This is a genomic window from Massilia solisilvae (genome assembly GCF_024753215.1).
GTDB classification, from domain to species: domain Bacteria; phylum Pseudomonadota; class Gammaproteobacteria; order Burkholderiales; family Burkholderiaceae_D; genus Telluria; species Telluria solisilvae.
Genome location: NZ_JANUGV010000002.1, coordinates 173,015 through 285,394, shown reverse-complemented (window position 1 = coordinate 285,394; position 112,380 = coordinate 173,015). Strand labels below are relative to the sequence as shown.

At 68.0% G+C, this 112,380-nt stretch carries 106 protein-coding genes and 1 pseudogene (2 of these 107 only partly in view); 43 read left to right on the top strand and 64 right to left on the bottom strand.

What is annotated here, in order from left to right; translation table 11 throughout:
• The 21 genes from NX773_RS09415 to NX773_RS09315 all read right to left on the bottom strand — a co-directional run.
• Positions 1 to 258 carry the 5' portion of a type II toxin-antitoxin system RelE/ParE family toxin gene (locus NX773_RS09415; RefSeq protein WP_258856083.1) on the bottom strand. The gene continues 21 nt to the left of window position 1, outside the view, so 258 of the gene's 279 nt are visible here — the first part of the coding sequence; the start codon lies at positions 256 to 258; its stop codon lies beyond the left edge, outside the window.
• Positions 259 to 447: 189 nt separating this feature from the next.
• Entirely contained in the window at positions 448 to 1,647 is a 1,200-nt protein-coding gene (locus NX773_RS09410) for an alpha-hydroxy acid oxidase (RefSeq protein WP_258856082.1), read from the bottom strand.
• 9 nt (positions 1,648 to 1,656) lie between these two features.
• Positions 1,657 to 3,222, bottom strand: coding sequence for a GMC family oxidoreductase (locus NX773_RS09405; protein WP_258856719.1), 1,566 nt, complete (start codon positions 3,220 to 3,222; stop codon positions 1,657 to 1,659).
• 56 nt (positions 3,223 to 3,278) lie between these two features.
• On the bottom strand, positions 3,279 to 3,887 hold the full coding sequence (locus tag NX773_RS09400; protein ID WP_258856081.1) for a gluconate 2-dehydrogenase subunit 3 family protein: 609 nt from the start codon (positions 3,885 to 3,887) through the stop codon (positions 3,279 to 3,281).
• Positions 3,884 to 4,867 carry a hypothetical protein gene (locus NX773_RS09395; protein WP_370662251.1) on the bottom strand — a complete coding sequence of 328 codons (984 nt, stop codon included), beginning with the start codon at positions 4,865 to 4,867 and terminating at the stop codon, positions 3,884 to 3,886. Before NX773_RS09395 ends, NX773_RS09400 begins: the two co-directional genes overlap by 4 nt.
• A gap of 53 nt (positions 4,868 to 4,920) precedes the next feature.
• On the bottom strand, positions 4,921 to 6,714 hold the full coding sequence (locus NX773_RS09390) for a thiamine pyrophosphate-requiring protein (protein ID WP_258856079.1): 1,794 nt from the start codon (positions 6,712 to 6,714) through the stop codon (positions 4,921 to 4,923).
• 12 nt (positions 6,715 to 6,726) lie between these two features.
• The gene (locus NX773_RS09385; protein WP_258856078.1) at positions 6,727 to 7,941 is read right to left on the bottom strand and encodes a M24 family metallopeptidase; all 1,215 of its coding nucleotides are present in this window, start codon (positions 7,939 to 7,941) and stop codon (positions 6,727 to 6,729) included.
• Positions 7,942 to 8,048: 107 nt separating this feature from the next.
• Positions 8,049 to 9,056 (bottom strand): SDR family oxidoreductase, encoded by a 1,008-nt coding sequence (locus tag NX773_RS09380; protein WP_258856077.1) that lies wholly within the window; start codon positions 9,054 to 9,056, stop codon positions 8,049 to 8,051.
• Between the two features lie 13 nt (positions 9,057 to 9,069).
• On the bottom strand, positions 9,070 to 10,308 hold the full coding sequence (locus NX773_RS09375) for a family 1 glycosylhydrolase (RefSeq protein ID WP_258856076.1): 1,239 nt from the start codon (positions 10,306 to 10,308) through the stop codon (positions 9,070 to 9,072).
• Positions 10,309 to 10,320: 12 nt separating this feature from the next.
• The gene (locus NX773_RS09370) at positions 10,321 to 10,698 is read right to left on the bottom strand and encodes a cytochrome C oxidase subunit IV family protein (RefSeq protein WP_258856075.1); all 378 of its coding nucleotides are present in this window, start codon (positions 10,696 to 10,698) and stop codon (positions 10,321 to 10,323) included.
• A gap of 2 nt (positions 10,699 to 10,700) precedes the next feature.
• Positions 10,701 to 11,348: a cytochrome c oxidase subunit 3 gene (locus NX773_RS09365; protein ID WP_258856074.1), complete on the bottom strand. Its 648-nt coding sequence runs from the start codon at positions 11,346 to 11,348 to the stop codon at positions 10,701 to 10,703.
• Positions 11,345 to 12,967: a cytochrome c oxidase subunit I gene (gene ctaD / locus NX773_RS09360; protein ID WP_258856073.1), complete on the bottom strand. Its 1,623-nt coding sequence runs from the start codon at positions 12,965 to 12,967 to the stop codon at positions 11,345 to 11,347. Before ctaD ends, NX773_RS09365 begins: the two co-directional genes overlap by 4 nt.
• Positions 12,957 to 13,889 carry a cytochrome c oxidase subunit II gene (gene coxB, locus NX773_RS09355; protein WP_258856072.1) on the bottom strand — a complete coding sequence of 311 codons (933 nt, stop codon included), beginning with the start codon at positions 13,887 to 13,889 and terminating at the stop codon, positions 12,957 to 12,959. Before coxB ends, ctaD begins: the two co-directional genes overlap by 11 nt.
• Positions 13,886 to 14,629, bottom strand: coding sequence for an SCO family protein (locus tag NX773_RS09350; RefSeq protein ID WP_258856071.1), 744 nt, complete (start codon positions 14,627 to 14,629; stop codon positions 13,886 to 13,888). Before NX773_RS09350 ends, coxB begins: the two co-directional genes overlap by 4 nt.
• A complete protein-coding gene (locus NX773_RS09345; RefSeq protein WP_258856070.1) occupies positions 14,626 to 14,991 on the bottom strand; it encodes a hypothetical protein in 366 nt (121 codons plus the stop codon). Before NX773_RS09345 ends, NX773_RS09350 begins: the two co-directional genes overlap by 4 nt.
• The gene (locus NX773_RS09340; protein WP_258856069.1) at positions 14,988 to 16,049 is read right to left on the bottom strand and encodes a hypothetical protein; all 1,062 of its coding nucleotides are present in this window, start codon (positions 16,047 to 16,049) and stop codon (positions 14,988 to 14,990) included. The genes NX773_RS09345 and NX773_RS09340 overlap by 4 nt, the downstream gene beginning before the upstream one ends.
• A complete protein-coding gene (locus NX773_RS09335; RefSeq protein WP_258856068.1) occupies positions 16,046 to 16,648 on the bottom strand; it encodes a c-type cytochrome in 603 nt (200 codons plus the stop codon). Before NX773_RS09335 ends, NX773_RS09340 begins: the two co-directional genes overlap by 4 nt.
• Positions 16,645 to 17,175: a DUF3341 domain-containing protein gene (locus tag NX773_RS09330; protein WP_258856067.1), complete on the bottom strand. Its 531-nt coding sequence runs from the start codon at positions 17,173 to 17,175 to the stop codon at positions 16,645 to 16,647. Before NX773_RS09330 ends, NX773_RS09335 begins: the two co-directional genes overlap by 4 nt.
• Positions 17,172 to 18,560 (bottom strand): NrfD/PsrC family molybdoenzyme membrane anchor subunit, encoded by a 1,389-nt coding sequence (gene nrfD, locus NX773_RS09325; protein ID WP_258856066.1) that lies wholly within the window; start codon positions 18,558 to 18,560, stop codon positions 17,172 to 17,174. The genes NX773_RS09330 and nrfD overlap by 4 nt, the downstream gene beginning before the upstream one ends.
• Positions 18,561 to 21,407, bottom strand: a complete 2,847-nt coding sequence (locus tag NX773_RS09320) for a 4Fe-4S dicluster domain-containing protein (protein ID WP_258856065.1) — start codon at positions 21,405 to 21,407, stop codon at positions 18,561 to 18,563. It lies immediately after the preceding gene.
• Between the two features lie 2 nt (positions 21,408 to 21,409).
• Positions 21,410 to 22,060 carry a cytochrome c3 family protein gene (locus tag NX773_RS09315; RefSeq protein ID WP_258856064.1) on the bottom strand — a complete coding sequence of 217 codons (651 nt, stop codon included), beginning with the start codon at positions 22,058 to 22,060 and terminating at the stop codon, positions 21,410 to 21,412.
• A gap of 125 nt (positions 22,061 to 22,185) precedes the next feature.
• Between NX773_RS09315 and fdx the strand changes: the two genes are divergently transcribed.
• The 3 genes from fdx to NX773_RS09300 all read left to right on the top strand — a co-directional run bounded on the left by fdx (position 22,186) and on the right by NX773_RS09300 (position 23,757).
• Positions 22,186 to 22,524, top strand: coding sequence for an ISC system 2Fe-2S type ferredoxin (gene fdx, locus NX773_RS09310; RefSeq protein WP_258856063.1), 339 nt, complete (start codon positions 22,186 to 22,188; stop codon positions 22,522 to 22,524).
• 181 nt (positions 22,525 to 22,705) lie between these two features.
• Positions 22,706 to 23,158: a hypothetical protein gene (locus tag NX773_RS09305; protein WP_258856062.1), complete on the top strand. Its 453-nt coding sequence runs from the start codon at positions 22,706 to 22,708 to the stop codon at positions 23,156 to 23,158.
• Complete coding sequence (locus tag NX773_RS09300) at positions 23,149 to 23,757, top strand: cytochrome b (RefSeq protein ID WP_258856061.1); 609 nt, start codon at positions 23,149 to 23,151, stop codon at positions 23,755 to 23,757. The genes NX773_RS09305 and NX773_RS09300 overlap by 10 nt, the downstream gene beginning before the upstream one ends.
• Here NX773_RS09300 and NX773_RS09295 read toward each other — a convergent pair.
• The 3 genes from NX773_RS09295 to dusA all read right to left on the bottom strand — a co-directional run bounded on the left by NX773_RS09295 (position 23,754) and on the right by dusA (position 27,311).
• Complete coding sequence (locus NX773_RS09295; protein ID WP_258856060.1) at positions 23,754 to 24,104, bottom strand: energy transducer TonB; 351 nt, start codon at positions 24,102 to 24,104, stop codon at positions 23,754 to 23,756. The genes NX773_RS09300 and NX773_RS09295 overlap by 4 nt on opposite strands.
• Positions 24,105 to 24,180: 76 nt before the next feature.
• Positions 24,181 to 25,953, bottom strand: coding sequence for a methyl-accepting chemotaxis protein (locus NX773_RS09290; protein WP_258856718.1), 1,773 nt, complete (start codon positions 25,951 to 25,953; stop codon positions 24,181 to 24,183).
• Positions 25,954 to 26,321: 368 nt separating this feature from the next.
• Entirely contained in the window at positions 26,322 to 27,311 is a 990-nt protein-coding gene (dusA, locus tag NX773_RS09285) for a tRNA dihydrouridine(20/20a) synthase DusA (RefSeq protein WP_258856059.1), read from the bottom strand.
• 393 nt (positions 27,312 to 27,704) lie between these two features.
• Between dusA and NX773_RS09280 the strand changes: the two genes are divergently transcribed.
• Positions 27,705 to 27,983 carry a hypothetical protein gene (locus NX773_RS09280; RefSeq protein WP_258856058.1) on the top strand — a complete coding sequence of 93 codons (279 nt, stop codon included), beginning with the start codon at positions 27,705 to 27,707 and terminating at the stop codon, positions 27,981 to 27,983.
• Between the two features lie 6 nt (positions 27,984 to 27,989).
• Here NX773_RS09280 and NX773_RS09275 read toward each other — a convergent pair whose 3' ends face one another.
• Together NX773_RS09275 and NX773_RS09270 are read right to left on the bottom strand one after the other, a co-directional pair.
• A complete protein-coding gene (locus tag NX773_RS09275; protein ID WP_258856057.1) occupies positions 27,990 to 29,048 on the bottom strand; it encodes a GGDEF domain-containing protein in 1,059 nt (352 codons plus the stop codon).
• 117 nt (positions 29,049 to 29,165) lie between these two features.
• The gene (locus NX773_RS09270; protein WP_258856056.1) at positions 29,166 to 30,455 is read right to left on the bottom strand and encodes a cation:proton antiporter; all 1,290 of its coding nucleotides are present in this window, start codon (positions 30,453 to 30,455) and stop codon (positions 29,166 to 29,168) included.
• Positions 30,456 to 30,670: 215 nt separating this feature from the next.
• Between NX773_RS09270 and NX773_RS09265 the strand changes: the two genes are divergently transcribed.
• A complete protein-coding gene (locus tag NX773_RS09265) occupies positions 30,671 to 31,087 on the top strand; it encodes a ribbon-helix-helix domain-containing protein (RefSeq protein ID WP_258856055.1) in 417 nt (138 codons plus the stop codon).
• Between the two features lie 15 nt (positions 31,088 to 31,102).
• A complete protein-coding gene (locus tag NX773_RS09260) occupies positions 31,103 to 32,227 on the top strand; it encodes an extracellular catalytic domain type 1 short-chain-length polyhydroxyalkanoate depolymerase (RefSeq protein ID WP_258856054.1) in 1,125 nt (374 codons plus the stop codon).
• Between the two features lie 56 nt (positions 32,228 to 32,283).
• Here the strand turns inward: NX773_RS09260 and NX773_RS09255 are convergent, their stop codons facing one another.
• Complete coding sequence (locus NX773_RS09255) at positions 32,284 to 32,634, bottom strand: hypothetical protein (RefSeq protein WP_258856053.1); 351 nt, start codon at positions 32,632 to 32,634, stop codon at positions 32,284 to 32,286.
• Positions 32,635 to 32,849: 215 nt separating this feature from the next.
• Positions 32,850 to 33,014 (bottom strand): annotated as a pseudogene (locus NX773_RS09245) (aldo/keto reductase); the annotation flags it as partial.
• A gap of 24 nt (positions 33,015 to 33,038) precedes the next feature.
• Between NX773_RS09245 and NX773_RS09240 the strand changes: the two are divergent.
• The 3 genes from NX773_RS09240 (at position 33,039) to NX773_RS09230 (ending at position 35,481) form a co-directional block, all read left to right on the top strand.
• A complete protein-coding gene (locus tag NX773_RS09240; RefSeq protein WP_307728518.1) occupies positions 33,039 to 33,440 on the top strand; it encodes a LysR substrate-binding domain-containing protein in 402 nt (133 codons plus the stop codon).
• A gap of 206 nt (positions 33,441 to 33,646) precedes the next feature.
• Positions 33,647 to 34,555, top strand: coding sequence for a flagellin N-terminal helical domain-containing protein (locus NX773_RS09235; RefSeq protein WP_258856052.1), 909 nt, complete (start codon positions 33,647 to 33,649; stop codon positions 34,553 to 34,555).
• Between the two features lie 83 nt (positions 34,556 to 34,638).
• Positions 34,639 to 35,481, top strand: a complete 843-nt coding sequence (locus NX773_RS09230; RefSeq protein WP_258856051.1) for a patatin-like phospholipase domain-containing protein — start codon at positions 34,639 to 34,641, stop codon at positions 35,479 to 35,481.
• A 10-nt stretch (positions 35,482 to 35,491) separates the two neighbouring features.
• Here the strand turns inward: NX773_RS09230 and NX773_RS09225 are convergent, their stop codons facing one another.
• Genes NX773_RS09225 through NX773_RS09195 form a run of 7 tightly spaced genes read right to left on the bottom strand, consistent with a single transcriptional unit; the run spans position 35,492 to position 41,720 of the window.
• Positions 35,492 to 37,579 carry a flagellar biosynthesis protein FlhA gene (locus NX773_RS09225; protein WP_307728517.1) on the bottom strand — a complete coding sequence of 696 codons (2,088 nt, stop codon included), beginning with the start codon at positions 37,577 to 37,579 and terminating at the stop codon, positions 35,492 to 35,494.
• The gene (locus NX773_RS09220) at positions 37,576 to 38,718 is read right to left on the bottom strand and encodes an EscU/YscU/HrcU family type III secretion system export apparatus switch protein (protein WP_258856050.1); all 1,143 of its coding nucleotides are present in this window, start codon (positions 38,716 to 38,718) and stop codon (positions 37,576 to 37,578) included. The genes NX773_RS09225 and NX773_RS09220 overlap by 4 nt, the downstream gene beginning before the upstream one ends.
• Positions 38,711 to 39,487, bottom strand: a complete 777-nt coding sequence (gene fliR, locus NX773_RS09215; RefSeq protein ID WP_258856049.1) for a flagellar biosynthetic protein FliR — start codon at positions 39,485 to 39,487, stop codon at positions 38,711 to 38,713. Before fliR ends, NX773_RS09220 begins: the two co-directional genes overlap by 8 nt.
• Before the next feature lie 2 nt (positions 39,488 to 39,489).
• On the bottom strand, positions 39,490 to 39,759 hold the full coding sequence (fliQ, locus tag NX773_RS09210; protein WP_258822641.1) for a flagellar biosynthesis protein FliQ: 270 nt from the start codon (positions 39,757 to 39,759) through the stop codon (positions 39,490 to 39,492).
• 15 nt (positions 39,760 to 39,774) lie between these two features.
• Positions 39,775 to 40,536: a flagellar type III secretion system pore protein FliP gene (gene fliP / locus NX773_RS09205; protein ID WP_258856048.1), complete on the bottom strand. Its 762-nt coding sequence runs from the start codon at positions 40,534 to 40,536 to the stop codon at positions 39,775 to 39,777.
• On the bottom strand, positions 40,533 to 40,877 hold the full coding sequence (locus tag NX773_RS09200) for a FliM/FliN family flagellar motor switch protein (protein ID WP_258856047.1): 345 nt from the start codon (positions 40,875 to 40,877) through the stop codon (positions 40,533 to 40,535). Before NX773_RS09200 ends, fliP begins: the two co-directional genes overlap by 4 nt.
• Positions 40,878 to 41,720, bottom strand: a complete 843-nt coding sequence (locus tag NX773_RS09195; protein WP_258856046.1) for a flagellar motor switch protein FliM — start codon at positions 41,718 to 41,720, stop codon at positions 40,878 to 40,880.
• Between the two features lie 341 nt (positions 41,721 to 42,061).
• Here NX773_RS09195 and fliE point away from each other — a divergent pair, with 341 nt between their 5' ends.
• The 17 genes from fliE to NX773_RS09110 are packed head-to-tail and all read left to right on the top strand — an operon-like array spanning position 42,062 to position 55,365.
• Complete coding sequence (gene fliE / locus NX773_RS09190) at positions 42,062 to 42,394, top strand: flagellar hook-basal body complex protein FliE (RefSeq protein WP_258822645.1); 333 nt, start codon at positions 42,062 to 42,064, stop codon at positions 42,392 to 42,394.
• A gap of 19 nt (positions 42,395 to 42,413) precedes the next feature.
• Positions 42,414 to 44,093, top strand: a complete 1,680-nt coding sequence (fliF, locus tag NX773_RS09185) for a flagellar basal-body MS-ring/collar protein FliF (protein ID WP_258856045.1) — start codon at positions 42,414 to 42,416, stop codon at positions 44,091 to 44,093.
• Positions 44,065 to 45,105 (top strand): FliG C-terminal domain-containing protein, encoded by a 1,041-nt coding sequence (locus NX773_RS09180; RefSeq protein WP_258856044.1) that lies wholly within the window; start codon positions 44,065 to 44,067, stop codon positions 45,103 to 45,105. Before fliF ends, NX773_RS09180 begins: the two co-directional genes overlap by 29 nt.
• Positions 45,102 to 45,797, top strand: a complete 696-nt coding sequence (gene fliH, locus NX773_RS09175; RefSeq protein WP_258856043.1) for a flagellar assembly protein FliH — start codon at positions 45,102 to 45,104, stop codon at positions 45,795 to 45,797. The genes NX773_RS09180 and fliH overlap by 4 nt, the downstream gene beginning before the upstream one ends.
• Positions 45,794 to 47,110 (top strand): flagellar protein export ATPase FliI, encoded by a 1,317-nt coding sequence (gene fliI, locus NX773_RS09170; protein WP_258856042.1) that lies wholly within the window; start codon positions 45,794 to 45,796, stop codon positions 47,108 to 47,110. The genes fliH and fliI overlap by 4 nt, the downstream gene beginning before the upstream one ends.
• The gene (locus NX773_RS09165) at positions 47,107 to 47,541 is read left to right on the top strand and encodes a flagellar export protein FliJ (RefSeq protein WP_258856041.1); all 435 of its coding nucleotides are present in this window, start codon (positions 47,107 to 47,109) and stop codon (positions 47,539 to 47,541) included. Before fliI ends, NX773_RS09165 begins: the two co-directional genes overlap by 4 nt.
• Before the next feature lie 29 nt (positions 47,542 to 47,570).
• Positions 47,571 to 48,959 carry a flagellar filament capping protein FliD gene (gene fliD / locus NX773_RS09160; RefSeq protein ID WP_258856040.1) on the top strand — a complete coding sequence of 463 codons (1,389 nt, stop codon included), beginning with the start codon at positions 47,571 to 47,573 and terminating at the stop codon, positions 48,957 to 48,959.
• Between the two features lie 13 nt (positions 48,960 to 48,972).
• Positions 48,973 to 49,362, top strand: coding sequence for a flagellar export chaperone FliS (fliS, locus tag NX773_RS09155; protein WP_258856039.1), 390 nt, complete (start codon positions 48,973 to 48,975; stop codon positions 49,360 to 49,362).
• Entirely contained in the window at positions 49,355 to 49,672 is a 318-nt protein-coding gene (locus NX773_RS09150; RefSeq protein ID WP_258856038.1) for a hypothetical protein, read from the top strand. Before fliS ends, NX773_RS09150 begins: the two co-directional genes overlap by 8 nt.
• Positions 49,669 to 50,838, top strand: coding sequence for a flagellar hook-length control protein FliK (locus NX773_RS09145; RefSeq protein ID WP_258856037.1), 1,170 nt, complete (start codon positions 49,669 to 49,671; stop codon positions 50,836 to 50,838). Before NX773_RS09150 ends, NX773_RS09145 begins: the two co-directional genes overlap by 4 nt.
• A 12-nt stretch (positions 50,839 to 50,850) precedes the next feature.
• The gene (locus NX773_RS09140) at positions 50,851 to 51,306 is read left to right on the top strand and encodes a flagellar basal body-associated FliL family protein (protein ID WP_258856036.1); all 456 of its coding nucleotides are present in this window, start codon (positions 50,851 to 50,853) and stop codon (positions 51,304 to 51,306) included.
• Between the two features lie 15 nt (positions 51,307 to 51,321).
• Positions 51,322 to 52,053 (top strand): FliA/WhiG family RNA polymerase sigma factor, encoded by a 732-nt coding sequence (locus NX773_RS09135; RefSeq protein WP_370662236.1) that lies wholly within the window; start codon positions 51,322 to 51,324, stop codon positions 52,051 to 52,053.
• A gap of 60 nt (positions 52,054 to 52,113) precedes the next feature.
• Positions 52,114 to 53,037, top strand: coding sequence for a flagellar motor stator protein MotA (gene motA, locus NX773_RS09130; RefSeq protein WP_258856035.1), 924 nt, complete (start codon positions 52,114 to 52,116; stop codon positions 53,035 to 53,037).
• On the top strand, positions 53,030 to 53,947 hold the full coding sequence (locus tag NX773_RS09125) for a flagellar motor protein MotB (protein WP_258856034.1): 918 nt from the start codon (positions 53,030 to 53,032) through the stop codon (positions 53,945 to 53,947). Before motA ends, NX773_RS09125 begins: the two co-directional genes overlap by 8 nt.
• A 35-nt stretch (positions 53,948 to 53,982) precedes the next feature.
• Positions 53,983 to 54,258 carry a flagellar biosynthesis anti-sigma factor FlgM gene (gene flgM / locus NX773_RS09120; RefSeq protein ID WP_258856033.1) on the top strand — a complete coding sequence of 92 codons (276 nt, stop codon included), beginning with the start codon at positions 53,983 to 53,985 and terminating at the stop codon, positions 54,256 to 54,258.
• Entirely contained in the window at positions 54,255 to 54,683 is a 429-nt protein-coding gene (flgN, locus tag NX773_RS09115) for a flagellar export chaperone FlgN (RefSeq protein ID WP_258856032.1), read from the top strand. The genes flgM and flgN overlap by 4 nt, the downstream gene beginning before the upstream one ends.
• Positions 54,670 to 55,365 (top strand): glycoside hydrolase family 73 protein, encoded by a 696-nt coding sequence (locus tag NX773_RS09110; protein WP_258856031.1) that lies wholly within the window; start codon positions 54,670 to 54,672, stop codon positions 55,363 to 55,365. Before flgN ends, NX773_RS09110 begins: the two co-directional genes overlap by 14 nt.
• On the opposite strand, the gene flgA is transcribed toward NX773_RS09110, so the two are convergent.
• Positions 55,355 to 56,062 (bottom strand): flagellar basal body P-ring formation chaperone FlgA, encoded by a 708-nt coding sequence (flgA, locus tag NX773_RS09105; RefSeq protein WP_258856030.1) that lies wholly within the window; start codon positions 56,060 to 56,062, stop codon positions 55,355 to 55,357. The two genes, NX773_RS09110 and flgA, sit on opposite strands and share 11 nt — an antisense overlap.
• Positions 56,063 to 56,133: 71 nt before the next feature.
• On the opposite strand from flgA, the gene flgB reads away from it, so the two are divergent.
• Genes flgB through NX773_RS09045 form a run of 12 tightly spaced genes read left to right on the top strand, consistent with a single transcriptional unit; the run spans position 56,134 to position 65,826 of the window.
• The gene (gene flgB, locus NX773_RS09100) at positions 56,134 to 56,493 is read left to right on the top strand and encodes a flagellar basal body rod protein FlgB (protein WP_258856029.1); all 360 of its coding nucleotides are present in this window, start codon (positions 56,134 to 56,136) and stop codon (positions 56,491 to 56,493) included.
• 2 nt (positions 56,494 to 56,495) lie between these two features.
• The gene (gene flgC, locus NX773_RS09095) at positions 56,496 to 56,900 is read left to right on the top strand and encodes a flagellar basal body rod protein FlgC (protein WP_258822664.1); all 405 of its coding nucleotides are present in this window, start codon (positions 56,496 to 56,498) and stop codon (positions 56,898 to 56,900) included.
• Positions 56,901 to 56,902: 2 nt separating this feature from the next.
• On the top strand, positions 56,903 to 57,598 hold the full coding sequence (locus NX773_RS09090) for a flagellar hook capping FlgD N-terminal domain-containing protein (RefSeq protein ID WP_258856028.1): 696 nt from the start codon (positions 56,903 to 56,905) through the stop codon (positions 57,596 to 57,598).
• 11 nt (positions 57,599 to 57,609) lie between these two features.
• On the top strand, positions 57,610 to 58,806 hold the full coding sequence (locus NX773_RS09085; protein WP_258856027.1) for a flagellar hook protein FlgE: 1,197 nt from the start codon (positions 57,610 to 57,612) through the stop codon (positions 58,804 to 58,806).
• Positions 58,807 to 58,822: 16 nt separating this feature from the next.
• Entirely contained in the window at positions 58,823 to 59,557 is a 735-nt protein-coding gene (locus NX773_RS09080; protein ID WP_258856026.1) for a flagellar basal body rod protein FlgF, read from the top strand.
• 22 nt (positions 59,558 to 59,579) lie between these two features.
• Complete coding sequence (gene flgG, locus NX773_RS09075) at positions 59,580 to 60,365, top strand: flagellar basal-body rod protein FlgG (RefSeq protein WP_258856025.1); 786 nt, start codon at positions 59,580 to 59,582, stop codon at positions 60,363 to 60,365.
• Entirely contained in the window at positions 60,365 to 61,015 is a 651-nt protein-coding gene (flgH, locus tag NX773_RS09070; protein WP_258856024.1) for a flagellar basal body L-ring protein FlgH, read from the top strand. Before flgG ends, flgH begins: the two co-directional genes overlap by 1 nt.
• Before the next feature lie 7 nt (positions 61,016 to 61,022).
• Positions 61,023 to 62,129 carry a flagellar basal body P-ring protein FlgI gene (locus NX773_RS09065; protein WP_258856023.1) on the top strand — a complete coding sequence of 369 codons (1,107 nt, stop codon included), beginning with the start codon at positions 61,023 to 61,025 and terminating at the stop codon, positions 62,127 to 62,129.
• Entirely contained in the window at positions 62,126 to 62,455 is a 330-nt protein-coding gene (locus NX773_RS09060; protein WP_258856022.1) for a rod-binding protein, read from the top strand. Before NX773_RS09065 ends, NX773_RS09060 begins: the two co-directional genes overlap by 4 nt.
• A 58-nt stretch (positions 62,456 to 62,513) precedes the next feature.
• Positions 62,514 to 63,890, top strand: coding sequence for a flagellar hook-associated protein FlgK (gene flgK / locus NX773_RS09055; RefSeq protein ID WP_258856021.1), 1,377 nt, complete (start codon positions 62,514 to 62,516; stop codon positions 63,888 to 63,890).
• Positions 63,891 to 63,901: 11 nt separating this feature from the next.
• Positions 63,902 to 64,813 (top strand): flagellar hook-associated protein FlgL, encoded by a 912-nt coding sequence (gene flgL / locus NX773_RS09050; RefSeq protein ID WP_258856020.1) that lies wholly within the window; start codon positions 63,902 to 63,904, stop codon positions 64,811 to 64,813.
• 5 nt (positions 64,814 to 64,818) lie between these two features.
• Complete coding sequence (locus NX773_RS09045) at positions 64,819 to 65,826, top strand: hypothetical protein (protein WP_258856019.1); 1,008 nt, start codon at positions 64,819 to 64,821, stop codon at positions 65,824 to 65,826.
• Positions 65,827 to 65,835: 9 nt separating this feature from the next.
• Here the strand turns inward: NX773_RS09045 and NX773_RS09040 are convergent, their stop codons facing one another.
• From NX773_RS09040 to NX773_RS09020, 5 genes are read right to left on the bottom strand one after another with little or no spacing between them, the layout of a single operon-like run.
• Positions 65,836 to 66,573: a cyclic di-GMP-binding domain-containing protein, MshE-related gene (locus tag NX773_RS09040; RefSeq protein ID WP_258856018.1), complete on the bottom strand. Its 738-nt coding sequence runs from the start codon at positions 66,571 to 66,573 to the stop codon at positions 65,836 to 65,838.
• A gap of 33 nt (positions 66,574 to 66,606) precedes the next feature.
• The gene (locus NX773_RS09035) at positions 66,607 to 67,149 is read right to left on the bottom strand and encodes a DUF2059 domain-containing protein (RefSeq protein WP_258856017.1); all 543 of its coding nucleotides are present in this window, start codon (positions 67,147 to 67,149) and stop codon (positions 66,607 to 66,609) included.
• Positions 67,150 to 67,163: 14 nt separating this feature from the next.
• Positions 67,164 to 68,756, bottom strand: coding sequence for an OmpP1/FadL family transporter (locus NX773_RS09030; RefSeq protein WP_258856016.1), 1,593 nt, complete (start codon positions 68,754 to 68,756; stop codon positions 67,164 to 67,166).
• Between the two features lie 8 nt (positions 68,757 to 68,764).
• Complete coding sequence (locus NX773_RS09025; RefSeq protein ID WP_258856015.1) at positions 68,765 to 69,769, bottom strand: transporter; 1,005 nt, start codon at positions 69,767 to 69,769, stop codon at positions 68,765 to 68,767.
• A 16-nt stretch (positions 69,770 to 69,785) separates the two neighbouring features.
• Positions 69,786 to 70,547, bottom strand: a complete 762-nt coding sequence (locus tag NX773_RS09020) for a C39 family peptidase (protein WP_258856014.1) — start codon at positions 70,545 to 70,547, stop codon at positions 69,786 to 69,788.
• A gap of 157 nt (positions 70,548 to 70,704) precedes the next feature.
• On the opposite strand from NX773_RS09020, the gene NX773_RS09015 reads away from it, so the two are divergent.
• Both NX773_RS09015 and NX773_RS09010 read left to right on the top strand, forming a co-directional pair.
• Positions 70,705 to 71,559 (top strand): helix-turn-helix domain-containing protein, encoded by an 855-nt coding sequence (locus NX773_RS09015; RefSeq protein WP_258856013.1) that lies wholly within the window; start codon positions 70,705 to 70,707, stop codon positions 71,557 to 71,559.
• 174 nt (positions 71,560 to 71,733) lie between these two features.
• Entirely contained in the window at positions 71,734 to 72,804 is a 1,071-nt protein-coding gene (locus NX773_RS09010) for an AraC family transcriptional regulator (RefSeq protein ID WP_258856012.1), read from the top strand.
• Here the strand turns inward: NX773_RS09010 and NX773_RS09005 are convergent.
• The 5 genes from NX773_RS09005 to typA all read right to left on the bottom strand — a co-directional run bounded on the left by NX773_RS09005 (position 72,749) and on the right by typA (position 77,571).
• The gene (locus NX773_RS09005; protein WP_258856011.1) at positions 72,749 to 73,210 is read right to left on the bottom strand and encodes a hypothetical protein; all 462 of its coding nucleotides are present in this window, start codon (positions 73,208 to 73,210) and stop codon (positions 72,749 to 72,751) included. The two genes, NX773_RS09010 and NX773_RS09005, sit on opposite strands and share 56 nt — an antisense overlap.
• Positions 73,207 to 74,043, bottom strand: coding sequence for a hypothetical protein (locus NX773_RS09000; protein WP_258856010.1), 837 nt, complete (start codon positions 74,041 to 74,043; stop codon positions 73,207 to 73,209). The genes NX773_RS09005 and NX773_RS09000 overlap by 4 nt, the downstream gene beginning before the upstream one ends.
• On the bottom strand, positions 74,040 to 74,840 hold the full coding sequence (locus NX773_RS08995) for a hypothetical protein (RefSeq protein WP_258856009.1): 801 nt from the start codon (positions 74,838 to 74,840) through the stop codon (positions 74,040 to 74,042). The genes NX773_RS09000 and NX773_RS08995 overlap by 4 nt, the downstream gene beginning before the upstream one ends.
• A gap of 64 nt (positions 74,841 to 74,904) precedes the next feature.
• On the bottom strand, positions 74,905 to 75,441 hold the full coding sequence (locus NX773_RS08990; RefSeq protein ID WP_258856008.1) for a DUF6160 family protein: 537 nt from the start codon (positions 75,439 to 75,441) through the stop codon (positions 74,905 to 74,907).
• 294 nt (positions 75,442 to 75,735) lie between these two features.
• Positions 75,736 to 77,571, bottom strand: coding sequence for a translational GTPase TypA (gene typA / locus NX773_RS08985; protein WP_258856007.1), 1,836 nt, complete (start codon positions 77,569 to 77,571; stop codon positions 75,736 to 75,738).
• A 298-nt stretch (positions 77,572 to 77,869) separates the two neighbouring features.
• On the opposite strand from typA, the gene NX773_RS08980 reads away from it, so the two are divergent.
• Positions 77,870 to 79,534 carry a vWA domain-containing protein gene (locus tag NX773_RS08980; RefSeq protein WP_258856006.1) on the top strand — a complete coding sequence of 555 codons (1,665 nt, stop codon included), beginning with the start codon at positions 77,870 to 77,872 and terminating at the stop codon, positions 79,532 to 79,534.
• A 20-nt stretch (positions 79,535 to 79,554) separates the two neighbouring features.
• On the opposite strand, the gene NX773_RS08975 is transcribed toward NX773_RS08980, so the two are convergent.
• The 14 genes from NX773_RS08975 to NX773_RS08910 all read right to left on the bottom strand — a co-directional run bounded on the left by NX773_RS08975 (position 79,555) and on the right by NX773_RS08910 (position 96,815).
• Positions 79,555 to 80,571, bottom strand: coding sequence for a S41 family peptidase (locus tag NX773_RS08975; protein WP_258856005.1), 1,017 nt, complete (start codon positions 80,569 to 80,571; stop codon positions 79,555 to 79,557).
• Positions 80,572 to 80,704: 133 nt separating this feature from the next.
• Positions 80,705 to 81,601 carry a tRNA pseudouridine(55) synthase TruB gene (truB, locus tag NX773_RS08970; RefSeq protein WP_258856715.1) on the bottom strand — a complete coding sequence of 299 codons (897 nt, stop codon included), beginning with the start codon at positions 81,599 to 81,601 and terminating at the stop codon, positions 80,705 to 80,707.
• Between the two features lie 29 nt (positions 81,602 to 81,630).
• Positions 81,631 to 82,038 (bottom strand): 30S ribosome-binding factor RbfA, encoded by a 408-nt coding sequence (rbfA, locus tag NX773_RS08965; RefSeq protein ID WP_258856004.1) that lies wholly within the window; start codon positions 82,036 to 82,038, stop codon positions 81,631 to 81,633.
• Positions 82,039 to 82,250: 212 nt separating this feature from the next.
• Positions 82,251 to 85,064: a translation initiation factor IF-2 gene (infB, locus tag NX773_RS08960; protein ID WP_258856003.1), complete on the bottom strand. Its 2,814-nt coding sequence runs from the start codon at positions 85,062 to 85,064 to the stop codon at positions 82,251 to 82,253.
• 47 nt (positions 85,065 to 85,111) lie between these two features.
• Positions 85,112 to 86,680 carry a transcription termination factor NusA gene (nusA, locus tag NX773_RS08955; RefSeq protein WP_258822691.1) on the bottom strand — a complete coding sequence of 523 codons (1,569 nt, stop codon included), beginning with the start codon at positions 86,678 to 86,680 and terminating at the stop codon, positions 85,112 to 85,114.
• Positions 86,677 to 87,162 (bottom strand): ribosome maturation factor RimP, encoded by a 486-nt coding sequence (rimP, locus tag NX773_RS08950; RefSeq protein WP_258822692.1) that lies wholly within the window; start codon positions 87,160 to 87,162, stop codon positions 86,677 to 86,679. The genes nusA and rimP overlap by 4 nt, the downstream gene beginning before the upstream one ends.
• A 351-nt stretch (positions 87,163 to 87,513) precedes the next feature.
• A complete protein-coding gene (rluB, locus tag NX773_RS08945; RefSeq protein WP_370662250.1) occupies positions 87,514 to 89,199 on the bottom strand; it encodes a 23S rRNA pseudouridine(2605) synthase RluB in 1,686 nt (561 codons plus the stop codon).
• Complete coding sequence (gene scpB, locus NX773_RS08940; protein ID WP_258856001.1) at positions 89,199 to 89,924, bottom strand: SMC-Scp complex subunit ScpB; 726 nt, start codon at positions 89,922 to 89,924, stop codon at positions 89,199 to 89,201. The genes rluB and scpB overlap by 1 nt, the downstream gene beginning before the upstream one ends.
• 379 nt (positions 89,925 to 90,303) lie before the next feature.
• The gene (locus NX773_RS08935; RefSeq protein WP_258856000.1) at positions 90,304 to 91,323 is read right to left on the bottom strand and encodes a glucokinase; all 1,020 of its coding nucleotides are present in this window, start codon (positions 91,321 to 91,323) and stop codon (positions 90,304 to 90,306) included.
• 174 nt (positions 91,324 to 91,497) lie between these two features.
• The gene (locus NX773_RS08930) at positions 91,498 to 92,454 is read right to left on the bottom strand and encodes a DedA family protein/thiosulfate sulfurtransferase GlpE (protein ID WP_258855999.1); all 957 of its coding nucleotides are present in this window, start codon (positions 92,452 to 92,454) and stop codon (positions 91,498 to 91,500) included.
• Between the two features lie 62 nt (positions 92,455 to 92,516).
• Positions 92,517 to 92,939: a hemerythrin domain-containing protein gene (locus tag NX773_RS08925; RefSeq protein WP_258855998.1), complete on the bottom strand. Its 423-nt coding sequence runs from the start codon at positions 92,937 to 92,939 to the stop codon at positions 92,517 to 92,519.
• Positions 92,940 to 93,154: 215 nt separating this feature from the next.
• Positions 93,155 to 94,840, bottom strand: a complete 1,686-nt coding sequence (locus tag NX773_RS08920) for an ABC transporter ATP-binding protein (protein WP_258855997.1) — start codon at positions 94,838 to 94,840, stop codon at positions 93,155 to 93,157.
• A gap of 8 nt (positions 94,841 to 94,848) precedes the next feature.
• Positions 94,849 to 95,880, bottom strand: coding sequence for an ABC transporter permease (locus tag NX773_RS08915; protein WP_258855996.1), 1,032 nt, complete (start codon positions 95,878 to 95,880; stop codon positions 94,849 to 94,851).
• A complete protein-coding gene (locus NX773_RS08910; protein ID WP_258855995.1) occupies positions 95,877 to 96,815 on the bottom strand; it encodes an ABC transporter permease in 939 nt (312 codons plus the stop codon). The genes NX773_RS08915 and NX773_RS08910 overlap by 4 nt, the downstream gene beginning before the upstream one ends.
• A 313-nt stretch (positions 96,816 to 97,128) precedes the next feature.
• On the opposite strand from NX773_RS08910, the gene NX773_RS08905 reads away from it, so the two are divergent.
• Both NX773_RS08905 and NX773_RS08900 read left to right on the top strand, forming a co-directional pair.
• The gene (locus tag NX773_RS08905) at positions 97,129 to 99,930 is read left to right on the top strand and encodes a TonB-dependent receptor domain-containing protein (RefSeq protein WP_258855994.1); all 2,802 of its coding nucleotides are present in this window, start codon (positions 97,129 to 97,131) and stop codon (positions 99,928 to 99,930) included.
• A gap of 391 nt (positions 99,931 to 100,321) precedes the next feature.
• A complete protein-coding gene (locus NX773_RS08900) occupies positions 100,322 to 103,153 on the top strand; it encodes a TonB-dependent receptor domain-containing protein (RefSeq protein ID WP_258855993.1) in 2,832 nt (943 codons plus the stop codon).
• 166 nt (positions 103,154 to 103,319) lie between these two features.
• On the opposite strand, the gene NX773_RS23605 is transcribed toward NX773_RS08900, so the two are convergent.
• The 4 genes from NX773_RS23605 to NX773_RS08880 form a co-directional block, all read right to left on the bottom strand.
• Positions 103,320 to 104,606, bottom strand: a complete 1,287-nt coding sequence (locus tag NX773_RS23605) for an aspartyl/asparaginyl beta-hydroxylase domain-containing protein (protein WP_258855992.1) — start codon at positions 104,604 to 104,606, stop codon at positions 103,320 to 103,322.
• 68 nt (positions 104,607 to 104,674) lie between these two features.
• On the bottom strand, positions 104,675 to 105,736 hold the full coding sequence (gene aroG / locus NX773_RS08890; protein WP_258855991.1) for a 3-deoxy-7-phosphoheptulonate synthase AroG: 1,062 nt from the start codon (positions 105,734 to 105,736) through the stop codon (positions 104,675 to 104,677).
• A 242-nt stretch (positions 105,737 to 105,978) separates the two neighbouring features.
• Positions 105,979 to 108,084: a penicillin-binding protein 1C gene (gene pbpC, locus NX773_RS08885; protein ID WP_258855990.1), complete on the bottom strand. Its 2,106-nt coding sequence runs from the start codon at positions 108,082 to 108,084 to the stop codon at positions 105,979 to 105,981.
• Positions 108,084 to 112,380 carry the 3' portion of an alpha-2-macroglobulin family protein gene (locus NX773_RS08880; RefSeq protein WP_258855989.1) on the bottom strand. It continues 1,421 nt past the right edge of the window, so only the last 4,297 of its 5,718 coding nucleotides appear in the window; its start codon lies beyond the right edge, outside the window; its stop codon occupies positions 108,084 to 108,086. The genes pbpC and NX773_RS08880 overlap by 1 nt, the downstream gene beginning before the upstream one ends.

Below are 112,380 nucleotides of genomic sequence, written 5' to 3'. Positions count from 1 at the left end.
GACGACTTCCGCGTCCGGCCCGTCAAACTTGAACGTCAAGCGCCAGTTGCCGTTCACGGAAACCGAATACGTTCCTTTCAGCTTGCCTTTCAGTTCATGGAAATCCCACCCTGGAAGATCCATATCCTGAGGCTTGGTTGCCGAGTTCAGATGAGCTAACTGCCGGCCAAGGCGCGACGCGTGCGCTACAACGATGCCGCTCTTGTTTCCGGCCTTGAAGAATTTCTCCACTCCCTTGTGGACAAAGCTCTTTATCATTTTTGTGTAGTGTAGCGCCTCACGCTACACGGCATGAAGAAGTTTATTGTAACGATCTTCGGACGTTATTATCCTCCGTCAACGTGATGTTACCCCTAAAGCAACCCGGGGAAAGGGGTTGTACAAGCTGCAAGCTCGGTAGCGCGAGCAATCCGGGCACGGAAGCGACGATGCAAGCCCCACCAGGCGCTAATGGGCCATGTTGGGTCGCTTGTTGCCGTTCCGTTGCCAGACCGGCCTGATGTGTTCGGGACGCATGGCGACCAAATCGGGATCCATGTCCTGCAGGTTGGACAGACCTGTCAGCGCCATCGTGTCGCTCAGCTCCTCCCTCAGCAGACGTAGCGCGCACAGCACGCCTTCCCTGCCGTGCGCGGCCAGTCCATACAGCCAAGCACGGCCCGAAAGACAGGCGTGTGCACCGCAACCAAGCGCCTTGACGATGTCGCCGCCGGTGCGGATGCCGCCGTCGAAGAACACCTCGATCCGGTCGCGCACCACGTCGGCGATCTCGGGCAGCACCGAAATCGATGAGGGCGCGCCGTCGAGCTGACGGCCGCCGTGGTTGGAGACGATGATCGCGTCCGCGCCCGCATCCACCGCCAGGCGTGCGTCGTCCACATGCATGATGCCTTTCAGGATCAGCTTGCGGTCCCACGTTTTGCGCACCCACTTGACGGTCTCGAGGTCGAACGACGGGTCGAACTGCGACTCGATCCATTGCGTCAGCGCCGACAAGTGCTTTGCCTGCTGCACCTCGCCCTGCAGGTTGCCGAAGGTGCGGCGGCGGCTTCGGGCCATGCCCACCAGCCAGCGCGGGTGCGACAGGATGTCCATCGTGTTGTGCAGCGTCAGGCGCGGCGGCACCGACAGGCCGTTCTTGGCGTCGGCCCAGCGCTTGCCCTGTACGTGCAGGTCGAGCGTCAGGATCAGCGCGCTGCAGCCGGCGGCGTGCGCGCGGTGGATCAGGTTCTCGTTGACCTTGCGGTCCTTCATCAGGTACAGCTGGAACCAGAACGGGCGGCTGGTCGCCTCAGCCACGTCCTCGATCGAGCAGATCGACATGGTGGACAGGCAGAACGGCACCCCGAATTGTTCGGCCGCGCGCGCCGCCTCCACTTCGCCGTTGGCCCAGGTGAGTCCGGCCAGCCCGGTCGGTCCGATCGCGAGCGGGATCTCGGCCGGCTCGCCCACCATCTTCACGGCCATGGTCCGGTGCGATACGTCGCGCATGTCGTGCTGGCGCAGGGCGAGCGCGCACAGGTCGTCCTCGTTGCGTTGCAGGGTCAACTCCATCCCTGCCCCGCCATGTACGTAATCGAAGATGACTGCCGGCAGGCGCTTCCTCGCCATGGTTTCAAGATCGAATACGCTGGTGATCGGTCCCATGCTGTCCTCCTAAAGTTCGCCGCCGCCGGCGAGCGCGCGAATCCGGTCGCCCATGCGGCAGGCCAGCGCCTGGATCGTCAGCGACGGGTTGACGCCACCGCAGGTCGGGAATAGCGAGCCGTCGCAGATCCACAGGTTCGGCACGTCCCAGCTGCGGCCGTCCGCATCGACCACGCTGTTCACGCGGTCCGTGCCCATGCGGCAGGTGCCGAGCAGGTGGCTGGTGTCGTCGCTGGTCCAGGTGTCGTAGCCGCCGGCCGCCTCCAGCACGGCGCGCATCGATTGCACCGAATGGCGCTGCAGGCGGCGGTCGTTGTCGGAATACGAAAAGCTCACGCGCGGGATCGGCAGTCCGTACTGGTCCACCTCGTCCGCCACCACTTCGACGCGGTTTTGCGGGCGCGGCTCGGTCTCGGCCACGGCGACGAAGCCGGCCATGTGGTTGTACTTGACCATTTCGTCGCGCAGCCGCGCACCCCACAGGTGGCGCTCGGTGACCAGGATCTGCGCCCATGCGCGCGGCAGCGGCCCCTGGCTCATGAAGGCATAGCCGCCGTGGCAGTCCTTGCCGTCGTCATGGTAGTTCCAGTGCTCGGTCACGGCCATGTTGGGCGGCGCCTTGTACCAGCGGATGGCTTCGTCGAAGGTGGCCCATACGCCCGGGCCCGCGTGCGTGGTCAGGTGCGTGCCGACCAGGCCAGAACTGTTGGCCAGGCCGTGCGGGTGGCGCGGGCCCGCGGAGTTGAGCAGCAGGCGAGGCGTTTCGATGGCGTAGCCGGATACCACGACGTTGCGGGCGCGCTGGAACTGCCAGCGGCCTTCGCGCATGAAGTGCACGCCTGTCGCCCTGCCCAGGGTGTCGGTCTCGATGCGGCCAACCATCGCCAGGTCGCGCACCTCGGCCCCGTTCATGAGCGCACGCGGGATCCACGTGACCAGCGCGCTTTGCTTGGCGTTGGTGGAGCAGCCGAAGTTGCAGAAGCCGCGGTACACGCACGGCGGTGACTGGCCGCCGGGCGCGGACAGCGTGGCCAGCGGCGTGGCGGCCCAGCCGATGCCGAGCCGTTCGGCGCCACGCGCCAGCACCAGCGCGGCGGCATTGAGCTCGTGTTCTCGGTACGGGTAGCGCTCGCGCGGCGGCCCCCATGGATAGCGTACCGGTCCGGCCACGCGCAGCGCCTGCTCGGCCTCGCGGTAGTACGGCGCCAGCTCCTCGTAAGTGATCGGCCAGTCCAATCCGTAGCCCAGGCGGCTGCGGCACTGGAACCATTCGGGCCGCCAGCGCAGCGAGATCATGCTGAAGTGGACCGTCGAGCCGCCGACGCCACGGCCGCAGTTGTTCCCGCCGAGCGCAATCGGATCGTCGCCGGCCGTGATGCGCTCGTCGAGCCAGAAGAGCTTCTGTTGTTCGAGCTCGTCGGAGGCGAAGTCGTCCAGCGGGCGCCAGAACGGGCCGGCATCGAACACCACCGTGGAAAAGCCGTAGCCGGACAGCTTGCACGCAAGCGTGGCGCCACCCGCGCCGGCACCGACGATGGCGAAATCGACCGGCTCGTCGAGCGCATGCTCACGCATCGGCACCCAGCCGCCAGGCGTGAACACGTCCGGGGCACGGCCATGCGCGGCGCGGATCACTCCGGGTTCCACTGCGCCTCCTTCGCTTCCCAGGCGTCGCGCTGGTCAAAGCCGAGCCGCACGTAGCCGCGCGGGCTGGCCGGGCCGCCAAAGCCGATCTCGCTCCATGCCGCCGGGTGCGCGTAGTAGAAGCCGACGATGGTCTTGGCCAGCACGGTGATGAAGAAGCATTGCGCGTTCATGCCGGGCCACAGGCCGGGCGTTGCTTGGTCCCGTTCCAAGGCCGCGAGCAGATCATCGGCCAGCGCGGCAGGCAAATCGCAAAAGCCAAGGTCGTGGCGGTAGCGTGCCTCCGCTTCGATGGCGGCCAGGCCGCCCCGCCACGCCTGCGCTTGCGGCGGCATGTTCGCGTAGCGGAAACCTTCCTGCACGCCGTCGTGCAGTTGCGCGTCGATCCAGGGCGTGATGGGCACCGGCTCGCTGCGGTCGGGCTGGGGCAGTACGCGCGCGACAATGGCGTCGAGCAGGCGCCATTCCTGCTCGCGGAAGAAGCGGCGCGGCGGCACGGTATCCAGACGCTCGCGCAGCACGGTTCGCGTGGTGTCGTCGAAGGACACGCTGTTCCACTTGTCAAGCACCTGGTAACCGGGGTATGCGGGCGTCATCGCGTCCTCCCGCTCTCGTGCAGCTTCAGCGCGGCGCGGCCCGCGAGGGCCAGCGCCAGGAAGCTCGGCGGCGCAGGCAGCGGCGGGCCGGACAGCAAGTTCTGGCGCCAGTTGCGCCAGCCGCCCATCTGGCGCGCGATGCCGCTCGCGTGGAAGGCGACACCGGCCACGCCGAGCAGCGCGGTCAGGCCAAGGCAAGCGCGGGCCAGCCGGTCGCGCGCGCCGGCTGCTGCGCGCAGCAGGAAGGCTGCCGAGAGCGGCGGCAGTGTCACCGGCAGCCACATCGCCGGGCGGTGATAGGCGCCGCGAAAGTGCAGCATGCCCGCCTCGGCGACCGTGCCGGCGATGCCAATGGCGGTGAGACCACTGAGGGCGCGTCCGGGCGGCAGGCCGAACAGCGCTGCAGGCGCCTTGCTGGCCACGCGCGTTGCGGCCAGTCCGTATGCGCCGGCCAGCACCAAGGCGGCTGGGGCGCCGAGCGGGGCGGCGTAGAACAGGTTTTGCCAGCACAAGCCGCCGGGGCGGCGCACAAGGTTGTAGGCGTGGAAGGCGGTGCCGGCCAGGCCGGTGGCGAGCGCGGTTGCGTAAATTGTCCCGTTGGAGCGCGTGCGCCCTGCCCTGGCGCCCGCCCAGCTCGCGGCGAGCGACGCGGCCAGCGGCGCGAACATGCCGGGGTTCTCGAATTGGCCGCGGTAGTGTTCGATGGCGCTGTCCAGCAGTACCGAGAGGGCGAGCAGCGCGGCGGCGTGGTGCAGGGAGCGGGCGGCCGAAATCGCGGTTTCGCGTTGCGGGACGGGATGCTCAGCAAGGGTCCCCGCCTGCGCGGGGACGACGTGCCGATGATCGGGGTGGCTCAGGGAGCGCGTGCCTGCATGCTCAGCATGGGTCCCGGCGTGCGCCGGGACGACGGGGCGGCGTGGGGGACGCAGCAGTGCGGCGAGTGCGGCGGCCAGGCAAACGCCGCCCAGCACCTGCGCCATCGGTGCGCTGCCGGCGCGCGGGGGCCGCAGCGTCACAAGCTCCGGCTCGGGTCTCATTCCTTTTCCCCGGGCAGAATGCCGCCCAGGACCTGCCGTACCACGCCGGCCAGCATGCCGGCTTCGTTGGGGTCGCCCTTGAAGGTGGTGGACGCGAACTTGCGCGCCTGCTCGAAGGTGATGTGCGGCGGCAGCGGCGGCACCTCGGGGTCGGTCTTGAATTCGACCACCACCGGCCGGTCGGCAGCCAGCGCTTCCTCCCACGCCAGCGCCACCTTGTCCGGCTCGTTGCAGTAAATGCCTTTCAGGCCGATCAGCGAGGCGAAGCGGTGGTATGGCACGTCCGGGATACGCTGGGTTGCCTCGAACTTGGGATCGCCCTGCATGATGCGCTGCTCCCAAGTCACCTGGTTCAGGTCTTCGTTGTTGAAGACGCAGACCACGCACGCGGGATTGGACCAGGTGCGCCAGTACTTGGCGATCGTGATCAGTTCGGCCATGTTATTCATCTGCATGGCGCCGTCGCCCACCATGGCGATCACGGGCCGCGACGGGTGGGCGAACTTGGCGGCGATCGCGTACGGCACCGCGGCGCCCATCGACGCCAGGCTGCCGGACAGCGAACAATCCATGCCGCGCCGGATCTTGAGGTCGCGCGCGTACCAGTTGGCGCACGAGCCGGAGTCGCTGGTGATGATGGCGTGGCTTGGGAGCTGCGGCGACAGCTCCCATGCGACGCGCTGCGGGTTGATCGGGTTGGCCTTGGCCATGGCACGCTCCTGCGCCGTCTTCCACCACTCGCGCACGTGGTGTTCGATGCGCTCGCGCCAGGCGCCGCCCGCGGGCCGGTCCTTCAGCAGCGGCAGCAAGGCGCGCAGCGTGGCGCCGGCATCGCCGTGCAGGTTGACCTCGCACGGAAAGCGGATGCTGAGCATCGACGGATCGATGTCCACCTGCACCGCGCGCACCTTGCCTTCCTTGGGCAGGAATTCGCTGTACGGGAAGCCGGTGCCGACCATCAGCAGCGTGTCGCATTCCATCATCATGTCGTAGCTCGGCTCCGTGCCAAGGTAGCCGATGGAGCCGGTTACCCACGGCAGATCGTCCGGCAGCACCGCCTTACCCAGCAGCGCCTTGGCCACGCCGGCGTTGAGCTTGCGTGCAACCGTCTCCACCTCGTCGGACGAGCCAAGCGCGCCGGCGCCGACCAGCATTGCGACCTTGTCGCCGGCGTTGAGCACGTCCGCGGCGCGGCGCAGCTCGGCGTCGTGCGGCAGCACGGTCGGGCGCGCGTAGCCGATGCCGGAGGAGACCGAGCCATGATGGCGCGGCGGGTCGTGGTAGGGCATGTCCTGCAGGTCGCCGGGCAGCACCAGCACCGACACGCCGCGCCGCGCGATCGCGATCCGGCAGCAGGAATCGACCAGGTGGCGCACCTGGGCCGGCGCCTCGGCCTCCTGCACGTATTCGGCCACGTCGGCGAACACGCGGTCCAGGTTGAGCTCTTGCTGGTAGTGCGCGCCGCGCGCTGTGCGCGGGGCCTGCCCGGTGATCGCGAGCACCGGCATGTGGTCCAGCTTGGCGTCGTACAGGCCGGTGATCAGGTGGGTGGCGCCGGGGCCGCCGGTGGACAGGCACACGCCCAGCTCGCCCGTGAACTTGGCGTAGGCGCAGGCCATGAACGCGGCCATCTCTTCGTGCCGCACCTGGATGAAGGTGATGCGGTCGTTGCCGAAGCGGTTGAGCGACCCGAGCACGCCATTGATGCCGTCGCCCGGGTACCCGAAGATGCGGCGCACGCCCCATTCGTACAGGCGCTCCACCACGAAATCGCCGACTGTCCTGGCCATGATCTTTCTCCCTCAACTCAATGGAATGCACCACTCTTGCGGACTTTGCTGGAATGGCGACAGCAGCTCGACGCCATCGCCCGTCACCGCGACCACATTGCAGTCGCGCGCGCCGCCGAAGCCATCGATGTAGACGCCCGGCTCGACGTTGAAGACCATGTCCTCTTCCAGCAGCTGGCGCGACGCCGGGTGGATGCGCGGCGGCTCGTTGTGGTCGATGGCAGTGAAGCCGACCCCGTGGCCGAGCGGGTGCTTGAATGCCGCGCCGTAGCCGGCCGCGGCGAGCACGTCGCGCGCGGCCTTGTCGACATCGCAGGCGCGCACACCCGGGCGGATCGCCGCCAGCGCCGCGTCACGCGCGCGCGCGATGGCGTCGAAGATGCGGCGCAGCTCCTCTCCCGGTGCGCCGAGCACGTAGGTGCGGGTCAGGTCGGTCCAATAGCCATCGGCGTAGGCGTTGCAGTGCACGAGGACCGTGACGCCGGCCGCCAGCGGCGTCATGCGCGACTGCTGGAACGCGGCCCAGGCCAACGCGGCATTGGAGCCGGACATGCAGTAGAAGTAGCTGTCGGCGCGCGCGACGTGCGCATGCGTGGTCGCGCACTCGGCGTAGGCGGCGCGGAACGGCAGCACCGCGTTCGTCTCGGGCACCTGCGGACGCAGCGCGGCGGCGCCCTTGCGGTAGGCGGCGCCGGCCATCGTGCACGCGCCGCGAATGCGCTCGCGCTCCCACGGCGTGGGCCGCATGCGCATCGACGCGAGCAGCCCGTCGGCCGGCGCAAGCTGGGCACGCGAGAACCCGTGCTCCAGCTCGGCGCGCAAGGCGGCGCTGTACACGTTCATCGACACATAGGCGGCAGGAAGGTGCACCGGCCCCATTTCCATGCCGATGCGGGTCAGGCCGTCCGCCAGGGGGCGCAACAGCGACTCGACCAGTGCGAACAGCTCGCGCGGCGTGTCTTCCAGACGGTCGAGGGAACCGAGGCGGTAAGTCTCGATGCGATCGGCCCAGCCACGTTCGGCCAGCTCGCGCGCTTCCTCGGGCACGACCAGGAATACCTTTGGCTCGTCGGTGACGATGGCCACGGCGTTGCCGATCACCGGGCAGAAACCGCTGACCAGCAACACGTCGAGGTTGCGCACGCAAACCAGCGCCGACAGGTCGCACTCGGCCATTGCAGACTTCAGCCTGCGCAAGCGTTCTACACGTCCGGGTTGTGCGTCCATGCTCTGCCCTTGCCACGGCCGCGCCAACCGATCAGGCGCGCGCCGCTTGTTCAACAAACTGAAAACCTTACGCCGATTTTGGACCCTTGTCGCGCGCGTTCCGTTCGTCAGCGCCGCAGTCGGCGGCGCGGCAGCAGGGTCCACGCCAGCGTTGACACGGCCGCCAGCGCAAGCACGCTGCCGACCAGGTCGCGGTGCAGCGAGGTCCACAGCTGGGGGCTGCTGGCGTGGGCGCGACGCTCGAAGCTGCCGTGCGCGCGGTAGGGGCTCGGCACCGGATGGAACAGGTTGTCCGGGCGGTCGGCCGGGATCGGCTCGGCGGTGAACTGCTGCTCGTAGGCGCGGCGCGCCATCACCTTGTCGAGCACACCGGGCAGCATCTTGTTGAGCACGATGGACACGACCGCCGGCAGCCCGACGTAGATCTCGCGCCGGTAGTGGGTGGCGGCCCAGACGATGGCGCGGGCCGCCACTTCCGGCTGGTACACCGTGCCCACCGGCTGCGGGTGCTGGTGGATCTTCGTGCGGCACCATTCGAACTGCGGGGTGTTCACGCCGGGCAGCTGGACCATGGAGATGCGGATCGCGCTGTTGTCGTGAATGAGTTCGCTGCGCACCGAGTCGGTGAAGCCGCGGATCGCGTGCTTGGCCCCACAGTAGGCCGACTGCAGCGGGATCGAGCGGTAGGCCAGCGCCGAGCCGACCTGCACGATGGTGCCCGCATTGCGTGAGCGCATGCGCCTGAGCGCGCTCATCGTGCCGTACACGGTGCCCAGGTAGGTCACCTCGGTCACGCGCGCGAACTCCTCGGGCGTGATCTCGCCGACGGGCGAAAAGATGGTCGCCATCGCGTTGTTGACCCAGACCGCGATCGGCCCTGCCTCGGCCTCCACGCGCTCGGCTGCGCGCTCGACCGCGGCGGCGTCGGCCATGTCCACTTCCACCACCAGCGCTTTGGCGCCGGCCGCGCGCACTTCTTGCGCCGTGCTCTCCAGTCGCTCGCGGTCGCGCGCCAGCAGCGCCACGCAGCCGGCGCCGGCGTCGGCGAACGCGCGCGCGGCGGCGCGCCCTACCCCGGCATTGGCCCCGGTTACCACCACCACTTGTCCTTGCATGCTGCCTCCCTTCTTAAAAACGGATGTCGGAGTGCGCCAGCGCGTCGCTCCACTCGCGCACGATGCGGCGGTATTCCTCGCCCGCCGGGCGAATCTTGCGGTCCATGTCGTACAGCCCGTTGGAGTTCTGGTGGCCGCGCAGTTCGCGCAGGCCGATGTCCCAGTCCACCTGGTCCGTCAGGCTGTACCAGGTGAAGCCGATGATCGGGTAGCCCTCCTGGCGCAGGCGCAGCACGTTGGCCCACTGGCGCTCGAGCCAGTGGCGGGCGCGCAGTTCCTGCATCTGGTTGGTCTCGGTATGCATGATCGGCAGGCGAAAGCGGCTGTAGTACTGGCGCGTCAGGCCGTAGTAGCCGAGCACGTTGCAGACGTCGGTGCTGCCGTCGGGATACACGATGGTTTCGTTGGTCTCGTAATAGTCGGTGCCCATCACGCACGAGGGCCAGATGTGGCGGTCCATGAAATAGTTGAACTTTTCGCGGGCCATGCCGTTGTCGAGCAGGTATTCGAGCATGCGCGCCGACGGCGCATGGCTGTAGTTCAGGTCGAGCGTGAGAAAGCGACGCTCGTTCAGGTGCGCGGTGTGCTTGACCGCATCCGGGTTGTAGGGGTGGAAGTAGCGCGTCGATTCGCTCTGCACGAACCACGGGTTGCATACAGTGCAGATCGCCTCGCTGGCGCGGATGTTGGCCTCCACCACGTGCGTGACGGCGGTGACGAAGGAACGGTCGTCGCGGCGCTGCTCGTTCCAGTACCCGATGCGGGCGGAAAACTCGGCCGTCACGAGCATCTCGTTGACCGGCGTGAACATGCGCACCCAGGGAAAACGCTTGGCAAAGGCGCCGGCATACTCGGCGAAATAACGCGGGAAGTCCGGGTTCTGGAAATTACCCAGCCAGTCGGGCACGCCAAAGTGGCACAGGTCGGCGATGGGCTGGATGCGCATGCGCTTGAGCTCGTTGAAGGTCTCGTCGGCAAACGACCAGTCGTACTGGCCCGGCCCCACGTGCGTGCGGTAGTACGGCGGGCCGTAACGCAGGCATCGGATGCCGAGCTCGCGCACGCGCTGGAAGTCCTCGCGCCAGCGGTGGTAGTGGCCGGACAGTTCCATTTCGTCGATGCGCACGGTCTTGCCATCCGGCCCGGTGATCGTGGGCGAACTGTTCTCGATCCCGGTGGCGAAGATGAACGAGCGCGACAGCCTGGCGGGCTCGAAGGCGTGGGCGATTTGCTTGTCGTTCTGGTTGGGCATGGTCTTACGGGGTCAGGGTTCGTTCTGATCGCCGGGACCGGAACGAGTTCTGCCTGTCGCGCCGGATGCAGCCGACTGCACCTGTGCGGCGGACGGCTGGTCCCACGGCGCGCGGAACAGCTCGCGGGTGGCATAGTCGGTGCCGGACAGGGCCAGCAGCAGGGCCAGCGTGAACAGCGCGGTCAGCGCCACCACGCGCAGCAGCAGCGCGCCGCCCGTGGCCAGCCGCATGAAGAACAGTGCGACCAGCAGCGCCTTGAGCGCCGCGATGCCGAGGTTGGCGACGCTGTTCCAGGCCCCAAGACGCAGCCAGGCGCTGGCCGCGGACAGCGCCAGCAATGCCAGCAGCGCGATCCAGACCTTGACCAGTGTGGCGGGCTTCTCGTGCATGGCTACCCCGGCGGGCCACTGCGCCCGACCAGGTACAGCAGCGGATACAGGAAAATCCAGACGGAATCGACGAAGTGCCAGTACAGGGCGAGCGCGTCGAGCCGCTGCGCCGGCTGCACCAAGGGCCATTGCAAGCGCAGCCCGAGCGCAAACAGGAGCGTGGCGGCGATGCCGATGGCCAGGTGTAGCGCGTGCAGCGCGGTCATGGCGAAGTACAGCCAGAAGAAGATCCCGGCGCCCGTTTCCCCACGCAGGCTGAAGCCGGGGCCGGGAAACAGCTGCTCGCGCCAGTCGTGCGCGTACTCGCTGCCCTTGATGAACAGGAACAGCACGCCGCAGGCGGCGGCAAGCAGCAGCAGGCGCGCGGCCGCGCGCGGCCGCTGTTCCTCGCGCGCGTGCACGGCCAGCGCCATTGCCAGGCTGCTCGACAGCAGCACGGCCGTGTTGGCGGTGCCAAGCCAGAAGCTGGTGTGGCGGCTGGCGGCGGCGAAGGCATCGGGAAAGTGGGTGCGGCCGTACAGGTAGGCCAGGAACAGCGGGCCGAACAGCATCAGCTCGGTGGCAAGGAAAATCCACATGCCCAGCCGCGCCACGTGCGCCCCTGCCGCGGCGGGCGCTACCGGCTGCGAGGCCGTCGCCTGCGGAATCACACTTGCTCTCCCTGCCCGGGCGGGCGGTAGGCGTAGGCGTCCTGCGTGACGACCGGGGTACGGTCGAAGTTGTGGACCGGCGGCGGCGAGCTGGTCTGCCACTCGAGGCCGGTCGCGCGCCACGGGTTCGGCTCGGCGCGCTTGCCGTAGTACATCGACCAGGCGAAATAGCCCAGCGGCAGCAAGTAGCCGACGGCCAGCAACGCCGCGCCGCTCGACGACAGCAGGTGCAGCACCTGGAACTCCGGCGGATAGGTGTGGTAGCGGCGCGGCATGCCTTCGTAACCGAGGATGTATTGCGGGAAGAAGGTCAGGTTAAAGCCGAAGAAGATGATAACGGCGGCCACCCTGCCCCACATTTCCGGGTACATGCGCCCGCTGATCTTGGGCCACCAGAAATGGATGGCGCCCAGGTAGGCCATGACCGTGCCGCCGACCATGATGTAGTGGAAATGGGCAACGACGAAATAGGTGTCGGTCAGGTGCACGTCGAGCGCCAGCGAGGCGAGGAACAGGCCGGTGAGACCGCCAACCGTGAACAGGCCGACAAAACCGAGCGCGTACAGCATCGGCGCCGAGAACGTGATCCAGCCGCGGTACAGGGTCGCGCTCCAGTTGAACACCTTGATTGCGGACGGAATCGCGACCAGGAAGCTGAGCAGCGAAAACACCATGCCCGCATAGGCCGACTGGCCGCTCACGAACATGTGATGGCCCCAGACCAGGAAACCGATCGACGCGATCGCCAGCAGCGCGTAAGCCATGAAGCGGTAGCCGAAGATGCGCTTGCGGGCAAAGCACGGAATGATTTCGCTGACCACGCCCATGCCGGGCAGCACCATGATGTACACCGCCGGGTGCGAATAGAACCAGAACAGGTGCTGGAACAGCAACGGGTCGCCGCCCAGCGCAGGGTCGAAGATGCCCACATGCAGGAAGCGCTCGGCCGCGACCAGCAGCAGCGTCATCGCCAGCACCGGCGTGGCCAACACCAGGATGATGCTGGTGGCGTAATTGGCCCACACGAACAGCGGCAGCCGGAACCAGCCCATCCCGGGCGCGCGCATGGTGTGCACGGTGACGATGAAATTGAGCCCCGTGAGGATGGACGAGAAGCCGGTGATGAACACGCCCAGCAGCACCAGCACCACGTGGGTACGCGTGAACATGGTGGACAGCGGCGTGTAGAAGGTCCAGCCGGTATCGACACCGCCGGCCGCCAGCGCGCACAAGGTGACGATGCCGCCGGCCATGTAGATGTACCAGCTGGCCAGGTTCAGGCGCGGGAACGCCAGGTCGCGCGCGCCGATCATCAGCGGCATCAGGAAATTGCCCAGCACCGAAGGAATGGACGGGATCAGGAACAGCCACACCATCACCACGCCGTGCGCGGTGAACAGCTTGTTGTAGGTGTCATGGCTGACCAGGTCGCCCTGCGGGGTGGCCAGTTCGAGCCGGATCAGGGTGGCCGCCGCGCCGCCGACAAAGAAGAACGCGGTGATCGAGACCAGGTACAGGAGCGCGATGCGCTTGTGGTCGGTGGAGGTGAGCCACGAGCGCAGCGTGTACGACGCGCGCAGGTAGTCGGACGCTTGCAGGGTGTCGGTGCTAGCGCTCATCGGGTTTCTCCCTGATGTAGGCGATGATGGCCAGCAGGTCTTCCTCGCTGATCTGGCCGGCGAAAGAGGGCATGTCCGGGCCGTAGCCGGCGACGATGTCCTTGCGCGGCAGCAGGATCGAGTCGCGCACGTAGTTTTCGTCCGCCACCAGGGTGCGGCCATCCTGCAGGTGGACGGTGCGGCCGACCAGGTGAGCCAGGCTGGGCGCGTGCACGCTGGAGCCGGGCTCGTGGCAGCCGCTGCAGCCGTAGCGCCGGTACAGCGCAAAGCCCCGCGCGGCAATGCCCGGGGTATCGGCCCCCTGCTGCAGCCATTGTTCAAACTCGGCGGGACGCATGACGACGATCTCGCCGCGCATCAGCGAATGCTCGGTGCCGCAGTATTCGGCGCAGAACAGGTGGAAGCGCCCAAGCTTTGTCGCAGTGAACGCGAGCGTGGTGTAGCGGCCCGGCACCACGTCCTGCTTCAGGCGGAAGGCGGGAACGAAGAAGCTGTGGATCACGTCCTGCGAGGTCATCACCAGCCGCACCGGCTGGCCCAGCGGCACGTGCAGCTCGCCGATCTCGCGGCGGCCGTTGCGGTGTTCGAGCTTCCACATCCATTGCTTGGCCACCACGAACACGGGCATGGCCCCGGCCGGCGGGCGGAACAGCTGCGCGTAGTCGTAGGCCGCCCAGGCGTAAATGGCGCAGAACAGCAGCAGCGGGATGCCGGTCCACGCGTATTCGATCGCGCGCCGGTGCCGCACCGGGCCGGGCCGCTCGGCGCGCGAGCCGGCCCGAAAGCGGATCGAGAAGCCGATCACCATCAGCGCCAGCGCCACCGCCATCAGCGTTGACAGCAGCAGCAGGGCCAGCATCAGCAGGTCGAACGGGCCGGCGGCGCTCGACGCGGCGGGCAGGATCTCGACTGGCGGGTTCACGATTGCCTCCCTGCCCTGCGGCGCGCGAGCACGATGATGGCGGCCAGCATGGCCAGCGCAACCACGGCGGCGCTGCGCACCAGCGCCAGCGCCATGCCGGTGTAACGGCCGGTTGCCGGGTCGAAGTGCGAGCATGCCAGCGCAATGCGGTCCGACACGGTGCCCACCGCGCCGCCGGAAGCCTCCACCAGCGCCAGGCGCAGGTCGCGCGGGGCAACGTCGGCTTGCGGGAAGTAGCGCGACACCACGCCGCCGGGAGTGGCGACCAGGAACCCGGCCGGGTGCATGAGGCCGCGGCCTGCATCCCGCGCGAAGCGAAAGCCGGCGGCTTGCGCGAGCGGCGCGGTGGACTGCGCGGGCCCGGTCAGCAGATCGAGCGCGATGCCGGTGGATGCAAGCTGGCCGCGATAGGCGCTGCGCTTGCGCGCGGCAAGTTGCGGATCTTCGGCGGGGTCGATGCTGACCATGAGCACGCGGTAGCGCGCCGGCGGCAGGCCGGTTGCGCTGGCGGCAGCCAGCACTTGCTGCAGGTTGGCGCTGCACAGGTTGGCGCAGGCGAAATAGCCAAGCACCAGCACGACCGGCCGCGGGCCGAAGTAGCGGGCAAGCGGCGCCACGCCATCCGTGCCGGCAAGGCGCACGTCCAGCGGCAGGCGTGCCCCGGGATGCTGGTCCCAGCCGGGGGTGGCGTAGCAGGCGCCGGCCAGCAGGCAGGACAGGATCACGACGGCGCATCTCATCGCTGCCCTCCGGCCTGCGCCGCCCGCCGGCGCGCGGCATCCTGGCGCGCGAGCGCGGCCATGGCCTCCTCCACGGGGATACGGGCGATGCCGGCCTGCCGGTCCACCCACTGCCACGAATGCAGCAGGCGCTGCTTCTGGTCGAAGTAGGCTTTGCGGTCGGCCGTCGGCGCACTCTCCAGGCGCGCGCCGGCCACGCTGAAGTCGAGCGGCCCGTTGGGGTCCCCGCGTGCACCCTGCGGCGTCCAGCGGGTCCAGGCGAACCAGGCGGCGGTGGCGGCCAGCACGATCATGACCGCGATGCCGATGGCGCCACGGGCGATGCCGCGCAGGTCGAGGGCCGGGTCGTGGACGTCGCTCATGCTGCCTCCACAGGTAGTGGCCGCCACCGGTAGTAGCCCGCCAATACGGCCGCCAGCGCAAGCGCCCCCAGCGGCGCGGCCCACGGCGCGTCGCCATGCGCCGCCGGCACCGACGGCAGCACCAGCCACCACGCGTGCACCAGCAGCATGGCCAGCACCAGCCACGCCACCCATGCCATCGCCGCCGGGTTGCGCTTGACCGCGCGAAACAGCAGCAGGGCCGACGGCAGCGCGAACAGCAGCAGCGCCAGCAGCCAGCCAACGGTGCGCCACCCCGGCGTGGCGCGCGCGGTGTACCAGATGATCTCGTGCGGCAGGTTTTCGGCCCAGATGACCAGGTACTGCATGAAGCCGAGGTAGGCGAGCGTCATTGCGTAGGCCAGCAGCAGGTTGCCGAGGTCACCGAGCAGTTCGCCGTCGTTGTCGCGCCGGCGCACGGCCACCAGGATTGCGAGCGCCATGCCGCCAGCGGACTGCGCCATCAGCACCAGCAGCCCGAACACGCTGGAATACCACAGCGGCATCAGCGACATGATCCAGTCCACGGCGGCGATGCTGGCCGTGAGGCTGTAAGCGATGAGCGCAGCCGCAGCAAAGCCCTGCGAGCGCACGAAGCGCGCGGTGCCGCTCAGCCATGCGAGCACATTCCACAGCACCAGCCACAGCACGCTGCGCACCACGAACGGCAGCGGCTGCAGCCAGGCGCTCTTGAACGCGGGCGCGGACAATTCCCCGGCCCAGCGCGCCGTGCCGCTTGCCGCGTGCTGCGCCCACGGATACAGCCAGGGCGGTACTGCCAGCAGCGGCACAAACAGCAGGGTCGGGAACCACAGCGTGCGGGCCAGCGCCAGCACCGGCGCCCGGATCGGCTCGCCCCAGCGCCCTCCGGTGAGGTTGTGCAGCCAGACCTGGGCCAGCGCGCCCATCACGATGCCGTTCCAGCACCACCACGCGGCCAGCCATGCCGCCAGCAGCGCCGCGCGGTTGGCGCGCCAGCCGACCACGCAGGCCACGAGCAGCGCGACGGCGGCGGCAAGCCACGGCAGCCGCGCCCTCATGGCCGGCCCTCCCCGCCCGTGAGCCGCGCACGTTGTGCCGCATCCAGTTCCGCCACGCTCGCGTGCTGGCTCAGTTGCAGCGCGCGGATGTAGGCGACGATTGCCCAGCGGTCGGCCGGTTCGACGCGGTCGGCGTACGGATACATGATGCCGTAGCCATGCGTGATCACGTCGAAGAAGTGGCGGTCCGGCGCGTTGCGCAGCCGGTCCTGGTGAAAGCTGGGCGGCGCCGGAAAGCCACGGCGCACCACCCTCCCGTCGCCATCGCCCGCCGGGCTGTGGCACGGCACGCAGTAGATCGAGAAGCGCTCCTGCCCACGACGCAAGAGCTGCGCCGTGACCGGGTAGGGATTGGCCTGCGCGGCCTGGGCGGCCTGGTCGCGCTCGGCCGCTTGTTGCCCCAGCTGCCCGCCGGTCGAGCCGGAAAACGCGCCGCGCGCGTGCGCCACGGTGCCCGGCGGCAGCGGGCGCGCCGAGGCGCCGTCCGCGAACAGGTTGCTGGGCGCGAATGGCTTGTAGCGCGGCTGGTCGTACATGTCCTGCCTGGCCTTCTCGCAACCGGACAGCAGCAGCACCGCGAGGAACAGGAGCCATCTCATGCTGCCACCTCGCGCAGCAGCAAGGGGTGCAGGTCGTCCAGCATCTGCCTGCTGCGGCCGACGTGGTAGGTCGGGTCGCTGGCGCGCAGGCACAGGAAGAAGCGGTTGCGCGAGGCCAGGTCGAACTCCGGCGCGCCGAACAGGGGATGCACCAGGCGCGGCAATCCGTTGGCGATCAGCATCGAGAGCACTGCCGCGAACGCCGCGCCCAGCACGGCCAGCTCGAAAGTGGGCGGAATGAACGAGGGCCAGCTGTTGAGCGGACGCCCGCCAATGTTGAGCGGGTAGTCGATCACCGCCGAATACCATTGCAACAAGTAGGTGCCGAGCCCGCCGGCAACGGCGCCGGCGAAGGTCCACGCCTGCACCGCGTGGCTGCGAAAGCCGAGCGCCTCGGCCAGCCCGTCGACCGCGAACGGCGCATACGCCTCGACCTGGCGGCAGCCGTTCGCGCGCGCGCGGCGCACCGCCTCCAGCAGCAGGTCGGCGGTGGCGAATTCGGCCAGCAAGCCGTAGGGCGCGCTCATGCCTGCCCCTTGGCCGTCTCGCGCACCAGCTCGCGCATCTCGGCAATGGAAATGACCGGCAGCACCCGCACGAACAACAGGAACAGCCAGACGAACAGCGCAATGGAACCGAACAGCGTGAGCCAGTCCCACAGCGTCGGGTAGAACATGCCCCAGGCCGACGGCATGAAATCGCGGTGCAGGCTGGAGACGACGATCAGGAAGCGCTCCATCCACATGCCCACGTTGACCACCAGGCTCACCGCAAACAGCAGCGCCACGCTGTGCCGCGCACGCCGGAACCACAGCAGCTGCGGCACCAGCACGTTGCAGCACATCATGGGCCAGTACACCGGCGCATAGGGCCCGATCCAGCGGTTGACCGTCATGTAGCGCTCGAATTCGTCGCCGCTGTAAAAGGCGGTGAAGATCTCGGCCGCGTAGCCGTAGCTGACCAATAGCGAGGTGGCCAGCAGCACCTTGGCGGCGTTGGCCAGATGGCGCGCGGTGATGAAGTCTTCGAGCTTGAAGAAATGGCGCAGCGGTATGGCCAGCGTGAGCACCATGGCAAAGCCGGAGAACAGTGCGCCTGCGACAAAGTACGGCGGGAAAATCGTCGAGTGGTAGCCGGGCGTATTGCCGATAGCAAAGTCGAGCGAGACGATGGTGTGCACCGACACCACCAGCGGCGTGGCCAGCCCGGCCAGCAGCAGGTAGGCGATGTCGTAGCGCGCCCAGTGCCGCGCCTCGCCGCGCCAGCCGAGCGCCAGCAGGCCGTAGATGAACTGCTTCACTGGCTGGCGCGGCGCCACGCCCGCGCGGTCGCGCAGCGTGGCCAGGTCCGGCACCAGGCCCACGTACCAGAACAGCAGCGACACCAGCAGGTAGGTGCTGATCGCGAAAAAGTCCCATACGAGCGGGCTGCGCCATTGCGGCCAGACGTTCATCACGCTCGGGTAAGGCACGATCCAGTAGAAAAACCAGGGACGGCCCAGGTGCAGGATCGGGAACAGGCCGGCGATGCCGGCTGCAAACAATGTCATGGCCTCGGCAAAGCGGTTGACCGAGGTGCGCCAGCGCTGGCGCAGCAGCAGCAACACCGCCGAGATGAAGGTGCCGGCGTGGCCGATCCCGATCCACCAGACGAAGTTGCCGATCGCAAAGCCCCATGCCACCGGGATGTCCACGCCCCAGATGCCCACGCCTCGGGCAAACAGCCACGACACCGCGCCCACCAGCACCAGCACACCCGCGCAGCTGGCCAGGAACAGCGTCATCCAAGGCCAGTGCACCGGGCGCGTGAGCACGATGTCGGCGATCTTGTCCGACACGCTGGCGTAGCCCCAGCCGGGCCGCAGCACCGGGCTGGGGCCGGAGACCGGTGGCTGCTCGGCAGGCGCGGCCATCTAGCCGAGCTCCGGGTCCGGGTTGGACAGGCGCGCCGCGTAGCTCGTGCGCGGCCGGGTGTTGAGCTCGGCCAGCAGCAGGTAGTCCAGCGGCGAGGCCTTGGCACGGCTGACCTGGCTACCCGCGTCGTTGAGGTCGCCGAACACGATGGCTGCGGTCGGGCACGCCGCCTGGCAGGCGGTGACGATCTCGCCGTCGCGCGCCTTGCGGCCTTCCACTTCGGCGTCCAGGCGGCCGCGGGTGATGCGCTGCAGGCAGTAGTTGCACTTCTCCATCACGCCGCGCCGGCGTACCGTCACTTCCGGGTTACGCTGGGCCTTCAGCGATTCGGTCTCGTTGTCGGCAAATTGCAAGAAGTTGAAGCGCCGCACCTTGTACGGGCAATTGTTCGAGCAAAAGCGGGTGCCGACGCAGCGGTTGTACACCTGCACATTGAGCCCTTCGCTGTCGTGCATGGTCGCGCCCACCGGGCACACCTCCTCGCAGGGCGCGTTTTCGCAGTGCATGCACGGCACCGGCTGGAACAGCGTGCGCGGGCGTTCCGCGGGGCCTTCGTAGTAGCGGTCCACGCGGATCCAGTGCATCGCGCGCCCGAGCTGCACCTGCTCCTTGCCCACCACCGGGATGTTGTTCTCGGCCTGGCAGGCGATGGTGCAGGCGCCGCAGCCGATACAGCTGTTCAGGTCGATCGCCATGCCCCAGCGGTAGCGTGGGTAGTCGTATGGCGGGTACAGGCTCTGCGCGCTCTGGCGCTCGATCGGCGCGGCCTGCGCGAACGACGGGTTGGCGCGAAACCGCGCGACCGCGGCGGTGCGCACCAGGTCGCGGCCCTCCATCCGCGCGCTGCCTTGCGCGACGGCGAACACGTGGCGGCGCCCGGTGCGGGTGAGGGTCAGCGTGGCGCCTGTCAGCACCGCCGCGCCGGTACGCAGGCGGTAGGCGTTGAAGCCGACTCCATCGCCGACGCGACCGGCCGCGTCACGGCCGTAGCCCAGCGGCAGGGTCACGCAATGGTCGGCGTGGCCGGGCAGGATCCAGACCGGCGCCTCTAGCGCCCTGCCCTCGGTGTCGGCCAGCCGTACCACGTCGCCGGTCTGCAGCTGCAGGCTGCGGGCGGTCGCGGGACTGAGCAGCGCTGCGTTGTCCCAGGTCAGGCGCGTGAGCGGGTGCGGCAGCTCCTGCAGCCAGGCGTTGTTGCAGAAGGCGCCGTCGGCCAGACGCAGGTCGGGCGCGAACACGGCGGCAAGGCCGGCAGGAGCGGGCGGCTCGGGGGCTGCGAGCGGCGTCACGGCGGCCACGCGCACCGGCGCGCGCGCCGGCACGTCGAGCACGCCCCGGCGCAGGCCGCGCTGCCAGAATTCGTCGAAGTCGCCTGGCACGGCTGCCCGCCAGTGGCGGCGCACGAGGTCGTATCCGTTACGCACGGGGTCGTCGCCCGCCAGCGCCAGCAGCTCGTGTGCGCTGCGCCCGTTGTACAGCGGTGCGATCAGCGGCTGCACGAGGCTGGCCGTGCCGTCGAACGCCAGCGCGTCGCCCCAGCGTTCGTAGTCGTGCGCCAGCGGCAGGTGCCAGGCACAGCGGCGCGCCGTTTCGTCACGGTACAGGCCAAGGTGCACCGCGAACGGCACCCTGGCAAGCGCTTCGCCAAAGCCGCAGTCCACGGGCGCGTCATAGGCCGGGTTGGCGCCAAGCATGAACAGCGCGCCCACCTCGCCCGCACGCATCTCGTCGGCAAGCGCGCGGATCGATGCCAGGTGGCTCTCGGGACGCGCCGCGACAGGCTCGGCCAGCACGACCGTCTGGCCGGTATTGCCGAGCCGTTCGTTGAGCGCGTGCACCAGCGCGCGCGCGCCGGCCGGCACGCAGCCCCCCGCCACCACCAGTGAATTGCCCCTGTGCTGTGCCAGCACGGCGGCCAGCCGGCTTTCCCAGCGCGCAAGGTCGGAGGCAGCCGGGGCCGCCGGCGGCGCCGCACCCAGCCCGAAGCGTGCGGCCACGCGGCGCACCAGCCAGTCGAGCTCGGCCGGCGCCGCGGCAAGCCGGTTGTCGGCCGCGGCGCCGGTCAGCGTGGGGCTGGGCTCGACGACGTACAGGCGCCGCTCGAACCGCGGGTCGGCGCTGGTGCGGCCCTGCAGGCACTGGCGCGCATACGCAATGCTGCCCGGCCAGTCGCCGAACAGGTCGGCGTCGAAGCTGACGACGGCGGCGGCGCGCTCGCAGTGCAGCAACAGGTCGAGCGGACGGCCGAAGGCCAGCCGCGCCGCTTGCAGGCCGTTTTCGTCGTGCAAAGGATCCCACTGGCACCAGCGCGCGGCCGGATAGCGCTCGAGCAGCGCGGCGAGCTGGCCCGCCAGCGTGGGCGAGGTGACGCTGCCGGTGAGAATGCGCAGCCCGCGCCCGCCATCGGCCTGCCAGCGCGCGCGCACCGGCAGCAAGGCCGCCTCGAACGCCTGCCAGCCCGACAGCTGCCCGGCCTGGCGCACCGCCTGCGAACGGTCCGGGTCCCACAGCTGCAGGATGGATGCCTGGGCGAACACATCGGTGGCGCCCAGGCTGGCCGGGTGCAGGCGGTTGCCTTCGACCTTGGTCGGGCGGCCCTCGTTCGATTCGACCAGCACCCCGTGCGCCAGGCCGCGCCGCACGAAGGCGGTGGCGAAAAACAGCGGCTGGCCCGGCACCAGCTGCTCGGGCATCTGCACATACGGCAAGATTTGCTCCTGCGGCGGCCCCTTGCAGCCGGCTGCCGCCAGCGCGGCCGAGGCCGCCATCACGCGCAGCGCCGCGCGGCGGGCCAGGCTGGCCGGGGCGCCATCGGGGACAAGTGGAATGTGCGGGTATGGTGGCATCGTCAGCGGTGGCAGGTGGAGCAATCGGTGAGCCGGCGTGTGCTTTGAATCTGTAACAGGCGGTTCAGTTGTGTGATTTCCTGCGCCGAGAGCGGGCGCTTGTCCTGCATCAGGAAAACGTCGGCCAGCGGCCGGATGTGCTGGCGCGCGTTGCGATGGCAGCCCAGGCACCACTGCATTTCGAGCTGGGCCGTGCGCAGCATGAGCGGCATGCGGTCCACGCGGCCATGGCACTCGACGCAGGCCACGCCCTTGTTGATGTGGATGCGGTGGTCGAAGTAGGCGAAATCGGGCAGGTCGTGCACCCGGTTCCAGCGGATCGGCAGGCCGGTGCGGGCGCTGGCATGCAGCGGCGCGAGCAGCGGCGCGTCGCGAAACAGCTGGGAGTGGCAGGTCAGGCAGATGTCGCTCGACGGCAGCCCGGCAAAGCGCGACTTTTCGACCGAGGTGTGGCAGTAGCGGCAGTCGATGCCGTCGTCGCCCACATGGTGCTTGTGGCTGAACGGGATGGGCTGCGCGACGACGGTGCCGCCGGCGGCCGGCGGCATCATGCGCCAGCGCGCCAGCAGCGCCAGCGCCAGCGCGGCCAGCAGCGCCGCCACCAGGGCGAGCTTGAGTACAAGGACGGTTGCAGGATGAAACGCCTGGGCCATGGGCAAACTCGTGTGTGTGCGAAAGAACGTTCGGCACGACGCAGGGCGTTGCGGCAAGACACTAAGCGCTTGACCTTCCCCCTGCAGGAAGGATTAGAGTGGACCCTATCACATCGAGGTTTGAGATGCCGAACATTACCGTGCTGCCACATCCTGATTTCGCGCCCGAGGGCGCCACCTTTTATGCCGAGCCCGGGGGCACGCTGTGCGATGCCATGCTCGCGCACCGTGTCGAGATCGAGCACGCGTGCGGCAAGGTGGGCGCCTGCACCACCTGCCACGTCATCATCCGCGAAGGCTACGGCGCGCTGGAGGACCCGAGCGACGGCGAAGAGGACATGCTCGACCGCGCGTGGGGGCTGGCGCCGACCTCGCGCCTGTCGTGCCAGGTGGTCCTGGGCGAGGCCGACCTGGTGGTCGAGATCCCGCGCTATTCGATCAACCTGGAGAAGGAAAAAGGCTGAGCCGGCCCAATCGTAGGGTGGGCAGGTTCTCCTGCCCACGCGTTCAAAAACCGCCCGCAAGGTCGCATGTAACCGTGAGTTGAACGCGTGGGCAAGGGACTTGCCCACCCTACGGAACCGGAACTGGAACGCGGCGGTCGAACGGCTTTTCAAGCGCCGGCGCGGCCGCCGAGGAGGTTCCATGAAGTTCCCGATCCACATCGCCACGCTCCTGTGCGCGGGCCTGCTGGCCGGCTGCGCGCAACAGGGCCGCGTGGGCGAAAGCGAATACGTCCCCGCGCAAGGTGGCCCCGGCTACGGCACATCGGGGGCCGGCGGCAACGTGAACGCCGTGCCGGGCCAGCGTCCGGCCGAAAGCGGCGCCCAGGGTTCCGGCGGCACCGGCGTGACCGGCTCGGGTACGCCAGGCGCCTACGGCACCGGCGAAAGCGGCAGCGCCGCCTCGATGGGCGGGGCGGCCGGCAGCGCGGGCGCGGCTGCCGGCTCCACGCAACAGGCGTGCGCCATGTACGGGCGCATGATGGGCGCGCGCACGCCCGAGGAGCGGCAAGCGTTGATGGAGCAGATGATGCCGGGCATGTCGGCCGCATCGCGCCAGCAGCACCTGGAGATGATGCGCCGGCAATGCGAATAGACGACGATCCGCAGCTGATGGTGGAGCCCGGCGAGTGGCGCTACGCGCCGGTCGCCGTGGCGCTGCACTGGTTGCTCGCGCTGCTGATCGTCAGCACGGCCGCGCTCGGCTGGTACATGACGAGCGTCGAGGACGATCCCGGCGCCGAGCGCTGGTTCGACCTGCACAAGTCGGTCGGCATCGTCATCTTCGTGCTGGTGCTGGCGCGCGCGCTGTGGCGCCTCACGCACCGACCGGCCGCGCTGCCGGCCAGCATGCCGCGCTGGGAAGTGGTGGCGTCACTCGTGGTGCAGCGCCTGCTGTACGGGGGCATGGTGCTGCTGCCGGTGACCGGCCTGCTCGGCGCGCTGTACACGAAAAGCGGGGTCGCCTTCTTCGGGCTGCAGTTGCCGCGCTGGGCCGCGCCCGCGCACGACACGGCCGAGGCCTTCTTCGAGGTGCACGAGACGCTGGTGTGGGCGATGGCGGCGCTGGTCGCGCTGCACGTGGCGGCGGGGCTCAAGCACGCGCTGGTCGATCGCGACCGTGTGTTCCAGCGCATGTGGTTCCAGCAAAGAAAACGGCCGGCTGGGAGCCGGCCGCGGGGTGGAACAGTTTAGTCCAGCTTCCAGGCGTAGTCGATCTTGGTCCAGGTCTGGGCCGGGGCGCCGTCCTTGGTGCCCGGCTTGAACTTGCATGCCGAGATGCCCTTGATCGCTGCCTTGTCGAGGTTCTTGAAGCCGCTCGATTTCTCCAGCTTCGAATCGGCCACGCTGCCGTCCGCGTTCACGAGGAAGGACATCGACGTCGTGCCCTGCTCTTCGTTCATCAGGGAGGCCTTCGGGTACTCGACCTTGCACTTGGACGCGTCGAAGCTGGCCGGCACTTCACCGGCGGCGACTGCGCCGGCGACGCCGGACAGGATCAAGGTGGCGATAACACTCAAATAAGGCTTTTTCGTAGACATACCAGTTCCCAAAAGTTTTTAGTTCACGCTTCTTGTTTCGTGCTGCTCTCTTCGGCGACGGCTTGTGGCCGCCGCGTCAGAACTCTTCCCACTCGTCGCCGGCAGTTGCGGCGGCGGCCTTCTTCGGTTTGGCTGGCGCGCTGTCGGCATCGGTCGGCTCGACACGCGGTGCGGCGGCGGCCGGCTTCTTCAGCACCGGGCGGGCGCCGGCGGCGCGCTTGGCTGCCGGGCGCGGCGCCACTTGCGCGGCGGGGGCCGGGGCTGCCAGCGCGGTCAGCGCTTCGGCCTGGTTCTCCTCGCCTTCGGCCAGCTTGAAGATGCTGACCACGCGCGCCAGTTCGCCGGCCTGGTCCTGCAGGCTTTGGGCGGCGGCGGCCGCTTCCTCGACCAGCGAGGCGTTCTGTTGGGTCATGCTGTCCATCTCGATGATCGACACGTTGACCTGCTCGATGCCGGCGCTCTGCTCGGCGCTGGCGGCGGCGATGTCGCTCATGATGTCGGTCACGCGCTTGACGCTCGAGACCACTTCTTCCATCGTCACGCCGGCCTGGCCGACCAGCTTGCTGCCGCGCTCGACCTTCTCGACCGAGTCGCCGATCAGCGTCTTGATTTCCTTGGCGGCGGCGGCCGAACGTTGCGCCAGGTTGCGCACTTCGGAGGCGACGACCGCAAAACCGCGGCCCTGCTCGCCGGCGCGCGCCGCTTCCACGGCGGCGTTCAGCGCCAGGATGTTGGTCTGGAACGCGATGCCGTCGATCACGCCAATGATGTCGGCAATTTTGCTGGCCGAGCTGTTGATCTCGCCCATCGTGCCCACCACCTGCGACACCACTTCGCCGCCCTTGCGCGCCACGTCCGAGGCGCTGGCCGCGAGCTGGTTGGCTTCGCGGGCGTTTTCGGCGTTCTGGCGCACGGTGGCGGTCAGCTTGTCCATGGCCGAGGCGGTCTTCTCCAGCGAGCTGGCCTGCAGCTCGGTGCGCGAGGACAGGTCCAGGTTGCCGGCGGCGATCTCGCGCGAGGCGGTGCCGATGGTCTCGGTGCCGCGGCGCACCTGGGCCACGATGCCCACCAGGCTGTTGCGCATCTCGCGCATCTCGACCAGCAGGCTGCCGCGGTCGGAGACGGCGGTGTTAATGCGGATCGACAGGTCGCCGTGGGCGATGCTGCCGGCGATGCGGGCGGTGTAACCCGGTTCGCCGCCCAGCTGCTTGAGCAGGCTGCGGGTGATCACCCAGGCGGCGGCCACGCCCATCGCCACGGCCAGCGCCAGCATCACGATCATGAAATTGCGCGCGTTGGCGAACGCGGCCTGGGCATCGGTCTGGGCCTGCGAGTTCTGCTTGTCCTCGACGCTGGCCAGCTGGTCCAGCGCCTCGAGCCACTTCTTCTGGGCCGGGCGGATTTCCTTGATCATCACGCGGGTGGCGTCCTCGGCCTTGTTGGCCAGGTACAGCTCGGATGCCTTGCTGATGGCCGGCATCGCCACGCCTTCGGCGTCCTTGATCTGCGTCAGCAGCGTCTTTTCCTGCTGGGTGGACTCGGCGGCGAACTTGGCTTCCAGCTTGGCCTGGATCTCGTCGTACTTGCGGGTCTGTTCCTTGAACTTGTTCAGTTCAGGTTCCATGTCGTCCGCGTTGGTCATCAGGGTCAGGGTGCGCAGCGAGGTGACGCGCTCGCTGACATTGTTGCGCATGTCGATCACGAGCCGTGTGACCACGTTGTTGACACCTACCACGTGGTCGAGGCGGTCCTGGATCTGCGCCATGCGGAGGATGCCGACCACGGTCACCGCGACCAGCAGCACCAGCACCAGGGCAAACCCCAAACCCAGGCGCATTCCGACCTTCATGTTTGTCAAATTCATTTCGTCCCTATTCCCTCTTTATTGATCGGACACGAGCGACAGTTGTCAATGTGCAATGTCAAATTTCCATGCTTCTGGCAGGAAATGTATGTGTTTCCGTGAGGATAAATCAAAACCAGTCGGCATAGACAGATTTTGTGAACGACAACTCGGATGTTTCGAGTTCACAACATGCGTTGGTGCGCTGGCAAAAAACGAAGGTGAGCTGCGATTATAGGGAGATTTATTGCCCTACAGCAAGCAAAATGCTGTCTTTGCCACGCGCATTGCCGGCCCTTGTAGTTATTTTCCTACAGCAACACAGGAAAAACTTTATTTTCTTGCGGGCCGGGGTTGGCGGCCCGCGGCCGGGCTCAGGCGGCGCGCGCCATGCGGTCGGCCGCTTCCAGCAGCAAGGCGGGGTCGCCGGCTGCCAGCCGCTTGGGGTCGGACAGCAGCTGGCGGAACGCGCGTGCGCCGGGCAGGCCGGACATCAGGCCGAGCATGTGGCGCGTGATGCTGTTCAGCTTCAGGCCCTGCGGGCCGAACTCGGCCAGCTGGGCGGCGATGTAGGGAATCATCTCCTCCAGCACCTGGCGGCGCGTCTTGGGCGTGGCGGCGGCGCCGTAGAAGCGCGCGTCCCAGCCCGCCATCAGCCACGGGTTGTGGTAGGCCTCGCGCCCGAGCATCACGCCGTCCACGTGCTGCAGGTGCTGCGCGATCTCGTCGTCGGTCTTCACGCCGCCGTTGATGATGATTTCCAGCTCCGGGAACTGGCGCTTCAGGTCGTAGGCGACCTCGTACCTGAGCGGCGGGATCTCCCGGTTCTCCTTGGGCGACAGGCCCTTGAGGATGGCGTTGCGCGCGTGGACGATGAAGGTGCGGCAGCCGGCGTCGGCGATGGTGCCCACGAAGTCGCGCACGAACGCCGGGTCCTGGACCTGGTCGATGCCGATCCGGTGCTTGACCGTGACATCGATCGAGACCGCGTCGCGCATCGCCTTGACGCAATCGGCCACCAGCTGCGGTTCGGCCATCAGGCAGGCGCCAAACGCGCCCTTCTGCACCCGCTCGGACGGGCAGCCACAGTTCAGGTTGATCTCGTCATAGCCCCACTCCTGGCCCAGCCTGGCGCTGTGCGCCAGCTCGCCCGGGTCGCTGCCGCCCAGCTGCAGCGCGACCGGATGCTCCTCCTCGCTGTAGCGCAGGTGGCGCGCAACGTCGCCGTGCACCAGCGCGCCGGTGGTCACCATTTCCGTATACAACCAAGTGTGGCGGGTGATCTTGCGGTGGAAGACGCGGCAGTGGCGGTCGGTCCAGTCCATCATGGGCGCGACGCTCAGTTTTCGTTTGCTGTTTGTCATCTAAATAATTCGTTTCCGTCTGAGGGGGCAATACGACCTCCCGCAACTTCACAACTTTGCTACAGGCGGCGTCACTTCTCAAGACCGGGGACACCTGGCGGGCACAGGCCCGCAGGAAAGGGCACAACTCGATTGCGGAAACATTTCCGACGAAGGCGCAGGCCGCTGCATGGGCCCGGAAGATCGAGGCTGAGATCGGTGCCAGACGCGTCAATGACGCGCGCGAGCTCGCCGCGCATCTTACCCTAAAAGAGTGGCGATCGATCATTTGTCTGGCGCGCACCGGGCAATCGCCAGTGGGTGTAAATTGAGTGGATGCTTGCCTTGGCTCGACATGCGCGCCATCGGCTGGCGTGCGCAAGCGCCCTTGGGCTTGCAGAGAGCGAGGATTTCATGAATACGCTGCCTGGCAACACATTTCGCACACTCCCCCTGACGCCGGAACAGGTCAGGGAAATCGAGCATTACATCCACGCGCGCGTGCGCGCCGGCGTTCATTGGGACACGCCGGAGCTGGCGATGACGCTGGACGATATGCTCCACCCGCCCGAAACGGTGCACGACGACACGACCGGACTTCAGGAAAGCCTTGCCTCCGAGCGCGCGGTGGCGGCCAACGAAGAGTCGGACCGGATCGACCTGCTCAAGTCGGAACGTGACAGCAATCACTAATTGCGGTCAATGCAAGCGCTGCTGCTTGTGCGCATACATCTGCGCGTCGGCAGCGTGGATGTAATCGTCCAGGCTCATCCCGGCGGCGGGGTCGCACTGCACGATGCCAATACTGAGCGATACCTGGAACGGGCGCCCTTCCATCCGATTGAACGCATGTAGGTTGCGCCTGATACGCTCGACCACCGTGTCCGGCTGCTCGTCGTCGAGCGTGAACGCCGCAAACTCGTCGCCTCCCACGCGCGCCACGACGTCCACATTGCGAAACGACGCGCGCAAGATGCCAGCCGCGTCGCAAATCAACTGATCGCCCGCCTGATGGCCGACCGCGTCGTTGATGCGCTTGAGGCCGTCGATGTCGGCGAAAATCACGGCGCTGGCCGCATGCTGCCGTTGCGCTACCTTGAACGCCTGTTCCGCCTCCACAAAAAAGCCGCGCCGGTTGCGCAGCCCGGTCATGCCGTCCGTCAGCGACAGCTCGCGGATCTCGTGCTCAACGTCGTCGCGCCGCGCCAGCTCCGCAGCATGGGCGTGGGCCGTGTCCATCATCTGCCCGGACTGTTGCGAGACTTGCTGCTCGAGCGATGCGCGGGCCTGCAGCTTGCCCAAGGCGGCGGCCGTCAGTTCCGCCACCTGGGTGAGCAGCTGGCGCCGCGCCTTGATGTCGAGCGCGCCGCCATCGCGGTGCCATTCCACTGCCAACGCCGTCGTTGGCCGGTGTGGCGGTACGCCGACCGCCATTACCGCACCGGCGCCAGCAGGCACATTGGCCGCTGGCTGGGCTGCGCTGCTGCCGTCGCCCTGCAGGCAGGCCAGGCCTGGGCGGTACAGCGGGTTGCTGGCGTCGGAATACCGCGCGCGCCCGCCGTGGTCAAAACCGTGGACGTATTGCGCACCATTGGTGTTGACGATCAGGATCGCACGGTCCATGTGCATGAGATCGGCCAGGGCCTTGCCCACCAGGTCGAGGACGACCATCGGATCGTCGGTCTGGAGCAGCTCGCGCGACAGCGCCAGGAGCGAACGCATCCGGTCCAGTTCGTTCACCAAATCGTGTTTGTTCATCGCTGCTGGTTCCCGGGAGTGGCTGGCGGCCGCGGCGCGGACAGGAGCAAGCCCGGAGCGCGCCGCGCGCGGAGTTGGAATGATGCGCCCCAGGTCCGGGCAGTGCAAGCGTGCGCGTCATCGCTCGGGGTCGGCGACCCGGCCTTGCGCATACCAGTTCATCACCGGATGCACGGTCACGCCATGCAGGACAATGGACGCGGTCACCGCAACCAGCGTCAATGCCGCGAACTGCTGCGCGAGCGCGCCGGACAGGCCGTGGTCCAGCGCATACATCAGGTAGTAGATCGACCCGATTCCCCTGATACCGAACCAACCCATCACGACGCAGCGGCGCGGCGGCGCCGCACTGCCCGCCATGCCAAGGAAGACCGATAAGGGGCGCACGGCAAAGATCGCCATGGCGGTGAACCACCACAGCGCCGGAAATATCGTGATGTATCCCAGCATGGCGCCGGTCAGGGTGACCAGCACCAGTTCCGCCAGTTTTTCGAGTTGCTCATTGAACCCTTGTACCTCCCGCTTCATCGCCGCGCTTGCGTGATGGGAATGCGCCGGCGCCATGCTCGCCGGCGGCGACGAGACTTGGGACATCCACGGATGTTCTTGTACCCGCCGCAATGCCAGGCCGGCGGTGAACACGGCGAGAAACCCGGAAGCCAGGCAGAGCTGCGCGAGGCCATACGCGACCCCGACCGTACCGAGCGAGAGGAATTCGCTCAGGCCCAGTGCCTCCTGATGCCGGTTGCGCAAGAACACGACCAGCGTGCCCAGCACGCCTCCCACCATCGCGCCGATCAGCGTGCCGCCGAACGTTGCCCAGAGCAGGTCCACCAGCCACCAGTGCCATGCATTCGCACCAAGATCGTGCCACCCCATCAGGCCCAGGCCGAGCAGCACGAACGGAAACGCGGAGCCGTCATTGAGCGCGCCTTCGCCGGCCAGGTTGAAGCGGGCTGGAGTGGGAGTGTGGCCGGATTCCGGCTGGACGCCCGAGGCCAGCACAGGATCGGTGGGGGCCAATATCCCGCCCAGCAACACCGCGGCGCCAAGCGGCAGACGCAAGCCGTACACGCCCATTGCCGCTATCAGCCCGACCGTGATGGTCATCGATACAAAGGCCAGCCGTAATGGCGCGAGCCAGCGACGATCCAGCAGAGGGACCTCAAGCTTCAGGCCGACGGCGAACAGCGATATCAGCAGCGCCGCTTCGGCGCTTAACTCCAGCATGGCGGTGTTGCGCCAAGGATCAGGCATGACGATGCCTATCCCGGCCGGCCCCAGTACGAAGCCAAGCGCCAGGTAGATCATCGCACCGCTGAGCGGCAGCCGGGCCAGCAGCGTTCCGATCAGCATCATCGCAATCAGCGTGAGACCGGCAAACAACATCCAGTACGTCATCGACATGACGGAGCCCTTTTCCGTTGATACTCGCCTGCGATCGGTCAATCTCGCCAAATCATCATAGCTGCAAGCGGCTCGCTTGAGGATGCACTCTCCAGGCGTTCGTGCGCATCGGCCCGGCTACTGGCCTGTTCGTCAATGCCGCATAAAAAAAGGGCTTCGCCCCTTGTGGATGGCGATTTGTACTCCAACTGGAGTACCCATGGAGGATAAATTCGATGAAAGTTGTTGCCATGAAGGACAAACTACCGGACACCGACAAGGTGACGGTGAATCTCGGCCTGGTTGACCTGGCGCAGGTGGATCTGTTGGTGGACGAGGGCTTCTACACCAATCGCACCGATTTCGTCCGCACAGCCGTGCGCAACCAGCTGCAGCAGCACGCCGAAGCGATCCGCCAGACCGTGCTGCGCAAGCGTTTTGTGATGGGATTGCAGCGCTATTCGCGCACCGACCTGGAACGCGTCGTGGCCGCCGGCGAGCAACTGGAAATCCATGTGCTCGGGCTGGCCACGCTGGACGACGATGTGACGCCGGAACTGGCAACGGCCGCGATCGCATCGATCCGTGTCCTTGGCGCATTCGTCGCGTCGGCCGCCGTCAAGCACGCGCTGGCCGACCGCATTCAAACTTGATTTAATGGAGCAACAATGAAACCTTTCGAGCAATTTCTCGAGCAGATGAAGGAAGCTGCACACCTGGCCAAGGCCAAGGACCCGGCAGCGGCCACCGCTGTCATCCAGGAGGCGCTCAAAGCCTCCGGCTTGATTCCCACCCAAGCGGCGGACAATGGCATGGCCGCCCGCCCTCCCATGGTCGACCTGAACGCCGTGCCCGACTGGGCAAAGGCGCTGCGCAAGACCATGCCTGGCCGGCGCCCCGGTATTGCCGCGCCCGATCCGCACGCGCCCGGCCAATTCCTGGAGCGAACATTCAGCGCCGCGGGGGACACCCGCCGCTACAAGCTGTACGTGCCATCGGTCCCCGCTTCCGGCCCGCGTCCGCTGATCGTGATGTTGCATGGCTGCACGCAAAACGCCGACGATTTTGCGGCCGGCACGGCGATGAATGCCCTGGCCGAGCAGCATGGCTGCCTGGTGCTCTACCCGGAACAATCGGCAACTGCCAATGCGTCGCATTGCTGGAACTGGTTCGAGGCATCGCACCAGGAGCGCGACGGTGGAGAGCCCTCACTGCTCGCGGCCATGACCCGGGAGGTCGTCGAGACCTGGCAGGCGGACCCGAAGCGGGTCTATGTGGCCGGGCTGTCGGCAGGCGGCGCGATGGCCGCGATCCTGGGGCAGGCCTATCCCGAGCTGTATGCCGCGGTCGGCGTCCATTCCGGCCTGCCGGTCGGCAGCGCGCGCGACCTGATCACGGGCCTGGCGGCGATGAAGAAAGCACCTGCGCGCGCCGGCAGGCCAGCGCGCACGCCGCCGCAGCGGGTGCCGGTGATCGTATTCCATGGCGACCAGGACAGCACCGTCCATCCGGGGAACGGGGACGCGGTACTACGGCAGTTCGTGCATTCCGCGCCCGGTTCAAGCGCCGACGTGCTGCACCGGCACGAGGAACGCACGGAGCAGGCGGACGGGCGCGGCTACACCCGGACGGCGATGCGCGACCGCAGCGGCCGCACGGTGGCCGAGTACTGGGAGCTGCATGGGGCTGGCCACTGCTGGTCGGGCGGCAGCCCCGCCGGGACCTACACGGACCCGGCCGGGCCGAACGCATCGGCCGAGATGTTGCGGTTTTTCCTGGCGCAGGCGGACTGAACCCACGGCTGAACCTGCAAGGCCCGGCGCCAGCGCAAGCTTGGCCAACCGGGCCTTTAGGATCGCGGCCGGTCCAGGCCCGGCTGGCGCGCGGCGTAATTGAGCGCGTCGGCCAGCACATCGTAGCGGTAGGGACCATAGACGAAGCGGCCGGCCTGGTAGACGATGCCGCGTTCGGCCATCTGCTCGCGCTCACGTTGCGTGGGGGCGCTGAACTGGCGCCAGCGCAGCGGCGCCGTCGTTTCGATCGGCAAGCCCGGCCTGGCGCGTTCGAGCCGGGCATAGTTGAGCGCATCCTCCACCCGGTCGTAACTGTACTGCCGATAGTGGTAGGCGCGTCCGTCAAACGAAATGCCGGCCCATGGTTCGCTGGTTGCCGGGTCGTCGGTGGGTGGCACGCTTGCCATGGAATGTCCCCCCAAAAAATCGCCGCCCGAACGGCACTGCGGACGGCCAACAGAACCCGTGGATGATCCTGCGCTTAATCCGGCGCCAACGCAAGCGAGCTTGGCGGCAGAGGAGTCACTTCGGCGCAAGATCGCCGTACCAGTAGGCGGCCGCCACCCGGCCGTCCATCAGGAAGTCGCTGCCGGTGATGCCCCCCTCCGGCCCAGGTCGGCGGTCAGATGGCGAGTTTGCGTTCACTCATCCACTTCACGATGGCTGGATCGCTGTGCGAGCAAACACTGCTGGTTCCGGTTTCCAGCGTCGCGATCGCGGCCATTTCCTGTTCACTCAATGCGAAATCGACGACGTCCAGGTTCTCGCCCATCCGCTCGCGCCTTAAGTACGCATAGGCCCGGACGTCAGGATGGCGGTCGTCGCTGCCCCTCGGTATTTCTCCGCGCGCGAGGTCCCCCGGCGACCGCAGGATTTGACCAGCCACGACTGCATCAACCTGCGCTTGCCGACGCACGGCGGCCTGCTCCCATGGGACTTCAGGAAGGGATCGCGCGAGCTGAACGTGCGCGTTGAGGGGCAACTCATCCTTAACGGCTTTCCGCAGGTCCTGCAGGCGGCGCTGGCGGGGTGTGGGCTGGCGTTCATGCTGGAAGACACTTTGCAACCTCACCTTGCCAATGGCAGCCTCGTGCGCTTGCTCGATGACTGGTGCAGCGTCTTTCCAGGCGATCAGCTTTATTATCCGAGCCGGCGGCAGCCCTCGTCGGCATTTGCGCTGGTGGTGGATGCCTTGCGATACACGCATCCGTAACAAAAGCAGGCTGGGTGGAAGAACGGCGAGCGGGCGGCTGCCGCCGGCGGTCCGGCCCGGCGCACTAGTTGCGCTGCATCAAAAGAAAAATCGAAAAAATTTCCGCGCGGCATTTAATGCCTACAGGAAATCGGTCGTCTTGTACTCGTGAGAGCGCGACATCCGCGACCTTCAACAGTAACAGACCACCCAACTAGGAGCCCAACATGCTGAGCCTTCACACCAACGCAGCAGCCCTTTCGGCACAGAACTCGATCACCCGCACCCAGACCTCGCTGTCGACCTCGATGACGCGTTTGTCGACCGGCTACCGCATCAACTCGGCAATGGACGACGCCGCAGGCCTGCAGATCGCCACCCGCCTGAAGAGCCAGACCAGCGGCATGGCCGTGGCAATGCGCAACACCCAGAACTCGATCTCGATGCTGCAGACCGCCGAAGGCGCGCTGGACGAAGTCGGCAACATCCTGACCCGCATGAAGGACCTGGCAACCCAGGCCGCCGACGGCTCGTCGTCGGGCGACGACCAGATCTCGATGCAGGCCGAATTCGACTCGCTGAACGACGAGCTGGCCAACATCATGGGCAACACCAAGTTCGGCGGCACCACGCTGCTGGCCAAGACCGCCGGCAAACTGGAAGCGGCCACCGGCATCCAGTTCCAGATCGGTGCCGACGGCGCCGAGACCATGACCGGCGCGTTCAAGACCGAACTGGACAAAGTGCACGCCGACATCAAGCTGGCCTCGACCAAATACGACGGCGACGGCGCAGTGGGCGGCGGCGGCGGCAAGGAAATCAGCGACACCTCGGCCACCCCGGACACCGGCGCCACCAACGCGAACGGCACGATCACCAAGCTGGCCACCGCCATCGACTCGGTCAGCGCGCTGCGTTCGAAGATCGGTGCCGTGTCGAACCGCCTGGACCACGTCTACAACAACCTGGCCAACGTCAGCACCAACACCAAGAACGCAACCGGCCGTATCATGGACGTGGACTTCGCGACCGAGTCGTCGAACATGACCTCGAACCAGATGCTGCTGCAAGCCGGCACCGCCATGCTCAAGCAGACCAACAGCATGTCGTCGATGGTGATGTCCCTGCTCCAGTAATCGGCACTTCCCTGGTGTAGCACCAGCAAAGGCCAACCGGAGCTCGGTTGGCCTTTTTTCTTTCAACCTGTAGGGGCCCGCACATGGCCAGCATCAGCTTTCCGCCACTGGTACCGCCGGCCACCGAGCCGCTGCGCGTGGACGCGGTCACGCCCGCACTGCCGGCGGCCCTGGTGGCCGATGCCGAAACGCTGCCGTTCTCGCTGGCGCAGGCCGGCCCGGCGCTGCCGCTGCCCGCAGCCGGCGCCACCGCGCAAGACCCGGCGGCGCTGCGCCCGGACCAGGTCATCATGGCGCGCCAGCTGACCTACCCTGCTCCCGACGGAGGGGCGCTGGCGCTTGCGTGGCGCGGCACGGTGCGCAGCTACGCGGCGCAGCTGGCCAGCCGCGAGCAGCAGGCGCGCGCCGGCCTGGTGCCGGCGGGCCTGCTGGCCGCCAGCCAGGACGCCCGCGTGCAGCGCGGCGTCGATACGCTCGGCACCATCCACCCGGACGCGTGGCGCTTCACCGTGCACGCGCGCGGCCCGCAGGAGCAGTATTTGTCGATGGTGACGGGCGACCCCGACCAGCAGTCGGGGCGGCGCCGGCGCGCACGCGCGGCGCTGCGGCTGGAACTGGTGCTGGCGGACGGCACGCGCGTGACAGTGCAGGCCGACCCGGTGCCCGGCGGCGTGGCGCTGGAGCTGTGCGCTCCCAATCCCGCCGTACTGGAACGGCTGCAGGCGCTGCAGCCGGCGCTGGAGCTGGCGGTCGGGCGCGCGGGCCTGTCCGTGACGCGCTGGCGCTGGCGCGACAGCCTGCCGGCCAGCCAGGTGCACGCGCGCGCACCCGCGCCCGAGTCGGCCAGCGCCCTGCCGCTTCCGGTGTTCCGGGCGATCGCCGAACTGGCCCTGCTGCTGCCGGGCGCATCCCCCGCCCTCGCCTAGCGCCGCCGGCTCAGCCCACGGTGCCGATGATCGCCACTTCGCGGTTTTCGGGAATCTCGTTATACGACAGCACGTGCAGGCCGGGCGCGAACAGCCGCGCGTAGCGCGCCAGCAGCGGCCGCACCTGCGGCAGCACCAGCAGCAAGGGCGTGCTGTTCTGCTGCTTCATCTGCTCGCGCGCGGCGGGCATGTTCACCTGCAGTTGCGACAGCAGCTGCGGGTCGATCGGGTAGTTATCCAGCGCCACCTTGCCGCCCTGGCGCGCCTGGTTCAGAGAGCCGAGCAGCATGTTCTCCAGCTCGGCCGACAGGTTAAACGCGGGCATGTCCTTCTTCTTGCCGAACAGCGCGGACACGATCTGGCGCCGCAGCGCGCAGCGCACCTCGGCCGCGAGCAGGATCGGGTCCTTGGTCGTCTCCGAGCTGTCCAGCAGCGTGGTGGCGATCACCACGATGTCCTTGAGCGACACGTTCTCGGCCAGCAGCACGCGCATCACCCGCAGCAGCTGGGTGTGGGTGAGCGCCTTGTCCAGCGCGGCGGCCAGCTTGGGCGAGAGCGCGCTCAAGCGTTCCATCAGCGCCGGCACGTCCTCGTGGCGGAACAGGTCGGGCAGGTAGTCGCGGATCACCTTGGCGCAGTGGGTGGCGATTGCGCTGGGCACCTCGATCACCTGGTAGCCCAGGCCGAGCGCATGCGCCTTCTCGTCCGGCCCGATCCACGTGACCGCCATGCCGTACGCCGGCTCGATGCCGGGAATGCCGTCCAGCTGGCCGTACACGTTGGGCGACGGGATCGCCATCAGGTGCTCGGGCAGCACCTCGCCCTCGGCCACCACGGTGCCGGAAATGCTGATCGCGTACTGCGACGGACGCAGCGCCAGGTCGTCGCGCACGCCGATCGCGGGCAGCAGGATGCCCATCTGCTCGGACAGGCTCTGGCGCACGCCCTTGACGCGCTTGACCAGCGGCTCGCCGTGCGCCCGGTCCACCAGTCCCACCAGCTTGTAGCCGACGGTGACCGCGATCGGCTGCACCACCGGCAGCTGCTCCCAGTCCAGTTCCGGCACGCGCTCGTCGGACAGCGCCGCCTCGATCGCAGCCACCCCGGCCGGGTCGGGCGCGGCCACGCGCGTGTTCATGCGCCAGCCGACAAAGCCGAGCGCCGCCGCGAACACCATGAACGGCAGCCACGGCATGCCCGGCACCAGCGCCAGCACCACCATCACCGCGCAAGCCGAGTACAGCACCGTCGGCTGCGCCAGCAGCTGGCCGCCGACCTGCTGCTCGAAGTCGCCCGACTCGCCGATGCGGGTGACCAGGATCGCCGCCGCGGCCGACAGCAGCAGCGCCGGGATCTGCGCGACCAGGCCGTCGCCGATGGTCAGCAGCGCGTACTGGCGGAAGGCGTCGCCGAACGACAGCCCGTGCATCAGCGCGCCGATGGCCACGCCGCCGATCATGTTAATCAACAGGATCAGGATGCTCGCGATCGCGTCGCCGCGCACGAACTTGGAGGCGCCATCCATGGCGCCGTAGAAGTCCGCCTCGGCCGCCACTTCGCGCCGGCGCAGCTGCGCTTTTTCCTGGTTGATCAGGCCCGCGTTCAGGTCGGCGTCGATCGCCATCTGCTTGCCGGGCAGCGCGTCCAGCGTGAAGCGCGCCGACACTTCCGAGATCCGCTCCGCGCCCTTGGTCACGACCACGAAGTTGATGATCATGAGGATCACGAACACCACCAGGCCGACCACGTAGTTACCGCCGATGACAACGTTACCGAAGGCCTCGATGACGTGGCCGGCGGCGCCGGTGCCTTCGTGCCCGTGCAGCAGCACCACGCGGGTGGAGGCGACGTTCAGCGTCAGCCGCATCAGCGTGGTCCCCAGGATCACGGTGGGGAACACCGAGAAGTCGAGCGGGCGGCGCGCCGACACCGACACCAGGATCACGATCAGCGCCAGCACGATGTTGAAGGTGAACAGCACGTCCAGCAGCACCGGCGGCAGCGGCAGCATGATCATTGCCAGGATCAGCAGCAGGAAGGCCGGGGTGGCGAACTTCTGGCGGCGCAGCTCAGCCACCATGGTCTGGAACAGGTTCATCGAACGGGGTCCTCGGAAAGATGCGGCGGCACGGCCACCTCGTTGGGGAAGCGCGGCGGCGCCTGGCGCCGGCCGGAGCGAAATGCGTTCAGCTGCAGCACGTAGTTGAGTACTTGCGACACGGCCTGGTAGAGCTGTGCCGGGATCTGCTGCTGCACCTGGCTGGTGTTGTAGATGGCGCGCGCCAGCGGCGGCAGGGTCAGGACTTCGACCTTGTGCTCGGTGGCGACGCGCCGGATGTAAAGCGCCATCTCGTCCAGGCCCTTGGCGACCACGAACGGCGCCTCGGCGCGCTTGACGTCATATTTGAGCGCGACCGCGTAGTGTTCCGGGTTGACGATCACCACGTCGGCGCTGGGCACGGTCTTCCTGACGCTGCGCCGCGCCAGCTGGTGCTGCAGCTGGCGGATGCGCTGGCGGATCTCGGGGCGGCCCTCGTTGCTCTTGTGCTCTTCCTTGACCTCCTGCTTGCTCATGCGCTGGTTGCGCGCGAACAGGAAGGCCTGCAGCGGCACGTCCACCACCGCGAACAGCACGAACACCATCACCAGCGACATCAAGCCGTCGAACAGCATGCCCCCGCCGCGCACGATGGCCTGGTCGAGGGTGCGGTGCTGCAGGTCGACCCAGGCGGCGGTGCCGGAGGTGGTCACGTGCCACAGCACGGCCGCCAGCACCACCGCCTTGCCGAGCGAGGTGGCCACCGCGATCCAGTGCTTGGCGCCGAACAGCTGGCCCAGGTTGGCGATGGGCGACAGGCGGTCGAAGCGCGGCTCCCAGTGCGAGGTGGAGACCACCCAGCCGCCCGGCACCAGCGCGGCAAGCATGATCGCAAGCGGCACCACCAGGAGCGGCAGCACCATCTGCACCAGCAAGGCCGCCGCGCTGGAAAAAATCAGCGACAGCGCGTTTTCCAGCGCTCCCGGCTCGCCCGTCGGCGCGAACACCAGCTGGAACAGGTGGCGGAACGACTCCACGTACGAAGGCAGCAGCAGCGAAAACATCTTCAGCCCGGCCAGGATGCCGATGGCGGTGCCCAGGTCGCGCGAGCGCACCACCTGCCCTTCCTGGCGGGCCTTGCGCAGCTTCTGCTGCGAGGCCTTTTCGGTCTTGTCGCCGCCGGTCTGGTTGTCAGCCATGGGCCGCTCCCATCTGCTGCTGCAGCATTTCCAGGACCCGGTTGGTGAGCGCGATGTAATGCTCGGGGACGAAGCGCACCACCTGCGCCAGCATCAGCACCCCGAACAGCACCACCAGCGAAAAACCGAGCGAAAACAGGTTCAGCGTGGGCGCGACCCGGTTCAGGAAGCCAAACCCCACCTGCACCACCATGGTCGAGAACACGATCGGCAGCGCCAGCAGCATCGCCGCCGAGAACACCCAGCCCAGGTTGAGCGCGACCGTGTGCAGCAGCAGCGGCGGATACGGCGCGCCCACCGGCCAGGCCTTGAAGCTCTGGCCCAGCACGCCGGCCAGCACCAGGTGGCCATCGATCGCGAAGAACACCAGGATCGCCACCAGCGACAGCAGCGTGGAGACCACGTCCGAGGGCGAGCCGTTGACCGGGTCGTTCATCTGCGCCATCGAGAACCCGACCTGGCTGGACACCACGAAGCCGAGCAGGTTGATGACCGCCATCGCGAACTGCAGCGCCAGCCCGATGGTGCCGCCGATGATGGCCTGCTCCATCATCGCCACCACGCCGTGCAGCGAGAACGGGTCGGGCTGCACGCCAGCGCGGGTGAGCGGCAGCATCAGGAACGCCAGCACCAGCGACAGCAGCGCGCGCACCGGGATCGGCACCATGCCCTCGCCGATCACGGGCGCGGTGGACAGCAGCGCCATGATGCGGCAGAACGGCCACCACAGGGCGCCGATCAGGGGCAGCAGGAAGCCGACGACTTCCACCGCTACCCCGCCAGCGTGGCCGCGCGCTGGAACACCGAGACGCAGTAATCCATCAGGTAGCCGGTCATCCAGTGAGCGGCAAGGATCAGCGCGAACAGCGTTACCAACAGGCGCGGCAGGAAACTCAGTGTCTGTTCGTTGATCTGCGTGGCGGCCTGGAACAGCGAGACCAGCAGGCCCACGACCAGGCCCGGCACCACCAGCACGGCCACCAGCAGCATCACGATATGCAGTGCCTCGACCACGATGTCGACGGCGATTTCAGGCGTCATCCACCAGTCCTTTCGTCAGTAGCCGTGGATCGAGCCGACCAGCGTGTTCACCGTCAGCGTCCAGCCGTCCACCAGCACGAACAGCAGCAGCTTGAACGGCAGCGAAATGACCAGCGGCGAGAGCATCATCATGCCCATCGCCATCAGCACCGACGACACCACCAGGTCGATGATGAGGAACGGGATGAACAGCATGCAGCCGATCTGGAATGCGCTTTTCAGCTCCGACAGCACGAACGCGGCCAGCTTGACCGTGAACGCGCGCTGCTGCGGCGCCAGGTCGGCCGGCTCGCCCGCCAGGTGCGCCACCTGGGTCAGCGCGGCCTTGCTGGTCTGCGCCAGCATGAAGCGCGACAGCGGCACTTCGGCCGTCTTCAAGGCCTGCTCCAGGCCGATCTTGTCCTTGTCGTAGGGGATGAAGGCCTCGGTCCAGACCTGTTCGCCCACGGGACGCATCACCAGGATGGTCAGGATCAGCGCGATGCCGGTGATGACGCGGTTGGGCAGGCCCTGCTGCAGCCCGAGCGCCTGGCGCAGCAGCGACAGCACGATCACGAAGCGGGTAAAGCTGGTCATCATCATCACGATCACGGGCAAGAGCCCGAGGATCGTCATCAGGACCAGGATCTGCGACTTGACGCTCATGCCGCTGTTGGCGCCCGGGATCACGCCGGCCAGCACGTCGGCAGCCAGCGCCGGGGCAGCGCAGGCAAAGAGCGCCGCGCCCAGCAAGGCCGGCGCGGCAAAGCGGCGCCGGCCGGCGGTGCTCAAGTTCATGGGGCGATCGCGTCCAGGTCCAGGCCGTCCAGGTCGATCACCTTCAGACCGTACTGCTCGCCCGCGACCACCACCTCGGCGCGGCCGATCGGGGCGCCGTTCACGCGGATGACCAGCGGCTCGCCGGCCAGCGTATCCAGCGGGACCACCGACGACGGGCCGATCGACATCAGCTCCTGCAGCGAGATGCGGGCCGAGCCCACTTCGAGCGTCAGGGTGACCGGGATGCGGCGCATCATCTGCGGCAGCGAGCGCGGCGCGCGCGGGGCCGCTGCCGGCGTCACCGGGTCGTCGTGATCGTCGATGATCACGTCTTCTTGGTCGTTCGGATTCATGTCCATTTAATCGGTGTCTTCAAAAGAGGTTAAACACAGCTTGCCCTTGTGCTCGGCCACGGCGGCCGTGAACAGGCGGTTCTCGTCGAGCAGCACGTCGGCGCGCCCGAGGCTGAACGGGATCACGTCGCCCGGCTTCAGGTCAAACAGGGCGGCCAGCGTCATCTCTTTGCTGGCCAGGCGCGCTTCGAGCCTGACCGCCAGCCGCGTGGCCAGCGGCTCCGCCGCCGGCCCGCCTTGCGCACGGCGCGGCGGCAGCAGGCCGCGCAGGATCGCGGACGTCAGGGCCTGGTCAAGCGCGAACCAGACCGTGCCGCGCTCGCCGCCGTGGGCGCGCAGCACCAGCCGGATCGCCCAGCTGCCCGCGGGCGGCGCGCTGGCCGCCACCGGCACCAGCTCGCGCATCGGCGCGGTCTCGCCCAACGCCGCCAGGCCCGCCAGCACCCGCCCGGCCAGCACCTCGGCCAGCTGGCGGGTGAGCATCAGCGCCAACCGCTCCTCGGTGGCGGTGACGCGTTCGCTCAGGTCGCGCCCCGCGGCCGGTGTCGCCGTGCGGCCATAGCGCCAGTCCAGCAGTGCCAGCAACAGCGGCCGCTCGAAGGCGACGCTGGCGCGGCCGAAGCCGTATTCGACCTCGAGCCAGCGCAGCGGCTCCTGGCTTGGCGCGCGCGTGAATTCGAGCTCGTCGACGTCGAACGCGTCCCAGTAGCGGTGCCGCGCGGGCAGACGCATGGCCGCGCCAAGTGCCTCGCGCAGCCGGGCCGCGAATTGCGGCAGCAGGTGCACGGGCCGGCCCAACAGCGTCGGGTCGAGCACCGGGCAGCGGTCAGCAGAAATTGAACTTGGCATGGTCAGCGTTGTGTTTTCCAGACAGAAGCGGCCTGCGGGACGTCTGCACGAAAGTCAAAGAAATTCCCTTAGGCAATGATTATAACGGCCAAAATCTCACTGAAACTTTGATATTTCGCTTGGAAAAGCGCGTTGCCGTACGGTAAGATCGTAAACGATCCGTTGCCATAGGGCAATGGCAAAGCACCGCAGGGGAGAGAGCGCGCTATGAAAAATGGAGCGATCACCAAATCCCTATCACGACCGCGAGTCACAATGTTGATGTAAGTCAACGTTGGCAACAGAATACCAAACGGTGTGTTTACATTTAACAACAGTGAGAATTTGTAACGGACGAAACGATGGCAACTGAACTTGCTGGCGCGATCCAGGCGGACCTGGCAGCGCTCACCAACGAAGCGAGCCGGCTGGCGGTGACGCCGGCAATCGATGCCGCCCACCACGCCCATCCGGGCGTTTCTTTCACCCAGAGCATGAAGGACGCGCTGGCCAGCGTGGACCAGGACGAACGCACCGCCGCCGAGCGCATGAACGCGGTCGACAGCGGCAAGAGCGACGACCTGGTCGGCGCGATGCTGGCCTCGCAGCAGGCTAATTTGTCGTTCTCGATGCTGCTCCAGGTGCGCAACAAGGTGATGGGCGCGGTCGACGACCTGCTCAAGCTGCCGGTCTGACCTTCGCGAAAGCCACCCTGTGATCTCCACCCTGAAATCGGCCCTCGAAAACAAGCGCCTCGGCGCGCTGCCGGCGCTGCCCGCGGCGCTGCGCAACAAGCTCGCGCCCCTGCTGCTGCTCGCGCTGGCGATCACCGCCGCCGTCATGCTGTATCAATGGCGCGACCAGGCCAGCTACAAGCCGCTGTTCGGCGCGCACGAAAAGGTCGCGGCCAGCGACATGATGGGCGTGCTCGACGCCGAACACATCCCCTACCGCCTGCACCCCGAAAGCGGCCAGGTGCTGGTGCCGGCTAGCAGCCTGGGCAAGGCCCGTATGCTGCTGGCCGCCAAGGGCGTGACCGCGCAGCTGCCGGCGGGCCTGGAACTGATGGACCACAACGACCCGCTCGGCGTGTCGCAGTTCGTGCAGGACGTGCGCTTCCGCCGCGGCCTGGAGGGCGAACTGGCGCAGAGCATCCTGACGCTGGACGCGATCGCCAGCGCGCGCGTGCACCTGGCGATCGCCCGTTCCAGCTCCTTCGTGGCGAGCGATGGCGAGAAGTCCTCGGCCTCGGTCGTGGTTGCGGTCAAGCCGGGCCGCACGCTCACCAACGAACAGATCGCGGCGATCGTCAACATGGTCGCCGGCAGCGTGGCCAACCTGGCGCCGTCGCGCGTGTCGCTGGTGGACCAGGCCGGCAACTTCCTTTCCTCGCGCGTGGACCTGGCCGACGGCTTCGATGCCGCCAGCTCCGGCGAGAACACCGACAAGCGCGTCACCGACGGCGTGCGCGCCAACGTCAACGAGCTGCTCGGGCCGGTGCTGGGCGCGAACAACTACAAGGTTTCGGTCACCGCCGACATCGACAACGACAAGGTCGAAGAGACCCAGGAAAAATACGGCGCCGACCCCAAGATCACCAGCGAAGCGATGCGCGAGGAGCTGGAGAAGAGCCGCGTGGCGATGGGCGTGCCCGGCACGCTGTCGAATCGGCCGCCGCAGGTCGACACCACCAAGCCGGAAGACCCGAACAAACCGAACGACGACGGCAGCGCGCGCAAGAACGCGAGCACCCGCCAGTTCGCGTATGACCGCTCGATCACCCAGATCAAGAAGAGCCGCGGGCGCCTGCGCAAGCTGTCGGTGGCGGTGGTGCTGAACGACGCCGCGCCGGGCGCGCCCAAGGGCGGCTGGAACGCCGCCGAGCTGGCGCGCATCGACAAGATCCTGCGCGGCGGCCTTGGCATCGACGCCGCGCGCGGCGACGTGCTGGCCGTGTCCAGCCTGCGCTTCCCGGCGCCCCCGGCTCCCGAACCGTGGTGGCAGGAGCGCGACACGGTGGTCGATGCCAGCGGCTGGGCCGCGTGGGCGGTCGGGTTGCTGCTCGCGTGGCTGGCGCTGGTGCGGCCGCTGCTGCGCCTGCTCAACCACCGTTTCGGCCCGCAGCCGCCGGCCAAGAGCGCGCCCGCCGCGCTGCCCGGAACCACCGCTGCGGCTGCCGCAGCCGGTACCCCTGCCCTCGCGGCGGGCGACGCAAAACAGATGCCGGTGGTGCCGCTGCTGGAGAACTATGACCTGCCGCCGGCCGGATCGGCCGTGGACGTGATGGTCGACCACCTCAAGGTCCTGGCCGGCAAGGAGCCGGAACGTGTGGCCGAGGTGGTCAAACAATGGGTACAGAAGAAAAATGGCCGAAGCGAACCCCAACAACAGTAATTCCGCGCTCCAGCCGAACGAGACCGGCTTGTCCCCGGTCGAGCAGGCGGCGATCGTGCTGCTGTCGATCGGCGAGGAGCAGGCTGCCGCCGTGCTGCGCTGCCTCGAGCGCGAGGAGCTGCTCGAACTGACCCAGGTGATGAGCCGGATGAGCGGCATCAAGGTGGACACGGTGCGCGTCTCGCTGCAGAACTTCTTCGACGACTACCGCCAGCAGAGCGGCCTGCACGGCGCCTCGCGCAGCTACCTGAAACGCTCGCTCGACCTGGCCCTTGGCAGCGACATCGCCAACAGCGTGCTGAACACGATCTATGGCGACGCGATCCGGCCGATGACCGCGCGCCTGCAGTACGCCAGCCCCAAGTGGCTGGCCGAATTCGTGATGCGCGAGCACGTGCAGATGCAGGCCGTGTTCCTGGCCTTCCTGCCGCCGGCGCTGGCCGGCCAGATCCTGGAAAGCCTGCCCGGCGACGGCCGCGAGCTGGTGCTGCTGCACCTGGCGCGGCTGGACGAGATCGACCGCGACCTGCTCGGCGAGCTGGAGGACCTGGTGGCGCGCTGCCTGGCCGCGCTCGATTCGCAAAGCGCGAGCGTGGACGGGGTGCACCAGGTCGCCGAGATCCTGAACCGCCTGCCGGGCAACCGCGCTGCGATGGTCGAGTTGATCCGCGCCCACGACCCGGACGTGTGCAGCAAAATCGAGATGTCGATGTACGACTTCTACATCCTGTCGCGCCAGTCCGAGCAGACCATCACGCGCCTGCTCGACGAAGTGCCGCTCGACCAGTGGGCGATCGCGCTCAAGGGCGCCGAGCCGGCGCTGCGCGACGCGATCCTGAACGCCATGCCGCGCCGCCAGGCCCAGAGCTTCGACGAACTGATGCGCCGCTCCGGCCCGGTGCCGCTGTCGCGCATCGAGCAAACCCGCAAGGACATCATGGGCGTGGTCAAGGAGCTGTCCGAGGCCGGCCAGATCGAAGTGCAGCTGTACGACGAGGCCACCGCCGAATGAAACACTTCCGTCCCTACCACTTCCCGCCGCTCGCGCAGTTCGGCGCCGCCCTCGAAGACGGCGCGCCGGCCCTGCCCGACCAGGACTGGCAGGGCGCGCTGGCCGACGGCTACCGCCAGGGACAGCGCGACGGCTACGATGCCGGTTTCGAGCAGGGCCTGGACGAAGGGCGGCGGGCCGGCCACGCGGAAGGCATGGCAGCCGGGCTGGCACAGGGCACCGAGCAGGCGCGCGAGCAGGCCAGCGCCCAGTTCGAGCAGGCCGCCAAGCCGGTCGAGGCCATGCTCCGCTCGCTCAAGAAGCTGCGCGCCGACCTCAAGGCCGCGCAGCGCAAGGAAGTGGTGGACCTGGTCGGCAAGATCGCGCGCCAGGTGATCCGCGCCGAGCTCGCGCTGCAGCCGGTGCAGCTGCTCGCGCTGGTGGATGAAGCGCTGGCCGCCATGCCGCCCACCCGCGACGCGGTCGAGGTGTTCCTCAATCCCGAAGAGCTCAAGCGCGTGACCGAGCTCGATCCCAAGCGCGCCAAGAAATGGAGCCTGATGGCCGACCCGTCGCTGGAGCCTGGCGAGTGCCGCGTGCGCGCCGGCGACCACGAGGTCGATGCCGGCTGCCAGGGCCGGCTTGCCGCCTGCATGGAACAGGTCGCCGAAAAACTGCAGGCCGCCGCCAACGGCGAGGAGGCCGCGGCATGATGGAGCTGGCCGAGACCCTGCGCCTGCTGGACATCGGCGAAGTGCCGGTCGCGACGCCGACCGGGCGCCTGGTCGGCGCGCGCGGGCTGCTGCTCGAGAGCGTCGGCTGCAAGCTGCACACCGGACAGCGCTGCCGCGTCGAGACCGTCGATGGCGGCTGGCTCGACGCGCAGGTGGTGGGCTTTCGCGACAAGGTCTCCTATCTGATGCCGTTCAAGAAGGCCGAAGGCCTGGCCACCGGCGCCCGCGTGCTGCCGGCGCCGCCGGCGCGCGGCCCGCTGATCGGCCCGGAATGGCTGGGGCGCATGGTCAACGGGCTGGGCGAACCGATCGACGGACTGGGCCGGCTGGGCGGCGACACCCAGCTGGCGATGACGCCCCCGCACGTGAACCCGCTGCGCAAGCACCCCGTGGACCAGCCGCTGGATGTGGGCGTGCGCGCGATCAACGGCATGCTCACGCTCGGCCGCGGCCAGCGCGTCGGCCTGATGGCCGGCAGCGGCGTCGGCAAGAGCGTGCTGCTCGGCCTGATCACGCGCCAGACCGTGGCCGACGTGATCGTGGTCGGCCTGATCGGCGAGCGCAACCGCGAGGTGCGCGAGTTCGTCGAGCGCTCGCTCGGCACCGAAGGCCTCAAGCGCGCGGTGCTGGTGGTGGCCCCGGCCGACGAGTCGCCGCTCATGCGCGTGCGCGCGACCGAACTGTGCCACGCCGTGGCCGCGCACTACCGCGACCGCGGCCAGCATGTGCTGATGCTGGTCGATTCACTCACCCGCTACGCGATGGCGCTGCGCGAAGTGGCGCTGTCGCTGGGCGAGCCGCCGGCCACGCGCGGCTATCCGCCGTCGGTGTTCTCCACCCTGCCCCAGCTGGTCGAGTCGGCCGGCAACGGCGAGGGCGAAGCCGGCAGCATGAGCGCGATCTACACCGTGCTGGCCGAAGGCGACGACCAGCAGGATCCGGTGGTGGACACCGCGCGCGCGATCCTCGACGGCCACATCGTGCTCAGCCGCGAGCTGGCCGAGCGCGGCCACTACCCGGCGATCGACGTGGCCGCCTCGATCAGCCGCTGCATGGCGCAGGTGGTCGCGCCGGCGCATGCCGAAGCTGCGCGCAAGCTCAAGGCCAGCATGGCGCGCCATGCGCGCGTGCGCGACCTGATCCCGCTGGGCGCCTATGTGGCCGGCGCCGATCCCGAGACCGACCGCGCAGTCAACCTGCATCCGAAGATCGAAGCATTCCTGTGCCAGGGCACGCGCGAAGCCGCGCCGCTGGCGCAGTGCGTGCAGCAGCTGGAGGTATTGATGGCATGAGCAGGCAAACGACGATCGACAGCCTTGGCCTTTTGGTGCGCGTGCGCGCCAGCGAGGTGGACCGCATCCAGGCCGACCTGGCCCGCCAGGAAGCCACGCGCGGCCGCTACCAGGCCAACCTGGACCGGCTCCATGCGCTGGTGGAAGGCAGCGGCGCGTCCGGCGCGCTGTCGCCGGCGCTGGCCCTGAACTGCGGGCAGTACAAGCAGGCCGTGTTCGCGCTCGCGGACAGCCACCGCACCGACCTGCACCTGCACGAAGCGAACATGCAGGTCGCCCAGCGCGAGCTGGCCAACGCGTGGACCCGGCGCGAGGTGCTGGGCATGGTGCTGGACCGGCACCAGGGCGCCGCCGACCGCGAACGCGACCGCGCGCTGCGCAAACGCGAAGACGAAACCGCCACCCAGGCGTGGCTGGCAGGACGGGCATAACGCCCGGTTAGAACAAAGAGGAGCATGAGATGACGATCAACAGCCCGACCTACGACCCGGCCAGCACCGCCGCGGCCCTGGCGCAGAAGTTCACCGCGCCGACCCAGGACATGCTGACCGCGCAGACCAAGGACGCGCAGGCGACCACCAAGGCGCTGTCCGACCTCGGCCTGGCCATCGGCGCCTTCCAGACCAGCCTGTCGTCGCTGACGGGTCTGAACAAGACCCTGTTCGCGCAATCGGCGGTGATGTCCGACACCTCGCTCGGCACGGCCACCGCGACCGCCACCGCCGGCACTGGCACGTTCAGCTTCTTCGTCGAGCAGATCGCCACCTCGACCCAGGTCGCCTACGACAACCTGAGCAACGACGGCCTGGCCGGCGGCTCGGTCGCGATCAGCATCGGAGGTACGCCCTTCACGGTCAGCCTCGCAGGCGCCGACACCAGCAAGGACGGCAAGATGAGCGTGGCCGAACTGGCGGCGGCGATCAACAAAGCCTCCTCCAACGCCGGGCGCGTGCAGGCGGCGGTGGTTACCATCGGCGGCGTGCCCAAGCTCACGCTGACCTCGACCGCCACCGGCACCGGCCACGCGATCACGCTCGACGCGTCGGGCATGACTGCCAGCACGCTCAAGACCAAGCTGACCGACCCGCTCAACTTCAGCACCACGGTCGCCGGCCAGAACGCGGTCGCCTACCTGGGCGACGCCTCCGGCCCCAGGATTGAGCAGGCATCGAACACCTTCACCAACTACGACGGCCTGAGCGTCACGTTCACCAAGGCCCAGGCCGCCGGCGCGACGCCGGTCAGCGTGACCGTCAGCCCCGACAGCGGCAAGACCGCCAAGAACGTCCAGGACTTCGTGGATGCCTACAACACGCTGAAGAAGGCCATCGACGGCCTGCTCGACACCGGCGACGCCGCCAAGAAGAAGGCGCCCGGCACGTTTGCGCATGACTCGGGCATTCGCGCGCTGCGCGACCGCCTGGTCGCACTGATGCGCCCGACGGTCGGCGCCTCGCTCGCCGCCTACGGGATCATCGCGACCAAGGAGGGCACGCTGGCCGTCGACTCGACCCGCCTGTCCAACCAGCTGGCCAGGGACCCGAACGGGCTGGACGCGCTGATCGGCAAGGCCACGGCCAACACCAGCACCCGCAGCGGCATCGCGGGCGCCCTGCAGACCTTCCTGGAAAAGTGGAGCGACTCGACCAGCGGCCAGATCAAGCTGCGCAGCGACGCCAACGACAAGCTGCAAAAGAGCCTCACCGTCCGCCAGACCGCGCTCGACGCCCAGTACGACGCGGCCTACCAGCGCTACCTGCTGCAGTTCACCCGGCTGCAGACGCTGCAGAACACCATGAACTCGAACTCGTCGATGTTCGACGCCCTGTTCGGCGACAAATCGAAGTAAGGACCCGAACCACATGGCCTACACAGACGCCTACAGCGACTACCACGCAGTCAACCTCGACGCGCAGACCGCGCGTGCCTCCCCGGTGGAGCTGGTGCTGCTGCTCACCGACGGGCTGCTCGACGAGCTGGCCCGCGCGCGCGCGCACATCGTGCACAAGCGCTATGAGCAGAAGGCGAAGAGCATCGACAAGTGCGTGGAAATCATCCATGGCCTGTCCAGCTCCCTGGACCTGGAGCACGGCGGCGAAGTCGTCGCCAACCTGGCCAACCTGTACGACTTCTGCGCCCAGCACCTGAACGGGGCGGGCATCAAGCTCGACCCGACGATGGTGGACGAAGTCGTGCGCATCCTGACGACGATCCGCCAGGGCTGGCAGGGTGTTCAGGCGCGCCATGGATAGGAGCGAAGCGATGCGCGCGCTGGGCGACGAGCTGGTGGCGGCCGCCACGGCATCCGACTGGGATCGCCTGCGGGTGGCGGCGCGCGCGCTGCCGTCCGCGCTGCGCGAGCTGGCCGGGCGCGGGCCGCTCACCGCGCGCGAGCGCGAGGCCCTGACCTGGCTGCGCAGCGCCTACGAGCAGGCGCAAGGCGCATGCGCGCGCGCCGCGCGCGACCTGGAGCTGCGGCTGGACGATATGCGCAACAACAAGGAAGGCTGGATCGCCTACGCCCTCGGCGCCGAGAACGACCCGGCCTTGGAACAACCATGAATCTCACGATCACCAACCTCCCCCCTGCCGGCCCAGCCGATACCACCGCCGTTGTGCAGGCGGCCGATGGCGCTGCCATGCCGCCGGCCGGGCTGCCGGCCGCGCCAGGATTCGCCCAGTGGCTGGATGACCTGGCCGCCGCGCTGCCGCTCGACGCGGCCGCCGCCGGCGCGGACGATGCCTTGCCGGACGCCCCGGACGCTGGCGACGAAGCCGATGCCTGCACCGACCCGGCGCAGGACCCAACCGCGGCGCCGCAGCAGCCGATGCCCTCGCTGGCGGCAATGGCCATGCCGCTCGTCCCGGCGGGCACGCTCGCCCCGGCTGGCACGCTCGCCCCGGCCGCGGCCCCGCTCCCGCTCGCGCAGCCCCGCGAAGCAGGAGTCAGCGCCGACATGCCGGTGCAAGCGACCGCGCAGCAAGCCGCGGCGCGCTCAGCCATGGCGGCGGGAGCGGTCCCCGTAATTGCTCCCGCGCCCCAGGCCAGTCCCGCCGCCGTTGACGAATCCTTGCGTGCGAACGACGCGCCGCCATACGCGGCCCTGGCCACGGACGGCGCCGATGCCACGCAACCGCCGGCCGCCCCGCGTGGCGCCGTGCCTGCCGCCGCAACCGAACGCAATGCCGCCGGCGACAGCGCGGCGCCGGCAGCCGCCGGCACGGCCCCCGGGTGGGGCGTCGCCGCTCCGTCCGCCAACCACGCGCCGCCGTCCGCGCCGGCGCCGGTCGTGCTGGCCGGCCAGCCGGCCGCATGGCGCCAGGCACTGCACGAGGCGCTTGGCGAGCGCCTGCGCGTCCAGGCCGGCAACAACATCGAGCAGGCGGTGATCCGCCTCGAACCGCCCGACCTGGGGCGCGTGGACATCTCGATCCGCCACAGCGCGGGCACGCTGCAGGTGGCGCTCTCCGCGACCCACAGCGAGGTCGTGCGCCAGCTGCAAAACGTCAGCGACAACCTGCGCAACGACCTGGCGGGCCGCCAGTACGCCGAGGTGACGGTGAGCGTCTCGCAAACGCCGCGCGCCCAGCAAGGCGGCTTTGCCGGCTTTGGCGACCAGCAGCAACGGCAGCGCCAGGGCGGGCGCGAACCGGAGGACGCCGCACCTGGCCTGGCACTGGCCGACGCCGGCGGCGACAACGCTTTTTCCCTCAAGGGACGCGAGTAAAACAAGATGAAGATGTCGATCAAATCCATATTCGCCTTCGCTGGCGTCGCCCTGTTGAGCGGCGCGCTGGCCGCTGGCGCAATGTGGCGATTCAGCCAGCCGGCCACCGCGCGCGCGCCGCTGGTCAAGAAGGCCGAGACCGTCAAGCGGGCCAACCGCTATGTCACGCTCGACAAGGTGATCGTGATGCTGCGGCGCGGGCCGCGCGACACCGGCCCGCACTACCTGGCCGCCGACCTCGTGCTGGCGACCACGGACGAGAAGGAACGCACCACCAAGGAACACCTGCCGATGCTGCGCAGCGTTGCCGTGCGCGCGCTGTCCGGCTATGCCATGCCGGCCGCCGCCGAGATGACCGTCGAGCAGTACGCCGACCAGCTGAACAAGACCTTCGAAGCCAGCTACGCGAAGGACAAGGCAGACAAGCCGTTTTCCGAAGTCATGATCAGCAAGCTGATCATCGAATAAGCGTCTGGTGCGCCCGTGAGCTACCTCGCCGACTACCTCGATCACGCCAGTGCCGCCGGCTATGCCGAGGCCGCGGCCATGGACGCGCGCGAGGAGCAGCGCCACCTGCTGGCCTATGCGCCGCTGGTCAAGCGCATCGTGCGGCAGCTGAACGCACAGGTGTCGGGCGCGATGTCGCGCGAGGACATGGAGCAGATCGGCTTGATGGGACTGCTGGAGGCGCTGCGCCGCTACGGCCAGCCCGACGCCGGCTTTGGCAGCTACGCCAGCCTGCGCGTGCGCGGCGCGATCCTCGACGAGCTGCGCCGCCAGGACTGGCGCCCGCGCGCGGTCCGTCAGGACAGCCACCGGCTGCGCGACGAGCTGCGCGCGCTCACGCGCCGCCTCGGGCGCGAGCCATCGGCACAGGAAGCGGCCGACGCGCTCGGGATCAGCCACGAAGACCTCTACCAGCACCAGCTCGACGACTGCGCCGGGGAGCTGCTCAGTTTCGACGAGGTTGTGCAGGAAGCGACCGAGCGCGCACACAGCGCCCCCGGCCCCGAGGAACAGCTGCTGGTGCGGCGCAGCCTGGAGCAGGCGCTGGGCGCGCTGACCGAACGCGAGCAGCGGGTGATCCAGATGATTTACGAGTTCGAACTGAGCTACAAGGAAATCGCGGCGGTGCTGGACCTGTCCGACGCGCGTGTCTGCCAGCTCAACAAGAGTGCGCTGGCCAAGATGAAGGCGGCGCTGCAGGCCGCATAAAAAAAGAACGATAAAAACAATTAGTCCAATAACCTGAAAGAGAAGCGGAAAGGCGTCCAAATGCAGCAAATCCTCGGTATTTTCATTGTGCTCGGCTGCGTGTTCGGTGGCTTCGCGATCATGGGCGGCACCGTGAACACGATCTGGCAACCGATCGAGCTGCTCATCATCGCCGGCGCCGCCTGCGGCGCGCTGGTGCTGGGCAACCCGCGCCACGTGCTGTCCGAGATGATGACCCAATTCCGCAAGATCATCTTCCGCAAGAAGCAGGGCCCGGAATTCCAGCGCCAGCTGCTGCTCTTGATGTACGAACTGCTGCAGACCGCGGCGGGCGGCCTGAAGGCGCTCGACGCCCACGTCGAGGCGCCGCGCGAGTCCAGCCTGTTCCAGCGCTATCCGCTGATCCTGCAGGAGCCCAAGCTGCTCAATTTCATCGTCGACAACTTCCGCCTGATGGCCATGGGGAAGATCAACGCCCACGAGCTCGAAGGCGTGCTGGAACAGGAGCTGGACGCGATCCACGAGGAGCTGATGCAGCCGTCCAAGTCGCTCGCGCGCGTGGCCGAGGCAATGCCCGGCTTCGGGATTCTGGCCGCGGTGCTCGGCATCGTGCTGGCCATGCATTCGGTGTCCGACGGCGCCGACGCCGGCGAGATCGCCGAGCGCGTCGGGTCGGCCATGATCGGCACCTTCATCGGCATCTTCTTCTGCTACGGCGTCATGGACCCGATCAGCAATATGATGAAGCAGCTGGTGAACGAGGAAGCCTCGACGCTGGAGTGCGTGAAGGTGGTGCTGGTCACCCACGTGGCCGGCAAGCCGGCGCTGCTGGCGATCGACGCCGGCCGCCGCCTGGTGCAGCTGAACATCAAGCCCAGCTTCGCCCAGCTGGAGGCGTGGATCACCGCGATGGGCATGGAAGACCAGTCGCAGAACAAACGGCGCCGCACCAGCGACCGCATGATGGGGGTCGAAAGTGCTTAAAGCGCACGACAAGGAAGAGCAGGCCATCGTCAAGCGCGCCAGCAAGCGCTCGCACGACGACGACCATGGCGGCGCTTGGAAGGTCGCGTTCGCCGACTTCTGCCTCGCCCTCACCGCGCTGTTCCTGGTGCTGTGGCTGATGGCCGCGCGCCAGCAGGAGTCGCTGGCCCGGATCGTGCGCGACGCCACCACCAGCGGCCAGATCGGCGGCGACGGCATCAAGCCTGAGATCAGCAACAGCCCGAACGGCAGCCTGATCGAGCGCTTCCCGCTGGCGCACGAAGGCGCCGGCCCGAACGTTGGCGCGCGCGTGAGCTATGACTCGCCGCAGGAACTGGCCAAGCTGTCGCAGGCGCTCACCCAGATGAGCGAAGAGGCGGGGCTGGCAGCGAACCTGTCGGCCGTCGTGACGCCGTTCGGCCTGCGCGTCATGCTGCACGACACGGACCGCCAGGGCATGTTCATGCGCGGCAGCCCGCTGCCCACGCCGCGCTTTGCGCGCCTGCTGCGCAAGATGGCCCCGCTGTTCGAACACATGGAAAACCAGATGCTGATCGTCGGCCATACCGATTCGGTGCAGTACGCCGACGCCGGCCACGGCGCCTACTCGAACTGGACGCTGTCCACCAACCGCGGCCTGGCTGCGCGTTCCGAGCTGCTGGACGGTGGCATGCGCAAGGAAAGCGTGCTGCAAGTGGTGGGCATGGCCGACCGCGCGCCGCTGGACGCGGCGAACACCAGGGCCGACGCCAACCGGCGCATCGAACTGCTGATCCTGACGCGCGCGCAGGCCGCCACCGTGGCCGCGATGTTCGGCGCGCCGGGCGCGAAGGCGCCGCAGCGCGACGCGCGCGCCGACGAACGCGACGCCGCCGAGATCGAGACGCTGCGCCGCCAGCTGGCGAAATAACCATGACGATTCAACCGAAATCACGAGGAGCACGCATGAAGATCACCGGCGCCCCTGCCCCTTCCGTCCCGCTCGCGCCGCCGCCCGAGATGCCGGCCGGCGCCGCCCCGGCTGCCGCCGGCCCCGCCGCTGCCGCCGCGCCGCTGCAATCGGACACGCTGGCGCCGGCCATGGACGCGCTGCGCGCCATGCCCGAGATCGACCACGCCCGTGTGGCGGAACTGCGCGACGCACTGGCCAAGGGCGAACTGCCGTTCGACCCGGCGCGCCTGGCCGGCCTGATCGAGCGTTTTCACGGCAAGCAGCGATGAGCCGCATGACCCGCGACCAGGCCCGGGCCCAGCTGGCAAGCGACGTGCGCGCCGACCTGGCGGCCGTCGGCGCCATGCTCGAAATGCTCGACCGCCAGTTCGCGGCCGCGCTGCGCCACAAGAGCGCCGAGCTGGCCGCACTGACCGCCGAGCTGGCGCCGGCGCTCGATGCGATGGAAGCGCGCCGCGTGCGCCGCGTGTCGCTGGTGCGCGCGCTGCACGGCCGTGCAGCGGCCATGGCCGACCTGATCGCGGCCTTGCCGCCCGCCGCGCAAACCGGGCTGGCGGCCGACTGGGAGGAACTGGAACGGCGCGTACGCGCCTGCAAGGAAGCCACCGCGCGCAACACCGCGCTGATGACCGAGCAGTTCAGCGTGATGCAGCGGGTACTGCACGGCGAGGAGCAGATCTATGCGCCACGTTGAATTTTCGACCGCGCCGCTGCCCGCGCTCGCGCCAACCCGTCCCACGGCCCCGCTGGGCGGTGGCGCCGGTTTCGGGCGCGTGTTCAGCGAGGTCCAGGGCGAGGTGGCCGATTTCATCAAGAACGGCGACCCTGCCGGCTTCGCGCAACCGTCGCTCACCCCGGGCGCCCGCATGCTGCGCGCGCGCGTTGACGCCGCCTCTGCAAGCGCCGACACGCCGGCCCAGCAGGAGTTCATCGACAGTATTGCGCCGTGGGCGCGCGAGGCCGGCGAGATGCTGGGCGTGTCCCCCGCGCTGGTGTCGGCCCACGCCGCGCTCGAATCGGGCTGGGGCCAGCGGCCGCTGAAGGCGCGCGACGGCGCCAGCAGCCACAACCTGTTCGGCATCAAGGCCGGCGCCGGCTGGAACGGCGCGGTCGCGCAATCGGAAACCACCGAGTACGTCCACGGCGCCGCCCTCAAAACCAGCGCGGCCTTTCGCGCCTATCCCGACCAGGCCAGCGCCTTCCGCGACTATGCCCAGCTGCTGCTGGAGAACCCGCGCTTTCGCGGCGCGCTTGGCGCCGGCAACGATGCGCGTGCCTTCGCGGACGGGCTGGCCAAGGGCGGCTACGCGACCGACCCGCATTACGCGGCCAAGCTGCAAAGCGTGGCCGCCCGCCTGCAGGGAGTCAGCGGGTGATGCGCCCGTCCACCGGTTCCACGGTGCCGGCCCCGGTCACGCGCATGCGCACGACCTGGCCGCTGGCGTTGTTACGCACGCGCACCGACGCGCCGCGCGCCCCGCTGTCGAGCGCTTCGCCGCTGGTGCTGACCTCGACCTGGTCGCGCCGCGCCACCATGGTCACCTGGTCGCCGCGCTTGACCAGCACCGGCGCGGCCAGTTGCCCCGCGCGTAGCACGTCGCCGGGCCTCAGCGCGCGGCGGCTGGTCTGGCCCACGGCCGCCTCGGGCGCGCCGATCGCGTCGGGAATGAGCGTGATGTCGCGACGTTCGAGCGCCACCGCCGCATCGGTCAAGGGTTCGCCCGGCGCGACCGCGCTGGCTGCCACCGCCACCACGGCCGACACGTGCGCGCGCACCACGTATTCGTACCGCCAGCCGCCCGCCACCGGGCAGCTCACGGCAAAGCGCATGCGCGCGAGCTGGCGCGTGTCCAGCGGTTCGATCGCCAATGGCTGCGCGCACGGCTGGGCAGCGCGCGTCGTCGCCACCTCGACCTGGACCTGCGGCTCGGACAGCGCGGCCGATTCGAGCTGGCGCGCGAGCACGTCGCGCGCGGCCTGTTCGAGCTGCGCAGCGACGCTGGCCGCCGATGCCGGCCCGGCCAGCACGAGCGCCGCCAGCACGGCATGGCGCAAGACACGGGAAGCTTTCATCGAAGAGTACCTGGGAAAAGAAAAATCCCATTCTAACAATCACCCTGCAGTTTTTGCGACGGAGGTTCGACATGACGATTAATTTCAAGGACGCGCTTGGGGTGCACGCCGACGCGCTCGAGCTGCGCGCCGAGCGCACCCGGGTGCTGGCCGCGAACATCGCCAACGAGAGCACGCCCGGCTACACCGCGCGCGACCTCGACTTCGGCGCCATGCTCGCGGCGCGCGCCGCCGAGGAACAGGGCGAGCTGCCGCTCACCGAGGCCGGCCCCCAGTACCGCGTGCCGTTTCACCCCAGCGCCGACGGCAACACCGTCGAAATCGGCATCGAGCAAGCGGCGTTCTCGCAGAACGCTTCCGACTTTCAGACCAGCCTCACCTTCATCAACATGCAGTTGAAGGGCCTGGCCAAAGCAATCAACGGACAATGACCATGGGCTTCAAGGACATCTCCCAAATCGCCGGATCGGCAATGGCGGCGCAATCGGTGCGCCTGAACACGATCGCCAGCAACCTGGCCAACGCGGACTCCGCCGCCGGATCCGAAAACGCGGCCTACCGGGCAAGGAAGCCCGTGTTCGCCACCGTGATGAACAGCGGCGCCGGCGGCCAGGTGCAGGTGGTGGACGTGGTGTCGAGCGCGGATCCGGTGCGCCAGACCTACGAGCCGGGCAACCCGCTTGCCAATGCCGAGGGCATGGTGTTCTACCCCAACGTGAACCAGGTCTCCGAAATGGCGGACATGATGTCGGCCTCGCGCGCGTTCGAGACCAACGTCGAGGTGCTGGGCCGGATCAAGTCGATGCAGAACGCGCTGCTCAAACTCGGGGAGGGCTGACCATGCAGACCAGTTCCACCAACCTGTTCAACAAGAACACGGCAGGCGCCGCGAGCGACAAGGTCGCCACCAGCGCGCCATCCAACGAGAACCGCGACATGTTCACCAAGCTGCTGGTGGCGCAGATCCGCAACCAGGACCCGCTGTCGCCAAGCGACCCGACCCAGTTCGTCAACCAGCTGTCGCAGCTGTCGCAGACCGAGGCGCTGCAGAGCCTTGCGCAGACCAACAGCACCAGCGCCAGCCTGCTGCAAAGCCTGCAGGTGCTGGCGATGGGCGCCCAGGTCGGCTCGCAGGTGAGCGTGGCCACCGGCACGGTGCGCCTTGACGGCGACAAGGTGTCCGGCAGCGTGATGCTGTCCGCCGGCAGCGCCGCGACCAAACTGGTGCTCACCGGCGCGGACGGCGCCGCGCACGAGATCACGCTGCCCCCGCACGGCCCCGGCGCCCTGCCCTTCACCATCGACCCGGTGGCGCTGGGACTGGCGAGCGGCTCCTACACGCTGCAGGCCCAGGCGGCCGACGGCACCGCTCCACAGGTCGAGGTCACCGGTCGCCTCGACAGCGTGCGCATGTCCGCCTCCGGCGGCGTGCTGCTGCAAGTGGCGAACATCGGCGAGATCGATCCGCCCGCCATCACCGGCTTCAACGGCAAGGCGGGCGCAGCCCAGGTTGCCGCCCTCACTCCTACCAACTGAAAGGAACTGACATGAGTTTCGATAGCGCACTGTCCGGCGTCCGGGCCATCAACGAGCAGCTCGAGACCGTCTCGAACAACATCGCCAACTCCGGCACCTACGGCTTCAAGGCCAGCCGCGCCAACTTCTCGTCGGTATACGCCGGCGAGCAGGCCAATGGCGTGGAAATCGGTTCCCGGACCCAGAACATCGGCCTGAACGGGAGTGTGCAGACCACCGGACGCGCCATGGACGCGATGATCGCCGGCCGCGGCTTCTTCGTCAGCCGTGACGCCCAGGGCCTGATGAACTACAGCCGCGTCGGCATCTTCTCGGTCGATAAGCACGGCAAGCTGGTCGACTCCGGCAACCGCCGCGCGCAGGGTTACGGCGCCGCGCAGGGCGGCGCGCTCGGCGTGTTGGGCGACATCACCGTGCCAACCGGCCAGATCCCGGCGGTCGCGACCACGAAGATCTCCTACGTCGGCAACCTGTCCTCCGACTGGACCGTGCCTGTCACCGCATTCGACTCCAGCGACTCGGCCACCTACAACATGGTCAAGCAGTCGGTGGTGTTCGACTCGCTCGGCAGCCAGCACACGGTGTCGCAGTACTTCGTCAAGAACGCCACGGCCAACAAGGTCGATGTCTATTACGCGATCGACGGCGCCGCGGTGAAGGCGGCCACCTCCACCCCGACGTCGATCGCGTTCGACTCGAAGGGCCAGCTGGCCGCGACCCCCACCATCGCCACGCTGACGCTGACCCCGACCAACGGCGCGGCGACCCAGACGTTCACGATCGATTACAGCGGCACCACCCAGTTCGCCGGACAGGCGCTCACCACCACCAACAGCAGCGACGGCTACGCCTCGGGCACCTTCGTCGGAGTCGAGCTGTCGAACGACGGTTCGGTGATCGCCAAGTACAGCAACGAGCAGCAGCAAGTGATCGGCGTGCTGGCGGTGGCCACCTTCCCGGACGAGAGCGCGCTCACCGCGGTCGGCGACACCAGCTGGGTCGCCAACGACCGCTCCGGCATGGCGCTGTACGAACGCCCGGGCGTGGGCCTGGCGGGCAAGCTCAACACGGGCGCGCTCGAAGGATCCAACGTGGACATCACCGCCGAACTGGTGGGCCTGATGACTTCGCAGCGCAACTACCAGGCCAACTCGAAGGTGATCAGCACCGAGAGCGCCATGATGCAAGCCCTGATGCAGGCGATGTAATCACGCGAGGACCGCGATGGACAAACTGATTTATACCGCCGTCAGCGGCGCCGAGCGCGTGATGCGCGCCGAGCGGGTGCACGCGAACAACCTGGCCAACATGGACACCACCGGTTTTCGCGCCAACTTCGAGCTGGCCACCTCGGCCGCGCTGATGAACGGCTACGGCCAGGGCTACGACGACCGCCACATGGCCAAGGTCGAGGCGGACAGCATCAACACGCGCGCCGGCAGCGTGCGCGAGACCGGGCGCGCGCTCGACGTGGCACTGGACGGCAAGGGCTACCTGGCGGTGCAGTTCGGCGACGGCGAAGCCTACACCCGTGCCGGCAACATCGAGATCGACGCCAACGGCGCGCTGTCGGTGCAGGGCCGCGCGCTGCTGGGCGAAGGCGGCCCGATCGTGCTGCCGGCCCATACCGCTGTCGAGATCGCGCGCGACGGCACCATCTCGGTCAAGACCGAAGGCTCGAACCAGCTGCAGGTGGTGGACCGCCTGCGCATCGTGAACGGCGAGGCGAGCCAGCTCACCAAGAACGAGGCGGGCCTGGTCGTGCTGCGTGGCGGCGGCCAGCTCGACGCCGACCCGGCGCTCACCGTCAGGAGCCGCGCGCTGGAAGGCAGCAACGTGTCGGCCGTCGAGGAGATGGTGGCCACCATGAGCCTGACGCGCCAGTTCGAGATGCAGATGAAGCTGTTCAAGGCCAGCGACGACATGAACGAGGTGGGCAACCGCCTGCTGGGCGCTTGAGCCCCAACCCGAGGAGAGAACCATGAATCCAGCAATGTGGATCAGCAAGACCGGCGTGCAGGCGCAAGACGCCAAACTGCAGGCGATCGCCAACAACCTGGCCAACGTGAACACGGTCGGCTTCAAGCGCGACCGGGTCGTGTTCGAGGACCTGTTCTACCAGGTGGACCAGCAGCCTGGCGCGCAAAGCGCGGACAACACCGTGAGCTCCGGCGTCCAGCTCGGCAACGGCACGCGCGTGGTCGGCACCCAGAAAGTGTTCGCCAACGGCAGCGTGCAGACCACCAGCCAGCCGCTCGACGTAGCCGTCATGGGCAACGGCTTTTTGCAGGTGCGCCGCCCTGACGGCCAGACCGCCTACACCCGCGCGGGCCAGCTGCAAATGGAGGCCAACGGCACCCTGGTCAACGCGCAGGGGCTGCCGCTGGTTCCGCAAATCACGGTACCGCAAAATGCCACCTCGCTCACCATCGGCGAAAACGGCATGGTCTCGGCCACCGTGCCCGGCACCACCACCCCGGTCGAGCTGGGCACGATCAACCTGGCCACCTTCGTCAACCCGGCCGGCCTGCTGGCACTGGGCGAGAACCTGTTCCAGGAGACCCCGGCATCGGGCACGCCCAACGAAGGCCGCCCGGGCGAAGGCGCGTTCGGCAAGATCAAGCAGGGCGCGCTGGAAGGCTCCAACGTGCAAGTGGTCGAGGAGATGGTCGACATGATCGCGGCCCAGCGCACCTACGAGATGAACACCAAGGTGCTGTCCGCGGCCGACAACATGCTGCAGTACCTGGCGCAGGCGGCACGCTGATGAAACGCCTGGCCCTGTGCGTCGTGGCGCTGCTGGCGGGCTGCGCCTCGCGCGTTCCGCTCAACACCCCGGCCGCGGAGGACCCGCTGCTGCCGCACGCCGCGCCCGTGCGCACCGGCGTGTCCGGCGGCGTGTTCAATGCCGACGCGGTGCCGCTCACCTCCGACAGCCGCGCGTTCCGGGTCGGCGACATCGTCACCGTGATCCTCGAGGAGACCACCCAGGCCAGCAAGAAGGCCGGCACCAGCTTCTCCAAGGGCTCGGACGTGAACGTGGCGCCGCTCAAGGCGCTCGGCAAGGCGTACAACAAGACGGCGCTCTCGGCCTCGGCCGACCGCAGCTTCGCGGGCGACTCCACCAGCACCCAGCAGAACGCGCTGTCCGGCGCGCTCACCGTGGTGGTGCAGGAGGTGCTGCCCAACGGCCTCTTGCGCGTGGCCGGCGAAAAGACGCTGCTGCTCAACCAGGGCGAGGAATTCCTGCGCTTGAAGGGCTACCTGCGCGCGGCCGACATCAATGCCGACAACCAGGTCTCGTCGCTGCGCGTGGCCAACGCCCGCATCGCCTACTCCGCCCAGGGCGCGCTGGCCGACGCCAACACCCCCGGCTGGCTGACGCGCTTCTTCACCGGCCCCCTGATGCCGTTCTGAGGTCAACATGAATCGATTTTCGCGACCGCTCGCCGCCTTCTGCATCGCCTTCGCGCTCGCGCTTCCGGCGCACGCCGCACAGGCGCTGCGCAACCTGGTCAGCGTCGAAGGCGTGCGCGAGAACCCGCTGGTGGGCTACGGCCTGGTAGTGGGCCTGAACGGCAGCGGCGACTCCACCCAGGTCAAGTACGCCAGCCAGTCGGTGGTCAACATGCTCAAGCAGTTCGGCGTCAAGCTGCCCGAGGGCGAGGACGCGCGCAACAAGAACGTGGCCGCCGTGATGGTGTCCGCCGTGTTCCCGCCGGGGTATCGCCGCGGCCAGAGCATCGACGTGACCGTGTCCTCGCTGGGCGACGCCAAGAGCCTGCGCGGCGGCACCCTGCTGCTGACCCAGCTGCGCGCAGCCGACAACGAGGTGTATGCGCTGGCACAGGGCAACCTGGTGGTCGGCGGCCTGGCCGCGTCCGGCCGCAGCGGTTCGTCGGTGACGGTCAACACGCCGACCGGCGGGCGCATCCCGAACGGCGCCCTCATCGAGCGCGAGATCCCGACCGACTTCTCGACCCGCCCGCAAGTGCTGCTGCGCCTGCGCCACCCGAACTTCGACACCGCGACCAACGTGGTGCAGGCCATCAACCAGCGCTACGGCCCGATCGCCACCACAACCGACGGCACCAGCGTGTCGGTGGTCGCCCCCGACAACCCGACCGAGCGCGTGGCCTTTGTCGCGCGCCTGGAGAACATGCCGGTCGAAGCCGGGGTCGAGGTGCCGAAGGTGGTGTTCAACTCGCGCACCGGCACCGTGGTCATCGCCGAAGGGCTGCGCGTGAAGGCGGCCGCGGTCACGCATGGCGCGCTCAAGGTCATCATCAGCGAGAGCACGGCGGTGAGCCAGCCCGGTCCGTTCTCCAACGGCCAGACCACCAGCTCCCCGGTGTCCAAGGTCTCGGTGGACCAGGGACACGCGCAGATGTTCAAGTGGCCCGAGGGCGCCAAGCTGCAGGCCATCATCGATACCGTCAACAGCCTGGGGGCCTCGCCCGACGACATCATGGCCATCCTGCAGGCGCTCGACCAGGCCGGCGCCATTGAAGGGGAACTGGTGGTGATATGAACCTGACCGACAAGACAATCGAGAACACGCTACCCGCGCAGCATAACGGCGACGAACCGGTGGCGCCGGCTGCGCCCGATCCGGCCTACGTCGCCAAGGCGACCCGCGCCGCGGTGGAATTCGAGAGCTTCTTCATCTCGCACATGCTGCACCAGATGCGCTCGACCACCAAGGAGCTCGCGCCCGAGGACAGCGTGTTCCGCGACCGCGTCAACAGCGACATGCTGGACATGGCCGACGACCTGCTGGCCGGGAAAATGGCCGGTCAGCGCGCCTTTGGCATCGCCGACGCCATCCTGCGCCAACTTTTGCCGCGCAAGGCTTAATGTTTTTGCCAAACCGGTCGCCTTTCCCTAGTGGACGCCGCACCGTGAAAGAACTGCCATGACAATCATGAACAACGCGCTCTCCGGAGCGCTTGCTTCCCAGGTCGCCCTGTCGGCCACGAGCCAGAACATCGCCAACCTGCAGACCAAGGGCTACACCCGCCAGGCCGCGCTGCTCGCGACCATCGGCGGCAACGGCCCGCGCGACGCCGGCAACGGGGTGGCGGTGTCGCAGCTGATGCGTTTTTCGGACGGCTACAAGAGCCAGCAGATGTGGCGCGCCGCGTCCAGCGTGGGCCAGTTCTCGCAGAGCCAGCCCTACCTGACCCAGCTCGAGCGGGTGATGGGCGACGAATCGGCCAGCCTGTCGGCCGGCATCGACAAGTTCTTCGCCGCGCTCAACGCGGTGGCCGGGGTGGACCCGACTTCCAGCGCCCTGCGCGGCCAGGTGCTCACCGCGGCCGGCCTGATGGCGCAGCGCTTCAACAACCTGAACAACGTGTTCAACTCGCAGCTGCAGTCGGTGGTCCAGCAGCGCACCGCGATCGTGGACTCGGCCAACTCGGCGATCGCCGAAATCGCCAGCCTGAACCTGCGCATCACGCACGCCGCCTCCACCGGCACCAGCGCATCGAGCCTGATCGACGCGCGCGACCAGGCCATCGACCGCCTGGCCAGCCAGATGGCGCTCGAGGTCAGCGACCAGCCGGACGGCACCCGCAACATCTCGCTCGTCACCGGCGAATCGCTGGTCATCGGCGGAGTCGGCGGCAAGCTGGCGGCCAGCGGCGGCGTCACCTCGGTGCAGTCGTTCTCGCTCAGCTTCGCGTCCTCCACCTTCAACGTCAACACCGCGGTTCTCGGCGGCCAGCTCGGCGGGCTGACCACCTTCGAGCACAACGTGCTGGCTCCGCTGCAGCAGGGCGTGGCCGACCTGGCGCGCCAGCTGTCCGACAAGGTCAACGCCACGCTCTCGGCCGGCTATACGATGAGCGGGGCCACGCCCGGCAAGCCGCTGTTCGTGTTCAACGCCGGCAGCACCTCGGCCATGCTGCAGGTGGCGCCGGGCTTCCAGGCCTCGGACCTTGCGTTTTCAAAGGACGGCAACCCGGGCGACACCGGCAACCTGCAGGAGCTGCTCACGCTCAAAGGCGCGCCGATCAGCGTCACCGGCCTGGGCACGGTCCTGGTGGGCGACGCCGACACCCAGCTGGTCGGCAAGCTGGGCGTGGACAGCCAGCAGAACCAGTCCTCGCTCACCACCGCCGAGACAGTGCGCACGCAAGCCGAACAGGACTGGCAATCGACCAGCGCGGTCAACCAGGACGAGGAAGCGGTCAACCTGGTCGAGTACCAGAAGATGTACCAGGCGAACATGAAGGTCATGTCGGTCGCGAATGCCCTGTTCGACGCCACCTTGCAGATGATGGGCTAAAGGAGCACCCGATGCGTATCGCCAGCACCCAATACCAAGCGATCATGAACCAGTCGCTGCAATTCAACCAGGACAAGCTCTCGCGCCTGACGCAGCAGATGGCGTCCGGCCAGCGCGTGATGCTGCCGTCGGACGACCCGGTGGACAACGTACGCCTGTCGCGCCTGCAGCGCGAGGAATCGGCCTTCACCCAGTACCGCGACAACATCGCGGCGGTGCAGATCCGCCTGTCCAAGAACGAAGGCTACCTGCAGAACATGATCAACGACATGATGGGCGGCCGCGACCTGCTGGTGTGGGCCAGCGACGGCGGCAACGCCCCGGCCGACCTGCAGGCGATGATCCAGCCGCTGGCGGCGCTGCGCGACAGCCTGTTCTACAACGCCAACACGATCGACCAGGAAGGCCGCTACGTCTTCTCCGGCACGGCCACGGCGACGGCGCCGATGGCGTACGACAAGACGCAGCTCCCCGGCTCGCGCTACAGCTTCGTCGGCAATACCAATGCCCAATCGGTCGTGGTCGGCAATGGGATCACCCAGGTGGCGAACGAAAACCTGAAGGGGCTGGAGAACCTGCTCAACCAGCTCGACAAGACCATCGCCACGATCTCCGCGCCCACCGTGGACGTGAACGACCCGGCCACGCGCGCCATCGTCATGGCCAACCTGTCCGGCTTCGACGACACGATGGATCTCCTGGCCAGCAAAATCGCCGTCATGGGCGGCACCCAGAATATCCTCAAGACGCTGGACGCCAACCACGCCAACGTGAGCCTGTCGAACCAGAACGCGATCAACGAGATCGGCCAGCTCGACATGGCGCAGGCCGCGACGGAGCTGAACGGCTACCAGACCGCGCTCCAGGCGACCTACAAGGCCTACGCCAAGATCGGCAACCTGACGCTGTTCGCTGAGCTCTGACCGGCATGGATAGCACCGTCCGCCCCATCTCCCCGAACGCCAACGCCGCCGTCGCCGCGGGCAACGGCCCGGCGCCGTCGCGCGTGCCTGCCCTGCCGCCCACGCGGCGCGTGAACGAGCCCGCCGCGGCGGCGCGGCCGCAGCACGCCCCGTCCCAGCTCAGGGGCGGCTTGCAGGCGTGGGACAGCCAGCTGCAGGACGACGTCGCGCGCGCGCAGGAGGCGCTCGACTACCTGGAGCGGCTGCAGGGACAGCTGGAGAACATCAAGGGCGACCTGGCCGCGCGCCTGTCCGGCGCGCGCAATTCGCGCCAGCTCGAAACGCGCATCCGCCAGCTTGGCGGCATGCTCTCGGCACGCGGCAAGCAGGCCGGCGGCGTGGACGCGCAGCTCGGCTTTTCCGGCGGCGCGCCGGCCCGCCAGCGCTTTCGCATTCGTGGCCTGGACCTCGCGGCGCTCAAGGCCGCCGGCACGCGCACGCTGGCGCTGACGGTAGGCGGCGGCCCCCAGGTCAAGGTCAATCTCGAGGGCGACATGACCGGGGCGCAGGTGGCCCAGCGCTTCGACCGCGCGCTGGCCCCGCTCAACCTGCGCGCCAGCCTGGACGAGCAAGGCCAGCTGGTCTTTTCCAGCGCCGAAGCCGACTGGGCCAAGGTAAAGGACAGTATCGTGCTGGTGGGCGCCGGCCGCGTCACCACCGAGGAAGTGGGCACCGCGCTCGAGCCGCAGGCCTGGGACACCGGCAACGCGGACGCGCTGCGCCAGAGCCTGCGCGAAGTGGTGCAGGCGCTCGCGCGCGTGCGCCGCTCGCAGGAGGCGGCCAGCGCCGCGCTCTCCGCCGCTATCGAGCGAATGAACCACGCCAAGGCGCCGCCACCCGAACAAGCACAGCAACTGGCGCAGCAGTTCGTCGACACCGCCTCCAGCCCCGACTACGACTCGCTGATCGCCCTCACCTCCGCGCTGGTGGGCGTGAGCCGCGACCGTGTGCTCGCCCTGCTCGGCCAGGGCTGACGGCCGGCGCTAGATCCTGCGCACCGTGAGCGAGGTGCCGCGCAGGTCGATGTCCCTTATCTGCAGGCTGCCGAAACTCGGCCCGCTGGCGGATCGCCCGACCCGGATGTTGCGGAGCTGGATCTCGCCGATGGAGCTGGGCAGGTAAAAGGTCACCGAGCCGTCCTTGTTCACGACCGCGCGCGCCTGCGCCGGGTCGACCTTCACGTCCTTCACCGAGACATCGGCGTTCAACAGCCCCGCCATGGGATTGAACAGCGTTGCCAGCTGCGCGAGCACGCGCGCGCCGCCGTTGTCGTCGTGCTTGCCGTGCTGGCTGGCCGCCGCGTTCGCATGCAGCTGCTGCAGCGCCGCCAGCAGCCGCTCGGCGTGTTGCGCCTGCAGCCGCAAGCCGTCCTCGCCCGCGCCCTGCCCCGCCACCTTGCCCAGTTCTGCGTCGGACAGCGCCGTCATGCCGCGCTGGACCACGGGCGGCGCGGCGCCGGCGCTGGCCGCCAGCGCCTGCACCGGCGCCAGCAGGGCGCCGGCCAGCGCCGCCGCCATGCGCAGGTTGCGCTGGCGCCGCATCGCGCCGCGCACCTGCGCGTCGGTGATCAGCTTCAGCTCGGCCAGCACTTCGCCCAGACGCTTGCCCGAACTGCGCTGCGCTGCGATCGCCTGCGCCAGCTGTTCCTCCGAAATCAGCTTCTTCCCGAGCAGGATCTGCCCGAGCCGCGACTGCTCCTGCCGTTGTCCCAGCCAATCCATGTGCCCCTCCCTGGCGCCCCCGGCCGTGGCCGCTTACTGGGCCACGGCGGCGCGCAGCCGCATGCCGATCTTGTTGTTCAGTTCCGTCAGCCTGGCGTTCACCTGCGCCTGGTTGGCCTTGGCCACGCCCTCGCCCAGCGTCTTCTGGATCTCGGGCGCCAGCGCCTCGAACTTGGCCTTGACCGGCGACTCCAGGATCGCCGCCAGCTGCCTGAGCTCATCCTCCGTGAAACGCTGCGCCAGCAGCGGCGCGATGGTCGATGCGACCACCTGCTGCGTGCTGGCGCGCACGAGCGGCGCCTCCTCCGCGAGGAACTTGTTGGCCTCGTCGGCAATGTCCTTCAGTGCGGCGTCCTGCTTGTCCGGCGCCGCGCGCCCCTGCAGCACCGCGCGCGCCTGGCGCACCGCCTCGGCCGCCGGTGCCTGCAACATCGACAGTCCCACGTTCTCCATCGGCATTTTGGCCAGCACGCGCTGCACCAGCGCCTGCTTTTCCGGCGACACCGGCTGCGCCGGCTGGGCCCATGCGCTGCTGGCGGCAAGCGCGGCAAGCACGGCAAGTGAGAGACGAAGCATCGATTCCTCCTGTGTCAGAACGGCCGCGTGAACGACAGGCCGGCGTAGCGCACCACCAGCTTGCCGGCCACGTCGGTGGCCGCGTACGGGTTATAGATCACGTTGAAAAAGCCGTCGCAGTTCAGGTTGCAGTCGCTGCGCGCGGGGATGTTGTACTTGCCGGTCAGGTAGCTGGCCGCCAGGTTCAGTTCGCTGCCGTTGTCGAAGCGGTAGCGCAGGCCCAGGCTGTGCAGCCTGGTGTCCGGCAGCGGCGCCAGGAGGCTCATCTTGTCGCCCGGGATCGAGCTCTTGCGCGGCTCGAAGCCGGCCCGCAGGGTCAGCTTGGGGGTGACGAACAGCTGCGCGCCGAAGCCGAAGTTGACCACGCTGCGAAAGCCCATCTGGAAGGTGGCCTTGGTCGAATCGGCGTAGCCGAACAGGCGCGCCAGCTCGAGCATCTTGATGCTGCGATCGAAGCGGAAGGTGATCTCCTTCCACTGGGCCCAGTCGGCGTAGCTCACGTCCGCGTTCAGCTGCAGGAAAGGCAGCGGCTTGATCTTCACGCCGGCCTGCACGCGCCACGGGAACGGGATCGACGCCATCATGTTCCCGGTCTGGTACTCGGGAATGTCGGGCGGCAGTCCGGTGACCGCGCCCACAACGGGGCCAAGCAAACTGGAATTGAGCCCGCGCGTGAACGCGCGCAGCATCGGGTCGGTATGGAAGCTGTAGTTGCCGCTGTAGGCGGTGCGCGTGCCGCCCTGGTACACCGCGCCCAGCGCCAGCCACGGCCTGGGCTCCCACAGCACGCCGATATTGACGGTCGGGTCGAACGAGGCGTGCAGGTCGAAGTCGATGTTGGCCGCGCGCTTGAACGGATCGACCATCCCGTCCGGACCGCCGCCGCACAGGCCGAAGGTGAGCGTATCGAGGATCGTGCCGTTCCCGTCCGGGCACAAGCCCTTTTGCAGCTGGCCCACCGTGCCGAGCAGCTTGTTCGGCGCACGGTAGTCGGTGTTGATCGCGAAGTTCGAATACGCGATCGGCACCGAGATCCCCACGCGCAGCGTGTCCGAGATCTTGTAGCCGGCGGCGGGCGACAGGTACACCAGCCGCTGCAGCTGCACCAGGCGGCCGTCGAAGCGCGCCGGGTCGTCCGGATCCTTGGTGCGATCCATGCTCATCGCCTGCGACAGGTAGACCATGGTGCCGAAGGTCCAGCGCGAATCGGGCGCATTCCACGCCACGCCCAGGCCCGGCACCGCCACGCCCGGCAGGCGCGCCTTGGGCACGCCAACGAACGGCAGCGCGATCGCCTGCCGCACCGGTCCGCTGTGCTTGCCGTTGATCGGGTCGTCCTTGAAGCCGCCGATGTCGATGTCCGGCGCGCTGTGGAATTCGTTCGGGTTGCGGATCGACGCCACGAACGCGGTGTCGACGTGGTTGAAGCCCTTCAGCCGCGCCAGCCCGGCCGGGTTGAAGTGGATCGACTCGATCCCCGGCGGGTCGGCCGTGACCGCGTTCCCGAGCGACATCGCAATCGCGCTGGTGGCCAGGTTCTCGGTCACGCCGGCGCGCGCGCACGGCAGCGCGGCGGCCAGCGCAATGGCGAACAGGAGCGGTCGCATGCGCGGCCTCACAGCGACAGCGGCACGCCCACGGTGACGCTCATGTTCGGCGCCGATGCCGTCAGGCCGGCGCCGACGGTGACGTTGACCGTGGTCTTGGGCGAGCTGCGGTAGCCCACGCCCACCGACAGCACCCCGGCCGACTGGGTGCCGGTCTGCGCCTGCCGGCCGTTCTCGAAGCGCAGCCGCGACTGCGCCGTGATCGCCTCCTGGAACGAGAACGAGGTGGTGATCTTGTACGACAGCGCATAGGCAAAGCCCAGCCCCAGACCCACCGTGCCGCCCGGCCTGACCTCCTTGAGCACGGCGCCCGACAGCATCTGCGACAGGTGCCGCGCCGGCGCGCCGAAGCCCGCGCTGAAGGACCCGAACAGCGCCACCGGATCGACGATCCTGGTCATGTTCAGCCCCAGGTTGAGCATGTGGATGCCCGAGCCGGTGGCCAGCCCGCGCTGCGGATCGACCTTGAACGGGCTGGTGCCGGTGGCCACGCGCAGCGCGCTGGTCACCGTGAGCGTGGTCTCGTCGCGCTTCGATTCGAGCGGCTGCCAGCGCAGCCCGAGCCCCAGGTCGCCGATGGTGTGCGACACGCCCGAGTAGCCGGCCGCGTCGGACCAGCGGCTGATGAACGGCAGCGTCACGTTCGCGCTCAGGTTGTTGAGCAGCCCGTGGTCGATCATCACCGTGTTGGTGAACGTGTGCGAGCTCGTGTTCTCGATCGAGAACAGCGTCGCGCTGCCCGACGACAGGTCGGCGTTGATCTTTTCCTGGCCGATGTAGGCGTAGTTGAATTCGTAGTTGAGCTGGGTGTGGCCCTTGCGGATCAGCGAGTACTGCTTGTCGACGGCGGTCAGCGTGTCCTTCAGCAGCGTGGTTTGATCGACGTCGCCGTCCTTCTTGGCCAGCGCGTCGCGCACGGCATCGCTGCTCGCGCCGCCGGCTGGCGCTTGCTGGGCCCAGCCAGGGGCGGCGAAGAAGATGGCGGCCAGTACCAGCGATCGGGGGATTCTCATGGGGCTCCTTGGTTGGCTATTGTTTGTGGATCCAGGTGCCGCCCATGCCGTTGAGCAGGCGTTCCATCTGCGGCTGGATATCGGGCGCGCGCAGCAGGCCGCGGTCGCGCACGCGGTCCATGTCGACCACGCCCAGTTCCTGGTCCGACAGCGCCAGCAGCGCGGCCGGCGCATGGCCCTTGGGGGGATAGGCGATGAACAGCGTGTTGCGGTCCCACAGCGTGGCAAATTCGGACAGCGCGAAAGTGATGTTGCCGGCCGACGGATCGGCCAGGAATACCAGGCCGTCGCGCACGCCGCGCAGCACGACGAAGTGTTTGAAGCCGGCGTAGTCGATCGGGACGATCGCCGGCTCGGCCAGCGTGAGCAGGTCCGGCAGCTCGGCCTTGAAGCCGGCGCTGTCCACCCCGAGCGAGGCCAGGTAGCGCTTCATGTCCAGCAGCGAAAAGCCGCGCCGCTCGATGATCTTGTCCTTCTCGCCGAAGGCCATCATGCCTTCCATCGACTGCTGCTCGGTGACGGCGATGCCCAGGTGGTAGTTGAGGATCGTGACCAGCGCGGCCGAGCCGCAGCTGTAGTCGTAGGCCTGCCGCACGATGTGCTTGTACTTCAGTTCGGAGAACGGCTCCAGCGTCACCGCCTGCGGCGCGCTGGAGGCGACCGACAGCGCCGCGGGCATCGCGAACTGCCCCTCCGGCCGGTCTTGCGGCGCGTGCCGCGACCAGATGCCCGAGCCTCCCAGCACCATGGCCAGGACTCCCAGCAACACAGTGATCATTGCATCTCCCTGGCGCAGCAGCGCCGGCTGTTTTTGTCTTAACGTGGCTCTTTGGCTACGTTTATTGCACTTTGTTCATATTTTGGATGCATGCAAGCAAAGCAAGTGTTATAAAACGCTGACGTTTTTGTTAAAAACCGCTCATGGAAGGGGCAGGATGAGGACGTGGGAAAGGATCAGCCAGGCGCTGGGCGTCAAGCCGGTCGCCAGCGCCGAGATTGCCGGGCTGCCGCTGCGCGCGGAGCGCTACATCTTCCAGCTCAACGCCTGCGACGTGCCCGCGCTCGACGCCATGGTGATGGCCTGCCACCTGGGCGGCGCGCGCGCCACCATCCGCCGGCCATCGGGGCGCCCGCTCGACTTCATCCCCAGTTCCTCGGCGGTGTTCCAGCCCGGTTTTGCCAGCCGCTGGATGTTCGGCGGCGCGATCGACTTCGCGATGTTCCACTTCCTCGATGCCAGCCACGAAAAGGTCACCCACCTGGCCAGCCTGCTGGCGCGGCGCGGCAAATCGGCCCCGCTGTCGGACCCGCTGGTGGGCGCCAGCGCGCAGCAGCTGCTGGCCGAGATCGGCGGGCCGGCCGCCCCCAACCCGGGATTCCTGGCGCGCCTGTCCGAACTGATGCTCGAACAGACCTGCCGCGTGATCGAAGGCCACAGCGCGCGCCGCGCCCCGCCCGACCCGCTGCACCTGGGGCGCCTGCAGGGGGTGCTCGAATGGATCGGCCAGAACCTGTCGGAAGACCTGTCCAACGCCGCGCTGGCCGCCCGCGCCGGGGTCTCGGAATCGCACTTTCGCCGCATCTTCGAAGAGGCGATGGGCATGCCACCGCACCGCTACGTGCTGCGCCAGCGCCTGGAGCGCGTGTACCAGCTGCTCACCCGCACCAGCTTTTCGATCGCGCGCGTGGCCGCCCAATGCGGTTTCAACAGCCAGAGCCACATGACGGCCTGCTTTGCGGCGGCCTACGGCATCACCCCGGCGCGCGCGCGCCAGCAAGCCCGCCCGTGAAGGCCGCTTGAGCGTTTTTTGATAAAGACGGGATCGTTTTCCGACGCGCCATTGTTTCCGCAAGTTACATAATTAACAAAAACACGACAGCCCGCCCTTCTGGCCAGGGCCGCCTTGACGGAGACAATCGATGAGCACCGCGAACTCTGCGCGCCGTTTGGTGCGCGTGTCGGCGTGAACTACCTTTCCGCCCACGACGTCGTACAGTGCATCCGCTCCTGCCTGGAGGCTGGCGGCGAAGACGCGGGTGCGCTGTTCGCCCGCGCCGGGCTGGCCGATTTCGAGGAGAGCGCCGCGCAGGCCCCCGACCTGCTGGCGCTCTCGGACCAGTTCAGCCTGCTGTGGGAGGCGCTGGCCGCGGCGGCCGGCGACCCGCTGCTGGGCTTTCGCATCTTCCCACCCGACCCGCTCAGCTGGCTCGGCGCGCTCGGCCACCTGATGCTGGCCGCGCCCACGCTCAAGAACGCGGCCGACAGCCTGATGCGCTACCTGCCGCTGTTCTCGCCGATCGTGCGCGCCACCATCGAGCCGACCGGCGAGCACACCCGCGTCGGCCTGCACCTGATCGGCAGCGCGCGCCCGGTGCCGCAGCAGCGCTACGACTTCACCTGGAACCTGCTGCTGTCCACGCTGCGCTTTGTCGCGGGGCGCCCGGCGCTGCGCCCGGCCCTGGTCGAATACGCCTATCCGGCGCCGGCCGCGAGCAGCCAGTACGAGCAGCGCTTCGGCTGTCCGGTACGCTTCGGCGCGCCCGGCAACGCGCTCCAGTTCGCCAACGCCGACCTGCTGGCGCCGATCCCCACCGCCAGTCCGCTGGCCGCCGCCGGGCTGACCCGGCTGCTGGACGAGAAGCTGGCCGTGGCCGAGCGCAGCAGCGTGGCGGCGCGGGTGCGCGCACTGCTGCCGGCCATGATCGACGAGGGCGCCGCGCTGGTGCGCGAGACGGTGGCGCGGCGCCTGGCGATCAGCGAGCGCACGCTGCAGCGCCGGCTGGCCGACGAAGGCACCGATTTTTCGACGCTGCTGGACGAGGTGCGACGCGCGATCGCGCAGCAGCAGCTGGGCAGCGACAAGACCAGCCTGAAGCACCTGAGCTACAAGCTCGGCTTTGCCGACCCCAGCGCCTTCCACCGGGCCTGCCTGCGCTGGTTCGGCAAGGCGCCCAAGGAACTGCAGCTGGCCAGCCGCGCTAATGCCCCCACAGCCGCAACTGTCCCTGCATCGTCATCTCGCCGTTCAGGATGAAGCGGCCAAGGCTGCTGGTGACGGGCGCACGCGGGTCGGCCTGCACGCTGAGCGACTCGAAGCCGGCGTCGGTGAACCGGGTCGAACCGGGCAGGCCAATGGCCACGTAGGCGCTGCCGTCCGGCGCCGTGTGCGCCGAGATGTTCAGGCCCACCATCTGCACCACGCCCGACAGGTTCCTGACCACGGTGTAGGTAGTCCTGCCGTCCACCTGCTGGCCGAGCCACAAACGGCTGTCGCCGCTGCCGCCGTCGGCCCCGGGCGTATTCAGCTCGAGCCGCACCGCAAAGCTCACGCCGTCGCGCCCTGCCACCTGCGCCAGTTCGCCCTCGTCGAGCGGCCTGGGGCCGGCCAGCGCGCCTGCCGCGGCCGCGCACAACAGCACCGTGCAAGCGTAGCGCTTCATTGGCGGAACTTGATGTCCAGGTACTGCAGCTGGATCGCGCCGATGCGCGACGACCCCAGGTCCACCGCGCCGCCCACATCGCTGCGAAAGCCGATGTTCGAGATCTGCAGCGTGCCGGACGGCGCGCCTTGCGCGTCGGGCCAGCCGATCCCGATATGCAGGCTTGGATTGCCCGCCGCGTCGGTGCGCGCGTTGAAGATGCCCGGCTGGCTGGTGATGTCGGCGACCTTCCACGGCGCCACCGGGTCGGCGCCGTCGTTGGCGGCGCCAATGCGCAGGCCCGACAGCACCATCGTCTCACCTGGCGCGTCGCGCCCGTTCGGCTGCAGGGTCAGGCTACCCAGCGTCGCGCGCAGCGAGTAGCCGAACGCCAGCCCCTCGTCCGCCTGCGGGGTGGACCACTGCAGCGCGCCGCCGAACAGGGTCAGGTCCTTGAGCATCACGCAGCCGCCGTAGGCGTCGCGTCCGCCGGCGCGCACGCTGAAGTCGAACGCGGCCTGCCACACCTCCAGCCCGGCCGCATTGGCCGGCCGCGCCAGCGTGATGATGTCGGCCATGCCGGGCGCGCCCTTGAGCACGTCCAGGCGGTACGGGTCGGCGAACGGCGCGCCGGTATTGTCCGAGCGCGAGGCGCTGAAGCTGGAGATGGCAAAGCCGCTGCTGTTGTCGCCGGTGGTGTAACGCAGCTCGGCATTGCCGCCGATCGCAAACCCGGACAGGTTGAAGCTCATGCCGTCGCGCCCGGACACCTTGGCCAGCGCGCTGTCGGGCAGGCGCTCGAGCGCGCACGCGGCGGCCGGGACCGATAGCAACAGGAGCAGCAGGCGCTTCATCGTCCCGGCGGCAGGTTGGGCGGCAGCGCGCCGTTCACGGTCAGCGCGGTGAGCTTGTCGCGCCAGTTGAGCCAGACCCCGGCCTGCGCCGTCGTCAGCGCCGGCATGCCGGGCGCGGACGGGAACTGCACCGGCGCCTTGAGCACCGCGATCCAGAAGTCGCGGCTTGGCCCGTTGGCGTCGCCCGCGGTCACCGCGCCCACCTGCGACAGCGACAGCGTGCAGGTGGCGCAATTGCCATCCCAGCGCTTGCCGCCGCCGGGATCGTTGAGTGTATCGACCACGCCGGCCGCGCCGCCGTCGATGCGCAGCGCCCCGGACAGGGTCGCGATGCGCATGCCGATGTCGCCCGCGATGCCGTCGAAGCCCAGGCGCATGCCGATCACTTCGCGCACGCCCGCCGTGGCCGTGTCGCGATAGACGAATTCAAAGTACGGGTTGGTGATGTGGACCAGCCGCCGCGCATCGCCCGCGTCGCTGCGCCCGAACTGCAGCGCGCCGATGTCCAGGTCGGCGCCGCCGCCGTTGCGCGCGGCCCAGGTGTACTCGCCCATGCGCATCTGGTACAGGTTGGCGCTCAGCGTCACGTCGGCGTCCAGGCCGATGCGGGTGAAATCGAAGCCGTTCAGGCTGCTGTTGGACACCGTGAACAAGCCCTGCCCGTGCACCGCGCCCAGTTCGGCGTCGGACAGCGGCCGCAGCTGGGCCCGGGCAGCCGGCGGCGCGGCCAGCGTCACGCAGGCGAGCAGGGACGCGGCAAGCCGCATCGCACGGGTGCGAAGTGTCGGAACACGCATCGGCAGTGGTGGTTGACGAGGTAGGAACAACGGCCCGCGGTTGTGCCACGGGCCGTCGCGCTGCTTAGTGCGCCCAGATGTAGACGCTGCTGCCTTGCAGCTTGATGTCGTTCATGGCCATGGCGCCGAACGAGGCGTTCGAGCCACCCATCGAGATGCCGCCCACCGACACGTTCAGGCCGTTGGCAGCTGCCACCGCGATTTTCGGGATCGCGATCTTGACCACGTCGCCACCGCCGTAGAAGGCCTGCAGCGCGGCGCCCTGGGCGGCAGCGGCCGGGGTTTGGCCCATGGTGGTCGGGTCGATCACGCCCAGCGTGCTGCCGTAGGCGTCGGCCATGAAGGAGGTGCCGTTGATCACGTCCAGGGTCATCGCGAACGTGCCGTTGATGCCGATGTTCTTGAAGCTGACCGAGGCGTTTTCGGTGGTGTTGGTGTACTTGAACTCGCCGATGTTCATATGCAGGTCGGCAGCGATCGAGACGCCGTCCTGGCCCGAGACCTTGGACAGCTCCTTGTCCGCGATCGGCGTCATGGCCGAGGCGTAGGCGGTGAACGAGGACACGACGGCGGCGAGAGCCAGTTTGTTCAGCAGTTTCATTGTTATCTCCATGGTTGTTGTAATTGCTACGATGGGACTGTGCCCGGCTCCCGGCACGATCCGCGCGTGTCCGATCCCGGCTTGTGGCCTTCTCCGAGGCGGTCCGGTGGGAGCGAGTTGCTCTTAATCAAAAGCCAATTAAGAATGACCATGTTATAACTGCCGTGTTGAAAAATGCATCGGCACACGCTGGCGGCAGAAGCCAAATGGATGGCTTGCCGAGCCACGCGCGCGGCAGGCGCGAAAAAAAACCCGCTGTCGCGAAACAGCGGGTTTTTTGTGCAGTGCGGCAGCTTACGCGGCTTCGCGGCTGGCCTTCTTGCGCTCGTGCTCTTTCAGGTGGCGCTTGCGCAGGCGGATGCTCTTCGGCGTGATCTCGACCAGCTCGTCGTCCTCGATGAACTCGACCGCGTACTCCAGCGACAGCTGGATCGGCGGCACCAGGCGCACGGCTTCGTCGGTGCCCGAGGCGCGCACGTTGGTCAGCTGCTTGCCCTTGACCGGGTTGACCACCAGGTCGTTGTCGCGCGAGTGGATACCGATGATCATGCCCTCGTACACCGGGGTGTTGTGCTCGACGAACATGCGGCCGCGATCCTGCAGCTTCCACAGCGCGTAGGCGACGGCGGCGCCGTCTTCCTGCGAGATCAAGACGCCGTTGCGACGGCCGGCCAGCTCGCCCTTGCCGTTATCGACCGGGGCGTAGGCATCGAACACGTGGCTCATCAGGCCGGTGCCGCGGGTCAGGGTCATGAAGTCGCCCTGGAAGCCGATCAGGCCACGCGCCGGAATGCGGTACTCGAGGCGCACGCGGCCCTTGCCGTCCGGTTCCATGTTCTGCAGGTCGCCACGGCGGCGGCCCAGCTCTTCCATCACGCCGCCCTGGTTCACTTCTTCCACGTCCACGGTGAGCAGCTCGTACGGCTCGCACTTGACGCCGTCGATGTCCTTGAACACCACGCGCGGGCGCGACACGGCCAGCTCGAAGCCTTCGCGGCGCATGTTCTCCAGCAGGATCGTCAGGTGCAGCTCGCCGCGGCCCGACACTTCGAAAATGGTGTCGTCGTCGGTCGGCAGCACGCGCAGCGCCACGTTCGATTTCAGTTCGCGGTCGAGGCGGTCGCGCAGCTGGCGGCTGGTCACGAACTTGCCTTCGCGGCCGGCCAGCGGCGAGGTGTTGACCATGAAGTTCATGGTCAGGGTCGGTTCGTCCACCGTCAGCATCGGCAGCGCTTCCGGGGTGTCCGGCGCGCACACGGTCGAACCGATGCCGATTTCTTCGATACCGTTGATCAGCACGATGTCGCCGGCGACGGCTTCATCGACCAGCACGCGCTCCAGGCCCTTGAAGTTGAGCACCTGGTTGATGCGGCCCTTGATCGGGGTCGCGTCAGGGCCGTTCATGATGACCACGTCCTGGCCGGCCTTGATGCGGCCGCGGCTGATGCGGCCGATGCCGATCTTGCCCACGTACGACGAGTAGTCGAGCGAGGTGATCTGCATCTGCAGCGGGCCGTCCGGGTTGTCGTCGCGCACCGGCACGTATTTCAGGATCGCTTCGAACAGCGGCTTCATGTCGCCGTCGCGCACGTCTTCGGTCAGGCCGGCGTAGCCGTTCAGGCCCGAGGCGTAGATGACCGGGAAGTCGAGCTGCTCATCGGTGGCGCCGAGCTTGTCGAACAGTTCGAAGGTCTGGTTGATCGCCCACTCGGCGCGCGCGCCCGGACGGTCGATCTTGTTGAGCACGACGATGGGCTTCAGGCCCAGCGCCAGCGCCTTGCGGGTCACGAAGCGGGTCTGCGGCATCGGGCCTTCCTGGGCATCGACCAGCAGCAGCACCGAGTCCACCATCGACAGCACGCGCTCGACCTCGCCGCCGAAGTCGGCGTGGCCCGGGGTGTCGACGATGTTGATGTGGGTGCCTTCGTACTCGACCGCGCAGTTCTTCGACAGGATGGTAATGCCGCGTTCCTTCTCGAGGTCGTTCGAGTCCATGACGCGGGTATCGACCTGCTGGTTTTCGCGGAAGGTGCCCGACTGGCGCAGCAGCTGGTCGACCAGGGTCGTCTTGCCGTGGTCAACGTGGGCGATGATTGCGATATTACGAATCGCGCGTTTGGTCTCTGACATTGTCTATCCAGGTGAGATTGTTGCGGGTGTACGAAGGGCCGTACGTGCTGCCAATTTCGGAAACCGGCTAGTATAGCACGGATACGGCCATCACTGCATCGCAGCACAGAAAAAGCCGTGGATTTTCAACGGCTTGCGGATGCGCCGCCACAGCAGGGGGCCAATCGCACGGCAGCCGCGTCCAGTTTCGCGCCGGCGCGTGACAATTTCACCAAAGGATTACAGGATGTAAATGCCGTTGCAGCGGGCTCGTCCATATCGCAAGTTATCGCGACAACAACCTGCGAAAGGCCCTGTCATGAGACGCTCGATCGGCACCACCCCTGCGCTGGCGTTCGTATTTGTCCTGCTTGCAGCCTGCAGCACCAGTCCCCCCGCGCCCAGCCCGGCGCCGGCGCCGCCTGCGGCCGGCAGCGATGGGCAGTTTGCGCGCGCCCGCGAGATGCGCGCCCTGGCCCTGACCCGGACCGAGCGCATTGCGGTCACTGGCGCCCGGTACAGCCCGGCGCCGTTTCTCGTGCCGGGCAACCGGTTCGCGACCAGCGCGCCGAACAAGCCGCTGCTGGTGGCCGAGCACCCGGTCTCCACCTTCAGCGCCGACGTCGACACCGCCTCGTACGCCTATCTGCGCCGCGTGCTGACCGAGGGCCGGGTCCCGTCGCCCGACGCCGTGCGCGTCGAGGAGATGGTCAACTACTTCCCCTACCAGTACAGCGCGCCGCGCGGCCGCGGCGAGCCGTTCGCGGTCACCACCGAGGTCATGCCGAGCCCATGGAACCCGGGGAACCAGCTGGTGCATATCGGCGTGCGCGGGTTCGACCTGCATGCAGCCGAACGGCCGCGCGCCAACGTCGTGCTGCTGGTGGACGTGTCGGGCTCGATGCAGTCGGGCGACCGGCTGCCGCTGCTCAAGCAGGGCTTTCACCTGTTCGCCAGCCAGCTGCGCGACGACGACCAGGTGGCCATCGTCACCTACGCCAGCGACACCCGCGTGGCGCTCGAGCCGACGCCGGGCAAGGACAAGCAGAAGATACTCGCCGCGATCGAGGCGCTGCGGGCCGGCGGCAGCACGTCCGGTGGCGAGGGGCTGCAGCGCGCCTATGCGCTCGCCGAGAGCAACTTCGACGCGAAGGCCGTGAACCGCGTGATCCTTGCCACCGACGGCGACTTCAACGTCGGCATCACCGATCCGCGCCAGCTGGAACAATTCATCGCGTCCAGGCGCAAGGCCGGGGTCTACCTGTCCGTGTTCGGCGTTGGCGAGGGCAACCTGAACGACGCGCTGATGCAGCGCCTGGCCCAGTCGGGCAACGGCCAGGCAGCCTACATCGATTCCCTGCTCGAAGCGCGCAAGGCCATGGGCGATGCGCTCGGTTCGACCATGTTCCCGATCGCGAACGACGTCAAGCTGCAGGTCGAATTCAATCCCGGGCAGGTGCAGGCCTATCGCCTGATCGGTTACGAAACCCGCATGCTCGATCGCCAGGACTTCAACAACGACAAGGTCGACGCCGGCGACATGGCGGCCGGCCACACGGTCACCGCGATCTACGAGATCACGCCGGTTGGCGCAAGCACGGGCAGCGTCGATCCGCTGCGCTACGGCGGCGCGCGCGCCACGCCGGCGGCGGGTGCAAAGGGCGACGAGCTTTGCTACGTCAAGCTGCGCTACAAGCTGCCGGGCGAAGCGTCCAGCCGGCTGGTCGAACATGCGGTGCGCGCGGCAGCGGCGCGCAAGGGCCTGGACGCGGTGCCGGACGAGCAGCGCTTCGCGGTCGCCGTTGCCGCATTCGGCCAGCGCCTGCGCGGCGAACCCCAGCTGGCCGACTACAGCTACGCCGACATCGCCACGCTGGCCAACTCGGCGCGCGGCACGGACCCCGACGGCTACCGCGCCGAGTTCGTCAGGCTGGTCCGCATGGCCGATGCGCTCAGCACGGCCGGTTCGCTCAGCCAGCGCTAAGCCCGGGCCGCCGGCCGTGCTTACGCCTTGTCGAGCGCGGCCAGCGCCTTGCCGATGCTGGCGCGCTGCGCCTCGTCCTTGCTCGCTTCGCGCAGCGCCTGCAGCGCCTGGCGATGCGCCACGGCCAGCGCCTGCTTCTCGTCAGCCGCAACGTCCGGCGGCACGCCAACGCCGTCCCAGCTCTTGCCGGTGACCGGGCTGACCGACTCGCCGATCGGCACCGACAGCAGGTAGTCGTTGGCGACGGCTACCAGCTCGTTGGGGTTGCCGCCGCCACGCGTGGTGGCGCCCACCAGCGTGGCGCGCTTCAGGCTTTGCAGGGCGTAGGCGAACGCCTCGCCTGCCGAGAAGGTCCGGTTGGACGTGAGCACGTACACCGGCTTGTCCAGGTAGCGCCTGCCGGGCACATAGGCCTGCGTGAACATGTGCTCCGTGCCGCGGCCGCGCATGCGCAGCTCCATCAGGTCCATCGATCCGTCGAGCAGGTAGCTGGCCAGCAGCTGCATCGCTTCGCCGCCGCCGCGGTTGTTGCGCAGGTCGATGATGAGGGCGTCGGTGTTGGCCAGGAAGCCCATCGCCGCCGCGATCGTCTCGCCGCAGAGCTGGCCGTTGTCGTGAAATTCGATGACGTCCAGGTAGCCCACGTTCCCCGGCAGGACCTCGACCTTGCGCAGTCCGTAATTCTCGCGCCGCTCCTTGTCGCGCTGCGCCGGCGTGCTGACAAAGGCTGCCGGGCGCATCGCCTGGGCGTTGGCCTGGTGCTGCAGCGACATGTGCTTGTCGTGAGTGACTTCCTGCAGGTGTCTGGTCAGCAGCGTGGCGAACGCCTGCTCGTCGGCGGCGCCGGCGTAGTCTCCCGCATTCTGGTGGCGGCGCACGTTCTGCTCGATCGCGTCAAAGCGGTCGGGGAAGACGTAGTCGGCCTTGATGCGCGCAAGCGTCTCGTCGATAACCGCATCGCGCGAAACAGGCGCGGCGTGAAGGGTCGGGGCAAGTGCCACGATGGCGGCCGCGAGGGCCAGGGAACGCAGTTGCATGGGCAGTCTCCAGAAAATGTGGGTGTTCCACTTTTTGCAAGAGCCATGCCAGCCTGTCCTTACAGGGAAAAGCCGCGCGTGCCGCCGTCCGCGGACGCATGCATATCGCGTCCGCCGGACAGCGCGGACAAAGCTATGCCGAAGGCGCCGCCGCGACCAGGCGCTCGGGCGCGAGGATCGCATACTCGGCAAGGAGGCCGGTGCCAAGCAGCCGGCCCTGATGGTAGATGCGCACGCGGCCCAGTTCTGCCGGCACCACCACCGCCGGCTCCTTGCCCAGCGCAAGCCGCTGGCCGTGCAGGAAGCGCCTCGCCAGTTCGTCGGTCAGGTCCACGCGCGGGAACGAGGACAGCAGCGCGTCGACCGGCGCGAGCAGCGAGCGCGGGTCGGGATGGGACTGCAAGTGATCGAGCGTGATCATGTGTTCGGCCTTGAGAGCGCCCACGCCAATGCGGCGCAGCGCCGTCAGGTGTGCGCCGCAGCCCAGCGCCGCGCCGATGTCCTCGCCCAGCACGCGCACATAGGTGCCCTTGCTGCAGGTGACGCGGATCTTCAGGAACGGCGCCTCGTAGCCGATGAAATCGAGCCCGTGGATGGTGACTGGCCGCGCCTCGCGCTCGAGCGTGACGCCTTCGCGCGCGTATTCGTACAGCGCCTTGCCGTCGCGCTTCAAGGCCGAGTACATCGGCGGCACCTGCATGATCGGGCCGCGAAAGCGCGCCAGCGCCGCTTCGATTTGCTCGATCGTCACGTCCACCTCGCGGCCTTCGACCACGGTCCCTTCGGTATCGCCGGTGGTGGTCATCACGCCCAGGTGCACGGTCGCCTCGTAGGTCTTGTCCGCTTCCAGCAGGTCCTGCGAGAACTTGGTCGCTTCGCCAAAGCACAGCGGCAACAGGCCCGTTGCGAACGGGTCGAGCGTGCCGGTGTGGCCGGCCTTTTTGGCGTTGAGCACGCGCTTGGCCTTGATCAGCGCGTCGTTGGACGACAGGCCGACCGGCTTGTCCAGCAGGAGCACGCCGTCCACCATCTCGCGTGCTTTTTTGAACGGGCGCTCGCTCACTCGGTATCCGCGTCGTTGTCGGCGTCTTCCTGCGGCCGCGTGGTGGCCATCGCCTGGTCGATCAGGGCCGACATGGCCATGCCGCGCATGGTCGAGGTGTCGTGGATGAAGTGCAGCTGCGGCAGCGTATGGATGTGCAGACGCTTGCCGAGCTGGTTGCGCAGGAAGCCGGCCGCCTTGGTCAGGCCGTCCAGCGTGGCGCGCACCGCTTCCGGGCTGTCCTTGAGCAGCGTGAAGTAGACCTTCGCGTGCGCGTAGTCGGGCGTGACCTGCACTTCGGTGAGCGTGACCATGCCCACGCGCGGGTCCTTCAGCTCGAAGCTGATGATCTCGGACAGGTCGCGCTGGATCTGGTCCGCCACGCGCTGGCCGCGCTGGGGGATGCTTTTGCTGTGTTTTGCCATGTTGTGACTACTTATTGTTATCTCTCGCGCCGTCGTTCCCGCGCAGGCGGGAACCCATGCTGAGCTTGCGGCAACGGCAAACGTTGCTGATCTGCGAACTCAGCATGGGTCCCCGCCTTCGCGGGGACGACGTATCATCTGCTGATGAATAAAACTTGGGGCCAGGAAGCCACCAAGCTCCCTGACCCCAGATGGTACTCCTAAGACCGTGCTTAGAGCGTACGGGCCACTTCCTGGATCTCGAACACTTCCAGCTGGTCGCCCACCTGGATGTCGTTGTAGTTCTTCAGCGAAAGGCCGCACTCGAGGCCGGCGCGCACTTCCTTGACGTCGTCCTTGAAGCGCTTGAGCGAATCGATCTCGCCGGTCCACACCACCAGGTTGTTGCGCAGCAGACGCACCGACGAGGTACGCTTGACCACGCCGTCGGTGACCAGGCAGCCTGCCACCGCGCCGACCTTCGACACCAGGATGACCTGGCGAATCTCGACCTGGCCGGTGACGTGCTCGCGCTTCTCCGGCGCCAGCATGCCCGACATCGCCGCCTTGATCTCGTCGATCGCATCGTAAATGATGTTGTAGTAGCGGATATCGACGCCGTTGGCCTCGGCCAGCTTGCGCGCCGACGCGTCGGCACGGGCGTTAAAGCCGATGATGACCGCCTTCGACGCAACCGCCAGGTTGACGTCCGACTCGGAGATGCCGCCCACGGCTGCGTGCACGATCTGCACCCGCACTTCCGAGGTCGACAGCTTCTGCAGCGAGCCCACCAGCGCTTCCTGCGAACCTTGCACGTCGGCCTTGATGATGAGCGGCACGTTCTTGACTTCGCCTTCGGCCATCTGGTCGAACATGCTCTCCAGCTTGGCTGCTTGCTGCTTGGCCAGCTTGACGTCGCGGAACTTACCTTGACGGAACAGGGCGATTTCGCGCGCCTTGCGCTCGTCGGCCATCACCATCGTCTCTTCGCCAGCCTGCGGCACTTCGGTCAGGCCCTGGATCTCGACCGGGATCGACGGACCGGCTTCGGCCACCGACTTGCCGTTCTCGTCCAGCATCGCACGCACCCGGCCGTACGAGGAACCGGCAAGCACGATGTCACCGCGCTTGAGGGTACCCGACTGCACCAGGATGGTGGCGACCGGGCCGCGGCCCTTGTCCAGACGGGCCTCGACCACCAGGCCCTTGGCCGGCGCGTCGGTCGGCGCCTTCAGTTCCAGCACTTCGGCCTGCAGCAGCACGTTTTCCAGCAGGTCGTCGATGCCCTGGCCGGTCTTGGCCGACACCGGCACGAACGGCGAATCGCCACCGTATTCTTCCGGCACCACGCCTTCGGCCACCAGCTCCTGGGTCACGCGGTCGGTGTTGGCGCCTTGTTTGTCGATCTTGTTGATCGCCACCACCAGCGGCACGCCGGCCGCCTTGGCGTGGGCAATCGCTTCCTTGGTCTGCGGCATCACGCCGTCGTCCGCCGCCACCACCAGGATGACGATGTCGGTCGCCTTGGCACCGCGGGCACGCATGGCGGTGAACGCCTCGTGGCCCGGGGTGTCCAGGAAGGTGATCATGCCGCGCGGGGTGTCCACGTGGTACGCACCGATGTGCTGGGTAATGCCACCGGCTTCGCCCGCCGCCACCTTGGCGCGGCGAATGTAGTCCAGCAGCGAGGTCTTGCCGTGGTCAACGTGGCCCATGACGGTGACCACCGGAGCGCGCGGCTTGGCTTCGTACTGGGTCTGTTCGCCCTGCTCGGCCAGGATCGCTTCCGGATCGTCCACCGCGGCGGCGTGCGCCTTGTGGCCCATTTCCTCGACCACGATCATGGCGGTTTCCTGGTCCAGCACCTGGTTGATGGTGCACATCTGGCCCAGCTTCATCAGCTGCTTGATGACCTCGGAGGCCTTGACCGCCATCTTGTGCGCCAGTTCGGCCACGGTGATGGTCTCGGGCACGTACACGTCGTGCACGATCGCCTCGAGCGGGGCCTGGAAGTTCGACTCGCGGTCCTCGCCATGGCCACGGCGGCCCTTGGCGCCACCGCGCCAGCCATCGCGGCCGGCCGGCACTGCCGCGCCGCGGGTCTTGATGCCGGCGCCGCGTTTCTTGTCGTCCGACCAGGTCGACGCCACGTTGGCCGACTTGATCGACTTCTTGTCGGCGCCTTTCTTGGGCGCTGCCTCGGCGGCTTTCTTCTCGGCCGGCTTGTGCAGCGTGCCTTCGGCGGCCTTCGGCTTGGCGGCCACCGGGGCCGGGGTCGGCTCGGGCGCCTTGATGACGCGGCGCGGCTGCGACATCATGGCGCGGATCTGCGCCACCTCGTCGGCCACGGCCTTGCGTGCGCGCTCGGTTTCGGCGGCGCGCTCGGCAGCTTCCTTGGCGGCGGCGGCAGCCACGCGCTTGGCTTCCTCGTCCTCGGCCTTGCGCGCCGTCTCGCTCTTGGCGGCGGCAGCGCCGGCGGCCTCGGCCGCGCGGCGCTCGGCTTCGCGCTTGGCGGCGGCTTCGGCGTCGCGCCTGGCTTGTTCTTCGGCAGCCTTGGCCTGGGCGGCCTTCTCGGCTTCCAGCTTGGCCAGGCGCTCCTGCTTCTCGCGCAGCTCGGCTTCCTGGCGTGCGATCAGCTCGCTCTGGCGGCGCGCCTCTTCCTCGCGGCGCGCCTGCTCGGCGGCGTCGGCGACGGGTGCGGCGACCGGCTCGGCCGGCTTGGCAGCGGCCGTGGTCAGCTGGTCGTCACGCTGCACGAAGGTGCGCTTCTTGCGTACTTCGACCTGGATCGTGCGGCTCTTGCCGGTGGCGTCGGCCTGCTTGATCTCGGTGGTTTCCTTGCGCGTGATCGTGATCTTCTTCTTCTCGGTTTGCGCGCCGGCGCCGTGGGTACGGCGCAGGTGGTTCAGCAGCTTGTCCTTATCATCTTTCGACAAGGGATCTGACGTCGAACTTTTCTCGACGCCAGCAGAACGCAGCTGAGTCAGCAGCAGGTCTGCAGGCATCTTCAGTTCGGTGGCAAATTGGGCTACGTTGTTACTCGCCATTCAGTCCTCTTTTCTATGTGTCGCGACAGATGATAAAGATTTGTTGCTTACGCCTTGGCGGTGGCTTCCACCTGGCTCCAGGCTTTCGCCTGCAGCCCCTTGGCACGGTCGTCGTACTTCGCGTCGACCAGCTTCATCTCGTCGTCGGTCACATCATTAAACTCGTTCTTGATCAGTTCGCGGGCGCGTTCGATCGGCAGCGCCAGGATGGCGCCGAATTCGTCGTAGGCCAGGCCTGCGAATTGTTCGAGCGTCTTGATGCCTGCCAGGCCAAGCTTGCCGGCGGTGGTGCGGTCCATGCCTTCCAGGTTGACCAGATCGTCGTCCATGCCCTCCAGGCCTTCCTCGGAGGCGATCGCTTCGGTCACCAGCGCGTCGCGGGCGCGAGTGCGCAGTTCGTTGACGGTGTCTTCGTCGAACGACTCGATATCGAGCATCTCGGAAATGGGGACGTAGGCGATTTCTTCAAGGCTGGCAAAGCCCTCTTCCACCAGGATGTCGGCCACTTCCTGGTCCACATCCAGCTTTTCCATGAACAGCGCGCGGATCGCGGCGGTCTCTTGCGCGACCTTGTTGGCCGACTCTTCGGCGGTCATGATGTTGATCTTCCAGCCGGTCAGCTCCGAGGCCAGGCGCACGTTCTGGCCCGAACGGCCGATCGCGATGGCCAGGTTCTCTTCGTCCACCACCACGTCCATCGCGTGCTTCTCTTCGTCCACCATGATCGACGAGACGTTGGCCGGGGCCAGCGCGCCGATCACGAACTGGGCCGGGTCTTCCGACCACAGCACGATGTCCACGCGTTCGCCGCCCAGCTCGCCGGTGACGGCCTGCACGCGCGAACCGCGCATGCCCACGCAGGTGCCGATCGGGTCGATGCGCTTGTCGGCGGTGTACACGGCGATCTTGGCGCGCACGCCCGGGTCGCGCGCGGCCGACTTGATCTGCAGCAGGCCCTGCTCGATCTCGGGCACTTCCAGCTCGAACAGCTTCATGATGAATTCCGGCGCGGTGCGCGACAGGATCACCTGCGGGCCGCGCATGTTGCGGTCCACGCGCAGGATGAACGCGCGCACGCGGTCGCCGATGCGCAGGTTTTCCTTCGGGATCATCTGGTCGCGCGGCAGGCGCGCCTCGATCTTGCCCGACTCGACGATCGCATCGCCGCGTTCCATGCGCTTGATGGTGCCGGTCACCAGCGCGTCGCCGCGCTCGAGGAAGTCTTGCAGGATCTGCTCGCGCTCGGCGTCGCGCACGCGCTGCAGCACGACCTGCTTGGTGTCCTGGGCGAAGCGGCGGCCGAACTCGACCGACTCGATCGGCTCTTCGATGTACTCGTCCACTTCGATGTCGGGGATCTGCTCCTTGGCTTCGAAGTGCAGGATTTCCTGGTCGGGCAGCTGCAGGCCGGCCTCGTCGGGGACGACGTGCCAGCGGCGGAAAGTCTCGAACTCGCCGGTTTCGCGGTCGATGGACACGCGGATGTCGACTTCGCCTTCATAGCGTTTTTTGGTCGCCTGCGCCAGGGCGAACTCGAGCGCCCCGAAGACGACTTCCTTATCGACGTTTTTTTCGCGCGCGAGCGCATCAACCAATAACAAAACTTCGCGACTCATGCTTTGCGACTCCTAAAATCCACCTGCGGCACCAAGCGTGCCTTGTCCAATTCGGCGAGCGTAAATTCCAACAACGCCGGCCCATCCTTGCCTTCAAATTCCAAACCGATCTTGTCGCCTTCGGGCGCGTGCAAGATCCCGGTATAAGTCTTGCGGTTCGTGCCCGGCATCGCCACGCGCAGCTTGACCGTCGCCTCGTGCCCGGCAAAGCGGGCGAAGTCGGACAGCGTGCGCACCGGCCGGTCGAGCCCTGGCGAGGACACCTCGAGCCGTTCGTAATCCACGTTTTCCACGGTCAGCACGTGCGACAGCTGGTAACTGACGGTCGCGCAATCCTCGACCGTGATCGGGCCTTTTTCCTCGGCCACGGCGGCCGGGAAATCAATGTACACGCGCAAAATACCGCGCTCGCCCCGTTCCACATCGACCAGCTCGTAGCCCAGGCCGCTTACTGTCTTGGCGATCAATTCAAACTGCTGCACCGCACTTCTCCAGGGCGAAAAACCAATTCAACAAAAAAAAAATGGGCATCTGCCCATCTTTTTGTATTCCCAACCAGATGAAAGCACTTGCACCAAGAAAACGCTGGGAAGAACTTTGATTAGGCTGCGAATTATAACCAAAAACCGCACCAGCCGCAATCTGGGGCGTCCCAAATGAATAGATGCGGCGCGATTGTTGTTTTTATCACGCAAGATGACGCAATCGCCACGGCTGCCTGCCGCGCCGCCTCCTGCCCGTCGTCCCGGCCTGCGCCGGGATGACGTTGTTTGGCCGTATCGACAGGCCAGGTCAGCCGGACCGTTCAGTGTCCGTGACGCAGGACAGCCAGATCAACCGCGGCGGCCGCGGCGCGGCAGGCCGTGCTCGGAGCCGCGCGGCCCCTGCCCGCCGCGGCGGCCGCCGCCGGTGCCGGCAAAGCCGAACGTGGTCTGCAGCGGGTCCGGCTGGCGCGGACGGCCACCGCCACCACCGCCAGAGCGCCCCTGGCCCTGGCCCTGGCGCGCGCCGCCTTGCCCGGCGAACGGGTTGGCGCCACGGTTGCCCTTGCCTGCCGGACGCACACCCGGCAGGCCCGCCCCCGGCGCGGTGCCGACGCGCACCACCGGCGGCCCGAACGGGTCCACGTTGCGGTTGGCGTCGGCCCGGTCGATGCGGTTGCCGTCGGCGCGGCGCGGGTCCGGCCTGGCGCCCTTGGCGCCGTTCCTGCCCTTGTCGCCGGCGCCACCCTTCTTCTCGATCCCGACCGCGCTCATCAGGGCGCGCACCTCGTGCTCGTCCAGCTCTTCCCAGCGGCCGCGCTTCAGGCCGCTCGGCAGGGTCATCATGCCGTAGCGGGTACGGATCAGGCGCGAGACGGTCAGCCCGACTTGCTCGAACATGCGGCGCACCTCGCGGTTGCGGCCTTCGCCGATCACCACGCGGTACCACTTGTTGACGCCCTCGCCACCGCCATCTTGTACCTTGGAAAATGCGGCCGTGCCGTCGTCCAGCGGCACCCCGGCCAGCAACTTCTGGCGCATGCCCTCTTCCAGCTCGCCCAGCGTGCGCACCGCGTATTCACGCTCGATGTTGTAGCGCGGGTGCATCAGACGGTTGGCCAGGTCGCCGGAGGTGGTGAACAGCAGCAGGCCCTCGGTATTGAAGTCCAGGCGCCCGACGGCGAGCCATTTGCCGGTCTTCATCGTGGGCAGGCGGTCGAACACCGACGGGCGGCCTTCCGGATCGTCGTGGCTGACGATTTCGCCGGCCGGCTTGTGATACACCAGCACGCGCGGCGGCTTGGTCGAGACCTTGCGCTGGACCAGCTTGCCGTTGATGCGCACCGCATCGGTCGGCAGGATGCGCTGGCCGATGTGGGCCGGCTCGCCGTTCACCGACACGCGGCCGGCGATGATCAGCTCTTCCATGTCGCGGCGCGAGCCCAGGCCCGCTTCGGCCAGCACCTTGTGCAGCTTGGGCGCGTCGTCCTCGGCGGTCAGGTCGCGGCGCACCTTGGCCTTCGGCTGCGCGCCGCGGCCGCCTTCGCTGGCGTCGAACTCATCGGAGGTCACAAACGAGAACACGGCGTCGGCCTGATTGCCCTTGCCCTGCTGGGCGCCGCCCTTGGCCTGCTTGTTCCTGCCCTGCTTTTGCTTGCCTTGCTTGTGCTTGCCCGGCTTGGCCTTGGCGCCTGCCTGCTGCGGCTGCGGGGCCTGGTCGGCGCGCTCCTGGCGCTCCTCGGCCGCCGGCGCTTCGGCGCCCTGAACGCGCTGCGCTTCCTTGGCGCGGGCACTGCGCTGCTCGCGCATCTGGCGCGGGCCGCGGCCCTTCTTGCCGGCTTCCGGCGCCGGGGCCGCCTCGGGCGCCGGCTGCGGCGCCGCCGCCTCCTGCGCTACCGGCTTTTTGGCGGCGCGCCGGGGCTTGTCCGCTTGCGGCTGGTCGGCCTCGGGCTTGGCGCGCGTGCGCCGTTTCGGCTTGGCCTGCTCTGGCGCGCCAGTCTCCGCGGCGATGGTCTCGGTGGTGTCAACTTGATTCATCATTCGATTTCTTGGTTTTGCTGACTGGACGCCACCGCCATCTCGGGCTCGGGCGCACTGTCGGGAATCGGGACTTCAACGGGTGAAGTATCGTTTGCCGCCTGGTCCGGCGAGGCATCGCCGGGTTGCTCGAAGTTTTCCTGCAGCGCCGCTTCCAGCGCTTCGATGCTGCGCGCGTCGGGCAGTTCGGCCAGCGGCTGCAGCGGCGGCAGGCCGGACAGCGAGGACAGGCCGAGGTCGTCCAGGAACTGCCTGGTGGTGCCAAGCAAGGCCGGGCGTCCCACCACTTCGCGGTGGCCGACCACGTCGATCCAGCCGCGATCTTCGAGCATCTTGATCGTCTGCGAGTTCACCGCCACGCCGCGGATTTCCTCGATGTCGCCGCGCGTGACCGGCTGGCGGTAGGCGATGATCGCCAGCGTCTCGAGCGTGGCGCGCGAATACTTCGGCGGCTTTTCGTTCGACAGCCGGTCGAGGTATGGTTTCATCTCCGGCCGGCTCTGAAAGCGCCAGCCGGTCGCCAGCGCCACCAGTTCGACCCCGCGTCCTTGCCATTCCTGGCGCAATTCTTCCAGCAGGATCTTGATCTTGTCGGAGCCGATCCTGTCCTGCCCGCCCTCGGCGTCGTCGTCCCCGAACAGCTTTTTCATCGAATGGATCGACAGCGGCTCGCGCGCGCACAGCAAGGCGGTCTCGAGGACCTGTTTGGCCTCATCAATATTCATACGGTGTCGTCAGCGGATCAATCCAAATCGGGTGCGAAGAAAATATCAAACAAAACCCAGATTAACGAAAGCCAGACGCCGCTGCTCGCAGGGAGGCGCGCCATGGATACTGCCCGTTGAAACTGGATTTCCGTGGCCCGGTGTGAATGCCGGACAGAACGTTACTGGCGCCGGGACCTGGGCCCGGCCACATGGCAGCACCGCCAGGCGGGCTGCACGCCGTTGATTTTCAAGCGAAACGCGGAGCCCGGATGCGGCTGGGAGGCCAGGCTCCGACAGCGCACGGTGCGGGCGAACGACACCGTTTCTTCCAACTGGCGGCCATTGTACCCGATAAAACACGCAAACGGACAAGCCTCTTGCGACAACCCGGCAAATGTCAAGCGCCGAGTGCTTCCGCGAGGATCGCCGACACGCCGACGAAGGCCGGGTACGGCGCGGTGATCACGAAGGTCGGCACCTGGGCCAGGTAGTCGGCAAAGCGCCCCTTGGCCTCGAAGCGCTGGCGGAAGCACGAGCTGTCAAAGCGCGCCCCCAGCCGCGGCACGATGCCGCCGCCGATGTAGATGCCGCCCCGCGCGCCCAGGGTGACGGCCAGGTTGCCCGCCACCGTGCCGAGCATGCCGCAAAACGCTTCCAGCGCGCGGTCGCACAGGGCGCATTCGCCGGCCAGCGCGCGGCGCGAAATCTCCGGCGCATCCAGCGGCTCGGCCTGCCCGCCGGCGATGTGCGCCAGCGCCCGGTAAATCAGCTCGACCCCGGCGCCCGACAGCAAACGCTCGGCCGACACATGGCCGAATTCGCGCCACGCATATTGCAGGATCGCGACCTCTGCCTCGTTTGCCGGCGAAAACGTGACGTGGCCGCCTTCGCTCTGGAGCGCGGTGTAGCCCGCGTCCGCGGGAATCAGGCCCGACACGCCCAGGCCCGTGCCCGCGCCGAGCAGGCCAAGCGGGCTGCGTGCGCGCACGGTCCCGCCGCCGACCTGGCGCTTCTGATCCTGGTCCAGGTGCGGCAAGGCGCGCGCCAGCGCCGAAAAATCGTTCACCACCACCAGCGTGTCGAAGCCGCAGGCCTGGCGCAGCGCCTCGATCGAAAATTCCCAGTGGTGGTTGGTCATGCGCACCAGGTCGCCGTCCACCGGGTTGGCGATGGCCACCGCAGCGTGGCGCACCGGGCCGGTCGCGGCCACCCGAGGCAGCGCCAGGTAGGCGCGCACCGCCTCGGCCAGCGTGGGCCAGTCGCGGCAGGCGAGCACCTCGATCAGCCCGATGCGGCCCGGCCCGGTTTCGAGGGCGAAGCGCGCATTGGTCCCGCCGATGTCCGCCAGCAGGCGTGGGCCGCCGGCGTGAACGGGAACGGTATGCCGGGACGGCGCGGGATCGAGGTGGACGGTCATGGGGAGCTTACATACGGACAAGCCCCAACTTTAAGGATTTATTGGCGTGAACGCAAGTAATTTGTAGTTTAGGTACAGAAGAAGGACGACTTCTTAGACGTAATGACCCCTGCAGGGACTGCAAAAAGTAGTCAAGTTACCGTTGGAGCGGCAGTACGTGCCGGGATGACTTGCTCAGGTGCCGGGGCAGCCGCAGGGCTGGGCCGGCGCGGCCGGGAGCGCGTGGTAGGCGTTCCAGGCATCCAGGCCGCCCTGCAGCGGCCGGGCGCGGTGGAAGCCCTTGGTGAGGAATTCTTTGGCCACCTGGGCGGCGGTGACGTCGTTCGGGCAGCTGCAGTAGACGACGATGTGGCGGTCGTGGTCGAGCGTGGCCATCAGCTTGTCCGGCTCGTGGTCCAGGTACACCAGCGCGCCCGGGATCGCCGCTTCCAGCTGGCGCGCCGTGGTGCCGCGCGCGTCGATGATGACCGGGTCGTGGCCGCCGTCGATCAGCGCCCTGAGTTCCTCGATATCGATGCGCGGCACGGCCATTTCGCGCCGAACGCGGCGGCGCTCGGCGTACTTGTACAGCATGAACAGGGCCAGCAGCCCCAGCACGACTTCCAGCGCCGTGGTGCCCATCGACTCGAACACGCTCAGCACGCCATCCACGCTGTCGTGGAAAAACGCGCCAACGCCCACGCCCACCCCGCTCCACAAGGACGCGCCGGCGACCGACAGCGCCAGGAAGTGCGGCGTGGTGGTGCCCATGGCCCCGGCCAGCGGCGGCGCGACGGTGTTCAGGCCAGGGATGAACTTGGCCACCACCAGCGCGTTGGGGCCGAAACGGCTGAAGTTGTCTTCGGTCTGGCCGACGCAGGAATCGGGCGCCAGCGAGATGCGGCACAACAGGCGCAGGATGCGCTTGCCGTAGTAGCGGCCGGCACGGAACCAGAAATAATCGCTCACCAGGCAGGCCGCCACGCTGACCACCAGGCACAGCGCCCAGTTGACCTGGCCGTCCACCGCCAGCGCACCGGCCACGATCAGGACCGGCATGGCCGGGATCGGCAAACCGGCCTGCTCGAGCAGGACGATACCGAACACGATGAACAGGCCGTAGGTTTGGATGAGGTGGGCGAGCTGGGACATGGGTGGATGGTAGCGGAAAAGCGCGGCGCCCGCTGGCCGCGCGCGGCTTTTTGGCAACCTTCTCAGGCGATCGCGGTGGCCGCGTCGATCGCGGGATAGAACTCGTGGTCCTCGCGCTTGATGCGCTCGTACAGCTGGCGCAGCACCACGTTGGCGTCCTCGCGGAACGCGTCCGGCGCGCCGGCCACCTGGCGCGGCGTGTTCCAGCGCGCCGCGAACTGCAGGTAGGCGCCGGCGATGCCGTCCATCTCGCTCTGGTAGGCGCGGCTCATGCGCGCCAGCGCCGCGTCCCCGCTCGCTTCCAGCGCCGGATACAGGCTGCGGTCTTCCACCGCCAGGTGCAGCTTGATGATGCCGGAAAAGCCGACGATCGCCTCGGCAATGGCGGCCGCGTTCTCGGCCACGCCCGCGTGCGCGAGCTTGCGCAGGCGCGTGATGCTGGCAAGGATGTCCAGGTGCTGGTGTTTGAATTTTTCGATGTTCATGATGCTTCCCTTTCAAATGCTAGGGTTGCATCTTATCACTAAAGATGCATTGAGAATGCATCTTTGCAGCAGGGTTTTCCGCGCGCGGTGATTTACCTAGGGTGGGCGGGTTTCCCGCCCACGCGTCCAGCTCCGGCGGGCATGGCGATGAACCTGGCGGCGACTGAACGCGTGGGCGGACGAGCCGCCCACCCTACCGGCGAGTACGCTGGGTGTTACGCCCCACGCGGAATCGCGGCCAGCAGCTGGCGCGTGTATGGCTGCTGCGGATTGCGGTACAGCTCGTCCGAGTCGGCCATCTCGACCACGCTGCCGTGGTGCATCACCATCACCTGGTCCGAGATGTACTTGACCACCGACAGGTCGTGCGAGATGAAGATGTAGCTCATCTTGTACTCGTCCTGCAGGTCCTGCAGCAGGTTGAGCACCTGGGCCTGCACCGACACGTCCAGTGCCGACACCGACTCGTCGCACACCAGGATCTCCGGCTTCATGGTCAGGCAGCGCGCGATCGCGATGCGCTGGCGCTGCCCGCCCGAGAATTCGTGCGGGTAGCGGTGGAAGGCCTGCGCCGGCAGCCCGACGCGCGCCAGCAGGTGCTGCGCCATCGCCACACGCTCGGCGTCGCTCGCGCCGATGCGGTGGATGCGCATCGGCTCGAGCAGGATCTGCCCGACCGTAAAGCGCGGGTTGAGCGAGGCGTACGGGTTCTGGAAGATGATCTGGATACGCCGCTTGTAGGGCTGGTAGTCACGGTCGGCCATCGTCACCAGGTCGCGGCCGTCGAAGATCGCGCTGCCGCCGGTGGCGCGGTGCAGCCGCAGCAGGGTCAGGCCGACCGTGGTCTTGCCCGAACCCGATTCGCCGACCACGCCCAGCGTCTTGCCGCGCGCGAGGTTGAACGACACGTCCTTGACCGCCTTGAACTCGCGCTTGCCGAACAGGCCCTCGCGCAGCCAGAAGCTCTTGGACAGGTTCTTCACCACCAGCACGTTCTCGTCGTCGGCGCAATAGCCGCGCTCGCGCTGCGGCAGCACGATGCCGGGCGTCACGCTGCCGGACAGGTAATCGTCGATCACGGGCAGGCGCAGCGGGCGCTCGTCCAGCCTGGGCCGGCAATGCAGCAGCGCGCGCGTGTAGGCGTCCTGCGGCGCGCCGAACACCTGCGCGGCCGTGCCCTCCTCGCGCACCACGCCATGGCGCATCACGATCACCCGGTCGGCGATCTCGCCCACCAGACCCAGGTCGTGGGTGATGAACAGGACCGACATCTGGTGCTTCTTCTGCAGCCGCGCGATCAGTTCCATGATCTGCTTCTGGATCGTCACGTCCAGCGCCGTGGTCGGCTCGTCCGCGATCAGCAGCCGCGGCTCGCAGGCGATCGCCATCGCGATCATCACGCGCTGCTGCTGGCCGCCCGACATCTGGCTCGGGAACGCGTCGATCTTGTTGGCCGGGTCGGGAATGCCGACTTCCTCGAGCAGCTCGAGCGTGCGCGCGCGCGCCTGGCGTTGGCTCAATCCCATGTGCCGGCGCAGCACCTCGCCGATCTGGAAGCCCACCGTGAACACCGGGTTCAGCGACGACATCGGCTCCTGGAAGATCATCGCGATGTCCTTCCCGCACAGGCGGCGCCGCTCGGCCACCGGCAGCCCGATCACCTCGCGCTCGCCGAACAGGATCGAAGAGCGCGGGTCGATGATGGTGGTCTCCGGCGGCAGCAGCCCCATCACCGCCAGCGAGCTCACCGACTTGCCGCTGCCGGATTCACCGACCAGCGCGACGGTCGCATTGTGCGGGATGTCGAAGGAAATGCCCTTGACCGCCTCGAAGGTGTTCTTCTTGTCGGTCCTGAACGAGACCCGCAGGTCGCGCACCGACAGCAGCATGGTGGATGTCATCGCCAGCCTCACTTCAGTTTGGGGTCGAGCGCGTCGCGCAGCGCGTCGGTGAACAGCGAGAACGCCGTCACCAGCAGCGCCATCGCGCTGGCAGCCGCGGTCAGCTGCCACCATTTGCCGAGAATGAGCTCGTTCTGCGCCTCGCCCAGCATGCTGCCCCACGAGACCACGCCGACCGGCACGCCGAAGCCAAGGAAAGACAGGATCACCTCGGCCTTGATGAAGCCGACCACCAGAATCGACACCTGCACCAGCGCCACGTGCGAGACATTGGGGAAAATGTGGGCGAACATCTTGCGCCAGCTGGACGCGCCGATCGCGTCGGCCGCCATCACGTACTCGCGCGCCTTGTGCTTGATGTATTCGGCGCGGATCAGGCGGTACGGCCCGGTCCAGCCGGTCAGGCCCAGGATCAGCACGATCGTCAGCACGCCCTTCTGCTGCAGCACCGCGGCCACGGTCAGGATCATCAGGATCGACGGGATCGAGGTGAACACGCTGTAGAACCAGTTGAACAGGTCGTCCACGCGGCCGCCGTAAAAGCCCGAGACGGCGCCGAACAGCGTGCCCAGCGCCACCGCCACCAGCGCGGCCACCAGCCCGACCACGATCGAGGTCTCGCCGCCCTTGATGGTTTTCTTGATGATGTCATGGCCCCATTTGTCGGCGCCGAAGGGCAGCGTGGCGCGGCGCTCGCGCTGGGCCTTCACGCCCTGTTTGTCGAGCTGCGCGCGCAGTTCGCGCAGTTCGGGCGCGAGCGGGTCGAAGGCGTTGTCAGGCACCGGCTGCGTGGCGCGCGCACTGGCCGCGGCCAGCGCCGGGTCCGGCCCCATGAAGGTGGGCGGCGCGTAGTTCACGGCCACCTCGTCCTCCCAGTCGGCCGCCACCAGGCCGCTGGCCGACAGCGCCAGCATCAGCAAAAAGGCCGCCACCACCGCCAGCGACCCCATGGCCACCTTGTCGGCGCGCAGACGGCGCCACGCGAGCGCCCACAGGCCGGGCGAAGCCACATGATCGAGGGTCACCGGATTACCGCTCATTTCAGTTGCACCCTCGGATCGACCGCCTGGTACATCAGGTCAGCCAGCAGGTTGAACACCATGGTGGCGGCGGCCACGTACACCGTGATCGCCTTAATCACCGGGAAGTCGCTGCGCTCGACCGCGAGGATCACTTCGCGCCCCATGCCGGGAATGCCGAAGAAGCGCTCGAGCAGGAAGGCGCCGATGAGCAGCGCCGGCAGGTTGGCCATGACGTGGGTGATGATCGGGATCGCCGCGTTCCTGAGCACGTGCACCCATACCACGCGGCGCTCGGGCATGCCCTTGGCGCGCGCGGTGCGCACGTAGTCCTGGCCCACTTCGTCGAGCACGAAGCTGCGGAACAGGCGCAGCGTGGGCGCGATCGACACGGTGAGCCCGATCAGGATCGGTAGCAGGGCGTAACGCAGCAGGTTCTCGCTGAAGTGCTCGCCCCAGCCCTGCACCGGGAACAGGCCCATCTTGTAGGCCAGCAGGTACTGGAACACGATGATGTACACCAGGATCGAGATCGACATGCCGACCGTGCAGACCACCATCACCAGGCGGTCGGTGAGCGAGCCGCGCACGAAGGCGATCGTGAGCGCGGCCGCAATGCCGAACAGGGTCTCGAGAATGGTCAGCGGCACCAGCACCGTCAGCGACGGCCCCAGGCGGCTGGAAATGATGTGCGCGACCGGCTCGCCGGTGCTCCAGGCGTTGCCGAAGTCGAAGGTGAGGATCTGCTTGACGAAGATCCACAGCTGCACGTAGTACGGCTCGTCGATGCCGAGCTGCTTGCGGATGTTGGCGATCGCTTCGGCATTGGCCATCTTGCCTGCCAACAGGTAGGCCGGGTCGCCGCCGACCCAGTTGAACAGCACGAACACCAGCACCACGACGCCCGCCATGGTCGGCAGCATCTGCCAGAGCCGCCGGAGGATATAAGCAAACATGAAAACGTCCCGAGGAGGCTGGTGCGCATTGCCCTCAAGCACCAGCGGAAGGTGTAACGATAACCGATATCGGGCGGCTGTTGGCACAAAAAAAGCGCGTGCCGGACGCTCCCTTACCGCATTGGGAACGGTGCTGTAAACATATGCACCGGTATGCATGTGGTATTTCGTTGTATTTTCACATAAGCAATGTTCTCAGATTGACCCGAGACATACACAGGTGATGTCATCCCCCCGCCCGTGAATACGCCGCCGCGCCCTGGCGCTGCGGTGCATATGCGGTCACTCCCGACAACAAGTACAAGGAAGACACATGACCAAAGAAACAGTGCTGGCGCGCTCGATACGCCTGATCTTCGCCGGCAGCATGGCGCTCGGCGTGCAGGCCGCCTGGGCGCAAGACCAGGCCGCGGCCGAACAGCCGATGGCCCGCGTCGAGATCACCGGCTCGAGCATCAAGCGCATCGCGGCGGAGGCATCGCTGCCGGTGCAGACCTTCAACCAGAAAGACATCCAGCGCAGCGGCGTGACCTCGGTCACCGACTTCATCCAGCAGCTGCCGGTGATGCAGGGCTTTACCGTGGCGGCCGACTCGGTCGGCGGCAACGGCGGCGGCATCACCACCGCGTCGATCCACGACGTCGGCTCGGCCTACACCCTGGTGCTGCTCAACGGCCGCCGCATCGCGCCCGCCACCTCCGGCACCACCATCGACGTGAACTCGATCCCGCTGTCGGCCGTGGAACGCATCGAAGTGCTGACCGACGGCGCCTCGGCGCTGTATGGCGCGGACGCGATCGCCGGCGTGGTCAACTTCATCCTCAAGAAGGGCGCGGCGCCGCTGACGGTGGACGCGCGCATCACCAAGCCGCAGCACCCGGGCGCCAAGGGCAAGTCGTACAGCATCAGCAAGGGCTTCGGCGACCTGGAGACCGACGGCTACAGCCTGTACCTGTCGGCCAGCCACCAGGAAGAAGAACGCATGAAGGCCGCGCAGCGCGACTTCGCCAAGACCGGCATCATCGATTTCCGCGACCCGAAGAGCGGCCAGATGCTGGAGTTCTTCAACGGCTCGTCGCGCTCGATCCCGCCCAACGTGTCGGTGAAATACAAGAATGCCGCCGGCTCGAGCAAGACCGTCGCGATCAACCCCTACCTGAAGATCAACGGCAAATGTCCGGCCGCACACGTGGACCTGGGTGATGGCCGCTGCTACTTCGACTACACCACCTCGATCGAAATTTCGCCCGAGATCAAGCGCGACGGCGTCTATGCCAACGGCGAGATCAAGCTGGGCGACACCGGCTTCAAGGCGTTCGCCACCGCGGCCTACAACGACGCCCACGTGTACGCCACCATCGCGCCCTACCCGGCCGAGTTCACGCTGGCCCGGAGCTCGCCGCTGTTCGCCAAGTACGTGCAGCCCTACCTGACCGCGGAACAGCTGTCCGGCTTCTCCAGCGCAACCGTGGCCTACCGCCTGCAGGACCTGGGCGGCCGCGCTTACGACTACGCCAGCCAGACCACCCACGTGGTGGCCGGCATCGACGGCAGCGCCATGGGCTGGGACATCAACTCGGCGCTGACCTGGTCGAAGAACCACTCGCCGCAGAACTACCTCGGCGGTTTCCCGCTGGCCGACAAGTTCGACGCCGCGCTGGCTGCCGGCACCATCGACCCGTTCCCGTACGCGCTGGGCCAGATGCCGCCGGCGATGATCGACGCGCTCAAGAAAACCCAGTACACCGGCAACTACAACACGGTGGACATCCTGATGAAGGGCGCCGACGTGCGCGCCTCGCGCAGCCTGTTCGACCTGCCGGCCGGCAGCGCCCAGCTGGGCATCGGCGCCGACTGGCGCACCACCAGCTATGCGCAGCGCGGCAACCCGGCGGTGAGCAATGCCGAGATCCTGTTCGACGACCCGCAGCCGGCCTTCGACTTCTCGCGCAAGAACGCCGGCGCCTATGGCGAACTGCTGGTGCCGGTGCTGAAGAACCTGGAGGTGACCGGTTCGCTGCGCTACGACTCGATCAGCAAGATCACCGACGCGGTCAAGAACGCCAGCGTCGGCCATGACCAGTCGGCCACCACCTACAAGATCAGCGCCCGCTACCAGCCGAGCAAGACCTGGCTGCTGCGCGCCGCCTACGGCACCGGCTTCAAGGCCGCCAGCATGTCGCAAATCGGCCAGCCGCTGTCCGACTTCGGCGTGACCGGCGGCAGCTACGTGTGCCCGCTGAATGCCGCCAACGGCCTGGCCGGCAACCCGCTGGCGCAGTACTGCCCGGACGGCAAGGGTCAGCTTGAAGCCTTCCAGGGCGGCAACCCGGACCTGGGCCCGGAAAAGTCGAAGCAATGGACCATCGGCACGGTGTTTGAGCCGACCGCCAACTTCAGCGCCAAGTTCGACCTGTGGCAGGTGGCGATCCGCAACGCGGTCAGCAATGTCAGCGAGGGGCTGATCACCAGCAACCCGAACAAGTACCTGTCGCTGTACACCACCAAGTACAAGGCCTCGACCGGCCAGAAGACCCTGGCCATCATCTTCATGCCGATCAACATCGGCCAGCAGGAGAACCGCGGCCTGGACTACGACCTGCTGTTCAAGGCCAAGGTCGACAACGTGCGCCTGACCAACCGCCTGGCCGGCACCTGGCTGCTCAAGTCGCGCTACACGACGCCGGGCACCAGCGACCAGTGGGAAACCAGCCTGGGCCAGTTCGGCAGCAACGACGCGGTCAGCTTCCGCCACGTGCTGCACGCCTCCAGCACCGCCGAGTACGGCAACTGGACGCATACCCTGGGCGCCAACTTCCGCAGCGGCTACAAGGACAAGCACTACACCGCCGAGGACTGCTCGGTGACGGTGGGCGACGCCAACGGCGACTGCGCGGACGTGCAACTGGATGTGCCGCACTACTACACGTTCGACTGGCAAACCCAATACCGCCTGATGAAGAACCTGAGCATCACCGGCGGCATCCAGAACCTGGCGGACAAGAAACCGCCGCTGACCCTGCGTAACACCGGCTCGCACCAGCTGGGCTACGACCCGCGCTACGCCAGCGCGGTGGGCCGCACGTTCTACCTGAGCGCCCAGTACCAGTTCTGACGCGCCGCCTGTTTGGCCAAGCCCGCCGCGCCCTGCGCCCGGCGGGCTTTTTTGCGTCCCGTGCGGGGTGCGCCAGCGCGCGGGAAAAAGCTGGCAAAACAAACATGCATACATCTAAGCGCGGGATTTGTAAATAAGCTCTACTACACAATTCCCATTTGAGTTGTATTTATGCCAGAAGCTTATATGTACGATTGACTTGCATTTCGACAAATGTTGATATTGCCGGGCTGTAAATAAAAATGCCGCCCGGGTAACCCATCGCGGGCGGTCCTCATAACGAATGCCGCCGTTGGCCGCGAGCCGACCGGATGGCACTAACCGGGAACGCAAAATCATGATGGTTGAAACAGTTCTAGCACGTTCAGTTCGATTGATGTTCGCAGGAGGCATGGCCGTGGCCGCTTCGGCCGCGCTGGCGCAGGAGGCCGCACAGGCACCGATGCAGCGCATTGAAGTGACCGGCTCGCGCATCCCGACCCTGAACACCGAAGGCGCCAGCCCGATCACCACCCTCACCTCCAAGGACATCAAGATCGACGGTCCGAAGAACACCGAGGACCTGATGAACAACCTGCCGCAGGTGTTCGCTTCGCAAGGCGCGGCGATCTCGAACGGCGCCACCGGTACCGCGACCGTGGACCTGCGCGGCATGGGCGCCGGCCGTACCCTGGTGCTGGTCAACGGCAAACGCCTGCCGTCGGGCAGCGCGCTGACCACCGCAGCCGACCTGAACGAAATCCCGTCGCAGCTGATCCAGCGCGTCGAGGTGCTGACCGGCGGCGCCGGCGCCGTGTACGGCTCGGGCGCAGTGGCCGGCGTGGTCAACTTCATCATGAAGGACAGCTTCGAAGGCGTGGAATTCCAGGCCAACGTGTCCGGTTCCAACCACCAGCAGCACAGCGACGAAGTGCAGGCCGTGGTCAACAAGAAGGGCTTCCCGCTGCCGGGCAACAAGAGCTTCGACGGCAAGAAGTACGACTTCAGCCTGCTGGCTGGCAGCAACTTTGCCGACAACAAGGGTAACGCCACCTTCTTCGTGTCGCACAAGCACGCCGACGCGCTGCTGCAATCCGAGCGCGACTACTCGGCCTGCTCGCTGGGCGCATCCGACCCGGGCTTTGCCTGCTCCGGCTCGGGCACCTCGATCGCCCGCATCAACAGCTGGACCCCGGACGCCAGCGGCAACCCGCGCAAGTACGTGTCGGCCACCGACGCCTACAACTTCGGCCCGCTGAACTTCTTCCAGCGTCCGTCGGACCAGTACAACATCAACTCGACGCTGCATTACGACATCAACGAGAACGCGCGCCTGTACAGCGACTTCAACGTCCACCTGTACACCACCGACGCGCAGATCGCGCCGGGCGGCATCTTCTACGGCCAGCAAGCCACCCTGTCCTACGAAAACCCGCTGCTCAACAGCGCATGGCGCACCGCGCTGGGCCTGAACAAGCCGGGCGACACCGCGACCGTCACCGTCGGCAAGCGCAACGTCGAAGGCGGCCCGCGCAACAGCCACATCAGCGACATGTCGTTCCGTGAAGTGCTGGGCGTGAAAGGCACCATCGGCGGCGGCTGGAGCTACGACGTGTTCGGCCAGTTCGCGCGCGTGAACCACGACGACCACGCCACCGGTTACTTCTCGAGCCGCCTGATCACCAAGGCGCTGGACGTGGTGGCCGATCCGAAGACCGGCAAACCGGTGTGCCGCTCGGTGGTCGACGGCACCGACCCGTCGTGCGTCCCGTACAACCTGTACACCAAGGGCGGCATCACCAAGGAGGCGCTGGACTACCTGCAGGCGGCCGGCACCAACTCCGGCTACACCCAGCAGAGCGTGTTCGGCATCAACCTGGGCAACGACCTGGGCGCCTACGGCATCAAGCTGCCGACCGCCGAGAACGGCGTGGGCGTGTCGGTCGGTTACGAGCAGCGTGTCGAGAAGCTGGTCCTGACCCCGGACTTCGAGAACCAGACCGGCGACCTGTCCGGCTCGGGCGGCCCGACCGTCCCGGTGGCAGGTTCCTACAACGTCAAGGAAACCTACGGCGAGATCAAGGTGCCGCTGCTGGATAACGCCGCGTTCTCCAAGCACCTGGACCTGTCGGCCTCGTACCGCCGCTCGAACTACAGCACCGGCTCGAACACCAACACCTACGGCGTTGGCATCGACTGGCAGCCGGTCGAGATGGCGCGCGTGCGCGGTTCGGTGCAGCGCGCTGCGCGTGCCCCGAACATCTTCGAGCTGTACACCCCGCAATCGGTGCAGCTGGCCGGCCCGACCGACGACCCGTGCGGCGGCGAGAAGCCGAAGGCCACCCAGGCACAGTGCGCCAACACCGGCCTGCCGGCCAGCCTGTACGGCAAGGTCGCGGAAAACTCGACCAACCAGTACAACGGCCGCACCGGCGGCAACCCGAACGTGCAGCCGGAAACCGCCGACACCGTCACCCTCGGCTTCGTGCTCGACCCGATGAAGAACCTGACCATCACGGTGGACGCATTCCGCCTGAAGATCAAGGACGCGATCCAGAGCGTGAACGCGCAGTCGGTGTTCCAGCAGTGCTTGACCACTGGCAACCCGCTGTACTGCAAGATGGTGCACCGCGACTCGCTCGGCTCGCTGTGGCTGCTGCAGAGCGGCTACGTGGAAGCCGGCACGACCAACATCGGTTCGCAAGGCACCTCGGGTGTTGACCTGGGCGCCAGCTACCGCACCAAGCTGGCTGGACTGGGCGGCCTGGACTTCACCCTGAACGGCACCTACGTGAAGACCTACACCGTGGAGAACCTGCCGGGCATGGGCGAGTATGACTGCGCCGGCCTGTACGGCCCGACCTGCAACACGCCGACCCCGAAATGGCGCCACAAGTTCCGCACGACCTGGTCGAGCCCGTACAACTTCGACCTGTCGCTCACCTGGCGCTACTTCGACCGCGTGAAGAACGACATGCTGGATGCGAACCCGCTGCTGGCTGGCGAGCTCGACACCAAGCGTGACGCGTACATGGCTTCGCGCAGCTTCATCGACCTGAGCGGCACCTACCGCTTCAACAAGAAGATGGCGCTGTCGGTCGGTATCAACAACCTGCTGGACAAGGATCCGCCGATCGCATCGTCCAGCTCGGTTGGCTCGAGCTACGGCAACGGCAACACCTATCCGCAGGTGTATGACTCGTATGGCCGCTTCGTCTATGCGAACCTGACCTACCGCTTCTGATTTTCCGGGAAGGACCGCCGGCGTACCTGCCGGCGTCAGTTGATCGCCGCCAGTGGCAACGCTGGCGGCGATTTTTTATTTCTGAACGGTAGGGTGGGCGGGTCGTCCAGACGGAGCATGCCTGGCCTGAACGCGTGGGCAGGAGGACCTGCCCACCCTACGCTGGTTACAGTCCGAAGCCGCCCGTGGTCTGGGTAAAGGCCTGGATGCCGCGCGACATGGCGCTGACCATGCGGCGCTCGGCCTCGGTCAGGTGCGGGTGCCAGATGTCGAACATCAGGATCACGCGCAGCTGGTCGCTGTCGTTCCAGGCTTCGTGATCGATGGTGTCGTCGAACACCCATGCCTTGCCGGGCACCCACTCGCGCACGTCGTTGCCGACCCGGAAGCCGCAGCCCGGCGGAATGATCAGCGGCAGATGGGTCACCAGGCGCACGTTGCTCACGCCGCAGTGGGGCGGGATGCGCGTCCTCGGCTTGAGCGCCGAGAACATCGCCACCGGCGTGCGGCCCGGCTGGTCCGGTTGCGGCGCCCCCGCCAGCGCGGCCATCGTAACCGGGCAGCGCGCGGCGTTGGCCTCGTTGGGCCGGCCGGCCTCGATCAGGTGGAAGGCGCTCCAGCGCAGCGACTTGTTCAGCTCCACCCACTGGTTCAGCGGCTGGTCCTCGTTGTAGTTCAGGTAGGGCGCGAAGCCATTGTCCTCGGCCAGCACGGCCAGGAATTCCTCGCGGATGGCGTCGGTCTGCGCCTCGATCGCGTCCAGCCACGGAAAGGCGGCGCGGTCGAAAAAGGTGATCGGGGCCAGGCCATGGAAGTGGAACAGCGCCGACTGCGAATCGAAGCGGCGCTTGCGGCCGGTCATGATGTCGAGCGACTCGCGAAAGCGCGACAGATTTTCGCCCTGCAGTTCGGACTGGGCCGGGGCCAGGTAGTCGTCGAGGAAAGCGGCGTAGTCGCGCTGGTACTGCTCCTGGTAGGCCATGGCGTCCTGCACGGCCGGGCGCAGCTCGGGAGTCAGGTGTTCGAGCGGCGGGGCCACCGTGGCCACCGCGCCGTAGGCCGCCGCGGCCTCGTGGCGCCGGCCCTGGCGCTGGTACAGGTTGGCGCGCAGGATCAGCCCGACCAGGTCGGCCGGATCGACCGTCAGCGCGCCGCGGATCGCCTCTTCCTCGCCTGCCTCGTCCTGCTGGGCGAGGCAAACCACGGCCAGGTTGATCCACTGCTGCTTGTCGCGGCCGTCCACCTTGACCAGGTGCGCCAACAGCTGGCGTGCACGCCCCAGGTCGCCCGCACGAAACGCGCGCTGCCCCAGCGCCAGCAGCGCGCGCGGGTGGTCGGGCGCGACCTCGAGCAGCCGTTCCCACAACTGCGCCACGCGCCGCTCGTCGCCGCGCTGCACTGCCTTGAGCACTTCCGCTTCAAGTGCCGCCGTCTGTTGCCTGCTGTCTTGCACCGGGATCCCTTTCGTATGCGTGATACATACGATTTTGATCCCGGTAAATACTAATTAGCAAGAAGTATTTACGACTCGTCCTTCAGGCGCCGCTGGCGCACGGCGGCCGCCAGTCCTTCCAGCACCTGCACGCTGGTGTCCCAGTCGATGCAGCCGTCGGTGATCGACTGGCCGTAGGTCAGTTCCTTGCCCGGCACCAGGTCCTGGCGCCCGGCCACCAGGTGCGACTCGATCATCACGCCGACGATGCGCTCGTCGCCGCCGGCGATCTGGCGCCCGATGTCGGCGCACACCGGGACCTGGTTCTCCGGCTTCTTGCTGCTGTTGGCGTGCGAGGCGTCGATCATCAGGCGCGCGGCCAGGCCGAGCGCGGCGATCTGCTGGCAGGCTTGCTCGACGCTGGCGGCATCGTAGTTGGGCGCCTTGCCGCCGCGCAGGATGATGTGGCAGTCCTCGTTGCCCGAGGTCGACACGATCGCCGAGTGACCGCCCTTGGTCACCGACAGGAAGTGGTGCGGCTGCGAGGCGGCCTTGATCGCTTCCACCGCGATCTTGATGTTGCCATCGGTGCCGTTCTTGAAGCCCACCGGGCACGACAGGCCGGAAGCGAGCTCGCGGTGCACCTGCGACTCGGTGGTGCGGGCGCCGATGGCGCCCCAGCTGACCAGGTCGGCGATGTACTGCGGGCTGATCACGTCGAGGAACTCGGTGCCGGCCGGCAGGCCCATCTCGTTGATGTCGCGCAGCAGCTCGCGCGCCATGCGCAGGCCGTCGTTGATGCGGAAGCTGTTGTCCATGTACGGGTCGTTGATCAGGCCCTTCCAGCCGACCGTGGTGCGCGGCTTCTCGAAATACACGCGCATGACGATCTCCAGCTCGCCTGACAAGCGGCGGCGCTGCTCGGCCAGGCGGCTGGCGTAGTCGAGCGCCGCCTTCGGGTCGTGGATCGAGCACGGGCCGATCACCACCAGCAGGCGGTCGTCCTGGCCGTGCAGGATGCGATGCAGCGCCGTGCGCGCCCCCGCCGCGGTGTGCTCCGCCGCCGGGGTTACCGGAAACTCGCGTATCAAGTGCGAGGGCGGCGTCAGTTCCTTCATTTCGCGGATGCGTAAGTCGTCGGTGCGGGGCATGCTCGGTTTCTCCGTTTTGAACTCTGAAAATAAAAAAACCGCCATCGCTGGCGGTTTCTGGAATCTTGCGTCGGACTTGTTCGTGCTGCTGAGCGTGAACCTGCCGTTACTCCACCGCCGGTCGGCTGGAATGGCTAAAGTAAAAGTAGCAGGTAAAGACGTAAAAGCGCATTGGATAGTTCCGGTAGTTCAAACGACTATACCCCCAAGTCGCGCAGCTTGGCAAGCCCCGTCGCGCCAACTCATGGTCCGCCGCCTCTGGCCTGCCCGCGCACCTCGAAGCGGGCGGCCGCGCGCGCCCGGCCCTGCTCGTCCACCAGTTCGAGCAGGTGCTCGCCCAAACGCGGCTGCCAAGCGAGCTGGCGGCCGGCCGGGCCCAGCGTTTCGCCGTCGAGCCTGAACCACAGTCCCTGCCCCGCCTGCGCCTGCAGCATCACGCGCTCGCTCGCGGCCGGAATGTCGGGATCGGCGGCGAGGATGCTGCCGTCCACCGGGTACACGATCGCGGCGCTGCGCTCGGCCGGCGCGACCAGTTCGACCAGCGCCGTGTCGGTGCCCGCCATGAACCATTCCAGGCGCGGCGGCTCGACCGCGGGGCGGAACGCCACCTCGCGCCGCACCAGGCCGGGCGGCGGCGCGGGCATGCGCGAAGCGCGGTCGCGGTGCAGGTAGTCCATCACGTCGCGCCAGACCGGCGCCGCGCCCGACACGCCGGACACGTCCCACATCGCATTGCCGTCGAAGTTGCCGACCCAGACGCCGACCGTGTAGCGGTCCGAGTAGCCGACGCACCAGTTGTCGCGCATGTCCTTGCTGGTGCCGGTCTTGACCGCGCTCCAGAAGCCGGTGGCCAGCTCGTTTGACAGGCCGAAGGTCATGCTGCGCGCGGCGCGGTCGGCCAGGATGTCGCCGACGATGTAGCTGGCGCGCGCATCGAGCACGCGCTGCGCCGGCGCCGGGGCGCGCGGCAGCAGGGTCACCGCGCCGTGCATGCCGCCGTTGGCCAGGGTGCGGTAGGCGTTGGCCAGCGCCAGCAGGCTGACGTCGCCCGAGCCCAGCGCCAGCGAGTAGCCGTACCAGGCGCTGTCCTCGCGCAGGCTGTCCATGCCAAGCAGGCGCAGGCGTTCGTAAAAGCGGTCCAGTCCCGCCAGCATCAGGGTGCGCACCGCCGGCACGTTGAGCGAGCTGGCCAGGCTGGTGCGCACGCTCGCATAGCCCTTGAACTGGCGGTCGTAGTTCTGCGGGATGTACAGGCCGCCGGCGGTGGCCACGTCCAGCGGGCTGTCGTCCAGCAGCGAGGCGGCCGTCAGCAGCTGGCGCTCGAGGGCCAGTTCGTACAGGAAGGGCTTGAGCGTGGAGCCGGCCTGGCGCGGCGCGGTCACCCCGTCCACCTCGCTGTCGCCGGCATTGGCCACCCAGGCCAGGATCTCGCCGCTGGCGTTGTCGATCACCACGGCCGCACCCTGGTTCACGTTGCGCCCGGCCAGGGCGGCCAGGTGGCGGCGCAGCGCATCGTGCGCAAATTGCTGCAGGCCGGCGTCGAGCGTGCTGCGCACCGGGCCGGGCGCCGCGCCACCGCCGAGCGCGGCGCGCAGCGTCTGTCCGCCGCCGCGCTCCTGCGCCTGGCGGCCGAGCGCCACCTCCGCCTGCCACGCGATCGAGGCGCAGTCGTCGTCCGCGCGCAGCTCTTGCGCCAGCAGGCAGGCACGCCGCGCCACCGCGCGCACCTGGGCGGCGGGCGCGCGCAGCAGGCTGGCCAGGATCGCCGCTTCGCCGCGCGTCAGGCCCGACGGCGCCTTGCCGAACAAGCCCTGCGCCGCCGCCCCGATGCCCTGCAGTTCGCCGCGCCAGTGGACCAGGTTCAGATAAGCCTCCAGGATCTGCTGCTTGGTCCAGCTGGCCTCGATCTCGCGCGCGGCCAGCGCCTGGTCCCATTTCTGGGCCCACGACCGCCCGCCAGCGCCGGCCCGCAGCCGCGGATCGAGCAAGGCGGCCAGCTGCATGGTGATGGTCGAGGCGCCGCGCGCACGCGCGTGGAACAGGTTGTCCCATGCGGCCTGCCCGGCCGCCAGCAGGTCCACGCCGCCGTGCTCCATGAAGCGCTGGTCCTCGGCCTGCAGCACCGCCATGCCCACCGCCGGCGAGATGTCGGCCAGCGCCACCCAGGCGCCGCGGCGCACGCGCAGCTCGACGCGCACCGCTTCGACCGGCTTGCCGTGGCGGTCGAGCAGCTGCGCGTCGGAGCTGCGCCAGGCCGCCTTGACCTCGGCCGGCGACGGCACGGCGGCCGGCGCCGCGCGCGCGGCCAGCAACCCAACGAACAGAATGGCGGACAGCAGCCGTTTCATCAGCGGCCGACCGTCACCGCCGCGTTGGGCAGCTCGCCGAACATCTCGGGACTGTACATGGCCTCGACCCGCGTGGGCGGCAGGTTGAAGCGCCCTTCGTTATTGAGCCTGACGGTGTACTCGACGCTCCATTTGCCCTTGGGGACGAACTCGAAATAGGCGCGGTAGGCGTCCGCGCGGCGCTCCACGAAGGCCGGCCACACCCAGCCGCGCTGGCGCTCGCCGGACGCCGCGATCTGCGAGTCGCGCGCCAGTCCCGAGCCGAGGATGGTCGCGCTCGCGGGCACCGGGTCGTCCACCACCACCCAGGTCATGTCCGACTGCGCCTCGATGTCCAGGTGCACGCGGTAGACGTCGCCGCGCTTCCACGCGCCCTTGGCCTGCTGTTCCACCGGCGTGATGGTGCGCGCAATGCGGTAGCCAGTAGACAGCGGCGCGGCCAGCGGCACCGCCGCCAGGCTTTGCACCGTCGCCCACGGCTTGCCTTTGCCGTCGTGGCGCAGGGTCAGCTCGCCGTCGCGCTCGGGCCAGGCCTGCAGCACGCGCGCCGGCACCGCGCCGCGCCATTTGGCGGGGCTGGACCAGCCGCCGGCCAGGGTGGCGCTGCTGGCGCCAGTAACCGGCTCGGCCTCGAACCGGTTCGAGAACTTCTCCATCGCCAGCACACCCCAGGCGTTGGCCAGCGTGGTCTGCCAGTGGCCGCGGCGCTGGCGCCCCAGCGTGCCGCGCGCCAGCCGTCCCATGTCGGCTTGCCAGCGCGGATTGTCCAGCATCGCCAGCAGCAGGCGGTTGGCGTTGCCGTCGGCGGAAGCCATCAGCCACCACCAGTCGTCGTTGCGCTCGGTCGAAAAGCCCATCGTGGTGCCCTGCAGGTTCAGGCGCGCGCGCAGGATGTTCTCGGCCTGCGCCATCAGTTTGTCGCGCTCGGCGATGCCGCCGCTGCGGCGCAGGACCAGGTACCAGTCAATCACCGCCGAGGTCGGCCACAGGTTGGGCTGCACATTGAACGATTCGAGCATGTCGGGCCGCACGCCGCCGCTCCTGGACAAGGCTTCCAGCGCGGCCAGCTTGCGCACCGCGAGCTCGCCGGTGGCCAGCCCGCTGCCGCGCACCACCCGCCCCTGCACGAAGCCGCGCAGCCCTTCCTGCATGCGCTGCGCGACCTCCGCGGGAATCGCGTAACCCGCTTCGTCGGACAGCGCCAGCAGGTAGGCGGTCAGGGTGTCGCTGCCGTATTCCATCGGCGCGAAGTACTTGGCCAGGCCGTCCGCGTCGAGCAGCGCCGGCAGCGAGGCCACCACTTCCTTCCAGCGTGCCGCGTCGCGCAGCGCCACCGCCTGCGAGGCGCGCTGCTCCAGGCAGCTGTACGGATAGGCCGCCATGAAGTCGCGCACCCCGGGCATGGCGCCAGCCAGCCTGGGGCTGAAGGTGGTCTGCACGCCGCCATGTCCGGGCAATGCGCCGGCCGGCCGCGCCACCTTGATCGTGGCCGCGCCGTCCAGCCGCACCAGCGTGGCCTGCAGCGTGCGCACCGGCACCGCGGCCTGTACGGTCTGGGCGATGCGCAGCCTGTCTTGTGCGCCGGGCGCACTGGCCTGAACCTCCCACTGCAGCGCGGCGGCCTGCGGCACCGCGTAGTCCCAGCCGATCTCCTGCGCCTGGCCGGGCGCGAGCTGCACCTCCTGTGGCGGCAGCGCTTGCGCGCTCGCGCGGTCGGCCGCCACCTTCGCCTGCAACCGCACGCTCATCGGCGTGGCGGAGGTGTTACGTACGGTGAAACCGGCGCGCAGGCGGTCGCCTTCACGCACCAGGTTGGGCAGCCCCGACAGCAGCATCAGGTCCTGCGTGCTGCGCACCACGGTGTGCCCGGTGCCGAACAGGCCGGCGCCGGCGCTGGCGATGGCCACGATCCGGAAACTGGTCAGCGAATCGTTGAGCGGGACCTCGACGTGCGCGCTGCCCTCGGCGTCCAGCGCCACCTTGCCGCGCCACAGCAGCAGTGTCTCGAACAGCTCGCGCGTCTGGCCGCGCCCGCCGCCGCCGCCGTGGGCGACGGCCTTGCGGCCGAAGTGGCGCTTGCCGACCACCTGCATCTGCGCGGTCGCGGTGCGCACCTGCAGGCCGCGCTGGGCCATCATCGTCTCGAGCAGGTTCCAGCTGTCGTTGGGCATGAGCTCGAGCAGGCCCTCGTCCACTGCCGCCAGCGCCACCTCGGCGCTGGCGGGCAGCGCGCCGCCATCGGCCCGCGCCACCTTGACCCGCACGCTGGCGCGCTCGCGCACCTTGTACACCGGCTTGTCGGCATCGACACGCACCGTCAGTTCGTGCGCGGCCCAGCCCACCCGCACGGGCGCGATGCCGAGCTTGTACGCGGGCTTGCCCAGATCGACCAGCGCCGTGGGCGGCACGCTGGCCACACGCCCGCGCACCAGCATGACCGACACGAACACGTTGGGCGCATAACTTCCCTTGATGGGAATGGCGACCACCGGGTCACGCCCGGACACATGCCGTACATAGGTGTCGAGGATGCCCTCGCGCTCCACCGTCACCAGCGCGGTGGCTTCGCGGAACGGGCTGCGCACCTGGAAGCGCGCCTCGGCCCCGGGTTCGTAGCGGTTCTTCTCGGGCAGCAGGTCGATGCGGTCGTTGTCGGTGACCTGGAACCACGTGTTCTCGCGCCCGGCCACCCACACGTCGTGCGAGGTGACGCTGGCGCGCCCGGCCTCGTCCTGGGTGCGTGCGCGCAGGATCAGGTTGCCCTCGTCCGGCGCCTTGACCTGGCACAGCAAGAGGCCATGGCTGTCGGTGGCGCCTTCGCAGGCCGGACCGAGGCGCTTGATCTCGGCCGCATTTTCGTAGGCGTAGAAGCCGCCCACCAGGCGGCGCCGATGCGAATAGGTGGCGCGCTTGAAAAAGTCGACGGCGACCTGCGCGCCCGGCACCGGGCGTCCTGCCACGTCGAGCACGGCCACCTGGAAGCGCAGCGCGTCGCGCGAGAGCATCCAGCCATCCGGCTTGATGCCCACCACATAACGCGACGGCCACAACGGCACGCGGGTGGACACCGTCTGGGTCACGCCGTTGGCGTCCTGGTAGGACAATTCGGCCAGCAGCGCCTTGGGCTCGTCGCCGCGCGCGAGCCGGTCCACCACGACACGCGCGCCACCCGCGCGATCGAGCACCAACTGCCGCGTTTGCGCGGCGCCCCTGGCCGCCCCTTCCTGTTCCTCGCCGCTCCACTGGCCTTCGTCATCGTCGAAGGAAGCGCCCTGCTTGACCATGCCCTCCTTGACGTCACCGGCGGCAAACCGGAAGTCTTCGTAGTCATCGAAACTCACGTTGCGGTCCTCCACCACGGTGCGCAGCGTGGCGGGCGCGCCGCTGGCCGGGCCGCCGGCCAGGTAGCTGACCTGCACGTTCAGCTCGACCCGCTCCGCCGCCACCGCCGGCTCCTTCGGTCCTTCCAGCACGGCGCGCATGGTCGGCACGCGGAACTGCTCCACGCGGAAGCTGCCCGATGGCTGGCCCGCGATCATCACCTCGTACACGCCCAGTCTGGCCTCGGCCGGAATCTTCCACTGGCCCTCTGCATTGCCGTTTGCGTCCCACGCGATGGGCAGCGTCACCTTGGCGTCGCTGCCCTGGTGCACCAGCATCACCTGGCGCGGCAGCGCGCTCGGCTCGGCGATCTGCTGGCCGGTGCGCCAGTCGGTGCGCGGGCGCGGCGGCGCGTCGCCGGCCCCGACCAGCGCAAAGCCTTCGCCGGTGCGGCGGCGCAGGAAGTGCTTCATGTGCACCGTTTCGCCGGCACGCAGCAGCGAGCGGTCGAACACGGTGGCAATGCTGCGCGAGTCGTCCAGCAGGTCGCCCTCGGGCAGGTGGAAGCGCCAGGTTTCGATCCCGCGGTTCCAGTCCGACAGCGTGAAGGTGAAATCGTCGCCCTTGCGCGCGCTGACGAAATACGCGCGGTTGCCCTTGCAGGCCGACTCCGGCAGCTCGGCACCGATGCGCGCCAGGCCCTGCGCGTCGCTGGTTCCGCTCCACAGCAGTTTGGCCGCGCAATCGCGCACCTCGACCTGCGCGCCCATCACCGGCAGTCCCTTGTCGAGCGAGGTCACCCACACCAGGGACGACTGCGCGCCGTGCTTGAAGTGGGCGGCCAGGTTGGTCACCAGCGCGGCGCTGTGCACATAGGCGGCCTTGCCGTGGGCGTTGAGGGCCGCGCCCAACCGCGGGCTGGCCAGCTCGACCACGTAGAAGCCGGGCCGGCGCAGCGGAATGCCGATCACCTCG

Excerpts from the sequence above, each read along its gene's own strand:
- NX773_RS09410 (WP_258856082.1), bottom strand. The coding sequence starts at position 1,647 with ATGGGACCGATCACCAGCGTATTCGATCTTGAAACCATGGCGAGGAAG.
- NX773_RS09405 (WP_258856719.1), bottom strand. The coding sequence starts at position 3,222 with ATGCGTGAGCATGCGCTCGACGAGCCGGTCGATTTCGCCATCGTCGGT.
- NX773_RS09400 (WP_258856081.1), bottom strand. The coding sequence starts at position 3,887 with ATGACGCCCGCATACCCCGGTTACCAGGTGCTTGACAAGTGGAACAGC.
- NX773_RS09395 (WP_370662251.1), bottom strand. The coding sequence starts at position 4,867 with ATGGCGCAGGTGCTGGGCGGCGTTTGCCTGGCCGCCGCACTCGCCGCA.
- NX773_RS09390 (WP_258856079.1), bottom strand. The coding sequence starts at position 6,714 with ATGGCCAGGACAGTCGGCGATTTCGTGGTGGAGCGCCTGTACGAATGG.
- NX773_RS09385 (WP_258856078.1), bottom strand. The coding sequence starts at position 7,941 with ATGGACGCACAACCCGGACGTGTAGAACGCTTGCGCAGGCTGAAGTCT.
- NX773_RS09380 (WP_258856077.1), bottom strand. The coding sequence starts at position 9,056 with ATGCAAGGACAAGTGGTGGTGGTAACCGGGGCCAATGCCGGGGTAGGG.
- NX773_RS09375 (WP_258856076.1), bottom strand. The coding sequence starts at position 10,308 with ATGCCCAACCAGAACGACAAGCAAATCGCCCACGCCTTCGAGCCCGCC.
- NX773_RS09370 (WP_258856075.1), bottom strand. The coding sequence starts at position 10,698 with ATGCACGAGAAGCCCGCCACACTGGTCAAGGTCTGGATCGCGCTGCTG.
- ctaD (WP_258856073.1), bottom strand. The coding sequence starts at position 12,967 with ATGAGCGCTAGCACCGACACCCTGCAAGCGTCCGACTACCTGCGCGCG.
- NX773_RS09350 (WP_258856071.1), bottom strand. The coding sequence starts at position 14,629 with ATGAGATGCGCCGTCGTGATCCTGTCCTGCCTGCTGGCCGGCGCCTGC.
- NX773_RS09345 (WP_258856070.1), bottom strand. The coding sequence starts at position 14,991 with ATGAGCGACGTCCACGACCCGGCCCTCGACCTGCGCGGCATCGCCCGT.
- NX773_RS09340 (WP_258856069.1), bottom strand. The coding sequence starts at position 16,049 with ATGAGGGCGCGGCTGCCGTGGCTTGCCGCCGCCGTCGCGCTGCTCGTG.
- NX773_RS09335 (WP_258856068.1), bottom strand. The coding sequence starts at position 16,648 with ATGAGATGGCTCCTGTTCCTCGCGGTGCTGCTGCTGTCCGGTTGCGAG.
- NX773_RS09330 (WP_258856067.1), bottom strand. The coding sequence starts at position 17,175 with ATGAGCGCGCCCTACGGCTTGCTGGCCGAATTCGCCACCGCCGACCTG.
- nrfD (WP_258856066.1), bottom strand. The coding sequence starts at position 18,560 with ATGGCCGCGCCTGCCGAGCAGCCACCGGTCTCCGGCCCCAGCCCGGTG.
- NX773_RS09320 (WP_258856065.1), bottom strand. The coding sequence starts at position 21,407 with ATGCCACCATACCCGCACATTCCACTTGTCCCCGATGGCGCCCCGGCC.
- NX773_RS09315 (WP_258856064.1), bottom strand. The coding sequence starts at position 22,060 with ATGGCCCAGGCGTTTCATCCTGCAACCGTCCTTGTACTCAAGCTCGCC.
- fdx (WP_258856063.1), top strand. The coding sequence starts at position 22,186 with ATGCCGAACATTACCGTGCTGCCACATCCTGATTTCGCGCCCGAGGGC.
- NX773_RS09305 (WP_258856062.1), top strand. The coding sequence starts at position 22,706 with ATGAAGTTCCCGATCCACATCGCCACGCTCCTGTGCGCGGGCCTGCTG.
- NX773_RS09300 (WP_258856061.1), top strand. The coding sequence starts at position 23,149 with ATGCGAATAGACGACGATCCGCAGCTGATGGTGGAGCCCGGCGAGTGG.
- NX773_RS09295 (WP_258856060.1), bottom strand. The coding sequence starts at position 24,104 with ATGTCTACGAAAAAGCCTTATTTGAGTGTTATCGCCACCTTGATCCTG.
- NX773_RS09290 (WP_258856718.1), bottom strand. The coding sequence starts at position 25,953 with ATGAAGGTCGGAATGCGCCTGGGTTTGGGGTTTGCCCTGGTGCTGGTG.
- dusA (WP_258856059.1), bottom strand. The coding sequence starts at position 27,311 with ATGACAAACAGCAAACGAAAACTGAGCGTCGCGCCCATGATGGACTGG.
- NX773_RS09280 (WP_258856058.1), top strand. The coding sequence starts at position 27,705 with ATGAATACGCTGCCTGGCAACACATTTCGCACACTCCCCCTGACGCCG.
- NX773_RS09275 (WP_258856057.1), bottom strand. The coding sequence starts at position 29,048 with ATGAACAAACACGATTTGGTGAACGAACTGGACCGGATGCGTTCGCTC.
- NX773_RS09270 (WP_258856056.1), bottom strand. The coding sequence starts at position 30,455 with ATGTCGATGACGTACTGGATGTTGTTTGCCGGTCTCACGCTGATTGCG.
- NX773_RS09265 (WP_258856055.1), top strand. The coding sequence starts at position 30,671 with ATGAAAGTTGTTGCCATGAAGGACAAACTACCGGACACCGACAAGGTG.
- NX773_RS09260 (WP_258856054.1), top strand. The coding sequence starts at position 31,103 with ATGAAACCTTTCGAGCAATTTCTCGAGCAGATGAAGGAAGCTGCACAC.
- NX773_RS09255 (WP_258856053.1), bottom strand. The coding sequence starts at position 32,634 with ATGGCAAGCGTGCCACCCACCGACGACCCGGCAACCAGCGAACCATGG.
- NX773_RS09240 (WP_307728518.1), top strand. The coding sequence starts at position 33,039 with ATGGCGGTCGTCGCTGCCCCTCGGTATTTCTCCGCGCGCGAGGTCCCC.
- NX773_RS09235 (WP_258856052.1), top strand. The coding sequence starts at position 33,647 with ATGCTGAGCCTTCACACCAACGCAGCAGCCCTTTCGGCACAGAACTCG.
- NX773_RS09230 (WP_258856051.1), top strand. The coding sequence starts at position 34,639 with ATGGCCAGCATCAGCTTTCCGCCACTGGTACCGCCGGCCACCGAGCCG.
- NX773_RS09225 (WP_307728517.1), bottom strand. The coding sequence starts at position 37,579 with ATGAACCTGTTCCAGACCATGGTGGCTGAGCTGCGCCGCCAGAAGTTC.
- NX773_RS09220 (WP_258856050.1), bottom strand. The coding sequence starts at position 38,718 with ATGGCTGACAACCAGACCGGCGGCGACAAGACCGAAAAGGCCTCGCAG.
- fliQ (WP_258822641.1), bottom strand. The coding sequence starts at position 39,759 with ATGACGCCTGAAATCGCCGTCGACATCGTGGTCGAGGCACTGCATATC.
- fliP (WP_258856048.1), bottom strand. The coding sequence starts at position 40,536 with ATGAACTTGAGCACCGCCGGCCGGCGCCGCTTTGCCGCGCCGGCCTTG.
- NX773_RS09200 (WP_258856047.1), bottom strand. The coding sequence starts at position 40,877 with ATGGACATGAATCCGAACGACCAAGAAGACGTGATCATCGACGATCAC.
- NX773_RS09195 (WP_258856046.1), bottom strand. The coding sequence starts at position 41,720 with ATGCCAAGTTCAATTTCTGCTGACCGCTGCCCGGTGCTCGACCCGACG.
- fliE (WP_258822645.1), top strand. The coding sequence starts at position 42,062 with ATGGCAACTGAACTTGCTGGCGCGATCCAGGCGGACCTGGCAGCGCTC.
- NX773_RS09180 (WP_258856044.1), top strand. The coding sequence starts at position 44,065 with ATGGCCGAAGCGAACCCCAACAACAGTAATTCCGCGCTCCAGCCGAAC.
- fliH (WP_258856043.1), top strand. The coding sequence starts at position 45,102 with ATGAAACACTTCCGTCCCTACCACTTCCCGCCGCTCGCGCAGTTCGGC.
- fliI (WP_258856042.1), top strand. The coding sequence starts at position 45,794 with ATGATGGAGCTGGCCGAGACCCTGCGCCTGCTGGACATCGGCGAAGTG.
- NX773_RS09165 (WP_258856041.1), top strand. The coding sequence starts at position 47,107 with ATGAGCAGGCAAACGACGATCGACAGCCTTGGCCTTTTGGTGCGCGTG.
- fliD (WP_258856040.1), top strand. The coding sequence starts at position 47,571 with ATGACGATCAACAGCCCGACCTACGACCCGGCCAGCACCGCCGCGGCC.
- fliS (WP_258856039.1), top strand. The coding sequence starts at position 48,973 with ATGGCCTACACAGACGCCTACAGCGACTACCACGCAGTCAACCTCGAC.
- NX773_RS09150 (WP_258856038.1), top strand. The coding sequence starts at position 49,355 with ATGGATAGGAGCGAAGCGATGCGCGCGCTGGGCGACGAGCTGGTGGCG.
- NX773_RS09145 (WP_258856037.1), top strand. The coding sequence starts at position 49,669 with ATGAATCTCACGATCACCAACCTCCCCCCTGCCGGCCCAGCCGATACC.
- NX773_RS09140 (WP_258856036.1), top strand. The coding sequence starts at position 50,851 with ATGTCGATCAAATCCATATTCGCCTTCGCTGGCGTCGCCCTGTTGAGC.
- motA (WP_258856035.1), top strand. The coding sequence starts at position 52,114 with ATGCAGCAAATCCTCGGTATTTTCATTGTGCTCGGCTGCGTGTTCGGT.
- flgM (WP_258856033.1), top strand. The coding sequence starts at position 53,983 with ATGAAGATCACCGGCGCCCCTGCCCCTTCCGTCCCGCTCGCGCCGCCG.
- flgN (WP_258856032.1), top strand. The coding sequence starts at position 54,255 with ATGAGCCGCATGACCCGCGACCAGGCCCGGGCCCAGCTGGCAAGCGAC.
- NX773_RS09110 (WP_258856031.1), top strand. The coding sequence starts at position 54,670 with ATGCGCCACGTTGAATTTTCGACCGCGCCGCTGCCCGCGCTCGCGCCA.
- flgA (WP_258856030.1), bottom strand. The coding sequence starts at position 56,062 with ATGAAAGCTTCCCGTGTCTTGCGCCATGCCGTGCTGGCGGCGCTCGTG.
- flgB (WP_258856029.1), top strand. The coding sequence starts at position 56,134 with ATGACGATTAATTTCAAGGACGCGCTTGGGGTGCACGCCGACGCGCTC.
- flgC (WP_258822664.1), top strand. The coding sequence starts at position 56,496 with ATGGGCTTCAAGGACATCTCCCAAATCGCCGGATCGGCAATGGCGGCG.
- NX773_RS09090 (WP_258856028.1), top strand. The coding sequence starts at position 56,903 with ATGCAGACCAGTTCCACCAACCTGTTCAACAAGAACACGGCAGGCGCC.
- NX773_RS09085 (WP_258856027.1), top strand. The coding sequence starts at position 57,610 with ATGAGTTTCGATAGCGCACTGTCCGGCGTCCGGGCCATCAACGAGCAG.
- NX773_RS09080 (WP_258856026.1), top strand. The coding sequence starts at position 58,823 with ATGGACAAACTGATTTATACCGCCGTCAGCGGCGCCGAGCGCGTGATG.
- flgG (WP_258856025.1), top strand. The coding sequence starts at position 59,580 with ATGAATCCAGCAATGTGGATCAGCAAGACCGGCGTGCAGGCGCAAGAC.
- flgH (WP_258856024.1), top strand. The coding sequence starts at position 60,365 with ATGAAACGCCTGGCCCTGTGCGTCGTGGCGCTGCTGGCGGGCTGCGCC.
- NX773_RS09065 (WP_258856023.1), top strand. The coding sequence starts at position 61,023 with ATGAATCGATTTTCGCGACCGCTCGCCGCCTTCTGCATCGCCTTCGCG.
- NX773_RS09060 (WP_258856022.1), top strand. The coding sequence starts at position 62,126 with ATGAACCTGACCGACAAGACAATCGAGAACACGCTACCCGCGCAGCAT.
- flgK (WP_258856021.1), top strand. The coding sequence starts at position 62,514 with ATGACAATCATGAACAACGCGCTCTCCGGAGCGCTTGCTTCCCAGGTC.
- flgL (WP_258856020.1), top strand. The coding sequence starts at position 63,902 with ATGCGTATCGCCAGCACCCAATACCAAGCGATCATGAACCAGTCGCTG.
- NX773_RS09045 (WP_258856019.1), top strand. The coding sequence starts at position 64,819 with ATGGATAGCACCGTCCGCCCCATCTCCCCGAACGCCAACGCCGCCGTC.
- NX773_RS09040 (WP_258856018.1), bottom strand. The coding sequence starts at position 66,573 with ATGGATTGGCTGGGACAACGGCAGGAGCAGTCGCGGCTCGGGCAGATC.
- NX773_RS09035 (WP_258856017.1), bottom strand. The coding sequence starts at position 67,149 with ATGCTTCGTCTCTCACTTGCCGTGCTTGCCGCGCTTGCCGCCAGCAGC.
- NX773_RS09030 (WP_258856016.1), bottom strand. The coding sequence starts at position 68,756 with ATGCGACCGCTCCTGTTCGCCATTGCGCTGGCCGCCGCGCTGCCGTGC.
- NX773_RS09025 (WP_258856015.1), bottom strand. The coding sequence starts at position 69,769 with ATGAGAATCCCCCGATCGCTGGTACTGGCCGCCATCTTCTTCGCCGCC.
- NX773_RS09020 (WP_258856014.1), bottom strand. The coding sequence starts at position 70,547 with ATGATCACTGTGTTGCTGGGAGTCCTGGCCATGGTGCTGGGAGGCTCG.
- NX773_RS09015 (WP_258856013.1), top strand. The coding sequence starts at position 70,705 with ATGAGGACGTGGGAAAGGATCAGCCAGGCGCTGGGCGTCAAGCCGGTC.
- NX773_RS09005 (WP_258856011.1), bottom strand. The coding sequence starts at position 73,210 with ATGAAGCGCTACGCTTGCACGGTGCTGTTGTGCGCGGCCGCGGCAGGC.
- NX773_RS09000 (WP_258856010.1), bottom strand. The coding sequence starts at position 74,043 with ATGAAGCGCCTGCTGCTCCTGTTGCTATCGGTCCCGGCCGCCGCGTGC.
- NX773_RS08995 (WP_258856009.1), bottom strand. The coding sequence starts at position 74,840 with ATGCGTGTTCCGACACTTCGCACCCGTGCGATGCGGCTTGCCGCGTCC.
- NX773_RS08990 (WP_258856008.1), bottom strand. The coding sequence starts at position 75,441 with ATGAAACTGCTGAACAAACTGGCTCTCGCCGCCGTCGTGTCCTCGTTC.
- typA (WP_258856007.1), bottom strand. The coding sequence starts at position 77,571 with ATGTCAGAGACCAAACGCGCGATTCGTAATATCGCAATCATCGCCCAC.
- NX773_RS08980 (WP_258856006.1), top strand. The coding sequence starts at position 77,870 with ATGAGACGCTCGATCGGCACCACCCCTGCGCTGGCGTTCGTATTTGTC.
- NX773_RS08975 (WP_258856005.1), bottom strand. The coding sequence starts at position 80,571 with ATGCAACTGCGTTCCCTGGCCCTCGCGGCCGCCATCGTGGCACTTGCC.
- truB (WP_258856715.1), bottom strand. The coding sequence starts at position 81,601 with ATGGTGGACGGCGTGCTCCTGCTGGACAAGCCGGTCGGCCTGTCGTCC.
- rbfA (WP_258856004.1), bottom strand. The coding sequence starts at position 82,038 with ATGGCAAAACACAGCAAAAGCATCCCCCAGCGCGGCCAGCGCGTGGCG.
- infB (WP_258856003.1), bottom strand. The coding sequence starts at position 85,064 with ATGGCGAGTAACAACGTAGCCCAATTTGCCACCGAACTGAAGATGCCT.
- nusA (WP_258822691.1), bottom strand. The coding sequence starts at position 86,680 with ATGAGTCGCGAAGTTTTGTTATTGGTTGATGCGCTCGCGCGCGAAAAA.
- rluB (WP_370662250.1), bottom strand. The coding sequence starts at position 89,199 with ATGAATCAAGTTGACACCACCGAGACCATCGCCGCGGAGACTGGCGCG.
- scpB (WP_258856001.1), bottom strand. The coding sequence starts at position 89,924 with ATGAATATTGATGAGGCCAAACAGGTCCTCGAGACCGCCTTGCTGTGC.
- NX773_RS08935 (WP_258856000.1), bottom strand. The coding sequence starts at position 91,323 with ATGACCGTCCACCTCGATCCCGCGCCGTCCCGGCATACCGTTCCCGTT.
- NX773_RS08930 (WP_258855999.1), bottom strand. The coding sequence starts at position 92,454 with ATGTCCCAGCTCGCCCACCTCATCCAAACCTACGGCCTGTTCATCGTG.
- NX773_RS08925 (WP_258855998.1), bottom strand. The coding sequence starts at position 92,939 with ATGAACATCGAAAAATTCAAACACCAGCACCTGGACATCCTTGCCAGC.
- NX773_RS08920 (WP_258855997.1), bottom strand. The coding sequence starts at position 94,840 with ATGACATCCACCATGCTGCTGTCGGTGCGCGACCTGCGGGTCTCGTTC.
- NX773_RS08915 (WP_258855996.1), bottom strand. The coding sequence starts at position 95,880 with ATGAGCGGTAATCCGGTGACCCTCGATCATGTGGCTTCGCCCGGCCTG.
- NX773_RS08910 (WP_258855995.1), bottom strand. The coding sequence starts at position 96,815 with ATGTTTGCTTATATCCTCCGGCGGCTCTGGCAGATGCTGCCGACCATG.
- NX773_RS08905 (WP_258855994.1), top strand. The coding sequence starts at position 97,129 with ATGACCAAAGAAACAGTGCTGGCGCGCTCGATACGCCTGATCTTCGCC.
- NX773_RS08900 (WP_258855993.1), top strand. The coding sequence starts at position 100,322 with ATGGCCGTGGCCGCTTCGGCCGCGCTGGCGCAGGAGGCCGCACAGGCA.
- aroG (WP_258855991.1), bottom strand. The coding sequence starts at position 105,736 with ATGCCCCGCACCGACGACTTACGCATCCGCGAAATGAAGGAACTGACG.
- pbpC (WP_258855990.1), bottom strand. The coding sequence starts at position 108,084 with ATGAAACGGCTGCTGTCCGCCATTCTGTTCGTTGGGTTGCTGGCCGCG.